The 115343-nt window shown below is 37.2% G+C and carries 97 protein-coding genes and 10 pseudogenes; 21 read left to right on the top strand and 86 right to left on the bottom strand.

Features of this window, described 5'->3' with window-relative positions; genetic code table 11:
* Positions 1–293 precede the first annotated feature (293 nt).
* Together JCM19043_RS04100 and JCM19043_RS04095 are read left to right on the top strand one after the other, a co-directional pair.
* The gene (locus tag JCM19043_RS04100) at positions 294–2033 is read left to right on the top strand and encodes a methyl-accepting chemotaxis protein (RefSeq protein ID WP_062320229.1); all 1740 of its coding nucleotides are present in this window, start codon (positions 294–296) and stop codon (positions 2031–2033) included.
* 109 nt (positions 2034–2142) lie between these two features.
* A complete protein-coding gene (locus tag JCM19043_RS04095; RefSeq protein ID WP_062320227.1) occupies positions 2143–2769 on the top strand; it encodes a copper homeostasis protein CutC in 627 nt (208 codons plus the stop codon).
* A gap of 42 nt (positions 2770–2811) precedes the next feature.
* Here JCM19043_RS04095 and JCM19043_RS04090 read toward each other — a convergent pair whose 3' ends face one another.
* The 20 genes and pseudogenes from JCM19043_RS04090 to JCM19043_RS04005 form a co-directional block, all read right to left on the bottom strand.
* Complete coding sequence (locus tag JCM19043_RS04090; RefSeq protein WP_062320225.1) at positions 2812–5322, bottom strand: glycoside hydrolase family 2 protein; 2511 nt, start codon at positions 5320–5322, stop codon at positions 2812–2814.
* 12 nt (positions 5323–5334) lie between these two features.
* Positions 5335–6366: a Gfo/Idh/MocA family protein gene (locus tag JCM19043_RS04085; protein ID WP_062320223.1), complete on the bottom strand. Its 1032-nt coding sequence runs from the start codon at positions 6364–6366 to the stop codon at positions 5335–5337.
* Between the two features lie 14 nt (positions 6367–6380).
* On the bottom strand, positions 6381–7262 hold the full coding sequence (locus JCM19043_RS04080; RefSeq protein ID WP_197274733.1) for an AraC family transcriptional regulator: 882 nt from the start codon (positions 7260–7262) through the stop codon (positions 6381–6383).
* 2 nt (positions 7263–7264) lie between these two features.
* Positions 7265–8572: a cache domain-containing protein gene (locus tag JCM19043_RS04075; RefSeq protein ID WP_062320218.1), complete on the bottom strand. Its 1308-nt coding sequence runs from the start codon at positions 8570–8572 to the stop codon at positions 7265–7267.
* Between the two features lie 39 nt (positions 8573–8611).
* Positions 8612–9232: a YesL family protein gene (locus JCM19043_RS04070; protein WP_062320216.1), complete on the bottom strand. Its 621-nt coding sequence runs from the start codon at positions 9230–9232 to the stop codon at positions 8612–8614.
* Between the two features lie 38 nt (positions 9233–9270).
* The gene (locus JCM19043_RS04065) at positions 9271–10572 is read right to left on the bottom strand and encodes an alpha-L-fucosidase (RefSeq protein WP_062320215.1); all 1302 of its coding nucleotides are present in this window, start codon (positions 10570–10572) and stop codon (positions 9271–9273) included.
* Between the two features lie 12 nt (positions 10573–10584).
* A pseudogene (locus tag JCM19043_RS04060) lies at positions 10585–11647 on the bottom strand (Gfo/Idh/MocA family protein).
* Entirely contained in the window at positions 11640–12515 is an 876-nt protein-coding gene (locus tag JCM19043_RS04055; protein WP_062320213.1) for a sugar phosphate isomerase/epimerase, read from the bottom strand. The pseudogene JCM19043_RS04060 and the gene JCM19043_RS04055 overlap by 8 nt, the downstream one beginning before the upstream one ends.
* Before the next feature lie 10 nt (positions 12516–12525).
* Positions 12526–13506 (bottom strand): Gfo/Idh/MocA family protein, encoded by a 981-nt coding sequence (locus tag JCM19043_RS04050; protein WP_062320298.1) that lies wholly within the window; start codon positions 13504–13506, stop codon positions 12526–12528.
* Positions 13507–13588: 82 nt separating this feature from the next.
* On the bottom strand, positions 13589–14041 hold the full coding sequence (locus JCM19043_RS16270; protein ID WP_156321330.1) for a hypothetical protein: 453 nt from the start codon (positions 14039–14041) through the stop codon (positions 13589–13591).
* Positions 13948–14337, bottom strand: a complete 390-nt coding sequence (locus tag JCM19043_RS04040) for a hypothetical protein (protein ID WP_062320209.1) — start codon at positions 14335–14337, stop codon at positions 13948–13950. Before JCM19043_RS04040 ends, JCM19043_RS16270 begins: the two co-directional genes overlap by 94 nt.
* Before the next feature lie 10 nt (positions 14338–14347).
* On the bottom strand, positions 14348–15217 hold the full coding sequence (locus JCM19043_RS04035; RefSeq protein ID WP_062320206.1) for a sugar phosphate isomerase/epimerase: 870 nt from the start codon (positions 15215–15217) through the stop codon (positions 14348–14350).
* A gap of 75 nt (positions 15218–15292) precedes the next feature.
* Positions 15293–16594 carry a glycoside hydrolase family 125 protein gene (locus JCM19043_RS04030; protein WP_062320204.1) on the bottom strand — a complete coding sequence of 434 codons (1302 nt, stop codon included), beginning with the start codon at positions 16592–16594 and terminating at the stop codon, positions 15293–15295.
* Positions 16591–17292, bottom strand: coding sequence for a glycosyl hydrolase-related protein (locus JCM19043_RS18615; protein ID WP_369813751.1), 702 nt, complete (start codon positions 17290–17292; stop codon positions 16591–16593). Before JCM19043_RS18615 ends, JCM19043_RS04030 begins: the two co-directional genes overlap by 4 nt.
* Positions 17293–17825: 533 nt before the next feature.
* A pseudogene (locus tag JCM19043_RS18610) lies at positions 17826–18368 on the bottom strand (alpha-mannosidase); the annotation flags it as partial.
* A 291-nt stretch (positions 18369–18659) separates the two neighbouring features.
* Positions 18660–19289, bottom strand: a complete 630-nt coding sequence (locus tag JCM19043_RS18605) for a hypothetical protein (protein ID WP_369813750.1) — start codon at positions 19287–19289, stop codon at positions 18660–18662.
* 56 nt (positions 19290–19345) lie between these two features.
* Positions 19346–22474 carry an alpha-mannosidase gene (locus JCM19043_RS04020; protein ID WP_062320202.1) on the bottom strand — a complete coding sequence of 1043 codons (3129 nt, stop codon included), beginning with the start codon at positions 22472–22474 and terminating at the stop codon, positions 19346–19348.
* A 67-nt stretch (positions 22475–22541) separates the two neighbouring features.
* Positions 22542–24149, bottom strand: a complete 1608-nt coding sequence (locus JCM19043_RS04015) for an extracellular solute-binding protein (protein ID WP_062320200.1) — start codon at positions 24147–24149, stop codon at positions 22542–22544.
* 98 nt (positions 24150–24247) lie between these two features.
* Positions 24248–25156, bottom strand: a complete 909-nt coding sequence (locus JCM19043_RS04010; RefSeq protein WP_231631384.1) for a carbohydrate ABC transporter permease — start codon at positions 25154–25156, stop codon at positions 24248–24250.
* 12 nt (positions 25157–25168) lie between these two features.
* A pseudogene (locus tag JCM19043_RS04005) lies at positions 25169–26117 on the bottom strand (ABC transporter permease).
* Positions 26118–26461: 344 nt separating this feature from the next.
* Here JCM19043_RS04005 and JCM19043_RS04000 point away from each other — a divergent pair.
* From JCM19043_RS04000 to JCM19043_RS03990, 3 genes are read left to right on the top strand one after another with little or no spacing between them, the layout of a single operon-like run.
* Entirely contained in the window at positions 26462–27385 is a 924-nt protein-coding gene (locus JCM19043_RS04000) for an ROK family protein (RefSeq protein WP_062320198.1), read from the top strand.
* Positions 27386–27442: 57 nt separating this feature from the next.
* Positions 27443–28834, top strand: a complete 1392-nt coding sequence (locus tag JCM19043_RS03995) for a glycoside hydrolase family 1 protein (protein ID WP_062320196.1) — start codon at positions 27443–27445, stop codon at positions 28832–28834.
* Positions 28812–29729, top strand: a complete 918-nt coding sequence (locus tag JCM19043_RS03990) for an ROK family protein (protein ID WP_082394399.1) — start codon at positions 28812–28814, stop codon at positions 29727–29729. Before JCM19043_RS03995 ends, JCM19043_RS03990 begins: the two co-directional genes overlap by 23 nt.
* A 123-nt stretch (positions 29730–29852) precedes the next feature.
* Here the strand turns inward: JCM19043_RS03990 and JCM19043_RS03985 are convergent, their stop codons facing one another.
* The 4 genes from JCM19043_RS03985 to JCM19043_RS03970 all read right to left on the bottom strand — a co-directional run bounded on the left by JCM19043_RS03985 (position 29853) and on the right by JCM19043_RS03970 (position 32523).
* The gene (locus JCM19043_RS03985) at positions 29853–30074 is read right to left on the bottom strand and encodes a hypothetical protein (protein WP_062320194.1); all 222 of its coding nucleotides are present in this window, start codon (positions 30072–30074) and stop codon (positions 29853–29855) included.
* A 206-nt stretch (positions 30075–30280) separates the two neighbouring features.
* Positions 30281–30613 carry a DUF378 domain-containing protein gene (locus JCM19043_RS03980; RefSeq protein ID WP_062320192.1) on the bottom strand — a complete coding sequence of 111 codons (333 nt, stop codon included), beginning with the start codon at positions 30611–30613 and terminating at the stop codon, positions 30281–30283.
* Positions 30614–30740: 127 nt separating this feature from the next.
* Positions 30741–31727, bottom strand: a complete 987-nt coding sequence (locus JCM19043_RS03975) for an NAD(P)/FAD-dependent oxidoreductase (protein ID WP_062320190.1) — start codon at positions 31725–31727, stop codon at positions 30741–30743.
* Positions 31728–31794: 67 nt separating this feature from the next.
* On the bottom strand, positions 31795–32523 hold the full coding sequence (locus JCM19043_RS03970) for a GntR family transcriptional regulator (protein ID WP_062320188.1): 729 nt from the start codon (positions 32521–32523) through the stop codon (positions 31795–31797).
* Between the two features lie 133 nt (positions 32524–32656).
* Here JCM19043_RS03970 and JCM19043_RS03965 point away from each other — a divergent pair, with 133 nt between their 5' ends.
* From JCM19043_RS03965 to JCM19043_RS03945, 6 genes are all read left to right on the top strand, one after another.
* Entirely contained in the window at positions 32657–34141 is a 1485-nt protein-coding gene (locus tag JCM19043_RS03965) for a class I mannose-6-phosphate isomerase (protein ID WP_156321329.1), read from the top strand.
* Positions 34101–34259 (top strand): hypothetical protein, encoded by a 159-nt coding sequence (locus JCM19043_RS16265; protein WP_156321328.1) that lies wholly within the window; start codon positions 34101–34103, stop codon positions 34257–34259. The genes JCM19043_RS03965 and JCM19043_RS16265 overlap by 41 nt, the downstream gene beginning before the upstream one ends.
* Before the next feature lie 153 nt (positions 34260–34412).
* A complete protein-coding gene (locus JCM19043_RS03960) occupies positions 34413–35318 on the top strand; it encodes an ROK family protein (protein ID WP_062320186.1) in 906 nt (301 codons plus the stop codon).
* Positions 35315–36019: a hypothetical protein gene (locus tag JCM19043_RS03955; protein WP_062320184.1), complete on the top strand. Its 705-nt coding sequence runs from the start codon at positions 35315–35317 to the stop codon at positions 36017–36019. The genes JCM19043_RS03960 and JCM19043_RS03955 overlap by 4 nt, the downstream gene beginning before the upstream one ends.
* Positions 35962–37794 carry a hypothetical protein gene (locus JCM19043_RS03950; RefSeq protein ID WP_062320182.1) on the top strand — a complete coding sequence of 611 codons (1833 nt, stop codon included), beginning with the start codon at positions 35962–35964 and terminating at the stop codon, positions 37792–37794. The genes JCM19043_RS03955 and JCM19043_RS03950 overlap by 58 nt, the downstream gene beginning before the upstream one ends.
* A gap of 12 nt (positions 37795–37806) precedes the next feature.
* Positions 37807–39900, top strand: coding sequence for a DUF5054 domain-containing protein (locus tag JCM19043_RS03945; protein WP_062320180.1), 2094 nt, complete (start codon positions 37807–37809; stop codon positions 39898–39900).
* 229 nt (positions 39901–40129) lie between these two features.
* Here JCM19043_RS03945 and JCM19043_RS03940 read toward each other — a convergent pair whose 3' ends face one another.
* From JCM19043_RS03940 to JCM19043_RS03925, 5 genes are read right to left on the bottom strand one after another with little or no spacing between them, the layout of a single operon-like run.
* Positions 40130–41491, bottom strand: coding sequence for a 6-phospho-alpha-glucosidase (locus JCM19043_RS03940; RefSeq protein WP_062320178.1), 1362 nt, complete (start codon positions 41489–41491; stop codon positions 40130–40132).
* Between the two features lie 18 nt (positions 41492–41509).
* A complete protein-coding gene (locus tag JCM19043_RS03935) occupies positions 41510–42799 on the bottom strand; it encodes a PTS transporter subunit EIIC (protein WP_231631390.1) in 1290 nt (429 codons plus the stop codon).
* Between the two features lie 25 nt (positions 42800–42824).
* On the bottom strand, positions 42825–43076 hold the full coding sequence (locus tag JCM19043_RS16725) for a hypothetical protein (protein ID WP_197274731.1): 252 nt from the start codon (positions 43074–43076) through the stop codon (positions 42825–42827).
* Positions 43077–43081: 5 nt separating this feature from the next.
* A complete protein-coding gene (locus tag JCM19043_RS03930) occupies positions 43082–43930 on the bottom strand; it encodes a PRD domain-containing protein (RefSeq protein WP_062320176.1) in 849 nt (282 codons plus the stop codon).
* Positions 43931–43932: 2 nt separating this feature from the next.
* Positions 43933–44433 (bottom strand): PTS glucose transporter subunit IIA, encoded by a 501-nt coding sequence (locus JCM19043_RS03925; protein ID WP_062320174.1) that lies wholly within the window; start codon positions 44431–44433, stop codon positions 43933–43935.
* A gap of 362 nt (positions 44434–44795) precedes the next feature.
* Between JCM19043_RS03925 and JCM19043_RS03920 the strand changes: the two genes are divergently transcribed.
* From JCM19043_RS03920 to JCM19043_RS03890, 7 genes and pseudogenes are all read left to right on the top strand, one after another.
* Positions 44796–45113: a hypothetical protein gene (locus tag JCM19043_RS03920; RefSeq protein ID WP_062320172.1), complete on the top strand. Its 318-nt coding sequence runs from the start codon at positions 44796–44798 to the stop codon at positions 45111–45113.
* 16 nt (positions 45114–45129) lie between these two features.
* On the top strand, positions 45130–45759 hold the full coding sequence (locus JCM19043_RS03915; protein WP_062320170.1) for a PspA/IM30 family protein: 630 nt from the start codon (positions 45130–45132) through the stop codon (positions 45757–45759).
* A gap of 72 nt (positions 45760–45831) precedes the next feature.
* Positions 45832–46548, top strand: a complete 717-nt coding sequence (gene liaF, locus JCM19043_RS03910) for a cell wall-active antibiotics response protein LiaF (RefSeq protein WP_062320168.1) — start codon at positions 45832–45834, stop codon at positions 46546–46548.
* Positions 46545–47615, top strand: a complete 1071-nt coding sequence (locus tag JCM19043_RS03905) for a sensor histidine kinase (RefSeq protein WP_062320165.1) — start codon at positions 46545–46547, stop codon at positions 47613–47615. The genes liaF and JCM19043_RS03905 overlap by 4 nt, the downstream gene beginning before the upstream one ends.
* A pseudogene (locus JCM19043_RS03900) lies at positions 47590–48224 on the top strand (response regulator). The gene JCM19043_RS03905 and the pseudogene JCM19043_RS03900 overlap by 26 nt, the downstream one beginning before the upstream one ends.
* A gap of 13 nt (positions 48225–48237) precedes the next feature.
* Positions 48238–48804 (top strand): HAAS domain-containing protein, encoded by a 567-nt coding sequence (locus tag JCM19043_RS03895; RefSeq protein WP_062320164.1) that lies wholly within the window; start codon positions 48238–48240, stop codon positions 48802–48804.
* Positions 48805–48809: 5 nt separating this feature from the next.
* Positions 48810–49631 carry a DUF4097 family beta strand repeat-containing protein gene (locus JCM19043_RS03890; RefSeq protein ID WP_177220587.1) on the top strand — a complete coding sequence of 274 codons (822 nt, stop codon included), beginning with the start codon at positions 48810–48812 and terminating at the stop codon, positions 49629–49631.
* Between the two features lie 103 nt (positions 49632–49734).
* Here the strand turns inward: JCM19043_RS03890 and JCM19043_RS03885 are convergent, their stop codons facing one another.
* The 27 genes and pseudogenes from JCM19043_RS03885 to JCM19043_RS03760 form a co-directional block, all read right to left on the bottom strand.
* Positions 49735–51135, bottom strand: coding sequence for an NAD(P)(+) transhydrogenase (Re/Si-specific) subunit beta (locus JCM19043_RS03885; RefSeq protein WP_062320160.1), 1401 nt, complete (start codon positions 51133–51135; stop codon positions 49735–49737).
* Positions 51132–51437, bottom strand: coding sequence for an NAD(P) transhydrogenase subunit alpha (locus JCM19043_RS03880; RefSeq protein ID WP_062320158.1), 306 nt, complete (start codon positions 51435–51437; stop codon positions 51132–51134). The genes JCM19043_RS03885 and JCM19043_RS03880 overlap by 4 nt, the downstream gene beginning before the upstream one ends.
* 3 nt (positions 51438–51440) lie before the next feature.
* On the bottom strand, positions 51441–52568 hold the full coding sequence (locus JCM19043_RS03875; protein ID WP_062320155.1) for an NAD(P) transhydrogenase subunit alpha: 1128 nt from the start codon (positions 52566–52568) through the stop codon (positions 51441–51443).
* 220 nt (positions 52569–52788) lie between these two features.
* Positions 52789–53874 carry an McrC family protein gene (locus JCM19043_RS03870; protein WP_062320154.1) on the bottom strand — a complete coding sequence of 362 codons (1086 nt, stop codon included), beginning with the start codon at positions 53872–53874 and terminating at the stop codon, positions 52789–52791.
* Position 53875: 1 nt separating this feature from the next.
* Positions 53876–54649 carry an AAA family ATPase gene (locus tag JCM19043_RS03865; RefSeq protein ID WP_082394398.1) on the bottom strand — a complete coding sequence of 258 codons (774 nt, stop codon included), beginning with the start codon at positions 54647–54649 and terminating at the stop codon, positions 53876–53878.
* 146 nt (positions 54650–54795) lie between these two features.
* Positions 54796–55137, bottom strand: coding sequence for a hypothetical protein (locus JCM19043_RS03860; RefSeq protein ID WP_062320150.1), 342 nt, complete (start codon positions 55135–55137; stop codon positions 54796–54798).
* Positions 55138–56310: 1173 nt separating this feature from the next.
* Positions 56311–57168: an LPXTG cell wall anchor domain-containing protein gene (locus tag JCM19043_RS03855; RefSeq protein WP_062320149.1), complete on the bottom strand. Its 858-nt coding sequence runs from the start codon at positions 57166–57168 to the stop codon at positions 56311–56313.
* 112 nt (positions 57169–57280) lie between these two features.
* Positions 57281–60250, bottom strand: coding sequence for an immunoglobulin-like domain-containing protein (locus JCM19043_RS03850; RefSeq protein WP_062320148.1), 2970 nt, complete (start codon positions 60248–60250; stop codon positions 57281–57283).
* Positions 60247–60750 carry an L-type lectin-domain containing protein gene (locus JCM19043_RS18050; protein WP_062320146.1) on the bottom strand — a complete coding sequence of 168 codons (504 nt, stop codon included), beginning with the start codon at positions 60748–60750 and terminating at the stop codon, positions 60247–60249. Before JCM19043_RS18050 ends, JCM19043_RS03850 begins: the two co-directional genes overlap by 4 nt.
* 151 nt (positions 60751–60901) lie before the next feature.
* On the bottom strand, positions 60902–61156 hold the full coding sequence (locus tag JCM19043_RS03840) for a hypothetical protein (RefSeq protein ID WP_062320144.1): 255 nt from the start codon (positions 61154–61156) through the stop codon (positions 60902–60904).
* Positions 61149–62051, bottom strand: coding sequence for a response regulator (locus tag JCM19043_RS03835; protein ID WP_062320143.1), 903 nt, complete (start codon positions 62049–62051; stop codon positions 61149–61151). The genes JCM19043_RS03840 and JCM19043_RS03835 overlap by 8 nt, the downstream gene beginning before the upstream one ends.
* 4 nt (positions 62052–62055) lie before the next feature.
* A complete protein-coding gene (locus JCM19043_RS03830) occupies positions 62056–63891 on the bottom strand; it encodes a sensor histidine kinase (protein WP_156321326.1) in 1836 nt (611 codons plus the stop codon).
* A 550-nt stretch (positions 63892–64441) separates the two neighbouring features.
* A pseudogene (locus JCM19043_RS03825) lies at positions 64442–65139 on the bottom strand (dihydropteridine reductase).
* Positions 65140–65406: 267 nt separating this feature from the next.
* Positions 65407–65898 (bottom strand): hypothetical protein, encoded by a 492-nt coding sequence (locus tag JCM19043_RS03820; protein WP_062320139.1) that lies wholly within the window; start codon positions 65896–65898, stop codon positions 65407–65409.
* The gene (locus JCM19043_RS03815) at positions 65895–66686 is read right to left on the bottom strand and encodes a DUF3100 domain-containing protein (protein WP_062320137.1); all 792 of its coding nucleotides are present in this window, start codon (positions 66684–66686) and stop codon (positions 65895–65897) included. The genes JCM19043_RS03820 and JCM19043_RS03815 overlap by 4 nt, the downstream gene beginning before the upstream one ends.
* Before the next feature lie 36 nt (positions 66687–66722).
* Positions 66723–67979, bottom strand: a complete 1257-nt coding sequence (locus tag JCM19043_RS03810; RefSeq protein ID WP_062320135.1) for a M20/M25/M40 family metallo-hydrolase — start codon at positions 67977–67979, stop codon at positions 66723–66725.
* 537 nt (positions 67980–68516) lie between these two features.
* On the bottom strand, positions 68517–69767 hold the full coding sequence (locus tag JCM19043_RS03805; protein ID WP_062320133.1) for an anaerobic sulfatase maturase: 1251 nt from the start codon (positions 69765–69767) through the stop codon (positions 68517–68519).
* A 26-nt stretch (positions 69768–69793) separates the two neighbouring features.
* Positions 69794–70666: a formylglycine-generating enzyme family protein gene (locus JCM19043_RS03800; protein ID WP_231631383.1), complete on the bottom strand. Its 873-nt coding sequence runs from the start codon at positions 70664–70666 to the stop codon at positions 69794–69796.
* Between the two features lie 75 nt (positions 70667–70741).
* Complete coding sequence (locus JCM19043_RS03795; protein WP_062320129.1) at positions 70742–71521, bottom strand: sulfite exporter TauE/SafE family protein; 780 nt, start codon at positions 71519–71521, stop codon at positions 70742–70744.
* Positions 71522–71640: 119 nt separating this feature from the next.
* The gene (locus JCM19043_RS03790) at positions 71641–72108 is read right to left on the bottom strand and encodes a PTS glucose transporter subunit IIA (protein WP_062320127.1); all 468 of its coding nucleotides are present in this window, start codon (positions 72106–72108) and stop codon (positions 71641–71643) included.
* A gap of 3 nt (positions 72109–72111) precedes the next feature.
* A complete protein-coding gene (locus JCM19043_RS03785) occupies positions 72112–73491 on the bottom strand; it encodes a sulfatase (protein WP_062320125.1) in 1380 nt (459 codons plus the stop codon).
* A 29-nt stretch (positions 73492–73520) separates the two neighbouring features.
* The gene (nagB, locus tag JCM19043_RS03780) at positions 73521–74255 is read right to left on the bottom strand and encodes a glucosamine-6-phosphate deaminase (RefSeq protein ID WP_062320123.1); all 735 of its coding nucleotides are present in this window, start codon (positions 74253–74255) and stop codon (positions 73521–73523) included.
* A gap of 60 nt (positions 74256–74315) precedes the next feature.
* Positions 74316–74474 carry a hypothetical protein gene (locus tag JCM19043_RS16720; RefSeq protein WP_197274730.1) on the bottom strand — a complete coding sequence of 53 codons (159 nt, stop codon included), beginning with the start codon at positions 74472–74474 and terminating at the stop codon, positions 74316–74318.
* Positions 74465–75682 carry a PTS transporter subunit EIIC gene (locus JCM19043_RS03775; RefSeq protein WP_062320121.1) on the bottom strand — a complete coding sequence of 406 codons (1218 nt, stop codon included), beginning with the start codon at positions 75680–75682 and terminating at the stop codon, positions 74465–74467. Before JCM19043_RS03775 ends, JCM19043_RS16720 begins: the two co-directional genes overlap by 10 nt.
* Before the next feature lie 18 nt (positions 75683–75700).
* Positions 75701–76672 carry a DUF3604 domain-containing protein gene (locus JCM19043_RS03770; protein ID WP_062320120.1) on the bottom strand — a complete coding sequence of 324 codons (972 nt, stop codon included), beginning with the start codon at positions 76670–76672 and terminating at the stop codon, positions 75701–75703.
* Positions 76669–77253: a hypothetical protein gene (locus JCM19043_RS03765; protein WP_062320118.1), complete on the bottom strand. Its 585-nt coding sequence runs from the start codon at positions 77251–77253 to the stop codon at positions 76669–76671. The genes JCM19043_RS03770 and JCM19043_RS03765 overlap by 4 nt, the downstream gene beginning before the upstream one ends.
* Positions 77254–77267: 14 nt before the next feature.
* Positions 77268–78590 (bottom strand): 6-phospho-alpha-glucosidase, encoded by a 1323-nt coding sequence (locus tag JCM19043_RS03760; RefSeq protein ID WP_062320116.1) that lies wholly within the window; start codon positions 78588–78590, stop codon positions 77268–77270.
* Between the two features lie 243 nt (positions 78591–78833).
* Here JCM19043_RS03760 and JCM19043_RS03755 point away from each other — a divergent pair, with 243 nt between their 5' ends.
* Positions 78834–79628, top strand: coding sequence for a MurR/RpiR family transcriptional regulator (locus JCM19043_RS03755; protein WP_197274729.1), 795 nt, complete (start codon positions 78834–78836; stop codon positions 79626–79628).
* Positions 79629–79978: 350 nt separating this feature from the next.
* On the opposite strand, the pseudogene JCM19043_RS15935 reads toward JCM19043_RS03755, so the two are convergent.
* From JCM19043_RS15935 to JCM19043_RS18590, 16 genes and pseudogenes are all read right to left on the bottom strand, one after another.
* Positions 79979–81492, bottom strand: a pseudogene (locus tag JCM19043_RS15935) (IS3 family transposase).
* A 667-nt stretch (positions 81493–82159) separates the two neighbouring features.
* On the bottom strand, positions 82160–83065 hold the full coding sequence (locus JCM19043_RS03740; RefSeq protein ID WP_062320107.1) for an ROK family protein: 906 nt from the start codon (positions 83063–83065) through the stop codon (positions 82160–82162).
* A gap of 128 nt (positions 83066–83193) precedes the next feature.
* Positions 83194–83805: an ROK family protein gene (locus JCM19043_RS03735; RefSeq protein ID WP_062320105.1), complete on the bottom strand. Its 612-nt coding sequence runs from the start codon at positions 83803–83805 to the stop codon at positions 83194–83196.
* A complete protein-coding gene (locus JCM19043_RS18045) occupies positions 83789–84094 on the bottom strand; it encodes an ROK family protein (protein ID WP_062320102.1) in 306 nt (101 codons plus the stop codon). The genes JCM19043_RS03735 and JCM19043_RS18045 overlap by 17 nt, the downstream gene beginning before the upstream one ends.
* A pseudogene (locus JCM19043_RS03725) lies at positions 84087–85477 on the bottom strand (glycoside hydrolase family 1 protein). The gene JCM19043_RS18045 and the pseudogene JCM19043_RS03725 overlap by 8 nt, the downstream one beginning before the upstream one ends.
* 19 nt (positions 85478–85496) lie before the next feature.
* Positions 85497–86781 (bottom strand): annotated as a pseudogene (locus JCM19043_RS03720) (glycoside hydrolase family 125 protein).
* Between the two features lie 10 nt (positions 86782–86791).
* Positions 86792–87622 (bottom strand): carbohydrate ABC transporter permease, encoded by an 831-nt coding sequence (locus tag JCM19043_RS03715; RefSeq protein ID WP_062320100.1) that lies wholly within the window; start codon positions 87620–87622, stop codon positions 86792–86794.
* Positions 87619–88404, bottom strand: a complete 786-nt coding sequence (locus JCM19043_RS03710) for a carbohydrate ABC transporter permease (protein ID WP_231631382.1) — start codon at positions 88402–88404, stop codon at positions 87619–87621. Before JCM19043_RS03710 ends, JCM19043_RS03715 begins: the two co-directional genes overlap by 4 nt.
* Positions 88405–88528: 124 nt before the next feature.
* Positions 88529–89851 (bottom strand): ABC transporter substrate-binding protein, encoded by a 1323-nt coding sequence (locus JCM19043_RS03705; protein WP_062320097.1) that lies wholly within the window; start codon positions 89849–89851, stop codon positions 88529–88531.
* Positions 89852–89999: 148 nt separating this feature from the next.
* Entirely contained in the window at positions 90000–91514 is a 1515-nt protein-coding gene (locus JCM19043_RS03700) for a response regulator (protein WP_062320095.1), read from the bottom strand.
* A 3-nt stretch (positions 91515–91517) separates the two neighbouring features.
* Complete coding sequence (locus JCM19043_RS03695) at positions 91518–93239, bottom strand: sensor histidine kinase (RefSeq protein ID WP_082394396.1); 1722 nt, start codon at positions 93237–93239, stop codon at positions 91518–91520.
* 533 nt (positions 93240–93772) lie between these two features.
* Complete coding sequence (locus JCM19043_RS18600; RefSeq protein ID WP_062320091.1) at positions 93773–94066, bottom strand: hypothetical protein; 294 nt, start codon at positions 94064–94066, stop codon at positions 93773–93775.
* A 217-nt stretch (positions 94067–94283) separates the two neighbouring features.
* The gene (locus JCM19043_RS03685; RefSeq protein WP_062320089.1) at positions 94284–94481 is read right to left on the bottom strand and encodes a hypothetical protein; all 198 of its coding nucleotides are present in this window, start codon (positions 94479–94481) and stop codon (positions 94284–94286) included.
* Positions 94482–94601: 120 nt separating this feature from the next.
* Entirely contained in the window at positions 94602–94781 is a 180-nt protein-coding gene (locus JCM19043_RS03680) for a hypothetical protein (protein ID WP_062320087.1), read from the bottom strand.
* A complete protein-coding gene (locus tag JCM19043_RS18595; protein WP_369813755.1) occupies positions 94775–95416 on the bottom strand; it encodes a methyl-accepting chemotaxis protein in 642 nt (213 codons plus the stop codon). The genes JCM19043_RS03680 and JCM19043_RS18595 overlap by 7 nt, the downstream gene beginning before the upstream one ends.
* Before the next feature lie 126 nt (positions 95417–95542).
* Positions 95543–96188, bottom strand: a pseudogene (locus JCM19043_RS18590) (cache domain-containing protein); the annotation flags it as partial.
* A gap of 472 nt (positions 96189–96660) precedes the next feature.
* Here JCM19043_RS18590 and JCM19043_RS03665 point away from each other — a divergent pair.
* Positions 96661–97167, top strand: coding sequence for a DUF1456 family protein (locus tag JCM19043_RS03665; protein ID WP_062320080.1), 507 nt, complete (start codon positions 96661–96663; stop codon positions 97165–97167).
* Positions 97168–97680: 513 nt separating this feature from the next.
* On the opposite strand, the gene JCM19043_RS03660 is transcribed toward JCM19043_RS03665, so the two are convergent.
* A complete protein-coding gene (locus tag JCM19043_RS03660) occupies positions 97681–98346 on the bottom strand; it encodes a hypothetical protein (protein ID WP_062320078.1) in 666 nt (221 codons plus the stop codon).
* A gap of 385 nt (positions 98347–98731) precedes the next feature.
* On the opposite strand from JCM19043_RS03660, the gene JCM19043_RS03655 reads away from it, so the two are divergent.
* Positions 98732–98941 carry a hypothetical protein gene (locus JCM19043_RS03655; RefSeq protein WP_156321323.1) on the top strand — a complete coding sequence of 70 codons (210 nt, stop codon included), beginning with the start codon at positions 98732–98734 and terminating at the stop codon, positions 98939–98941.
* A gap of 218 nt (positions 98942–99159) precedes the next feature.
* On the opposite strand, the gene JCM19043_RS03650 is transcribed toward JCM19043_RS03655, so the two are convergent.
* The 13 genes and pseudogenes from JCM19043_RS03650 to JCM19043_RS18580 all read right to left on the bottom strand — a co-directional run bounded on the left by JCM19043_RS03650 (position 99160) and on the right by JCM19043_RS18580 (position 115285).
* A complete protein-coding gene (locus JCM19043_RS03650) occupies positions 99160–100701 on the bottom strand; it encodes a hypothetical protein (protein WP_062320074.1) in 1542 nt (513 codons plus the stop codon).
* A gap of 489 nt (positions 100702–101190) precedes the next feature.
* Positions 101191–104348 (bottom strand): annotated as a pseudogene (locus JCM19043_RS03645) (type I restriction endonuclease subunit R).
* A 12-nt stretch (positions 104349–104360) separates the two neighbouring features.
* On the bottom strand, positions 104361–105605 hold the full coding sequence (locus JCM19043_RS03640; RefSeq protein WP_062320072.1) for a restriction endonuclease subunit S: 1245 nt from the start codon (positions 105603–105605) through the stop codon (positions 104361–104363).
* On the bottom strand, positions 105598–107190 hold the full coding sequence (locus JCM19043_RS03635; RefSeq protein ID WP_062320070.1) for a type I restriction-modification system subunit M: 1593 nt from the start codon (positions 107188–107190) through the stop codon (positions 105598–105600). The genes JCM19043_RS03640 and JCM19043_RS03635 overlap by 8 nt, the downstream gene beginning before the upstream one ends.
* 207 nt (positions 107191–107397) lie before the next feature.
* On the bottom strand, positions 107398–108741 hold the full coding sequence (locus JCM19043_RS03630) for a S8 family peptidase (RefSeq protein ID WP_369813753.1): 1344 nt from the start codon (positions 108739–108741) through the stop codon (positions 107398–107400).
* A 106-nt stretch (positions 108742–108847) separates the two neighbouring features.
* A complete protein-coding gene (locus tag JCM19043_RS03625) occupies positions 108848–109828 on the bottom strand; it encodes a S8 family serine peptidase (RefSeq protein WP_062320065.1) in 981 nt (326 codons plus the stop codon).
* Positions 109828–110787: an AAA family ATPase gene (locus JCM19043_RS03620; protein ID WP_062320063.1), complete on the bottom strand. Its 960-nt coding sequence runs from the start codon at positions 110785–110787 to the stop codon at positions 109828–109830. Before JCM19043_RS03620 ends, JCM19043_RS03625 begins: the two co-directional genes overlap by 1 nt.
* A 155-nt stretch (positions 110788–110942) precedes the next feature.
* Positions 110943–111938 carry a virulence RhuM family protein gene (locus JCM19043_RS03615; protein WP_062320062.1) on the bottom strand — a complete coding sequence of 332 codons (996 nt, stop codon included), beginning with the start codon at positions 111936–111938 and terminating at the stop codon, positions 110943–110945.
* A gap of 74 nt (positions 111939–112012) precedes the next feature.
* Positions 112013–112585, bottom strand: coding sequence for a GNAT family N-acetyltransferase (locus JCM19043_RS03610; protein WP_062320060.1), 573 nt, complete (start codon positions 112583–112585; stop codon positions 112013–112015).
* Positions 112586–112626: 41 nt separating this feature from the next.
* Positions 112627–113058 (bottom strand): DUF5412 family protein, encoded by a 432-nt coding sequence (locus tag JCM19043_RS03605; protein ID WP_062320058.1) that lies wholly within the window; start codon positions 113056–113058, stop codon positions 112627–112629.
* Positions 113059–113541: 483 nt separating this feature from the next.
* Complete coding sequence (locus JCM19043_RS03600) at positions 113542–114363, bottom strand: ABC transporter permease (RefSeq protein ID WP_062320057.1); 822 nt, start codon at positions 114361–114363, stop codon at positions 113542–113544.
* Complete coding sequence (locus JCM19043_RS18585; RefSeq protein ID WP_369813748.1) at positions 114360–114701, bottom strand: hypothetical protein; 342 nt, start codon at positions 114699–114701, stop codon at positions 114360–114362. Before JCM19043_RS18585 ends, JCM19043_RS03600 begins: the two co-directional genes overlap by 4 nt.
* Positions 114702–114787: 86 nt before the next feature.
* A complete protein-coding gene (locus tag JCM19043_RS18580; protein WP_369813747.1) occupies positions 114788–115285 on the bottom strand; it encodes an ABC transporter ATP-binding protein in 498 nt (165 codons plus the stop codon).
* Positions 115286–115343 lie beyond the last annotated feature (58 nt).

Raw genomic sequence — 115343 nt, 5'->3', positions numbered from 1 at the left:
TGTAAGCAATTTTTTTATAATTTCTTCTCTTACTACTCAAATGATTAAAATTGAACGATACTAACGACTACGCTTGATATAAATATGGCTATAGTTCCTTTGAGCGCATGAATTTCTGTTAGTCACATAAAAAGTCATATGTAGAATTCTTTAAATATTTTACAATAGGTCGATATATACATTAGGCGCGTCAATCATTAAACATTAAATGGCAACATGTATTCTCACGCAAGATGATTTCAAAGCAACATGTGTATCAAATCTAAATTGGATAATTAGAAAGGTGTTTTTTTATGACATTTAAATCAATCAAGACGAAATTGATGGCGTTATCATTCTTACTATTAACGATTCCTCTCATTATTTTAGGATGGATGAGTTACGAACAAAGTCGTACGAGCCTGGATGATGCAGGTGAAACAAATTTAAAGAATAGTGTTGAGTTCACACTACTGATGATTGATCACTTGAATGAAGAAGTAGAGAAAGGCACACTTGACCGCGCCGAAGCTGAAGAACGCGTCAAAGTGGCGATTTTAGGTGAAAAACAATCAGATGGTACTCGACCGTTAAATGAAAATATTAAAATCGGTGAGGAAGGCTACATATTCATATTAGATAACGAAGGAACAAGTCTCGCGCAACCTAATATTGAAGGACAAAACACGTGGGAACTTGAAGATTCTAACGGTGTGAAATTTGTTCAAAATATGATTAAGACAGGTAATGAAGGTGGGGGTATTACTTATTACGACTTCCCTCATCCAGATAATGACTCGCAAATTGTTCCTTGGATCGCTTACTCAAAGACCGATCCTAACTGGGGATGGACGGTCAGTTCTTCCACCTATATGAGCGATTTTAATCAGGCGGCCAATCATATTCTCCTATTCGTTTCTATTACTGTTGGCGTGACGTTACTCATTGGTCTATTTATTATCTGGTTACTTTCTAATAGTATCGCTCGTCCAATTGGTATCGTTACAGAGCATATGAACCGTTTGGCTAAAGGCGACTTAACACAAGAGGAATTAACACTTAAGTCTAAAGATGAAACGGGCAGATTAGCTCAGGCGATGAATCATCTACAAACTAATTTAAAAGACATGATTTCAAGCGTGGCGGATACCTCTAGTCGATTGACCACTCATAGTCAAACGCTCAATCAGTCGGCAAGCGAAGTAAGAACGGGATCTGATCAAGTAGCGGTGACAATGCAAGAACTTGCTTCAGGTTCTGAAACGCAAGCGAGTCATTCAAGTGATTTAGCCTATAACATGAGTGCTTTTACTACTGTAGTAGAACAAGCAAACGAAAAAGGGCAACTCATTTACGACACATCTAACCAGATGTTAGATATGACGACACAAGGTAAAACATTGATGACACATTCAAGTAATCAGATGTCGCAAATCCATAAAATTGTCCAAGAAGCGGTACAGAAAGTATCGGGCTTAGATCATCGATCAAAAGAAGTCTCTAAGTTAGTTTATGTTATTAAAGATATTGCTGATCAAACGAATCTTTTAGCTTTAAATGCTGCCATTGAAGCAGCTAGAGCCGGTGAGCACGGTCGAGGGTTTGCTGTTGTTGCCGATGAAGTCAGACAACTTGCCGAACAAGTCACCGCGTCTGTCACTGACATTACCCAAATCGTTGATGGCATACAAACGGAGACGTTATCGGTTACAGATTCTTTACAATTAGGGTATCAAGAAGTAGAAAAAGGCAGTGAAGAAATTAACGAAACAGTTAAAACCTTCAACCATATCGATCAAGCATTAAAAGACATGGTCGACCGCGTACAAGAAATCTCAAGTAATTTAGCTGAAATTGCGACCAATAGTCAAAAAATGCATACGTCAATTGAAGAAATCGCCTCTATTTCTGAGGAGTCTGCCGCTGGTATTGAACAATCTTCTGCCTCTATCCAACAAACGAGTAGTTCGATGGAAGAAGTAGCTGCTAGTTCGGATGAATTGGCTCAACTTGCCGAACAATTAAACGAGTTAGTTAAGCAGTTTAAACTATAAATTTTTTTAAATGAAACAGCCTTACATGCCTAAGTTCTTTGAGTTCAATTAACTAAAGGACTTGGGTATTAGCTGTGTGAACAAGGATTATTTGAAAGGTGGAGAAAACTTGTTAATTGAATTTTGCGCAGAAAACTTCACATTCATTGAAGAGGCGATTAACCGTGGCGTTGACCGAATTGAGCTATGCGATCATTTATCATGCGGAGGTACAACCCCAAGTTATGGTGTCGTTAAAAAGACGGTTCAAGTCGCTCACACTCATAACGTTCAAGTTGTTACAATGGTTCGACCGCGTAGTGGGGATTTCTGTTATACAGAAGATGAACTAGCTATTATGATAGAAGATATTCAACAGTTAAACAGACTAGATGTAGATGGCTTAGTAATGGGCGCTCTTACAAAAAATAATCAGATTGATTTAGACGCTATGAAGCAACTTATGCGTGTTGCCCAATCAGATGTTATTTTTCATATGGCCTTCGATTTAATTAACGCTGAAGATAAAAAAGATGCTATTGATCAGTGCATAGCACTTGGCGTTAAGCGGATTTTACTTCACGGTAGTCAACCCGATTGCTCTGTTTTAGATAACAAAGACGAGATTAATGATTTAATTGATTATGCGAATGGGGCCCTTGAGTTTATCGTTGGCAAGGGTATTAAAAAGTCTGACTTAGCTGTATTAAAAGACGCCGTGAATACGGATCAATTTCACGGGACAAAGATATACTAAAAAAGATGCAGGTTTGTCTTTATAGACATTCCTGCATCTTCTTTAAATCGTATCGATTAAAGACCTTATTGTCACTTCTGGTAACTCAGGTGTTAATTGATTCCGTTTGAAAAATTGTACGTTGACTGTTTCTCCAGGTAATAAATCGAAATAATTCATTGAGAAATAGCCTGCCTCCTCTGATTTTAACTCAATACTTTTAGCAAACGCTGTCGTTGATATGTTAAAACAATGATTTGTTTCATCTCTTTGCACCGAAATATCTGCCGGCTCTAAGGATAATTGTTTCGTTGAAACAAAATAATGTTTTTTAACATCGACTACATTTTCTTTATTGCCTAGTTCTACTTTAAGTACGACCGTATCTCTCGGCATATCTCCTAATAACTCTGATAGGTTGATTGTCTGAACACATTGACTCATATTTTTAGCGACATCGACTTCCGACTGATGATGCTTCATGACTTGTCCAGCTAAATCTAGTAGCGATACTGATAGGGTTAAAGATTGAGACGTTAATACATCTGAAACGATAAAGATATTCAGCTGCTCATTCTTTTCTTCAATCGATACTAACACATCTTTAAAAGATTCTTTCACTTGATAGTGGAGCGCTTTCCATCGTCCGAAGTAGTCGATACTAGACCATGATGCGACGGGCCAACAATCATTCATTTGCCAGTAAAGCGTACCCATACAGTAGGGCTTATTGCGCCTATGTGCTTCAATCGCATGTTGTATACCTTCTGCTTGGAGTACTTGACTCATATATAAAAACGACTCAAAATCTTTTGGTTCTGGTAAATACTTGTCCATATACGTTTTAATCAGTTGATTACCTGCGCCATTTTTTTGATGGTGTGACATAACATCTGAGCTTATATCATAAGCTGATGGTTCCGCGAAGGTTTTAATTGTTTCAATTGAAGGGAAAGACTGGAAACCGTATTCACTCATAAAACGACCGACGTTCTCATTATAAGCTTCAAACGGTTGCTTTCCATGCCATACATCCCAATAATGCACGTCGCCTGATGTTTTTACTCCCAAGGCATGTTGTTCCTTATCATGTGTCAGATCAGCTAATGGTGATGACGGCCAGTAAGGTTCATTAGGCACGACGTTTGAGGTAACTTCAGCTAACACACCATGAAAGAGATTTTTATAATCTAACCAGAGCTGCTTCCTTACTGTATCAGAATATTTTTGTTTCCATCCCCAACCGGCGTTTTCTTCAAATTCTGCCCAAGCGACATCAATTTCATTATTACCACACCACAATACGACAGAGGCATATCGCCTCAGACGCTTGGTTTGATCAATCGCTTCCTGTCTCACATTTTCTAAAAAGGACGGATCACCAGGATACATTGAGCAGGCAAACATAAAGTCCTGCCATACTAATAGACCCTTTTCATCACAAAGTTCATAAAAGATATCTTGTTCATAAATACCGCCGCCCCATACGCGTAGCATATTCATGTTCGCTTCGACAGCGCTATTAATTTCATGCTCATAACGTTCTTTCGTTACTCTAGGAATAAAACTATCGTTTGGGATATGATTAGCCCCTTTACAGAAAACCGGAACGTCATTTAGCTTAAGATAAAAAGTTTGGCCATGTTCATCATGATCCCGGACTAATGCCACTTTTCTGATACCATGTTTAAATGTTGTGGTGTCTATGACTTGTTTGTTCCTAGAAACAGATACTTGAACATTATAACGATAAGCTTCTCCTAATCCTCTGGACCACCATAAACGCGGATGTGTCAGATTAACAGGTACTTCAAGGTGATTTGTACCTTTTTGTAAGTCACATGTTATATGTTTTCTGATATCGCCATACTGCAGTAGGCAATCGACAGACATTGAACGTGAGGCTTCAATTTCAATAGAAATCAGTAATTGCGCATATTCTTCACTCACTTCTTTTTGATTCACATACACATCTTCAATCTTAGCGACGGAATAAGCGACAAGTTCTACCGGTTTCCAGATACCACTGGTCACAAACCTTGGTCCCCAGTCCCAACCATAATGATAAGGAGCTTTTCTAGCAAAGACACTTAATTTATGTTGACCCACACCACCTAATTGTGAATCATCATTATCTGCCGGGTAATTCACACCCGTTGTTAACGGTTTCATTATATCCCGGTTAATTGGTGACTCAAACGTGACTTGTAATGTATTTTCACCTTGGTGAAGATACTTTTTCACATCCATTGTATACCGTCTAAACATATTCTCCGTCTTATAAACAGACTGACCGTTAATGGCGATATCTGTATAAGTATCAAGTCCATGAAACACAAGTTTAATGTGATCATTACCTAGTAGATCCTTGTCTACATCAAGCGTCGTCTGGTATACCCAGTTAACTTTGTCAACCCATTGCACATGCTTTTCTTCTTCGCCATAAAACGGATCATGAATAAGCTGATGATCAATTAAATCGGTATGAATCGTTCCAGGTACGGTTGCCTGACGCCAACGTGTATCATGTTCTTGTTTAAATGCCCACTCCGTTAATTGTCTTTTAATAATCAAGCCTTCACCACCTTAATCAAACCATATCCGTTGTTTTTCTTTACCTGATTGGTAAATCGCGTTAATCATCTTTTGCGTTTTCAAGGCTTCTTCAGGCTTAATGTAAAGTTCTCCGCCATTTACTAACACATCATAAAAGTTATTAATTTGTTTGACATGATTAACTCCCCAATAACTTTTAACACTTTCACCATAAGAGAAGGTTTCATTAGGATCATTATCAGCAATAAATGTTCGTCCATCAAATAAGTCTACAGTGCCTTTATCCCCCACCATTTTAACAAGGCCTCGCTCACAATATAGTTCAACTTCTACCGAAGCATCGTAGCCGTAGTAATTGATGGTGTGAAAGGCAGCAACTGTACCGGTCTTAAACTTGACTATACCTTCTGCGGCATCTTCCACTTCAATTTGTTCATGACCACGATTACTAATCGTCGCGTCGATATACTCAATATCCGCATCAACAAAAAAGCGCAATAAATCAAGGGTATGAATGGCTTGATCAATCAAGACACCGCCACCTTCTTTATCCCATGTCCCTTTCCAATCGCTTTTAGCATAATAATCATCCGACCGGTCCCACGTGACACTCGCTTTAGCTGATTTAATCTTACCGAGTGTTCCATCCGTTAATAAGCGTTTAATCAATTGAACGCCGGCATTATATCTGTTTTGGAAGATAACTCCGAAGTGTGTTCCCGCTTCTTTTGCCGTTTCTAACATGTCCACCGCATCTTGATAATCAATCGCCATTGGCTTTTCAGTTAAAACATGTAAGCCTCTTTTTGTTGCTTCAATTGAAACAGGTGCATGTAAATAGTGTGGCAAACAAATATGAATAGCATCCAGTGCTTGTTCATCAAACAGTTGCATGTAATCTGTATACGCTTGACACCCTAATTCTTTTGCTCTAGCCTCAGCACGTTCAGGCTTTATATCACAGACAGCGACAAGGTCTGTGCTATCATTTTCGATAATTGATTGGGCATGCATCGGAAAGATATTCCCACATCCGATAATCGCCACATGTATTTTTTTCATAAATTAAAACCTCCTTAATTTGACTTTCGATATTGTCCAGGTGTGACACCGACTTCTTTTTTAAACTTACGTGTAAAGTTGGCGACATCTTTGTAGCCGACGTCATGAACGATAGCCTTAATTGGCTTTGTCGTCATCGTTAACTGTTCTTTCACATACGCCATACGTAAGTCTTGAACATATTGTTTAAAACTTAGCCCGTAATGTTCTTTAATCAACTTAGAGGCATAAGAAGCCGAAATATGATATTTTTCAGCAATACTTTCTAGTGATAAATCATAATCTTTATAATGTATTTGAATATATTGAATAATCTCTTGTACCATCCGATTATTATCATTAGCCATTCGCTCTTGTACAACTTCACAAGTAGACGAAATCAACTGTGCCAAATGATGCTCTAACTGATCAAGTGTCACAAAATCAACGAGCTGATTAAATGTAGACTCTTCTAGAGGTACGCCGAGCTCAGACAATGTTCTTACAACAGAATTAATCACATCAAAACATACGGCCTTTAATGCATTCAACGAGCGCTCTCGTTCTCTTAAATTCTTAAAGATGATTGCCAATGTATCCTTAGCAATCGTCGGTTGTCCTTGCTTTATAGCTTGTAGTAGCTTTAACTGTTCTTCTTTTAAATAACCTAAACTTTCTTCTGTCGATGTTGTAATGTCGTCAAAGAAAATCGTGCTACCAGCCGTATAATAACTCATATAGCTATAGGCTACCATCGCTTCTAAATAAGACGTATGCACTTGGTAGACACTTTCAACAATCGTACCTGAAACGACGGTCGGTTCAACTTTCATCAACTTCTTAATACGCTGAATATAAGCTGATTGTTCTTCTTTATTTTTTTGATCCATTCCTACAATCAATGCTTTATCATTCATTTTTAATAAATCAACAGCATAACCTTGCATGTTTTATAGTTTAAGTGATCTTCAACTTGTTGTTTAAATGTTTTGATTCCTTCACTATCTGAATGTAAAATCACGACAAAATAATACGCTTTATTTAACTCTAACTGAAGTGATGAAGCCATGTCAGACATCGCTTCTTTTGTAGGATACTCTCCCTTTAATAGATGCATCCAAAATTGTTGCTGCGCAAAAGGTCGGTGTTTATATAACGTTTTTGACAGGGTTGCTTTATCATGATTCAACTGTTCAAAAGCATGCATGACTTGTCTTAACTCATTGACTTCTTGATTGCTTTGCTTTTGAGTCGTCTTCACTTGTTTTACTAATAAATCTATCGGCTTGTATTGGTATTTACTAAGTACATACGTAATGATAACCCCTACAAAAAACACAACCAATAGCATTAACACGTAGCTTGTTAATGTGCCTTTAAACAAACCAAATAATTGACCTTCCTGAAGAATACTAATATAGGACCATCCGTCATCACCTTCGACTAAGTTTAACGTGTAATCCTTTCCTTCAATGGTAATGGTTTCGTCATTATTTGCTTTTTCTAAGATATCATCAAAATCTAACATGTCAGTTGCGAAGTCATCATCATTCATATACTCTGCTAAGACTTGTTGTTCGCTATCTAAAATATACGTATGGCCAACTAAATCAGATAAGGCGGTGCTCATCGTTGAGACAAAGTGTTTCTTTTCAATCATGTAAGTCACACTACCATGTGGGAATAGACTATTTGGCATAATCGGTTGAATAATAGCTAGATAATCTCGCCCCTCACCTGTATGAACAATTTTAGCTTTAGGTGTCTCTTCTTTCATTAACATCGATAGTTCTTCAACTGTTAGATTAGTCATGTCATAACGCGCAATAAAATTTTCTAAGGTGTGGTAGCCTCGACTCGTAAATATTACATCCGGATTCTCATGGTAGACGAGGGCGATCTCGTCAAATAAAATGCTATTAGACCGATATTTACCGAGTTCCTTAATAGCTTCATAGCTATAGTAAGGATGATTGAGTTGATAACTAGTAAGGCGAGTGTCTGTTGAAATGCGTGTGGCAATATTGGTAAACTCTCGCTTTCTGTCTCCTATAGATTCACTCACTTGTTGTAAGTTATTAAAGCTTGCTTGTTCTAATTCTTCTTGCAAATCAGCAATAAAGTTCACATAGACAAAGGTTCCTAATAGTAGAAAGGGAATAATGAATGCGACGAAATACGATAGTAAATAACGATAAAATATTTTTTGTTTAAAGATAGTGAACATAATACTCTCTCCTCGACTCATTATTCCTGAATTCTCACATTAACTAAGACTTGCCTTTAACTTTTTACTCTCAATTGAAGCACACGCACGATGTCCGAACCAAAGGACAGGATAAAGCACAAGCGCGACACCAAAGAAAGCGGTTAAAACAGGTAGAAACATAAATAGATAAAACATTAATACCGCACTAATTAAAACAGCAATGGTTTCCATCGGTTGAACAAGGGCGATAAAAAGGGACTGCTTAAAATACTGAAGCGGTGTTAATTCATATCTAGAAAAGACGGTAATAAATATCAAAAAGCTCGCAAGCGCGATTGAACTAATTAAGATTAAAAAGAAGTGAATGAACGGCCACTGAATGAAAACTTCAGAGATCCTAAAATCAACAAATAGGATAAAGCCAATGAGCACCCAACCATATCCTAAAATATTCGCTTTAAGAAATCGACGTTTATATTCTTGCCACATGTTTAAGTGTATTTTTTTATCTTCTCCTCGAATCATTTGGTAAACCGTACTTGCAGCCGCAAATGTAGCTGGAAATATTCCTAACACACCTGCACCTAAAATAGTCAGACCTAACCAAATAAAATGAATCATCATCACCTTACTTAACCATGAGCCTACCTCATAAAACTTTTGCATAAAACCATTCATTGTCGTACATCCCCTCTCACACATTCATCTAGTATAGCTCACTTTAAGAAAATTTCAATAACCGGTACGGTTACTTTAGGCTGAACAACTGGCAAGTCGAGTACAATATCATCTGGGCCAATTGTTGTTTCTGTGCTAGTGATCACTTGATTCGGATCAAATGTCTCGAAAAACACTTCGGATCCGTCATGTAAAAACTGCGCATACCGCACATGTTCTTTTATGCCTTTCATATGAATATGTCGAAATGGCCAAGAAAAAACGTGAACGTATAATCTATCATCTTTCTGCGTCAATCGACAATCTAACGGATCTGAAAATTGACTCGGACCACAGCCAATAATTGACCTTTCATGATACCTCATCCACTCTTTCACACCATCTAAGCGAGCTTGTGATGGTTGATCTATTAGCCCCCTAGCGTTTGGACCAATATTCAGTAATAGATTGCCGCCCTTACTCACTGTATCAATCAGCATTTTTAAAATCTGATCAACACTCTTCCAGTTACTATTATACCTGTCATAGCCCCAGCTCTCATTTAACGTTTGACACGCTTCCCAAAGCACCGGTTTCCCGTTCTCGATAATTGGTTGCTCAGGTTGATATTGTTCCGGCGTTCGAATCCCTCGCTTAATATCTAAGCGGTCATTTATAAGAATGTGTGGCTGTAATTGACGTGTTAATGTTTCAATACCATAGCCATCCCAATCTTTTTCTCCCTTGCCTTTCGACCAGCCCCAATCTCGGTGAGGATAAGAAAAGTCATACCACATGTAATCAATTTTCCCGTAGCGTGTTAACAGCTCGGTAATTTGTCCTTTTAAATAGGTTCGATAGACGGTCATATCTCGTTTATCCATCAACTCACGTGCTTCTTTTTGATTACGCAATGGATGCAGACCATCCAAAGTAAAATCGGGATGATGCCAATCAATTAATGAATGATAAAAACCGACTTTTAATCCGCGTTTACGTGCTTCATCAACATAGATGCGCACAATATCTTGTTTAAACGGGGTGTTAGTTACTTTGTAATCGGTTAAATCACTATCCCATAAAGCGAACCCTTCATGGTGTTTTGTCGTTAATACAACATATTTCATCCCCGCTTGAACTGCTTCATCTAGCCATGTCGAGATGGCTAATTTATCTGGATTAAAGTGATCAAAATATTGTTGGTAAACCTCAGGTGTGATTTGTTCTGTTGTCATGAGCCATTCGTGTCTTGCTGCTAATGAGAATAAGCCGAAATGGATAAACAGACCCCAGCGATCATGCGTAAACCAGCTTGGATCATGATACTCATCTGGCCAGTTGCTATAAGATGGGTGTCTCACGTCAACGCCTCCTTAATCAAATCGAATCTCTTTTCCTGTCTGACTGGACTCGTAAATAGCCGCCAAGATCTTCATCACTTCTACCCCGTCTTCAACCGGCGCAATCGTTGACTGTTGGCCACTGGCACATGCGACAAAGTGATTGATTTCATTTTGAAAGCTTTCGTTAAAATCAAACGTTGGTGCATCGATCTTTGGTATGATTTCTGTTAAGACATCATGCTTTTCTGTATAGAGACTTAGTGATGGTTCAATGGTAGCCCCACCTTTTTCACCAAACAGATGCACTTCTGTTTTATCTTCTTTGCCGTGAAGTGTAAAGCTTGCATCAACGGCAAGTGTGGCACCATTATCAAACTTAATCATCGCCGTTGCTAAATCTTCTACCGTATTCTTCTCTGGGTCATAATCAGCCGCCTGGTAAAATGATTTATATTCGATATTTGAACGGTTGCCAAGCGCTTTATACATACTGCCAGTAACAGAGTGTACTTTAGGCTTGCCCATGAGATACCAACACATATCGATTATATGAACACCAATATCAATGAGCGGGCCACCTCCTGAGCGTTCGATATCACTGAACCAACCACCTGGGTTACCTAAGACGCGTAATGACGAAGCTTTAGCGTAATATAACGGCCCTAAATCTCCTGCATCAATGAACCGCTTAAGCACGGTTGTATTTGTTGCAAACCTTCTAACGAACCCCACTTGTAAGGTTTTCGTTGATTGTTCGGCTGCTTGTTGAACACGTATCGCTTCTTCAACTGTTTTCGTTAATGGCTTTTCAACTAACACATGTTTATCATTTGTTAAAGCTGCAATGGCAATATCAGCATGTGAATTATTCCATGTACAAATACTAACCGCATCGATCGTTTCTGATGCCAATAATGCTTTGTAATCCGTATACACATGCTCAATGTTATACTGCTCTGCTTTTGCTTCTGCTCGTTCTTTTTTTTAAGTCACATACGGCCATCAATTCAACCTCAGGATGATTGTGATATGACTGAAAATGCATATCAGAAATAGAACCTGCCCCAATAATACCTACACGTAATTTACTCACAAGATCGCTCCTCTAATTGTTGATATGTTGTCATAAGTTTTAAAGCTGTTTGAGTCGCCATTAAACACGGTTCAATGCCTTCAAATTCAATGGAAACATCACCATCATAATCGGAGGCGACAATTTCACCTATTATGGTTCGTAACGGAATATCACCATGTCCTGTCACGGCGCCCCGTAACTGATTGTTGTTTATTGTTTCAAAAAAACCTTCCCCGAGCGCCACACCGGTTTCACGATAGTAAAAATCTTTTAAGTGGATCATCGAAGCGTAAGGTAAACATTTTTTCACTGCAAGTAAGGGTGATTCATCTGCACATAAGAAGTTTCCGACATCTAAAGTCAATTTAAAATTATCGCGATTCACTTGATTTAAAATCGTGATAATCCGATCACTATGCTGAACAAAGTAACCATGATTCTCGATTGTAACGGTTAAAGGATATCTTTTCGCATAGTCAGCAATTTCTTGACATGCTGACACAATCTTAGGTAATTCTTTATTAAACCGAATGATGGTTGATTCTTCTTTTGATAAGAAACCCACATCAAAGCGCATATTTTTAACACCGAGCGCATGAGCAATATCAACGTGCGCTTTAATTCGATCGAGTTCTTTTCTTAAATCGTCACCTTGTTGTAGTAAGTTAGAACCAATTGCATAATTTGATAAGGCTAAGTTCAAGGCTTTTGCCTGTTCTTTTATATCATGAACGAGTGACGGTGTGTCTAACAAATCAACATGTAGTGGCACAATCTCAACATGACTTGCGCCTTGCTGTTTAACCCAATCCATCACATCCAACATGGACATGCTTCCTTGATTCATTTCCTGCTGTAAACTATATGAGCTAATACCAAGTTTCATCATAACCCTCCTATCGCGTCACTTTTACAAATTGATTCGTCTCATTCGATTGGTAGGCTGCTTTTACAACTTTAAGTGTTCTCAGACCGTCTTCTCCCGTAATAAATGGTTTTCTACCTTCATTAATACAGGAAACAAAGTCTTGAACGAGCCTTTCATCCATATCGATTCCCCATGAGAGTGCTGTCACTTGTTTCGCTTGGTCATCATAAAAGGTCGTCGTATCTTTAAAACCATCAATTTTCAGTGTACCTTCTGTCCCAATGACTTCCATTAATACGTCTCCCCACATCGGAAACGTGCGCGGACGAGACCAACTTGGATCTAGATTTAAAAGCGTGCCTTTTTCCATCTCAATTACCACTTGTCCTGAATCTTCCACGTCAATATTATGGAATAACGTCGCTAACCTAGCATAGACACCACTTACCTCATCGTCTAACATCCAGCGAACAACATCCATGATGTGTACAATGTGATCAGTCGCTGCCCCACCACCTGCTTTTTCTTTGTCGATAAACCAACCACCAGGTAGCTGACCGTGATTGGCAGCATTAATCGCGATGACGTCTCCTATGCCACCTGCTTTAATATAGCTAACGGCTGCTTCAATGGCTGGGATAAAGCGAACAGGATACGCAATTTGTAACGTCACTTGATGTGCTTCACACGCTTTGATCATTGCCTTTGCATCCTCTACTTCCGTTGCAATCGGCTTTTCACATAAAATATGTTTGTGATGCTTAGCAGCTTCAATTACTAACGCTTTATGGCGGTAATTTTCACTACAAACAATGACGGCGTCTATATCTGTCTGAAGCAAGGCGGTTAAATCAGCATAAAAGGTTGTGCCGTAACGATGAGCCGCATCCTTACCACGCGCTACGTCATCATCCCAAATACCGGATAAAGTTACATTTTCTTGTGCTAATAAGGCTTGCGCATAGCTTTCAGCATGCATATGGGCAAAACTTAGTATCGCTATGTTCATCATTGACTCACTCCCTTCACACTTACGGGTCGTTTACTCTCAAGTGATTGTTCCGTTGCTTCAACAAGGCCTAAGCCCTTTTCTATTCGTTTTTCTTGGCTTTTTTCATCAACGCTTGATGTATCGCCTGCCACACATTTTGTACTTCTTTCTTACTAAACACACTATCTAACACCGCTCTGTTACCTTTTGATAACACGACGGCCCCTTGTTCACTGTCACTTTGTTGTACCAGCATACCGTTAGCGCCTGTTACTTCAATAGCAACATGTTCAGTGTCATCCGTGTAGACCAGTTGTACATTCGTCATAGTACCTGCCTCATGTTGAATCGAAAGCACAAGCACTCTATGTGTAGCCTTCTCTCGTTCAACCGCCATAATAGACGTCACAGGAGACATCGTTGACTCTAACCACATGTATAAACCAAGCAGTTGTTGCGCTAAGGTTTGTGTTTTATCTGCTTGATTCTTATATACAGTGATACGATTAATAGCTTTATCAGTGAAATCAACGGCTTCAAGTTGCTCGGCCATCGCATGAAAATGTGGATGACTCGCACAGGTATTGACCACTTCACCTCGGCATTAATTTGATCAACGAACTGTTTGACTTGTTGATAATAGGTCACTGACTGAATCGCAGAGATCGGTAACACAAGTCCCGCGTCTTTATCTAGGAGTGCTTTTATTTCATCAACTGTTACGGTATTGTGGGCTAGATAGACAATGTTATCGTCTGGTTCGTTATGTGTATGACGCGAAGCATTCAGTTGTTTAAACTGTTCAACAAATGCCTGATGATGCTCACCGATTAGTCTAATCGCTGTCATATAATCCCCCCTACTCTTCAAATAAATGTTTTAAGTATTCTAAACCTAATTGACTTGCCATCCGGCACTCTTCCATACCCTCAAACTCTAAGGTAAGGTATCCATCGTAACCGCTCGCTTTAATTAACTTCGCTGTTTCGACTAAATGAAGGTCACCTTGACCTAAAATAGCACCGCGAATATAATTGCCACTAGCTGTATCAAACCACTTCCCATTTAATGGTGGGGCGTAATAAGGTTTTCGGTAAAAATCTTTAAAATGAATCAGCGATGCATGCGGCAATAGTTTTTTAATACCGACAAGTGGATCTTCATCGACACAAAGAAAATTCCCGACATCTAAGGTGACGTTAAAGTTGTCGCGGTTGACTTTCTCAACGACACGAAGGACACGGTCACTATGCTGTACCGCCATCCCGTGATTTTCAATCGTTGTCGTAATACCAAATTGCGCCGCGTAATCAGCTAACAGTTGACTCCCTCTGACAATTTGATCTAAATGCTTTTCTAAATAACTAATCGTACGGCACTCAGGTGGCAAGGTGAACAAGGTAACATCGTGACGCATATGCTTAATCCCCATATGATTAAGAAGATCAACATGACTTTTTAGCCGTTCGACTTCTTCGAGAAAGTCCGCTTCTGTTTCATGGATAAAGTTTGCTGGTAAGGCGTAGTTAGATAGCTCTAAACCTAGTGATTTAGCTCTGTCGACTAGTTTGTCAGCCAAGGCGTAATTATCGACTAACGTGTAACCATAAGGGACTAGCTCTAAGTGATCGAAGCCTTGTTCACTCACCCATGTAACAACATCTAAAATGTCCATCTCGTCATTATTAATCGCATCTAATAAACTATAGCTGCTTAAACCATACTTCATATTGATTCATCCTTTCAGTTTTATCCTGTATGGATCACGCTCATAAAAATCCTATATATCTCATTCAGACTGCTGTTACTTTTTTTCTAATGGACTGCCTTTCACGTAAACGCCCATTTCAGTTAAGACGTATTCACTAAACATCATGTTGGCCCATGAGAACCATGGTCGTGTAAATTGCTCTGGGTCATCAACATGGAACCCTTCGTGCATCAGTTCTGTGTCAGCATCTGTTGTCATGAAATAATTTAACAGACGTTCTCGTTCTGCGGAATCGGTTGTTGTCATGCCTTCAATCGCAAGAGCGATATGCCAAATATACTCTGACGGCGTATGGGGACTCCCTATGCCTTTGGCTACATCACCTTCATAGTAATATGGATTGTGTTTGCTTAATAAGAATCGACGTGTGTTTTGATAAATAGGATCGTCACTGGTGAGATAACCTAAATAAGGCGCAGATAGTAAGCTTGGCACATTCGCATCATCCATTAAGACGTGATGTCCGAAGCCGTCTGTTTCATAAGCATATATCTCTCCATACTCAGGATGGTTAACAACGCCATACTGCTGAATACCTGCCTCAATTTCTTGTTTTAAACTTTGAGCGGCTTGCTTTAATACTTGATCATCAAATATGTCTTCTGCTAGTTCAGCAACATAACCGAGAACGACGACCGCAAACATATTTGAAGGAATGAGATAACCATACTGACAAGCATCATCACTCGGACGAAAACCGCTCCATGTCATGCCCGTTTCTTTTACTGGCGCACCTTTTCCATCATGGGAAAGGGTATCTTGAGCAGGACAACCTGTTCTAATAAAGGTGTAGTCAGATTGCTCGTGGTTTTGTTCAAGACGCCACGTGGCGATCATCGTTTCAAGCGCTTGTTTAAAGTCAGCCGTAAACACATCTGTTTGATGGGTTGATTTCCAGTACAGATATGCAAGTTGAACCGGGTAACACAAGGAATCTATTTCGTATTTGCGCTCCCACATCCAATCTGTCATAAACGTTTCATCATCATGGTAGCGCGCACCGTTTGGCTCCTTGTTAAAGGCGTTCGCATAAGGGTCGTGATTAATAAAGGTAATTTGTTGATTAATCACCCCACGAATCAACGCTTGAAAGTCTTGATCTTTTTCAGCAAGTATCAAATAAGGTCTTACTTGTGCAGCAGAATCTCTTAACCACATGGCAGGAATATCTCCGGTGATCACAAATGTGTGATCACCGTTTCTTTGAATCGTCGTTTCATAAGTGTTTTTAAATGCCTTCTCAAACATACGCCCGATTTTTGGCGTCGCGTGAAAATGGTCTTTGACTTCTTCAATTAAATCGAGCATGACTTTTGGTAAGTCTGTTGTCATCATTTATTCTCCTTATCCGAATGAATACCAATCGTAACTATTTCGTAAGCATCCATCGTCACTTTATCATTCTTTAATGGTTGATGTTTACGTTCAATCACATCACTTTGATAGTACGTTCTGTTATTTCTTTGTTCTATCGCACATGCGTGAGCCTCTTCATCCAAGTTAACAAGGCGTACCATGACGTCGTTAGATGCCTCAGCTACTTTTACGTTTGAATAACTTAGTGCTGCCGGCTTTTCTAGCTCAATAAAGCTGTAGGTAGAAGGATACGTGCCTGTTTGAACAGGTAATGCTTTACTAATAAGCGGCGCCTGGAACGTTTGTGCTAATTGATAAGCCTCAAAACGCTCTCTCTCACCACCATGCGGAATAATCCGGTATTCAACCGTCTGTTCACCGAGACATTGTGCTTGTGGTGTAGGGAAGTATCCCCAATCCCCAAGTTCACCAACGGAACGTAACAGTGTGACGGCCATCGTTGTATCTGACGCAAGGATTTCATATTCATTTAAGCCTTTGTTGGCGATACATAATCCCCGGTCCTGATTACAAACATCCACGTAACTTTGTTGGTGTTGTGAATAATCTGGATTCGTCCACTCACGATTTGGTGTATTTTGACGCTTAGCTGCTTCAAATACACTTTCTGCATAATGGTGATCTGTTTCGATATTTGACTTGAATAACGCGCGCAAGCGTGATCTTTAATGTTATTTGCTATCGTTGTTTTTACATCAACATACGTCGCTGAATGCGTAAGCGTCACGTACGTTTCAATTTTAAGCGGTTGTTCTTTGAGTGACCGTTCTGACTTGCGGTTTGTGAACCAGACGAGTTCTTGTTGTTCTTTTATTAATGTCTCTTGGGCTGATTCTGGTAAGAGCCATTCATGGGTGATTTTATATGTTGCTTTAACCGCAGAATTCTCAATGAGTTCAATTGTTGCGGTTTCTTCCTCTGTCGTTCTGACAAGATGATCACTTGATTGTTTATACATATACTCATTACCGATATCACCTGTATCTTCATAGATATTTAAACCTTGATAATGTTGGTTTGTGCGCTTATCTGTTATACTCAGTGACCCATTCTGCATAATCTCAACAGCTAGATAATCATTTTCCATCTGATTTTCTTTCGTCACGAGTGTTGCTACGTCAACGTCACCTTTCACAAGTGCAAAGACTTGATAACCTAGTGCCGGTAAAGATTCTGCATTGAATGTTACAGTCACACGACGCGCCATATATGGCTGTCTAAATTTATCTTCTGGTAAGTCATAATCAAACACGAGTCCATGGTCATCAACTTCAACTGGATACATCGTTTTATTCTCATCTACGATGACAAAGCCATCAACATCAATCTGTCTTAATACGTCTTTATTGACGCCATCTCGATAATAGGCCCGTTTTAAATCTAAAGTTACACTGACTTGATCCGTTCGATTATCAGCTAACGTATTAAAAACAACAAAAGGATGAACATCTGACGCATTAAAAGTTGATGTATCAATGTGTTTAACCAACTGATCTAACGTACGATCGATTAACATTTCGGTGAAATGTTCACTCTTGTTAAAGCGCGTCACCATTTCATCATGCACTTCATCTACGCTGCAACCACAAATACTGTCGTGCGGATGGTTTTGCATGAGGGTTTTCCAGGCATATGCAAACATGTCATGATCATATGTCTGGTCTATGAAGTAACGAAAAGTGGCTAATGGCTCGGCTACTTTCTCTAACAACGTTTGAACTTTTTGGTTCATTTGTTTTAAGTACACCCGAGAAGAGGCCGTATTCACAAGCGTGCCCCAGCCATCTGTGTGTTGTGAGCGTAATTCGCCTTCAACAACTTTTAAATCTTGACTTGCTGATTCTTCGGTAATAGCCGCGATATAATCATTAAATGTAGAATGTACAAAGGTGTAATCAGGATAGAGACGATTAGCCAAATCAATAGCGGTCGATAAATCCGTTTGAATCGTTGATGATCACAACCATTGAGCATTAACAAGTGTGTCGTTGATGCGAATGTTTCGAGATTCTCCAAGTGTTCATCAGTATGCTTTTGCTTTTTGTTCATCGGTTGGAATTTCATTTCCATTACAATACCAGTTAGCAAATAAAATCCCGGTGACTTCTGTTCCATCTGGTGACTGCCACTTCATCTCAGAATACGGTGATTCATAAGCACTTGCGTCAATGACCGCATTGTTAAAACCGGTTGGTTTCACCCCTCGACCAAAGGCGGCTGCTTTAATATCAGCTTGTTGCAAGATTTGCGGAGCTTGACCGATATTCCCAAATGAGTCAGGGAAATAACCAATTTTGCTGAGCCCTCCCCATTTTTTAGCATCACGCATCCCGTATTGTAAGTTACGCACATTCGCTTCACTGCTAGTTAAAAATTCATCTTGTAGAATATACCAAGGACCTACTTCGATTCTTCCAGCTTCAATTAACTTCTTAATTTGGTCACGTCTTTCTGGTCTAACTTGTAAATAGTCATCTAAAATAATGGTTTGACCATCTAAATGGAAACTTTTAAAGTTCGGATCTGCTTCTAATGTATCTAATAGTTGGTCCATCACTTCAATTAATAAGTAGTGATGCTGTTCATAAGGTAAATACCATTCCCGGTCCCAGTGGGTATGAGAAATGATATGTACCGTTTTCTTTTTATTCATGAGATTCCCTCCACTTTTGTATGTATAAGTAAAGGATGCGAGCACCCTTTACTTCTTTAATTAAAGGTGATTAAATACGTCTTAATTTCATAAGGGTTGATGCTGTCTTCAATCACAGATTGACTAATTACCTCTCCTACAGGTTCTTCCACTAAATTCACTTCTTGATATGAAGCGATCTTATATGGTGAAATCAATGAAATTCTACCTGATTTACCTTGATATTCATGAAGTCGAACAATCAATCCATCATGATCTTCTGCTTTTTTAACCGCATCAATCATCACATGGTCTGTTGGACAGTCAAATAGTTGTGTATGCGTATAGTTCGCTTGACCTTGTGTTAGCGTTAATGGATTATTAAGTGCCCATGCTTCCGTTACCGTGTCAGCTTCTCGCCAATCGCCGATATGTGGATATAAACTATAGACAAAGTGGTGGTCACCAAGATCACAATCAGGATCTGGATAGGTGGCGCCTTTTAATAACGACAACCGCATCACGTGATCTTTAATGTCATAACCGTATTTCGAATCGTTGAGTAGACTCACCCCATAACCAGCGTCAGATAAATCGGCCCATTGATGACCAACTGTTTCAAAACGAGCCCAATCCCAGCTCGTATTCCAGTGTGTTGGGCGTTTCACGTTACCAAATTGAATATCGTACGTCGCTTCTGTTTGACGCACATTCACTGGAAACGCAACTTTTAATAGCCGTTGACGTTCTTGCCAATGAACATCTGTCTTATAGTCAATGCGGGCTGAATCACGATAAACAATCATCGTCTGGTTAATGTCTGAATGGTTGTAGCGCCATGTGAATAACACCTTAGCACGCATTGGTGTCATCTCTACTAACTCGACTTTCTGTAAATCTGAGATCGTCTCAAATTTCTCTTGATAAAAGATATCAATATCCCACGCATCAAACATCAGTGGTTTATCTTCAAATACATGGAGCACATTACCGTTTTCATTTGGTTTCAATACGGATTTCTCCGCTCGTTTATCAAATAGCTTTGTTAAATGACCATGTTCATTCCACTCAATGTCGTAGTATGGCGTGCTTAACGTATGGTCTTTCATAACAAACGTTATATTCTGCTCGCTTGGCTGTGATTCAACTTCAGCATTAAAATAGATGCCCTTGTTTCCTAATGCAGGAATATCTGTCACTTTAACTAACCACTTATCTTCAAGCTTAATGGATTCAAGTGTGTTACCCGCTTTATCTGTCCAAGAACCATCCCCATCTAAATGATCTAGACATTCAACAAGTTCCTCCCGTTTTGTCGTTGAACTATTATAAATGGTATACGCATGTGAATCTTGACTTTGACGCACGTGTAAAACGTTGTCTATTTGCTGAATCGCAAGGGCCTCTGCCTCTTCATATTCAACTTTCGCATCTTCATACACTTCTTTAATAGAAGACCCTGGAATAATGTCATGGAATTGATTCCGAAGAATCGTTTTCCATCCTGCCGTTAAATCAGCAGTAGGATATTGATCAAAAGCCTTTGTTTCAACCGCTTCCCAGCCATTTAGCCACTCTGTATCACGGTATAATAACTCAAGTTTTCGGTTCATTTTTTTCATATACGCTTGTGAGGTGTAAGTCCCGCGGTGAAATTCTAAATAAAGTTCCCCGTCCCACGTATGCACATATTGATCTGTTTGATCGACCGTTTCATGTAGCTGATCAAAATAATCTTTTGCTTTAGCTGGTTTTATGTGCGGCAAGCCTGGCATTTTATCCATACTGCGTTGGATTTCAAGCATGTCCCGGTTAACTCCGCCTCCACCATCGCCATAGCCATAAGAAAGTAATAGATCTGTGTTCAATGGTTTGTCTTGATACTCTTTCCATGAGTCTTGTAAAATCTTTGGTTCCATATAGCCGTTATACGTGTAATAACGTGATTCTGGCCAAGGCTCAATGGTTGTAATAAAGTGAGTTAATACCTCACTGCCATCAATACCACGCCACTTAAAGGTATCGTGCGGCATGCGGTTGTATTGACTCCAACTAATTTTGGTCGTCATAAAGGTATCAATACCCGACTTTTTCAATATTTGTGGCAGCGCCCAGCTATAGCCAAACACATCCGGTAACCAAAGGTACGTACTTTCTTTCCCGAACTCTTCTTTTAAGAAGCGTTTTCCGACAAGAAATTGCCTAACAAGCGATTCACCAGACGGGATATTACAATCCGCTTCTAACCACATACCGCCATCTGCTTCCCATTTTCCATCCGTGATTCGCGCTTTGATTTTTTCATAAATCTCTGGATAATCTGTTTTAATATATTCATATAGTTGGGGCTGACTTTGCATAAATAAATATTCTGGGTAGTCTTCCATTAACTTTAAAACGGTTGAAAATGAGCGCGCTGATTTTTCACGTGTATGTTTTAATTGCCATAGCCAGGCCACGTCAATGTGGGTATGACCCACACTGTGATAAGTAACATCACTTTGTTTACCGATGTCTTGAAGCTCTTTTTCGAAAGATGCTTGCGCTGAGTAAATCGTTGCGTAAAATTCTTCTGAGCCTTTGTTTAACCAATTAATCTCTTTAAATGCTGTATTTAAAGCTGTCGTTAAACGGTGACGAACAGGATCATTGTCTTCAAGCGTTTTTATTGTTTCAAGCGCTGTCCAACTATCAAAATAAAATTGGTCAACTTTTTGATCAAGGTACGCAATCGCGGCGCGCTTAAGCTGAAATTCTTGGTCCCGTGGTTTTCCCCCACCTTCTAGTCCGCTCCATAAACGAAAATCTAGTTTCAACACATCACCAGCTACATCATTGAATAGTACTTCTTTATGATTGGAGTCAACGCCTTGATAAGGTTGATTATTTACAAATAATAGCGATTCAAAACCAGAGTTATTACCACCACCGGTTTGTCCAAAATCAAATAAACCAATCACGCGCTCGTTTTCCCACTCTTTTGGGACCGTAACCATTTGCGATAGCCACGCATAACAATCGCGACCTTTCCAGTGTTCACCTAAAGTGATGACACGCGTATCTTCTGTTTCTTCAACAGGGTATTGCCCAACCGCTTTCTCATGATCAATCGTGAACATCCATTCATTAATAGATGTTGTTCCTCGATAACGGTACTGACTTAATTCTTGAATACGACTGTTTAATTTATCAATCGTAAAAAACATTGGTCTTCCTCCTCTACTTAAATTAAAGGCTCGGCAAGCATTTACCGAGCCTTTAAAATGTTACTAATTAATTTTGAGCCCAGCGATCGTAAGCTTCTTGGTGAATCTGAACATATTCATCCACATTCATGCTTTCAATTGTAGCGACATAGTCACCCCAATTTGAGATTGGCTCAACACCTGTGATAAAACGTGCTTCCATTTGTTCAACATATGAGCTTAAATCTTGTTGAATCGTATTAACTGTCTTTTGTTCCTCATCTGTTAAATAAACGAGTGGGAATGGCGTCTCAGCAATCGGTGTAATTTTTTCTTCTGTTTCTGCTTGAATAAATAAATCAAAATCTGAACGCGGTTCACCTTCGACTAAACCACCAAGCATTGGCGGTGTAATACCGTATGTTGGTGTCAGTGTTGCGCGATACTCTTCTGGTGATTCAAAACCTTCTGGTGCCGGAAGTGGTGTGCGTGTACCATCATCATTTGCTTCCCATAGATAGCCTTCTGGCCCTTTATCAAAGAAGTCACGGCCTTCTTGTGAATACCAGTAATCAATCCAACGCATGGATGCTTCTGGATTTTCATTATATTTTGTGATTGAGAAAGTCCCTCGCACCATGCCAGGGTTTCCTGGTACGATACGTTCTTCTGACCATTCACTTGTTAAAGGATAAAACATTGGATCATTAAGTGCTTCTTCTTCTGTACGACCCGTTGTAAAGAATGAGAACCAGTCTGGGAATAAACCGAGACGGTTTTCCTGACCTTTCGCTTTCTTCTGTTCATCCGCTTGTGAGAACGTTTCTGGATCTAATAACTCTTCATCATATAGTTTTTTCATGAATTCTAAATATGCTTTATAGTTGTCTGTCATCGGTGCATAACGAACATCACCATTATGTTCTTCAATGCCCCATTCTTTCATACCAAAGGCAGCCATTAACCAAGCACGGCTACTGTTCATTTGAACATCTGTGAATGGAATCGTATCATCTTCACCTGTATTATTAGGGTCATCGTCTCTAAATCTTACTAATAAGTCATAGAATTCATCGACTGTCTTAGGTAATTCTTCCACACCTAAATTGTCTAACCACTCACCGTTGTACCAGAGTGGACCACGCGCCCATACAGCGGTCGGATGATTATTGATAAATGGCAACGAATAGATGTTACCATCTGGTGTTGTAATTGAACGTGCAATTTCTGGGTCTTCTTCCATTAACGCTTTGATATTTGGTGCATATTCATCAATCAGGTCGTTAAGCGGAAGTAATACCCCTTGACTACCGTAATCAACTTCCATACCAGGAGTTAAATTATCTGTACCTGCCCCTAGAATAATCCCCGGTAAATCTTGACTGGCGAATGCGAGGTTTAATCGTGTTTGAAAATCACTGACGGGTGGTGTTGTAAATTTAAAACTTATATTGGTCATTTCTTCATATTCCTGTAATGTCACCATGTTTTCCCATTCTTCAATACCTACACCAGGAGCCATGAGTGACAATTCGATTTTTTCGTCAACGATAGGGAAACCCTCTTTGTTTACTTCAACTTTTTCGCCGTTAGCGTCATTTCCATTACCTTCCGCATCAGATTGATCGTCTCCACATGCGACAAGGACACTTAAAAGAACAAACATCATTGACAAACTAAGTAAGAACTTTTTCATCTTAAAACCCTCCTATTTTTACTGTTCATTTGAAATATTATTCTCATACTACCATGATTTATTTCCGTCTCACCCCCTTACAGTTAAATCGTTCGGTGTTATTCTTTAATTGAACCAATCATGACACCTTTAACGAAATACTTTTGTAGGAACGGATAGACGATAATAATTGGCAAGGTGGACACAATCATGACACCATATTTAATGATGGCCGCGAGTTGTTGCTGACTGTGGATAAATTCAGCCATACCGCCTGTCATACTCACACTGTTAGACGACATCTCTTGTAGTACGAGAATCTCACGTAACACGAGTTGGAGTGGATAGAGACTTCTGTCGGCTAAATAAATCAAGGCGTTGAAATAACTATTCCAATGCCCTACACCATAGAATAAGGCCATAACAGCAATAATTGGCGCTGATAATGGGATAATGATTTTAACAAATAACTTAAAGTTACTTGCTCCATCAATCGTCGCTGCTTCTTCTAATCCTCTAGGAATCGTTGACTGGAAGAAGACACGTGTAATAATGATGTTCCACAGAGCTACCGCATTTGGTAAGACCATTGCCCATACTGTATCAATAAGACCTAAATTACGGACCACAAGATAAGTCGGGATAAGCCCCCCATCAATAAACATTGTTAAGACAAACATAAAGGTGAAAAATCTTCTGCCGTAAAAATCTTTTCTTGAAAGCGCATACGCCGTTGGCAATGTAAAGACGAGGTTAATAAACGTTCCAAATACCGTATAAAAAATCGTCATCATATACCCGCGCCAAATCGCTTCGTTCTGTAAAATAATCCGGTAACCTTCAAACGTTATGTCTTTTGGCCAAAGCCACATCTCGCCAGAGTTAACGGCGCTAGGATCACTGATTGACGCACTAATAATATAGATGAGCGGGTACAACACAACGAGTAAGGCAAATGTTAACGCGACATAGACAAAACCCATAAATACTTTATCTGCTTTTGTTTCATTAATTTTATTAAGATCCAACGTAATCCCTCCTTACCATAAACTTGTTTCGCTCGTTTTCTTCGCAATATGATTGACCGTGATTAACAGGGCGGCGTTAATGACTGCGTTAAACAATCCAATCGCTGCCGCAAAACTGTATTGAGCATCTAATAAACCAGCCTCATAAACAAAAGTAGCAATGACATTTGATGCTGACTTATTAAGTGGATTTTGAAGTAATAAGATTTTCTCAAAGCCCATCGCCATAATATTTCCAAGATTCATAATCAGGAGAATCGTCATTGTCGGAATAATCGTTGGGATATTAATGTAGAAAATCCGTTGTAAACGCGTCGCACCATCAATAATGGCCGCTTCATGTTGTTGAGGATCCACACCAGAAAGAGCAGATAAGTAAATAATCGTACCCCAACCTGTACTTTGCCATACACCAGAAAATACATAGACTGTTTTAAACCATTTTGGATCGGTCATAAACGGAATCGGTTCAAAACCTAGTAATTCAATAAAGCTATTGAGAATACCTGTTGTTGGTGATAGAAACGCGATAATCATACCAGCAATAACAACGACAGAGATAAAATGCGGTGCGTATGTAACCGTCTGAACCGTCCGCTTGTAAGCGCTATCCTTGATTTCGTTTAATAATAACGCCAGTATAATCGGTAAGGGAAAGCCGACCACTAACTCATAAATACTAATACCTAATGTATTTTTAATTAGATCCCAAAAATAATATGAATCAAAAAAGCGGATGAAATGATCGAATCCTACCCATTCACTACCTCCGAACTAATGACGGGACATAATCTTTAAAAGCAATTTGGATACCGTACATAGGAATATACTTAAAGATAATGAAGTATAAAACGGTTGGTAGAATAAATAAGTAGAGTTGCCAATTTTGAATAATCTTACGGTTTTTCTTTTTGGATGTTACACCCGGTACACCGGATATAGGTGGAGCCTGCTGTTTCATAATTTAACCTCCTACTTTTCAATTGTTTTGTTTTGCTACACCAAATGTAAGCGGATTCAACAATTGTTTCAATATGTCGAACTTATCCTTTTACCTCACGTCACTTGTGTTAGTGACTTTCCGATTAGATTTATCAAGCGTTTCACACGGTAAGCGTATGTATTTATTTCTTACTATGTATTTATTGAAAGCCTTTACAACAGGCGTTTTAACAACATAACTGTTTTAAGTACAAAACTAATAGCTAGAGGACAATAAATAACTTTTTTAACATATTGCCTCATATCTTCTTAAATTATAGAGTGAAGTTAGGTAAGTTAAATTGTCTAGAGGAGGCATAAATAATGGATAAAATAATTGGCATTGATATTGGTGGAACAAAAATAGCGATTGGTTTATTAAATACAAAAGGGACACTTTTAGCAAAGAAAATACTACCAACAGATCAAACCATCTCACCTGAAGCAATGGTTAAGGAAATCTATCAACACACCATTAAACTATTATCGGAAAATAGTACATCAAAAAAAGAAATCCTAGGCATAGGTATCGGAGCTCCTGGACCAATCGATACAAAAACAGGACAAATCACATCTCCCCCCAACCTGCCAGATTGGAGAAATATACCTGTTGTTGATATCTTTAAACAACACTTTCAATTACCGATCTATTTTGAAAATGACGCTAGTGCAGCTGCTCTTGCTGAAAAATGGTTAGGCGCAGGACAAGCAGAAACAGACTTTGTCTATATGACAATTAGTACAGGGATTGGGGCAGGTATCTATTCTAATAAGCAACTATTAACGGGTGCAAAAGGAAACGCCGGTGACATTGGTCATACGGTTATTGATCCGAGTTTTGGACAATGTGTGTGTGGTCAATTTGGTTGTCTAGAACATATTGCCTCAGGTACCGCTATCGCACGAGAAGGTAGTAAACTGATGGGTAAACAACTTTCTACATTAGATGTATTTTCTCTATATAAAGAAGGCGAGCCACAGATTGTTGACTACCTTAACCGTGTCTTTCAAACGCTAGGTGCTGCTTGCGTTTCCATGATTAACACGTTTGAACCAAATAAAATCATTATCGGCGGTGGTGTGTCTAGTGTAGGTGATTTGTTATTTGAACCGATTCGTGAGTATGTGCGTCATTATGCGCTAAACCCCGCTAACCGAAAGACGCCTATTGTTCCAGCAGAATTAAAACAAGACGCCGGCGTCATTGGCGCTGCGGCTCTCGTCTTAAGCAATAAGCTACTATTATAATCGTAACGGTCAAAAAGAGGAATTTAGATAACTTATTATAGAAATGGAGTGAAGAAGATGACACATTATACATTCCCTGACCATTTTTTATGGGGAGCAGCGGCATCAGCCACACAGACAGAAGGGACGGTACCTGGAGACGGAAAAGGAGAAAATATTTGGGATTATTGGTTTAAAGAAAAGCCTCATCTTTTTTATCAACAAATAGGGCCTGGTAAAGCATCGGACTTTTACCAACAATACGAAACAGATATCACATTAATGAAAACGCTTAATTTCAATTCGTTCCGCACGTCTCTTTCTTGGTCACGCCTCTTACCTAATGGAAAGACTCTTAACCAAGAAGCGGTAACATTTTATAATAACATGATCAATGAAATGATCAAACAAGGCATTGAGCCAATCATCAATCTATTTCACTTTGATATGCCGATGTATTTACAAGATAACGGGGGCTGGGAGAACCCAGACATTATCGAGGCATTTCGTTATTACGCCCAAACAGCTTTTCAGTTATTTGGTGACCGAGTTAAGCGCTGGACAACTTTCAATGAACCGATTGTGCCTGTTGAAATGGGATATTTGAATACGTATCATTATCCTGCAGTTATTGATATGAAGCGCGCCGTAACTGTAGCTTATCATTCCATGCTTTCGAGTGCGAAAGCAATAGAAGCCTTTAAACTCGAAAAAATAGGCGGAGAGATTGGGATTATTTTAAACTTAACGCCCTCTTACCCTAGAAGTGATGATAAAGAGGATCAACAAGGGGCTTATTTAGCGGATCTTTTTTATAATCGTAGCTTCTTAGACCCCTCCGTTCTAGGCTATTATCCAGGAGACTTATTGACGCTTTTAGATACTTATCACCTCTTACCAGAAAGGATAACGGGCGATACAACACTTCTTAAAGCAAATACGGTTGACTTTTTAGGGGTCAATTACTATCAACCACGACGGATAAAACAATCTGAAGCACCTATTGATGATAAAAACATCACACCTGAATCATTCTTTAGCTATTACCAAGATCCTAATCGACGGATGAATCCTTATCGTGGATGGGAAATATATGAGCGCGGCTTATATGATATTGCCATGCGGATAAAAGCAGATTATCAAAATATCCCTTGGTATGTATCAGAAAACGGCATGGGTGTATCAGATGAAGAGCGCTTTATGGACAAGGACGGTGTGATCCAAGATGATTACCGCATTGACTTCTATCAAGAACACTTAAAGTGGTTGCACTTAGCGATTGAAGAAGGCGCGAATTGTTTTGGGTTTCATGCATGGACCTTTATTGATAACTGGTCATGGCTAAACGCTTATAAAAACCGTTACGGTTTTTACCGTCTCGATTTAGATACGCAAGAGAGAACGGTAAAAAAGAGTGGGCAATGGTTCAGTCAAGTCGCACAAAGCAATGGATTTAGTCATGATGATTAATATACTCGCCATTGATATTGGGGGAACGCACATTAAACACGGACTTGTAGATGAAATAGGTACCATCTCTACAATGAATACATCTACAACACCTACTGATTTCAAAGGATTTATTGAACACCTAACGACATTAAAAGAACAGTTTCAAGATATCCCATTAACTAGCATCGCCATTAGCAGCCCCGGTCTACCGCAACCTGACGGTACCATTGGAGCAGAAAGTGCTGTCCCTTATTTGCATCAACATAATATTAAACAGGCGGTTGAAAAGATCTTTCACTTGCCCGTTGTTATTGAAAATGATGCAAACTGTGCAGCCCTAGCAGAAGTATGGACAGGTAAAGCGAAATCAATCGACAATGCGGCGGTATTGATTATCGGGACTGGCATTGGTGGCGCGTTGATTCAGAATCGAACACTCCACCGAGGCGCTGATCAACATGCCGGCGACTTCGGTTATATGTTACTACCCAATCGAGAGAATGGCGGTTATTCTGTCTTTAGTCGGCTTGCTTCTACGGGATCTATCATTAGGCGAGTAGCTGATAAAAAAGCGATGTCTAAAAATGATTGGACCGGTGAAAAAGTGTTCAATTCAGCTGAAGAAGGCGATATTATTTGCCAAGAGGCGATTCATCAATTCTACACGATGCTTGGACTAGGTATCTTTAATATCCAGTATGTTTACAATCCTGATGTTATCTTAATCGGCGGCGGCATTAGTACAAGACCCACTTTGCTTGATGAACTTAATCAACACTTACATCAACTACAACAAGAAGTGGAAGAAACATTGATTATACCTAAAGTAGATATTTGTGATCATAAAAGTCATGCCAATCTTATCGGTGCTGCTTATTGTTATTTTCAAAGCATAAAAGCATCAAATAACTAACAGTCAAATAATTAAACTATAATAAATAGAAAGCGTGTCACTGTTGTGACACGCTTTCTATTTATCTTTATACATCTCATAGTCTATACTAAGTCATTTTTTTCATCCTTTAAATATTATCTGCTAAGGTCGCTGAATGATTTTAAATGACTCTTCTGCATCTCTCGCAATCATTAATAATGCTAAACCTAATACACAGAAAAACACCCCAACAAGGATGAAGATCGTCTGGCTCAGGCTGTCTACCATTAATTGTTGTAAATTAAAAATGAATAAGAAAATAGAAATAAAGGTAGAACCAAAACAGATATACGCTAATTTACGTGTTCTTTCAAAACGAATCATTTGCTCTCTCCTTTTCGTATGAGTGAAAATAATACTGCTTTTTCTTTTCTTCTTCCATTATATCACCATTTATAACAAATTATCATGGAGTGGGTAACCTGTCTTTGTTACTTCAATCATTCGCTGTTTCATTAACACATGCAAGCATCAAAAAAGCCATATCAATTGACATGGCTTTTTTGGTCTTATTCATCTTCTTGGATTCATTAACGATGATTGTTTTTGTTCTGATCTTCATCTAAAAACTTATCTAGTGATGAAAAATCCTCTTCTTCACCAAACTCTGTTCCGTAATTTAATTTACCTCGATGACGCATCGGCGTCTTTTCTTCTTGGTGTTCTTCATCCCAGTCTCTAAATAAGATGGATAAACAGACAAGGCCACTCAGACCTACCAAGCTATACACAATACGCGCAAGTAGTGTACCTTGACCACCAAAAATAGCCGCCACTAAATCGAAGTTAAAGAAACCTATTAATCCCCAGTTGATCGCCCCGATAATGACAAGGGTTAAAGCGAATTTTTGAAACGTTCTCATTTTACTACTCCTCCTTTTGATTGACTCATGGAAGTAGTATGGACAAAATCCCTCTTCTTCATGCATAATTTATTTTTTTTAAACGGCACATGTGAATGATGACTTTTTGTGCACATGATTCTATCATTTACCATTTGTGAGTCAACATTTGAGCCAGATGCTCTGCTGCTAATACACCTGATATAAAAGCACTTTCTAACCTTGTATGTGTTGCGGGATCTTCATTAGATAAAAAAGCATCTCCAGCTAGAATAACGCGGTTATCACGTGACATTTCAAGGTAAGGTTCTTTTAAAAATTGTACCGCTTCAGCATACCGCCATCTTTTCAACTGTTGGGACAGAATTGATTGACGATCAAAATAATCTTTCGATAAGTTAATCATATGATTTAAAACATGCTCACTCGTTTCATCATTATATTCTTTGCTCCACTGACCAGTCATATACACGCTTACAGTTCGTTCATCAGAGATACCTTTTTTGTAGTGATCAACGATTCTCATCATACCCTCTGGCAAGCCTTGATCTAAGTGACCATTTTCAGGTAGTTCCGGTTTATCTGAGAGTTTAAACAGACCTACGAAACAAGGATTAAACGTAATGTGTTTAAGTTTTTCCATTTCCGTTTCATTAATTTCTATCTTACTATTGATTAACAACGCTTCTGCTTGAGGTGCTGGAATAGTAAGAATGATGGTTTTTGTTTTAATTTCTTCACCCGTTGTTGAACGTACAATATAGCCATCACGCTGCTGTTCAATTTGACTAATTTCTGTCTTTAGCTGAACAGGTAAATCTTTTGCGAGTGTTTTCGCTAGAGCATTCATTCCACCTGGACTCATATAACGTGGATGGCTCTCACCAAACCACCGCTTAACAAAACCTTGTTTCAGCCATTGATCAACTTCGGAATGAAATCGTTCGTTTCGTACAGTAAAAAACTGTGCCCCATGATCGACTTTCCCACTATCTATGCGTCTTGTCGCCATACGACCACCCACACTTTTCCCCTTATCAATCAGTAATACTTCATATCCTTTATCTTTTAACGTACGGGCAGACATAATCCCTGTTAAACCTGCCCCAACAATCACTGTAGTAATATATCTCATCTTTTAAACAGCTCCTTTTCAGTAAATGACACTCAAGTAAGACAAAAGTGAGTGTCTCTCATGTTTCTTAGTTCGTTGAAAAATCTAAATAATATTTATATTTTTTCCCAACATAATAACATTCTGTGTACTCAGAAAAACCATTAGTTAAATCTGTAGTAAACCTAACACGCTTTAATATTGGTTCGGGTTTTGTTAATTTTAATAATGTTTGAATTTCTTTATTAGAAAGTATCGCTTCGACATATTCAACTTGTTGTGTTGGGAATATGTTAAAGCTATTTAAATACTCATAAAATGATCCGTAATAGTCTTTAGATTCTAATGAAAAGTAAGCTTGATAAGGTACATAAGTCACAAAATATGCTAAAAAATCTTTATCAGATCCCCGAATACGTTTCAACATTAAAACTTCCTCACCCGGATTAATTTTTAAATATTTTGCAACCTGATAATCGGCTGTGACTTTTTTGACTTCTGCGTGAATAGTTGACGCAACTTTTCCCTGCTCGCGCATTTCTCTAGTAAAACTTTTAATCATCGTCATATGATTCGTTTTTTCAGGTGAGTAGTGATTAACAAATGTACCTTTAGCTTTTTTTCGAACTAACAGATTTTCACGAACAAGTTCTTCAACAGCCTTACGGATTGTTATACGACTGACGTGGTACATATCACATAAATCCATTTCTGTTGGAATGCGTTGACCTTCGGTCCATTTCTCCGTACGAATATTCTCTCTTAAGTCGTTAGCAATTTGCGCATAAAGTGGTTGTGATTTTTTATCATTTATCATGAATTATCGCTCCTTTTGTTCTAATGATATAACAATATCACAAAAACATTGATTTAAAAGGGTTTAAAATAAACAAAATAGACAAAGTAATCATGATATAATTTATTAAACCTATATAAGGAGTGTTATATCAATGAATTATAATTGTCGCCCTTCCGTAAATATTAAAAATCAAATTACAGCGTATATAAATTATACTGCCATTGTTCAACAATTAAAGCAAGAAATAACGCATAAACGTATTAATGTCATAACAATAGAAAATTATCCGATAGTAGACGAGCAAGAAATCAAGAATTCACTCATTAATAAGCTACAGCCAGATTTAATTATCCATACAGATGAGATCCTTATTGAACAGATGCAAATAGATGAAATGATTGCTCACAATTTAACCGATGACCGTATTTTTGGTGTGATGAGTCATCACGCATTATCAGATTTTATCAATCAGGACAAACACCAAGCTGTGCAAGAAAAAATTAATGCTGTCATAGCATCGAATGGATTAGTTGTTGTTTACGGTGTTGGCGCAAGTCTTGTTACAATATCTGATTTATTGGTCTATGCCGATCTGTCACGGTGGGAAATCCAACAGCGCTATCGTTCAGGTGCTTTTAGCAATTGGCGCGCCAATAATGCTGGGGAAGATCCAAATCGCATGTTAAAAAGAGGCTATTTCTTTGAATGGCGTGTAGCAGATAAACAAAAAAAATATGTCTTACCAAAATCGGCATACGTCTTAGATACTCATCATAAAGGAGTCCCCGTCATGATTCGAACAGATGATTACTTAGCCGGATTAAAAGAAGTTTCAAAACAACCCTTTTCACTCGTACCATTCTTTGACTCAGGTGTATGGGGTGGCCATTGGATGCAGGACACTTTTAATTTAGAAAGAGATAAAGTCAACCTTGCTTGGAGTTTTAATGGCGTTCCAGAAGAGAATAGTTTGTTACTGAACTTTAATGGCATTGAATTTGAATCACCTGGAAGCAACTTGTTATTTTTTTATGGTGAAGATATTTTAGGAAGCCGGGTCTTTGGAAAATTTGGAGAAGAGTTTCCGATACGTTTTAATTTCCTAGATACTGTTGGCGGACAAAACTTAAGTTTACAAGTCCATCCGAAATTAAGTTATCTACAAGACACGTTTGGTTCGCATTATACACAAGATGAGAGTTACTACATTTTGCATGCAGATCGTGATGATGCTCACGTTTATTTAGGCTTTAATAAAGGGGTTGAGAAACAAGAATTAATGAGTGCCTTAAGACGGGCGGAATCCGGTGATGAGGTTTTTGATGATAAAAAGTACATTTATCAACATAAAATAAAGAAACATGATCATTATTTAATTCCAGCTGGTACCATTCACTCAAGTGGTGCTGATTGCGTGGTACTAGAAATCAGTTCCACACCTAATCGTTTTACATTTAAATTATGGGATTGGGGACGTGTAGATTTAGATGGAAAACCACGTACCGTTCATTTATACCATGGTGAACCTAACTTAGATATGCGCCGAGATGAAGATTGGGTCAAGAAAGAGTTGGTTAATCAATTCATAGTGGTTGATGAAGGTGAAGTGGATAGAAGAAAAAACAGGTTTACATGAGATGGAGTTTATCGAGACAAGACGACACACGTTTAATTCACCTGTGATTCACGACAATCATAATAGTGTGAATGTCTTCAACTTAGTTGAAGGGGAAGAAGTAACGGTAGAAAGTTAGATCAATCATTTGAAACGTTTGTCGTTCATTATGCGCAAACCGTTATCATACCAGAAAGCGTTAAAAAATATAAGATTTCTCCTAGTGGAAGGGCGAAAGGGAAAAAGTGTATAACCATGAAAGCTTATATCCGTTAATGATGGGAGAACAACAATGAAACATTATTATTTATTACTTGATGTCGGAGGAACTGAAATAAAAATAAACGCCCTTACACAAGACAAGGCATTACTATTAGAACACCATGTGCATTTCCCTTCGCTATCTGATCAATCCAGCGAGGTTATTCTAGATCATTTCCGTTCAATCATTTTAGATTTTATTCATCGTTTTAAACACGATTACCACTTTAGCGGTATTGGCTTTGCTTTTCCAGGTCCGTTTGATTACCTAAATGGAGTAAGTCTAATGACAGGCCTACGAAAGTATGAAGCCATTTATAACGTGAATTTGCGTCGAAGAATTGAAAGTTGGCTATTTGATGAGGGTTATATAAACATTCCCATTATTTTCGAAAACGATGCGACTTGTTTTGCTTTAGGAGAGTATCACCAAACATCCGACATTAATCGAGGAATGTATATAACGCTTGGAACTGGATGTGGGTCTAGTTTCATTGCAGATAATCAAGTAGTCACATCTGGTTTTGGACTTAATTCTGCAGGGATGATTTTTGATATACCCTTTAGAACTGGCATCATTGATGAACACTTGTCTATTAATGGTCTAAAGAAAATAGCTTTAGATAAAAATTATCCATTTACTAATGGTAAGGCATTAGCAAACAACGCTTTTTCAGGAGATACTCTCGCTCGAGACGTTTTTAGTACCTTCGGGATATGCGTTGGAGAAGGCCTCGCATCCTTTATAGCTGAATTCCAACCAGATGAGGTTGTTTTCGGCGGGCAAATTAGCCAAAGCCTTGACCTATTTAAACATTCGATGTTAAAGGAGTGGGGTACTACTTACCCTGTGGTTAGGCGAAGTCTAGATACAACAGCAGCAACACTATACGGACTTTATCACATTATTTTAAAAAATAAAGGAGATTCATTATGACTCAAAAGACATTGTATTTAATTCATCACTCTCATACCGATATTGGTTACACAGATCGTCAAGAAAAAATATCGCGTCATCATGTTAACTATATACGACAAGTCATTCACTTTTTAAATGATCTTGAAGCCGGTAAAACCCCTCAGTGGGAGGGATACAAATATGTTTGTGAAAACTATTGGCAAGTGGAGCAATTTTTAGCACAGGCTACAGATGAAGAGAAAACGGCATTTGAAAAGTATGTAGAAAAAGGCTTCATCGATATTTCTTTAACATACCTCAACTTTACTGAGCTAGTTGACCCTGTCATGTTAGATAAGAAATTCGCAACTGCAAAAGACTATGTTAACCAATTCAATCGTAAATTTGATTCCGCCATGACAGCAGATATCAATGGATTCTCTTGGGGGTATGTTGATATTATGTATAAAAATGGCGTGCGTAACTTCTTTTCTTGTTTACACACACACCATGGTATGTTCCCGCTATTCAAAAAGCAACTGCCCTTTTACTGGGAAGGGCAATCTGGTGAAAAAGTTTTAGTTTGGAATGGTGATCACTACCAAATTGGGAATGACTTTTTATTTGCCCCAAATACAGATCAAAGTAAACAATACGATATAAACGGGTTTACTGAGAAGGATTGGAAGATCAATTCGAAGTCACAAAACAGCGTATCTTTGGTTACTTTGACCTTTTAGAAGAAGAAAACTATCCTTTTGATTTTTGTCCTGTCATGATGAGTGGCATTGTCACAGATAATTCTCCACCAAGTCCGCGTATGATGGAGGGTATCCATCGCTGGAATAAGGTGTATGGAGATGATATTAAAGTTGAACTCGTCACCTTAAACCATTTCTTTGAGATTTTACGTAGTAAAGAATTAGACATACCTACATACTACGGAGATTGGCCTGACTGGTGGGCAGATGGTGTATCTTCCACTCCAGCAGGTGTGAAGTTATACCGTGACGCCCAGCGTAAATATCGCTTAGTCAATAAATTAGATCCTAAGGGATTAAAGGCGAACCCAACGCAATTGAAAGAGGCAGAAGATCATTTATTAATGTATGCCGAGCACACTTGGGGCTTTCATTCGTCTGTATCAGAACCTTGGGATGCTTTCGTCAACTTACTAGACACACGCAAGTTGTCCTACGCCATTAATGGAAATCGGATTATTTCTAACCACTTGGATGATATTTTGGAAACATACGGAGAGGAAGCTAACCAGTTAGACCGTGAAAATTTCTATAAAGTGATTAATCCACACGATGAACAAGTAACAACATTAGCAACTATTTATGTCCAACATTGGCAAACAGTTGATGATTCATATTTCTATACTTCTTTAGATAATTTCGTTGAAGTTGTTGACTGCCAAACAGGCGACGTATTGACATCTCAAGTATCTGATAGTTCTCGAGGGAAAAAAGTTTCATTTAACATCAATTTAGCGGCCAATGAAGAGCGGATCGTTCACTTAAGACGTCGAGAAAACAAAAACAACATGAATGCAAAATATTATAACCATGCCCATATCGGGGCCGAACAAGTTAAAGACATTGCACCGTATGAAGGATACAATCACCCTGTCTCTATTTATGGTGTTAAAACAGATCACTTAGATATTACTCTTGATCAACATAAGGGGATTTCCTCTATTATTGATTTAAAAACAGGCGCACAACTGATTCATCCCGATGCGTTACACGCCCCGTTTATGGGTGTTTATGAAGTGACTTCGTTTAAGGATTCTAATCCTTATTCTATCCGAAGTATCATGGGACGTAACCGTAAAGCGCCATCAACTAAACGTTATACGTCAAAATTAGTAAACATTAAACAATTGGCTGATGGTCCTTTATTCGCGGTCCTGCTATTAAAATATGAACTTGAAGGGACTGGCATATACGATGTGATTTTAACAGTCCATAAACACGCTCCACAAATAGATATCACCATTCGTTTACAAAAAACATGCTCATGGGCACCTGAAAATTTATACGTTGCCTTACCATTTACTTATGGACAACCAGAAAAAACAGACAGCTTTTTTGAAAAATCAGGTACGATTTTCCGACCAGGTATCGATCAATTACCAGGGTCAAACACAAGCTTTTACTCTCTTGATAATGGCGCCATCTTTAAAAATCAAGACAAGCATTTATTCGTTTCAATGAAAGACACCCCCCTTGTCACATTGGGTTCATTAGATAGTCAATTAGTTGAGTTAAGTTGTGAAAATAGCCATGAGAAAAACAAAGAAATTTTGTACTCTTGGGCTATGAATAACTTCTGGGAAACAAACTTTAAAGTTGATCTGTCCGGTTTTTATGAATTGGATTATGCTCTCTACTTGATCAGAGATAAAGAAAAAGATATTAAACATCCTATTCAAAGCGCTCGCCATTTAATTGAAGGGGTCATCACGATTCCTTATAATCCAAATGACAATGAAAAAATGCTTTTCTAGAAAGGAACTAATATGCAGAAACGTTTACATGTTGTTTATAAGACGCACTTAGATATCGGATTTACTGATTTAGCAAAGAATGTTGTTCATCAATACTTATATGATTTTATTCCGAAAGCACTTGAACTTGGTGAAATAATACCAGAGAAATTCACTTGGACAACTGGTTCGTGGCTGATCGATTTGTATTTGGAGCATCCTGATGTAACAGAGATAAACAAAGAACGTATGCGGCAAGCCATTAAAAAAGGCACCATACATTGGCATGCCCTGCCATTTACCATTCATACAGAATTAATGGACGGTGAATTGATGGATTATGCAACATCTATCTCTCAAAAATTAGACTGCGCATTTGATAAGACGACGATTGCTTCTAAAATGACAGATATTCCTGGTCACACGATTAGTATGGTACCGTACTTGAAGAAAGCTGGCATTGACTATATGCATATTGGTGTTAATGCCAGCTCAGCTATTCCTAAAGTCCCTAATATGTTTGTTTGGAGAGGGGTTGAAGGTTCAGAAGTTATTGTCCATTACGCGACTGACTATGGAGAAGTTTTTGCTCGCGACGACTGGTCTGACGCGCTTTATTTTGCTCATAGTCACGATAATATGGGACCGCCTCAAAGTACGGAAGAAATTGAGGCGTTATTCTCAAAGTTAGAAAAAGAGTATCCAGAATACGATATTATCCCCTCATCATTAGATGCATTTGCGCGTGGGATAATGGTATATAAAGATGCACTCCCTGTTATAGAGGAAGAAATCGCAGATTCTTGGATCCACGGAGTAGCTGCCGATCCTAAGAAAATTGCTGAATATAAAGCTTTACTTCGTTTACGCACAAAATGGCTTAAAACAGGTAGATTGAATAGAGATTCAGAAGCATATAAAAATTTATCTGCTCATTTGTTATTAGTCGCAGAACATACTTGGGGGGTAAACGGTAATGTATATTTACCTGAGTATCGCAATTTCCTCTTAGATGACTTTGAAACTGCACGCAAGAAAGATTTGGTTACCTTTAATCACGATCGTAACACGATGGATTTTGCAGATTTAATGTCTTATATAAGAACTGACATTGACTGGACTTCAATGGCTGATCGTCGCAGGTATAGTATTTATGAAGCATCCTGGCAAGAGCAACGGCATTATTTAGAAGAGGGCTTGCAAACACTACCAGAAGACCTTCAAAAAGATGCACGTGCCTATCTATTAGAACAAAAGAACATGCCTATTGTTGAAAAACAACCAAAAATCACACCTGGAATGCCTTATAACTTCGATAATGTCTCTTTTACCTTCAGTCAAACCGGCGGTCTATCCGAACTCATCATTGACGGTTATCAATTAATTGATGAAGGTAAAGAATTTGGTGGTTTATCTTATGAACCTTTCGATTTTAGCAATTATTCAACGTTTTTTAGTCAGTACAGTCGGCTAAATCGTTGGACTACGAGTTGGGCTATGGGCGATTTTGGTCGCCGTGGGATTGAAGCTTTCAAAGAAATAAGGCATGAAATTATAAAACCTTTTATTATAGATGCTGGCATGAAAGTTCATGGCAAGCAGATCGACATAACGTTCGATTTATCTTATCGTGAAGATGATGTAAAAAAATGGGGCTTACCTAACAAAAACATCTTGGTTTATCGTGTTGATTTACAAAATCATCAAATAGATTTGAGTTACCAGTGGCAAAATAAAAAAGCCAATCGGATGCCAGAGGGCTACTGGTTAGAAACAAGTATTCATGTAGCAAACCCTACACGGTGGGTTATTCATAAGATGAATTATCCCGTTAATCCTCTTAATGTTATAGAGAATGGCAATCGAAATATGCATATTTTGTCTGATGAAGGCATGACTTATACAGGTTATGAGGGTCAATTTGACTTAATATCAAAAGATGCTCCCCTCATGTCAATGGGGCGTCGCACATTATTAAATTTTGATAATACGTTACCGAACTTAAATGATGGTTTGTTTATCAACCTATTTAATAACATCTGGGGGACAAATTTCCCGGCATGGTATGAAGGTGACATGACTTATCATCTGTCATTTAAATGGAAAACAAATGAAATTATCCAGTAATTTTAACATGACGGTATTAGGTAAATAATATCTGTTTGTAATTTTATAGCGCAAGTTAAATTTAATAACAAAGATAAAAACACACCACTAAATTGTAATTTAGCTAAACATTCCAATTCGGTGGTGCTTTCTTTTGTTTCATATTGTTTTTGTTTTCCACTAAGCTCTCAAGTAAAACATTTTCACAACATTGTATAAAAACTGTATTTTTTTCTAATTAAGATATCACTTAATTTAAATCAGGCCAATATGATTCATTCTCTTTAATTAGTGCTTCTAACACTAACCGCGCAACATTAATGCTTGGTATAGTTTTATTTAAACTAAATGATTGTAGAGCTTTTTCATAGCTATTTTCGATATACGCTTCCACAATTAACTTTTCTGAATTTAACTGTTGCATCATTAATCCTTGATAAAATAGCGGAACTGGTTCTTGCGCAATAACTTCCGGGCCGTTTTTCCCGACATATGCAGGTACTTCCACCATTGCATCATAAGGCATATTTGGTATAGCTCCTTTATTTTCTGTGATCACTAAAAATCTAGTTTTCGTGTCATTGAGAAGCGCAACAGCTAAATCACTTATCCAATCTCCGTGAGAACCTGCATGGAATGAACTTTCATCAACCTCTCCTGTTGACAAATATTTATCCACACCCTCAAATAATGCTTTTTCTCGGGTATTCATTACTTCATTTGCTCTTGTTAGGTCAGGATTCTGATGTTCAACAGTTTCCTTTTGTAATAAGTAATACGTCAAGTAAGTATTAGGTAAATAATCTGGGAAGGCCTGTAACATTGTATATACCGATTCCCATACATGTATCCAACTACTAACTGCATGACGGTCACCTGTCGCTCTATTCTCTTTTAACCGTTCAATGTATTGAGGCGGTAATAATATTTTATGTTCATTTACATAATTTTTAATTTCTTCTAACAAATCACGATCACGATAAGTAATTGACGTAAACCAACCAAAATGATTTAACCCAAAATAGTCATACTTAATCTCTGATGTATCAGTAATGTTTAATGAACCTGCGATCATATCAATTATTGCAATTGGCATATCGCATACATTTATGATTCTTGCCTTTGGTCGTATTTTTCTACATGCCTCAGATACAATTGCTGCAGGGTTAGAATAGTTTAGAATCCAATGGTCTGCTAAAGCATACTTTTCTACTTGATCTATTAGTTCAATCATAGGACCAATGGTTCTAAGTCCATAGGCAAGTCCTCCGGCTCCACATGTTTCTTGCCCAACACAACCAAAGCTTAATGGAATTTTCTCATCTTGTTCTCGCATTTTATAACCACCAACTCGCATCTGAGCAAAGATAAACTTAGCTCCTGTAAATGCTTGTTCCGCATCTGTTGTCACTGTAAGTGTTACATTACTTTTTAATTGCTTTCTTAAAATCCATTCTACTATAACCGATACTTTCTTTTGTCTTTCTTCATCAATATCATATAAAACAACTTCTTCTAAATTTAAGTCTTCACTTCTCTCTACAATAGACTTTACAATTCCCGGTGTAAATGTACTTCCTCCGCCAACTAGACAAATTTTATTTTTCTTCATTATGTCTCACCTCTCCAATTAATTTAATGCGTTTTTCACTTTTTCTGTTACTTCTCCAACGCTTAAACCTAGTATTATTTGAATGTCTTTATCTTTTACAACTATACCGCTGTTTTCCACTTCATTTATTTTGTCTTTGTCAACTTTATCTACATCTTTAATATTTACTCTTAACCGAGTAAAACAGTTATCCACTGAATTAATATTCTCTTTCCCTCCCAAACCTTCAATAACAGCAAGTATATTTGTGTCTTCTGATGGCGCTCTCATATTAAAGTCAGAATCAACCTCGTTATTCTTTTCTTCATTACTTACCTTTTTATCTTCTCTACCTGGTGTTTTAAAATTAAATTTTTTAATTAAGAACGTAAATAGGAAATAATATATAATTATTTGAGCAATTCCTAAAGCAATTAATAATGGCCATTTTGTCATTTCAGGTCCTAGTGCAATATTTAAGATAATACTACTTAAACCATTCGTTGCTGCTCGTATATTAAAGATATTTAAGATAACCATAAACGATCCAGCAATTACAGCATGAACTAAAAACAATACTGGTGCAGCAAAAACAAAAAGAAAATCAATTGGCTCTGTAATTGATACTAAAAAAGAAGTAATAACTAACGGGATTAACATCCCTTTAATTTTATTCTTATTCTCTGGTTTCGCAGTTTTTATAAATGCTGCTGCAATACCGATATAGCCAAATGTTTTAGTAAACGCGATTTGCATCCATCGAATTGTATCAGAGAATTCCGTTATCGCAGGATTACTCATTTCAGCCATGAATATTGGATATGCTCCCGAAATTGTTTCTCCTCCCATTTGAATCGAACCACCTAGAGCGGAGAACTGGAACGGTGTATAAATTAAATGATGCAAACCCGTAGGAATTAAAATTCTCTCTGAAAAACCATATAAGAATAAACCAAAATTACCTGTATCAGAAATAACACTTGTTAAACTTTCAATAACATTTTGAATCGGAGGCCATACAAGAACTGTGATAAAACCAACGGCAATTGATACAAATGCCATCCAAACCATTGACCATCTTGTGCCACTCCACATTTGTAACCACGTTTTCTTAAATGTTTTATTTGAGGTTTTATTAAATATATATCCAACAATAAAGCCTAATATAATCCCACTAAACACACCAGTATCTAGTACTTGCATTCCTAGAACAGTGTTCTGACCCGTTCCATAAAGACCTAACATAGAATCTTGCTCGGCTAATTTACCGAATGATTCTAAAGAGACATTATTGGCAGTCAAGTAAATCATGTATGAAATAAACGCAATAATGACCGCATGATGCTTATCTTTTTTAGCAAGCGCTCCTGCAATACCAATGGTAAAGAGCTGATAGATTGTTAATAATAGACATCATCCCAGCATAGATAAGGTTACCAAATAACTGGATAGGACCCCAATTCAAGAAAGGTAAAACTCCTTTTACTGCATCATTCGTGATTAACACACCAAAAACCATGATAATACCTATAACAGAAAGATACATTAAAGGTTGTACCATTGTTTTTGATACTTTTTCTAAGCTACCATAAATTTTAGCCTTCATCTTTTTCAGCTCCGATCATTTTTGATAAATTTTGTAATATGAATTAAAATGTAAACAATCTCACCTTTATCAAGTTTAATATTGTAAGTATCTTCAGCATATTTAAGAAATTTTGGTGCAAATTCTCTATGCTTTTCATTACTGTTAATTAAGTAATTGTATAAATCTTCAACATCTTTTCTTCCTTCTACCTTGTTTAAAAACATTCTTTGAGCTAAAAACTTTAAGTGTGTCACTAAGCGGTTCTTATCAAATAAATTATTTTCAAAATTTATATCATAAAATCTTTCAATTAGCTCAAGCGTTCCGCTTACAAATTTAAGTAAGTCTACAGTGTCCTTGGTATTGTGGTTCATCATGGAATTTAATATATGAAGTGTGATATACCCGGCTTCATCTTGACCTAAGTTCAAACTCAATTTTTTGTAAATATAATTAACTGCCCATTCGCCAATTTCGTATTCTTTAGGATAAAAAGACTGTATCTCATTCAACATTAAATTTGGTAAAGTTATATTATTCAAATATCTTTCTATAGCAAAACTGATATGCTCTGTTAGCGCTACTATTCCTACTGTTGTTTTTTCGTAGCCCAATTTTTCTGCTTCTGAAAGTACCGTATCAGCAATGTATAAGTGTTCCTCTTTAGTGGAGTTTAGGATATTCAAGAATCGATTCTGCAACTCAGATTGAACATAGTATATTTTTTCAACATACTGCGGATCAATTGGATCACCCGTTTTTTTCTTAAAACCTAATCCTGGTCCTATCACCACAGCTTCAGTTTTATCACCGCTATCTTTTTCAAATTCTACAACGACTGCATTATTATTAAACACACGTAAAACGATCATTTTTACACCTTCTTTTTGATATATTCAGATACATTACTTTCACCCTCACTCACTTCTCCCTTCGTTAATAGTTGTGATAATATGTGCCCATTTACTTCTGTCATAATTAATAAAACAGTGGTATCTACTCCTTCCTTAATCATTCTCTCATTATCAAAAGATACTAATAACTGTCCCTTTTTCACATGCTTAGTATCTTTATTAATTTCAACACTAAACCCCTCTCCTCCCCTTTTTACTGTATCAATACCAATATGAATGATTACTTGAATACCATCTTCAGATTCCAATCCAATGGCGTGTTTTGTTTGCGCTATCATTAGAACTTTACCATCAAAAGGAGCACTTATCGAACCACGACCGGGAATAATAGCAACACCTTCTCCTAGTGTCTTCGATGCAAATGTCTCATCCTTTACTTCCTCAATAGGCATTAACATTCCAGTTACAGGACTTTTTATTTTAATAGTCTTGTTATCTCTTTTAAATAATTTCCTTATCATATTAATCACTCCCAAAATAATTTAGACAACAAAAAAGGCGCAAGTCAGGTAAAGTAAAACTTCACTCTGACTCGCGCCTAATTTAATAGTCACACGTTTAATTTAAATTGATTGTAACTGATGACGAATATAATTGCAAGCCCTTTCAAATATATTTTTCATTTTTTTATGAATCGTTTTCACAGATAAGCCAAGGTCTATGTTAATTGCAACTGACATTCACAATACTAAATAACCCAGTCATCTGTTCGTAAGACGCTTGTTATATACGCCTCAAGTCTTAGTAAAAGATACCACTAGCGCCCATTACCGAATGACGCGGACTCCAGTAAACTTGAGTTATAGAAAGGAGGGCGTGCTTGATGCGTTCAATTATGTTGATTATTTTCACCTTTATTACCGGGATCATTATTTTAGCTACACTTGGTCCATTAATCGGTTTTGCCTTAACACTCGCGATACTTTATTACGGCATTCGTGGTTTTTTCTTAGCTGACACAGCGCTAGAAAGAATCGGTTTTGGGATAGTAGCTTTAATCGGATTATCACTCTCACTATCTAACAGTCCAGCAATCATCGGACTCGGCGCTGTCATTCTATTGTATTACACAATGAAAGCTTGGAAAAACCGAAAGTTGAAGCTGACCCTTATGATTGGCAAATGTAAAAAAAAAAATTAACTGAGGAGCGATTACTATGACAAACATCTTTACCCGCTTAAAGGATACGATTACGGCCGATATTCATCACATGCTTGATCAAAAAGAGGAAAAACATCCAATGACACATCTCAATCAATATATTCGTAAATGTGAAGATGAAGTAAAAAAACTAAAAAGCCTTATTGAAAAACAGTACCACATCCAACGGGAATATCAGAAAGAATGGCATAAAGCAAAACAAATGGTCGAAAAACGCACCCAACAAGTCGCTTTAGCCGAAGCACATGACCGTCTTGACTTACAAGAAGAAGCACAGGCTGATGTAGAAACATATCAAGCACGTGCCGAACAACTGAAAAGTATGTATGACCAAGCGACAACACATATCGCTGACATTGAATTAAAATATGAAAAAATGCAGCATCAACTAAAAGATTTATATGTGAAACGGTTAGAACTACGCGGACGTGAGAACTTAGCACGCGTCCACCATGGTCTGAACCATGTCTTAAATCCGGATCAACTCGAAAAAAGCCAAGTGACCTTTAAAGATGTCGAAGCTTATATCGAACGCTTAGAAAATAAGACAAAAACTCAACACCGTCAACAGACATTAGATGCCCGATTTGCTGAATTAGAAGAAAAGGATTCAATTCCTCATTAAGTTCAGTTATTCTTATAAGTAGTAGGGTGCTTACGCACCTTCCTACTTATTGTAGATGAAAAGGGGACTATTATGTTTAAACATGATCACGACCACATTGTGCGTTATCTCATTCTTTTTTTATTTCTATTTTTCTTATTTGAACTGATTTTTATTCAAACAAGCACGTTTATCTGGCTTATTATTGGTGCTGTTATTACCTATATCGCTTGGCAACATTATTACCGACCAGAAGGAAGGGCGGGGTTTTGGGTAGGCATTGTCATCATCAGTATCACACTGCTTAACACGACCTTGTTTAAATTTGGTCTCTTTCTTCTTTTAGTGCTCTGGGGTTACCGGACTTACCAACAAAAACAAGCGCCAACGTATATTCAACCACAATTTCAAGACGACGCTGATGTCAAACATGAACCGGTCTTAATGGTAAATAAGTGGTTTGGTAAACAAACGACACCACCTACAGGCTATCCATTTAAAGATATCAACATTCAATCCGTGATCGGTGAAACGATTATTGACCTTACCGCGACTATTCTACCTAAAGGTGAACCAGTGGTAACGGTCCATCAATGGATTGGTAAATTAGTCATTATCGTGCCTTATGACGTAGAAGTGAGTCTTAATCATTCGATCCTGGCTGGAAAAGTTAACTTATTAGGCTATCAAGATGCGCGGATGACAAATAAAAACCTTCATATTATGACCCCTAACTATCACACCGCTACAAAACGGGTGAAGTTACACACCACACTTTTGTTTGGTGAGATTGAGGTGAGACGCGGATGATTGTTTATTCTTTAAAAGCTGTAGGGAAATCTATCGCGAGCGCACTTTTATTTGCGGCGGTACTACTTGGTCTCTTTCTCATCCATTTCCCCGTGACTGATTGGGACGTTTTCTTCACACGTGCACTTGGACCATTGCCATTCCCTGTACTCGTACTTACTGTCACCGCTGGGTTTGGCACAGTCAGAGGCCTCATTCATACCTTTAGCTATTATTCTGAGTGGCAGAGCTTTACACAAGCATTAAAGGACCTGGAAGCAGGACGAATCCCGAACGTGAAGCAGACAAGTAAAGACTCACAGATAAGAAAACAACTTATCCAATCTTTAACAAAAATTCATAAGCAACTGCAAGAACAAACGAAACGTTCACAAGATCTTATTAGTCAACGCGTGGAAGACCAAGAAGAAGCGATTGAAAAGCGCATTACTGCTGAACGAAACCGTTTAGCCCGTGAACTTCATGATTCTGTGAGTCAAGAATTATTCGCCGCATCGATGCTCGTCTCAGCCATTAATGAAATGCCCGAGACACAACAGACACAGATTCAAACACCAATTGAACAAGTCGAACAGATGATTCAACAAGCGCAACTAGAAATGCGCGCGTTACTGCTTCATTTACGTCCAGTGGCACTAAAAGACAACAGTTTAAAAGATGGTATTGACGCTTTACTCAAAGACCTCGTTGCCAAAGTTCCCATGAAGATTACCTGGCAGATTGAAGCTGTCGATCTACCAAAGGGGATTGAAGATCATCTGTTTCGGATTTTACAAGAATCGGTATCAAATACCTTACGTCACGCGAAAGCTGACACCCTTGATATTTCCTTAATCGAACGAGAAGAAAAGGTAATTCTTACCGTTGTCGATGATGGGATTGGATTTGAAGTGACAGACCAACCGTTCAGTTCATACGGCTTAAGTAATATGAATGAACGCGCAGCAGAAATTGGAGGCACCTTACGCATCGTGAGTATTCCCGGTGAAGGAACCAAACTCGATTGTTTCGTGCCCATTATTAAGGAGCAGGTGAAAAACAATGATTACAGTATTATTAGTCGATGACCATGAAATGGTTCGCCTCGGCGTCAGAACCTATCTTTCTACTCAGCCTGATATCGATGTCATCGGTGAAGCTGATAGTGGTAAAGAGGCCATCACAAAGGCCATAGATTTAAAACCCGATATTATACTTATGGATATTGTCATGGATCAGATGGACGGCATTGAAGCGACACGTCAAATTATTCACGCATGGCCAGAAGCAAAAGTGTTAATGATGACGAGTTTCATTGATGACGATAAAGTTTATCCAGCATTAGAAGCAGGGCGACGAGCTACGTCCTAAAAACAACAAAAGCGAGTGATATGGCCGAAGCGATCCGTCGGACGTATTCTGGGGAATCTATCTTTGAAAGCGAAGTGACGAGTAAGGTCCTTGCCCGTATGCGAGGGGCACAAGATGTCTCGCTCCATGAGACTCTGACGGCGCGTGAAATGGACGTGTTACAACTCATTGCCGCTGGTAAGACGAATCAAGAGATCGCTGATACGCTTTTTATCGCCTTAAAAACGACCAAAGTACACGTCAGTAATATTTTGAGTAAACTGATGGTCAACGACCGGACCCAGGCTGCTATCTACGCCCATGAACATCATCTGACAAAGTCATAGAGGGGGAGATAAAATGGATAAAAGAAGCTATGTAAAAGAACTTACTTATCACCTCCGCTCCTTACCGGTAGCGGAAAAACAACGGATTTTAGCCGATATTGACGACCAATTTAACATTGGGGCAATTGATGGAAAAGACGAACAGACACTCATTTTAGAGCTTGGACCACCGGATGAAGTCGCCAGTCAATATACGACGATAACGGAAAGTCCACCCGTGAACGAGTCTGAACAAGACCCACTTTATTCGTACCAATCAGAACCAAAGACTACTCACCTAGGTCGGTTACTCGTCGTTCTTATCGTTAACATTCTCTTTATCGTCGGACCTGTTTTTGGCTTTTTGGGCGTGCTAATCGGTGGTTGGGCACTAATTGCGACAGGCTTTCTAAGTCCTGTTATTTGGGCCTTCTCATTATTATGGCGCACACCAGCACTTTTACTAACCGAACTATCTTGGTTACTCGTGATCATTGGTACAACGCTCGTTGCCTTAAGTTTATGGTATCTCTTATCAAAAGGCACGGTCATGTTGATTAAAAAATATAGTCAAGTCTTATCAGACTGGGTAAAGGGGTGAGGATGTTGAAAACAACGCTGCGTTTAGGCATACTTTTCATAGTGTTAGGGATCATTGGATTATTTTTCTTTGGCGCACCTTTAACAGACTCAGATCATGACAGAGCGATGATTGAAAGTGAGACGATAAGTGAGAGGGTCTCTGATATATATATTGAAGCCAGTGTCGGCTCCCTTGTGATTGAACCGAGTTCAGATGATGATATTCATATTTTTGTCAGTGAAAGAGATAGATCGGACTTATCTGTCCAGTTAGAATCAGAACAGTTAACCATTTTACTTGAGCAAGATCAGGCGTTTAACTTAAGCCACTTCAATCTCTTCGGTAGTAACAGATCAGAAGTAATCATCGCTCTACCAGATGAGGTATATAACCAACTTGATATGAAGCTTGCGGTTGGTGAAATCGAGATACACGGCGTTCAAGTCGATAGACTTACCGCTAAAAACCATGTCGGAGCAGTCAATGCGTCTGACACCCAAACAGAGACAGCTTTTGTTGAAATAAACATAGGGCAAATCTCTGTCGCTGATGGGACGGGTGAATGGCATGCTGAAACAGATGTCGGTGAAATCGACCTTCAGCTACAAAGCTTTGAAAAAGACATTATCGCTGAAGTTGCGCTCGGTGCGATTAATATAACAACCAAAGCACTACCTGAAGCTTATTCCATCGCACTTGAGGTTGATTTAGGCAATATTCAAACGAAGGGCTTTGACAACGCCGATGTTGACACAACCCAAGCGTGGCAACGTCGTACCGGCACAAATGGTCCGAGGATAGAAGCATCTGTTGACTTAGGTAGCCTCACACTTCAATATGATTAATGTTAAAAAGCGCGCCTTCTGATTAAACAGAAAGCGCGCTTTGTTATATACATATACATCGATAGACGACTAATGTACGCTAGATGAAAAGCATATCAACTAGTTATCCTTTGAATTCAGCCACCAGGCCTTGCGTTGACTTCTTCGCATCGCCAAACAACATGCGGGTATTGTCATTAAAGAAGAGCGGATTATCAATCCCGGCAAAGCCAGGCTTCATGGAACGTTTCATCACAATGACCGTTCGGGCTTTGTCGACATCAATCACTGGCATGCCATAAATCGGTGACGTTTCATCCGTTCGAGCCGCTGGATTGACCACGTCATTGGCCCCAATGACAATCGCAATATCAACATTTTCGATGTTTGGATTAACATCATCCATTTCTTTTAACTGCTCATAGGGCACATTTGCTTCTGCGAGTAACACGTTCATATGTCCTGGCATCCGACCAGCAACCGGGTGGACGGCAAAATTCACTTCCGTTCCGTTTGCTTCTAATTGATCCGCTAGTTCTTGAATGGCGTGTTGTGCTTGGGCTACGGCCATACCATAGCCAGGAACGACTAATACATTACTTGCCGCTTCAAGCATAAGGTAAGCATCTTCAACAGACACCGGCTTCGCTTCACCTTGGAAGCCAGCACCAGCACTCGCTGTACTTGCACCAAAGCCACTGAAGAGCACATTCGTTAATTTACGGTTCATCGATTTACACATAATATTCGTTAGAATGATGCCACTTGAACCAACGAGCGCTCCCGCGACGATTAAGACGTTATTTGAGATGACAAAACCAGCCGCACACGCTGCCATTCCACTAAACGAGTTAAGAAGTGAAATAACAACCGGCATATCGCCACCGCCAATAGGAATAACAAAGGTAATCCCTAAAATACAAGCCACAAGAATCGTCGCAATGACTAAGAGATAACTATCTATGCTCAATGATTCACGTAGAGGACCAAATAAAGCCGCTGAACCGATGAGTAAGGCTACGAGTAGAACATTAACAAACTGTTGACCAGGGTATTGAATCGCTTTACTTGGCAGCTTTTCTGATAACTTACCCCAGGCGACAAGTGACCCGGTAAAGGTTGCTCCACCGATCACAATGGTGAGAATAATAATAAGTAAAGACAAGGCATTCGCATCCATATACGTATAGGTGACCGTATAACGATGATATTCTGACCAACCAACAAGTAAACTGGCCGCCCCACCAAAACCATTAAATAAGGCGACCATCTCTGGCATGGCTGTCATCGCCACAAGCCTTGCAGCCATTGCTCCAACGATCGAACCGGCAATCATACCAATCGCAATCCATTGCCACTCTAAAACACTTTGACTGACGAGTGCTGTTACAATCGCAATGAGCATACCAACAGCTGAGATGAGGTTTCCTTTTCTTGCTTGGTCAGCTTTTCCTAACATCTTTAATCCGAAGACGAAGAAAATGGCTGAGACAATATATAATCCATTAATCACCGTGTCATTCATGAGACTTGGTCCTCCTTCTTACCTGTATTAAACATCGACAACATCCGGTCCGTTACCATATAACCACCGACCACATTGATTGTCGCAAAAAATACCGATAACGTCCCTAAGATAATCGTCATCGCATCACTATCAACAACAAAGGCACCAGAAAGACTAAGAATGGCACCGACAATCGTGATGCCTGAGATCGCATTAGAACCTGACATCAGTGGTGTATGTAGTTGTGCTGGTACTTTAGAAATAAGTTCAAACCCTAAAAAAGAAGCTAATATTAAGACAAACACGAGCATCATACCCATTAGTTACCCTCCATAAATTTCTTTTAGTCGTTCGTTTACTACTTGAGCGTCTCTCACAACGAGACAGCCATTCATAATTTCATCTGACTGATCGAGTGACATGGTGTGCGTTTCTTGGTCATAGAAGTGTGAGATTAAGTGATACAAGTTACTCGCATACATACTAGAAGCATCATACGCGACTTCACCTGGTAAGTTGTCAATCCCAACAATGTTAACGCCGTGAACGTTCACGGTTTCATCGACAACAGTACCTTCCACATTTCCCCCACAACCGGCAGCTAAGTCGATAATAACCGCGCCGTCACGCATGTCTTTTAAAATATCGTCCGTTACAATGACCGGTGCTTTTCTACCGAAGAGTTTAGCGGTGGTAATCACTAAATCCGCATTCACACAGCTTTTAGCCATGGCTTGTTGTTGAATTTTAAGTTGTTCATCAGTTAAGGCGTTAGCATAACCGTCTTTATTTTGACCGGTTTCACCTAAATCGACTTTGACAAACTTCGCGCCAAGTGACGTGACTTGTTCTTCAACGACCGGTCTTGTGTCAAATGCCTCAACACGCGCGCCCAGACGTTTTGCCGTCGCAATGGCTTGAAGACCAGCAACACCTGCGCCAATCACAAACACTTTGGCCGGCGGAATCGTACCAGACGGGGTCATCATCATGGGGAAGATGCGGTCTAACTTATTCGCACCCAAAACAACCGCGACGTATCCCGCAAGGGATGCTTGTGAACTAATCGCATCCATCTTCTGTGCGAGTGTTGTTCGTGGTAACATCTCCATACTGATCGCATTCACGCCACTCGCTTGTAATGTTTTAATACGTTCTGTGTCGTTATACGGATCTAAAAAGCTAATACATAACGATCCTTTTTTCATTTGTTTAATATCTTCGATTAATGGGGCATTAACTGATACGTTGATATCAGCAGATGCTAACAAGTCCTGTCTACTTTCTACGACTTCAGCACCTGCTTCTTCGTAAGCTTGGTCAGTGATCATAGGTGATAGCTGACTTTCTACTGCCACCTCAATCCCTTCAAGCTGACACAATTTCTTTACCGCATCAGGTACTAAGGCCACGCGTGGTTCATGACTTTCTTTTAACGCAACAATTTTCATGGGCTCTGTTCCTTTCTAGTGATTGTTCTGTTGACTCTTCCTCTACTTTTTATACCTTTAAGTAAAAAACATGCAGAATTTTCAGTCAATTAAATGTAATTTAACACTGCCATGAAGGGATGTCAATGTACTATCGACAATAAAATGTGAACAAATGAGCAAATTTTACGAAAGTAATCTTTTCAGAAAAATACACCGCTCCTAAATTGGAGAAGGTGCTTCATTTCGTGTTATATTTTGATTTTTTTACAAGCTTCATATTTTTTGAACAGCTTGTTGCTTCTAATATTAGAAGCAACCTATCTTTTATTTTTCTAAAAGGCTGATTGAGATTAAGACTATATATCTCGATTGTTGTTTGTTCATCCCACCTATAACTTTCATCGATTTTTCCATATAAATACTCTGGATAAATTAAGATTCCTCTTAAACTTTCACTCTCTGGTTGATGCATAAGATAAGTAAAAATTTGATAAAGGTTATGGCTATGGAAACTCTGTTTTTCAAAATTATGTTGAAACATATCTCGGTAAAATTTTGCATCCATCACGATACATTTTTTATCTCTCTTATTCATAAATGATATATCTGTTTTCATCTTTGGTAGGAGCGCCTGATTCCCTTTTAGTTTCCATTGTAAATTCTCTGCTTTCACAACATACTCACTCTGTTCCTTTTGATAAAAAGAAAGCAGGAACTTTTCAAATAACTTTTCCAATGCCTTATCAGATAATTCAACTGAAAATAGACGCCAATCCCCTTCTTGGTGAGAGAGTAGCCGTATAGCATATAGTAAATGCGCTAACTGAACCGCCTGCTTATAATGCGCTGTTTCTCTTGTCCAATGAATCTGTGAAAATAGTTTGTCGGTTAATGGAATAACGTCAACATAGGGTAACTTTTCTCTCACCATAAAACTCTTTCTTCTTATTCTTTCTGTCACCTGTTGATTTTTGTATACGGATTGTAACGTTGCCACAACGATTTGATTCAACGATACATTGCTAGAATAATCATCGGTTTGACAGACAACTATCAGACGTTTTCTAGCAAGGTAGGGTAAAGATTCATGCATAATCATTTTACCTGTCATGATATTTGTTTGTTCAATTTGTACGATGTAGTCTTTTATTACACCACGTTTAATTAATTGCTCGCACTCATAGATAAATCGACTGGCTAAGAAATCATACGTGATTAAATCCTCATTGACTTCACTGAGTTGATCGATAAATTCAGGGAAATCAGTGACATAACTCAGCATACAAAAAATATTTCTGATAGGAACTTTATAAGTTGCTGACATATTAAAATCCTGCCATTAATGAAAGAGCAACTTCGGGACGGTCAAAGTAATACTCTTCAAGTAATGGTTGAATTTCATAAGTCATAACCTGTTGGAACCACTGATTTTCTTCCATACCTTCTGGTTTGGTTGTAAAGAACGAATGACCAATAGCATAACCTCTACCTAGTTGAAAATCATTTTGTATCTCTTCATTGATCAGATTTATGATAGATAGAATCTTTTCGATTAAGGGAGCGGTCACGCCTTGAACTTTTAAGTGTTTTTTCCATTTCTCATTGTAACTCGGTGTTAGCGTGTAAAAAGAAAAGCGCCGCCGTAAAGCAACCTCTAATTGGGCGAGTGAACGATCAGCTGTATTCATTGTCCCAATTAGATACACATTTTTAGGTACCGTAAAAGTCTCCTTAGAATAGCCCATCGTAACATTATCGCCGCGCTTGTCACCTTCAATCAACATAAATAACTCACCAAAAATCTTCGAGAGATTCCCTCGATTGATTTCATCAATAATAAAATAGTAATCATGTTCCTGGTCTTGCATCGCTTTGATGCAAAATTCATAAAACACACCAAACTCAAGCGTAAATCCTTCACCTTCCATTGGTCTGAAACCCATCACGAAATCTTCATAGGCATAGTTCTGATGAAATTGGATGATTTCTACACGGCTCGGATTTTGTTCACCAATTAAACTATAGGCAAGTCTTTTTGCAATAAAAGTTTTGCCCACACCAGGAGGGCCTTGCAATATCAGGTTCTTTTTATGATGCAAGAGCCTACTAAAGTATCATATTGACTTTCATCAATAAAGATATCTGTTAAAAAATCTTCCTTTGCATACGGAGGCACACTTTTATTAGCCGCTAGTAACAGATAGTCACCGATTGCTTCATTCAGCGCTTCTTTCAGAACCCACTTTTAGTGATTATTATTTTCTTTATATCCATTGAAAAACACACGCCAATAAGCTACTTTTCCATCAGTTCCAATGAATGGATCTATTGATGTAACTTGATAGATTCTTTTTGCAAGCGCAATAACTAAAGCGGTGTAATGTGTATAATGTCGTCCTAAAACTTTAGATAACTCTGTTGCGGTTGCAGACCCGCCGAACTCATACATTTGTTTTAACATTAGAAGATCTTTTTCTTTAACAATTGACCAATCTTTTAATAATTCAAGCCACTCCTCTTTAGTAAATACATCCTCATTTGCATAGTGATCTGGTATCAATTGTTCACTTATAGTTTTTTTATCCATCAGCGTGACTCCTCTCTAACGAATTTAAACAGTGTCATGTCTAAGACGTTATATATATTCAATAGATACCCTTTTCTTGTCCAAGTATAAACTAGCACAATCATTTAATGCATCATTAATACCCTAACATTATAAAAGAGGGTATTAAACACATAGAAAATTCTCTTATTACTTCTTACTGGTCTCCTAAATGCCTGGTTATAAAAATCATTTATTATTCTAAAATCCCATTAACTGTCGAAAAATTCTTTCGAGTATGAATAATCTGCGATAAGATTAGATTTGCTTCATGATTAGGCAAAAAAGAGTGAGGAGAATTTACATACAAAAATTGGTTTACTTCCACGCCTCATTCTTAATATGACAAAATCTTCTGTATAATGAGCTTGCGTACCTAACGGTACGACATTATTACAGTTGGTTTTTTTGATGGTGACAGAAGCAGATGGTAGCTTTCGTCGCTTAATCAAAAAGTATAAAGGGATTGATTTATTGATTATTGATGAATTGCCCTTAGCCTGAAAGATAGTATGACAAGTTAGGCGAAGCGCTCGTTGCGGATGCCATACTTGATCGAATTGTCTATAATTCATATAACATCATTATTGATGGCGAAATCTCTATACGTGAACGATACGGATTGAAAAGAAGTTACTAAAATGTTAAAACACGACACTGGCCACCGACCGGCTCTTTTGTCCGCAATATTCAAGATAACAATCGTCAACTTCTTCGTGCCATTTTTAATAATGGTATAGTCTTTATTTTCAACGTGACAGCAATCACAGTGCGTCGGGGTATACGTTAGTGCGCCTTCCATAAATGTGCAGGTATGGCCATTCTTTGTGCCCGCGCGGTCACAATCCTCTTCAAAAATAATCTTTTCATCTTGAATATCAAAGGTGATTCTAATAGTGTGAGATATAGAGACGTGAGTCCCCTCCTAAGGATTAGTTTTAGTCGACTTCAATTCTACAGGGAAGCCCACTTATTTTCTACATTTAACCAGAAGAAAGGTGCTAGTGAGTTATTTTAGTGAGCAATCTCTGCCACACTAAAAACCCCTTCACCAACACCAAATATTATACAAGCATAAGAATCCCCTAAAAATATGACTGACTTACAACCAAATTTCAGGGATATAGATGCACTTTATTTCTTTTTAGTTATGAACTATTCTTGATGATTTACATATTTTTTTCTGTAAATAAGAGCCAAAACAAAGCCACTCACCATAAGCATCATACCTATTAACATATTCGTAAACATTATTGATGCGGTATTTGGCAATTCTGATTCATTAATCGTCTTATCTGTGTCAGAGTCATTCATATAATCTTCATCATCAGTTGTATCAGTATTTGTCTGGTCGTCACTACTATTTGTATTGCTCAGTTCTTGATCATCATCGTTGAATTGATTATCCTCATTTTTATCCTCATCTATAGGTATTTCTCCTTCTAAATCATTAGAATTACCATTATCTTGGTCTGGTTTATCCTCCGGATCAGGATTAGTTTCTGATTGCATTTCAACTTCGAACAATGTGAATGTACTAAATTTGTCGATAGTAAACTGGAAACCTATAGGATTACCTTGGTCATAAATAATTTGACCTGCTTGAATGTTTATTGTTCCATCACTATGCTCAATATAAACACGAAGATTGTTTAAGTTAGTTAGTGACGCATAAAATTCATCCAATGGCAATGTCACGGTTGTTTGATAACCTGAGTAATTTGTTTCAATCTCTTTAGGTGTTCCAACGATTTTAGCTTGAGCATCTGGAGAAAATGATTGGATAAACTCTTGGTACAGGATATCTGCTTCCATTCTAGTTTGAATAGCTTTTTTAGATTCAACATCGCGAACAGGAACAATACGGAAGAATAAATCAAGCACACTTTCGTTTAATCGTATTAATTCTTCCTCATTTATTTGAATAATTGCTTGATCTGTTTTAACTTCTAAATTGCCCGTCATTTTTTTAAGGGCGCTATTTGTGATTTCAATAGCTAACTCATCTGCCAAGTTAGTCAAATCATCTGATAAATAGACAGAAAAAAGATTAGGGGTATCCAGTCCAACTAAATCATCATTAATTATGATCTTATCAATTTTGTTAATGAGTTCATCTTTATTATTATATACTAATACGTTGGATTAAATCATGTGCCTGTTGGCTTGTATTCATTTGTACATCCGCTGGACGTCTCTCGACCTCATAGACTTTATTATCTATTTGATCGCTTTTCACAATGAGTAAGAATGTCTTCTGGATTGACTGTCCTGCTTTTAAAATTGTTGCTGTTAATATGACGGACTCATCATCTTCTTGTCGATTGGTAGAAGCTATACTGCCGTCAATTGAAATAACATTTGTTTTACTTGAAACCCAATTAATGGTTGTGTTGTTGATTCCCTCTGTTAGCATTAAGAATTCTAATGTGACACTTTCCCATGTATCATCCTCACTAAAAGTAAAGGCTTTTGAAATCGTTAAATCATTTGCAGCCTCTTGAAGCTGCTTTTTAATCTCTTCATCTGATAAATCCTCATACACCGCTTGAATTTGCACATCGTTTGCCGGCATGACAAACGTTGTTTGACTCTTTAAAGGATCAGTCACATTCACTTTACTTGTGAATGTATTCCACCTCACGAATTTTTGTACGGCATTAGGAGTGTTTGCTTCAATCATCACTGTTTCTCCGGCTCGGTATTCGCCGCTTCCCGTTCCACTTGTGATTGTCACTTCATACGTCGGAATCGCTTCGTATATTGCCGTTATCTCTACTGTTTCTCCCGGCATGACAAAGCTTGTTTCTACTTCTGTTGCGTCAGCTAGAGTGACATCTCCACTCGTTACTTCCCAACCTTTGAACTGTTTGCCCTCGGGAGCTGTGGCTGCTTCAATCGTCACTGTTTCTCCGGCTTGATATTCGCCGCTTCCCGTTCCACTTGTGATTGTCACTTCATACGTCGGAATCGCTTCGTATATTGCCGTTATCTCTACTGTTTCTCCCGGCATGACAAAGTTTGTTTCTACTTCTGTTGCGTCAGCCAGAGTGACATTTCCACTCGTTACTTCCCAACCTTTGAACTGTTTGCCCTCGGGAGCTGTGGCTGCTTCAATCGTCACTATTTCTCCAGCTTGATATTCGCCACTTCCTATTCCATTGTTCACTTTCGCGTAATGGCTGCTATTATCTGCAATCAAGACTTCGATATATGCTCTGTCACTTTCCACACCATTTTCTCTAACTGCATAATAATAGCGCTTCTCATGCGTATTCATCTCTGCAGGAACCGTAAATGATGTACCAGTATCTATCGGCATCATAGCCGTTTCATTCTCATAAAAATAATACACACTTCCAAGTGCTGGTGTTACGATATATTCTTGATCGATATCTTTTGTAATAGAAATCGGACTTGGAGCGGCAGGTTTTGATATAGTTAATTCTGCTGTATCATCTGCGAAAGTTGTGATAACTGTACCTTCATTATGACCAACTAGCAAATCACCAAATTCAACAAAGTAGCCTGTAGCATCCCAAGTTGCACTACCTGTCGGATTATTTGGCCGGTCATTCCACCAAAAGTCTGTTTCTTGTCGACTGACACGTTTTAAACTAGGATCACTAAGTGTGGAAAGAACGACTTCTTTTTTATTTGCAGGAATACTTGTTCCCGAAACACTTTCTTCACTTGGTCCAATTTGCGTATTCGGTTCGCGATCATCATCAGATGATACAACGGACCTTTCACCCCAATTAAAGTAAGATAGTCGTGACTGTTGATCTAATTCATCAATCGTAAAGACAATATTATTACTTGTATCCCTTGTACCTGTACTCGTATAAAACTTCGTCCCAATTTCTGGCCCGTTCATCCAGTACCAGCCATCCGTTGTTTGGTTTGTATCAAAACCATCATAATATAAAAGCTTGCCATCTGTTCCGCCTGACGCATTCACCTTCTCAGACGTTGGTTTTAGTATCGCACCACCTAGCCAACCAACTTGTCCACCAGATAAAGAATTAACAAAGACATCTTCATCTTTACTCATAATGGTAGCCAAGTAACCTGTACGCCCCATATATTCCATATTTTTTGCTTGTTGATAAGCTTCTGTCCATGATACCTTTTCCGTCACGTACTGATAATAATGTTCTGTATCAATACTATAATACGTATCATATTGAATATCTTCTGACGTCACAACAACTTGAACCGATTGTTCACTACTGCCTAACTCGTAACTGACATTTCTTAAATAGTCCTGTACGTCACTTGTCGTCACACTATCAGATAGATTAATTCGTTTTGTGTAGTCATTGCTTGCGGAACTAGTTGATACAGTAAAACCTGAAGATGAGGATGGTAAGATAATTTTATCACCTAAAGTAACCGATTGATTAAAACTGATTAAGATTGATTTAATACCCGATCCTGTAACAGCTAAATCTTCAAATGAAAATTGACGATCTTGATTTGTTTTTTCATTTAACTTGATTGATAATTGCTCTGGTATAACATCTACAGTAATCTGGGCACGTTCACTTTGCACACCATTTTCAATCAACGTATAGTTATAGACTTTACCATCTTCATTCATACTCGCATCAATAATAAAGTCTGTTCCCGAACTAATTGGCTTAACATCTGTTGAATTTTCGTAAAAGACATAGTTCTTCCCTGCCTCAGGTGTAACCGTAATAGGTTGACCTTCCGCTTTTTCTACATTTATATTTGCAGGTGCATCTGGTTTAGGAGCTTGTGTATATTGTCCATTTTCTGTAATACCTGTTGACGTGTATACACTATCAAAGAATACACTTAATAACTCATGTTTAGAGTAAGAGCCGCCTGTTGCTGATGAAAAACCAACAAACACGTCTTGTGTATCACCAAAGATTTCTTGCAGACTAATATTATAATCAAGATCCGCTACTGATGGCTTAGGTGTCTTTCCTTCATTATCTTTTGCAAAATAAACTTTCATATTATCACCAGAATAATCTACCCACACCGAATAAAAGTTAGTATCTTGATCAATAGTAGGAAGATTTTTAGCGGCTAAATGCGTTTGATAGTCCCCATTTTTCATAATCGCAATCTGACTACCGTTGCATCCGCCGTATTTTTATACGTATCAATTTCTACTACCACACTTGGCGTAATCCCGCTATAGCCAATCCCTTCTCCTTCAGCCCCGGCCGTATTACTATTACTCTGTATCACAAAAGCAATGCCATCGGCGCCGGCATAATCAGAATCAGAGATATTTACTGTATACTTTGCGTTAAAAGATAGATCGTTACTTAAACGAATACTATCCTTAAAATAAGCAAATCCTTTTTTACCCCCTTCAGCAGGTGTTAATTGAATGCGATTCGATGCTAAAGTAGCATCATACCCAATATTCCAATACTGTGCATCAAATGTGTTAGTTACTCCTATTGTATTATCGCCTTGAGCGATTGTAATGGGCTCTGTCGATGCTGCTTCCACTTGATTAGCTGGCATTGGTACGATCGATAATAAGAGCGCTACTACCATCCATAAGCTAATCCATTTTTCCCATTGTTGTCTTTGTTTCTTCTTCATAAAATCCCTCCGTTTTGTTATAAAATACACCTATGTTACTATTTTTTCGGAAATATTCACCCACTATTATAGCTCTTAACACTTAACATAGACTTAACATAACGAAAGGTATAGGAAGTATCGATCTTATAAAAAAAAGCATGCTCGATAATTAATCGGCATACTTATCTTTCATATTTGTTAAAATTCGTTGATACATATCATTTAACTCTTTGATTTGTTCATGTTCTTGATCCTGGGTATAAACCGTTACTAAGTATTTAGTAAATCGTTTTAATTCTTGACCCTGTTTATTTTTCTCATACAATCGAAGTAGGCGCTCTTTTGCGACATCGTTGTAAGGATCTTCAAAAATTACTTTTTCAAAGTAATTTATTGCTTCTTCTTCTTTTTTGTTTTCAATCAAAACTCGCAATATCGATGAGCCTCTTAAGATAGCTGTTTTTTAAATAGACTTGTTCATTCTGAGCCCAACTATACTCCAAGTTCTGCATATAATCACCCTTAACTAAAGATAGCGCGTCAATAGCATGATCTAGATTATCAGAGTGAATCGTTGGGTAGTGATTAATGTGATCAAGCCATCGATCAACATCTACAGTGGCTGTTTTTCCCAACAGCATTTGATAAGCCTCATCTTGAAATTCTATCGACAAATCGAGATTGAACGTGTTAATAATTTGTCGCAGACGATAGATGGTCATATGGAGTTGTGTTGAAGCTTTTTTATCTGATAAATCCGACCAAATATAATCAATGATATCAAATTTAGACATCGCTCTATGACGGGAGTGGAGTAATAATAAAAATAACTCTTTCACTCTGCCTTTTCGCCATTTAAAATCAATCGGCTGACCGCTCGATTCAATCGATACTTTTCCCAACAAATGTATAGATTGTGTTGAAGATAGGGTTATTTGTTCATTAACTTTTTCTTGCAAACGCCTCTCTATTCGTAATAACGTCTGATCCATTCTTTGTAAACGTACAGGTTTCAACAAATAATCTAGCGCATGCAATTCAAACGCTTCTACTGCATACTCTTGAAAAGCGGTCACAAATACTATTTCAAGATTCGGCTGAATATCCTTCATTTTATTCGCAACAACTAAACCATCCATCTCAGGCATTTCAATATCAATAAAGATTACGTCTACTATGTTGTCCTCCATCCACTTCAACGCATCAGTCGGTGATAAAAATGAGGTCATAGAAACAGACTTAATTACTTCACTTTTATTTAATAAATATTTCATATGTTCTATAGCCATACGTTCGTCATCTAATAGTAATAACTTCATTGTATCACCCTTTCTGGTTCGGTATATGAATGATAATAGTCGTTCCTTTACCTACTTCACTCTGAATCTCCATACCATATCCAAATAGTTGTTGCATACGCATTTGAACATTCATTAGCCCAATTCCATTACTGGCTGTTTGATTACTGGATAAAATGAGCGCTACTGTTTCTTTTGACATGCCTACACCATTATCTTTCACTTTAAGTATATGTCCCTCACCTGTGCAGTTAATTGATAATGAGACCACACCCCCTGCTTTTTTCTTATTAACACCGTGACGTATCGCATTTTCTACAAGGGGTTGTATTAATAATGGTGGAACCATAAAGTCAACTTGCTCAGGTATGTTAATAAACATAGACAGACGCTCTTCAAACCTCGCTTTTTCGATTATAACGTAAGACTCTATTAATTCTATTTCTTCATGGATACTAATCCACTTTTCTTTGTTATAGAAATCAAATTTAGCGCGTAAATAATCACTTAATGATAACACCAATTCATAAGCTTTGTCTTGGTTCGTAAGAATAATTGATGAGATAACATTTAACGCATTAAAAAGGAAGTGCGGTTTAATTTGTGCTTGTAAAAAAGCTATTTCATTCTCTTTGACTAAATTAGTTTTCTCGGTCACAACTTCTAATGTTTCAAGCAATTCATTCGAAAGTTCTTCGCTTTTTTTATAATACAAGGTATAGCGATAAATGAGTAAAGCTGCAAGTGAGATACTGAAAACCGCCATATTAAAAAACGCAATAGACATATTAGAAGTAATCCCCGTGCTATATAAAAGAACATCCACCCAAAACAGAAAAACACTAAAGATTGCAACACTTAATAAGCTGTGTTCAGTTAAATCATTATTCTTATCTCTACTTTTAAAGAGCAGTACTACAAGTCTTAACCAAATCAATAAAAAGAGGGCTACGGCAAAACACATATAAAAAGTTAACGTGCTCAAATATATCTCAAGTGGAAATATTAATACAAACAGAATGAAAATACTAAACATCGAAGTAAGGAACCATGTTAGGCGCTTACTTAAAAACTTATCATTGATACGATAGACAGTATGTAATACAAAAATCACAGTCAGCGCATTCAGTAAATGTCCGATTCTAAAAGTAGCGGTTAGTGTAAGATCAGGAAAGATAATCGTTAAGATGCGCTCGCTGTACATACTCGCCATAACTCCGAAACATAAACAGCTCAAAGCCAACATTAACGTAGCTGGTTCCATCATGCGATAATACTTACTTGTAAAAAATAATATAGTATAAAAAATGCCAACGATAAACACAACTAAGATTATCGCAAATTCAAACGTTATCGATTGATATTGGTGAGTTAACAGCGGTTGCTGTAAACCAAATAACAGTGGCTTTGATATGCCGCCTACAATATATTCATGGTTTGACACATGAATAATAATCTCAACTGTATCGCTCGTCAGCTCAAAGTACATCATTTCAGGATTATTGCCGGGAACACTCTCAGATAGCGTAGTCGAAACTCGACCATCTTCTAAATATTTCTTCCCATTAATAAAAATTGCACTCGCATTCCGGATATTTGATTTTTTGAGTCCAAAAAACATGTCATTTGGTATATCTTCAATCACCATACGATATGTTGCAAATCCTTTATTTTGATAATGATTCCCTTCAATATCTGTATACCAACTCCCAGGTACATTCATAAAAACTGGTGTTTTATCACTTGGAAAGTCTTTTGGAAATAATATCTCTTCCCAGAAAAACTCCCATTCACCGTTCAATTCAATCATCCCACTATTTCGAAAATCTGTCCCCTCTAGTGACAATTGACCTTCATTCACTATATTCGGTTGATGTAATACGCTATAGTAGATAAATCCTAATGAAATTAAGATAACAATAAACACACAGACATAAATATATTTTTTTTCGCTCCAATATGCAACGACTCTTTTCTAATAGTTTTAACAAGCCAAAAATCAAATAAGCACCATTCTATACCTTTGTGAATTTTCATTGAAGAGAACTCTTCAAGACTCTACTGAAGACCTGATAGGCGGCCCAATAGCTATTCTATTAAATATTGTCTTTTTCTGTGTTCCATCAATAGATAAAATTTGAATGCCCTTCACGTTTTTTTCTAGTATATCAATATCTTAATATGTTGGATGACTTTATCATAACATAAAGTGATAATTCAAAATAAGCACTAGAAACTAATTGTACATAGACATCATTAGCCAGCAATCGTTGACTCAAGGCACGGGTTATTGACATATATTTATTGCGCGAAATTATATATTCCTGTATCAGCATTTGAATTTTTATCTAAATAAGTCTACCTGCTTCATTGAAAAATCAGCAGGCAGGCTTTACTTTATCACTATTCATTTAAATAAATGCAGACAGTTGCTGCGGATGTTTATCGAGCACGATCTGATCGGTACTGATACCTTCTTCAAGCAAAATATCAATGTTTTGTTTAAGAAAGTCATCGCTACCGACAATATAAAAGAGACCCTCTTTATTTTCTGTAAGATTATTCACTTCTTCGTAGTATCTTGACGACGACCAACAAACTGCGCCTTAAATTGTTTATCCACTGCCGTTTTAAACACATCCGTAAATAAATATTGTTTTGATGACTCAATATTAAGCGAGTGAAGATGAGTAATATTATCAGTACACTTCAGATAGTCAAGTACAAGCGGTCTGAAAGTAGCAAGACCTACACCAGATGACAGTAAATAAATCGGTTTATTTTCTCTTTTAAGCGTAACGTTAGAACCTGTCTTAAATAAGGCCACCTCATCTCCAACTTTCAGATGTCCTAAAATCGATTTATATTCAGAGCATTGTTCTTTGATACGTGTTGTAATACCGATAGAACCTTCATATGGTAACGTCGAAATAGACATATGACGAACAAGACTTCGATTAGGCTTATCTCCTGCGTTAAAGCCCTTCATAGCTAAATGTGTATGAGCGCCTTCTTCCCATTCAAAGTCTTTCGGGCAATCTAGTAAATACGTATTTACTTCAGATGCCTCTTCTTTAATTTTATTTATCTTAGTCCAATAGATTTGCATGCCTCATTCTCCTTCATCTGTTTACGTGTTGTTACTATTTAACATACTACAAATGAGAATTATTCTCAATAGAAAATCTCTCGTTTTTAAATGTTTATCTTTAAATCGTATCGAAACATGATAAAGAAGCTCTATTAGCTCAATAACTTCATAGGAACTATTTAAAAAGACTAGAAGGTCCTTTGATATCACAAAGAACCTTCTAATCTTTTATTTAATGCTTGTTAGTCAGGCATCCTATTTAACGATAATCAGTAATTAGTAAAATTAATTACCTGAAATCATCAAACCAAATTGAGCCAGTAATGCACTCGCTAAGTACGTTCCCATAAAGACAAAGACCGCGACAATCGCAACCTTCCATGACGTTTTTCTTAAGTCAACTAACCGGTCCGCAACAGAAATACCCGCAAAAGTAAGAATCGGTGTCGTAATAGATAAAAAGTCAACCGCTTGAATGGCTGTGACAAAAAAGTCAAAGATTAAGCACATCACAAGTGACGTAATCGACACCCAGCCTAAGATAGGAAAACTACGCAACACAGGGATATCCGCTTTTTTAATCACATCAGTAATCATAATACCAATCATCGAAAATAGCCATAACGTTAATAGACCCATGATCGCCATGCCGTCAATTGGTGCGCCTCCACCATACTTAAGTAGCTTAATCCCTTGCGTTAAAAGAATGAGCGAAATACTTAAAAGTAGAATAAGACCATATTTAACATATTGATTCAGTCCTGTTGTTTTTGTCATGCTTCATCACCTCGCACTAATAATTTATACATGAACTTCTGTAATGGTACAGCTAAAAAGATCATCGTAAAGGTACCTAAGAAACTCGTTAAAAGCTGACTAGCCGCAGCATAAGATAGAATCGTTTCTTCCATCTCAGGTAAACGAGCAACTAGTGTTGAAGATGCCCCTGTCATCATACTACTTGAACCAACACCTGATGCCATTGCTAGCGCTTCTGGACGAAAGCCTAAATCGAGTAAGATGGGTGCAAACACGCTAAAGAAGAGGGCACCAAACAGTGTACCAATAATATAGAGTGACAGCACGCCTCGCCCTTCTTTTGATTCAAGGGTGTATTTTTCAGAAATATAGGCAAGTTCACCTTCACGACCAATACCGAGTGTCGCCCCGATCGCTTCTCGGCGTAAACCAAGCAAAACAGCAATCGGTAGTCCAATAAGGACCGTTCCTAAGTTACCTAAATCTTGAATAATAAACACCCAACCGACTTGAAGAATGTCTTTTATTCGCGGGGCAACGTCAGCACCGTATCTTGCCATAAGTGGCAGCATAATGAAGATCAAATATTGACTCGCAAACCCAATGTTTGCTTTACTGTATACTTTCTTCATGATACCCTTTCTAAAAACACTCATCCCTAATACCATTGTTAATAAAATTGCAAAGACAAGTGGCAACAACGTAATGGTAATGGAGCCAATGGTGATACTTTGAAAACCAATCCACTCCGCTGCAAAAATAATGACTACCGCAAAGATAATTAAAAAGCCAAAATCACGCTTCATACTCATTCTCCCCCTTAAATCTCTCTCATATTTTTTCTATTTTGCGAGTGTGTCTAACACCTTTAAATAGTCTTGATAACTTTTTTTATACAATTTATCTTGATCTATTTGACCGACCATTTCTTTAAGAACACTTTGTAGAAATGAAGGAAAAACAGTATAAATAAATTCTGGGTCAACATCAATAAAATCATCACCGTGAATCGTACCCGTGAACCCACTGTAACCTATTTGAATACATGGCATCATATAAGATAAATCCCCGATATCACCCGCTGCGCTAATGGCTTGGTTATTAAGCATCGACTTGATGCGCTCATCTTTGTTGAATGCTGAGGCGACAAAAGTTGAGAGGTAGCGACTTTGTTGGAACGGTAAATAACCCATTTGTGTTTCAACATCGACTTCTCCCATTAAAGCTTGTGCTGAACCGGTAGCCGCTTGGTCTAAGCGAATGGCGACCTCCTGCATGTAGTCAACAGATTGCGTACGTAAATCTGTTCCAACGGTAATATGATTAGGAATGACATTGGTCGACATATCTGACTGCATCACAATCGGATTTATTCGCACCATTTGTTTCTCATCTAACTGTTGTCTTGATAAGCCAATGGCTGTATTAAAGAGTGTTGACATGCTGTAAGCATTAACAGAAGAAAACGGATCAAAGCCAGCGTGTGAGGCTTTACCTTTAAAATGATATTTCTTATAAAGGAACCCAGCTAAATCACAGTTAATTTCAATCGTACGTTCATCGAACTCTCCACCAATCGCATGAACACAGATACCAAGATCAATATCATCAAACACACCTAACTTCATCGCTTCTGGTTTACCACCATAATGTGTGATGATCCCTTCTTTTACTAATTGTTCCCGGTAAGGTAAATCAAGATATTCTTCCGCTGGAACAAAAATAAAGGACAGTTGAAAATCAAACGCTTCGTAAGCTTTCGTTGCATATAGCTGTTCGTATAAGGCTAGCGCAATCGCCACTTGTGTATAATGCCCACAATTATGTGCCGCCCCGTTCGTAGGATCTGCTTTAAAATGTGACGGAGCATATACCGCGTCTAATTCAGCAATAAAAGCGATATGTACTGGCTTCTTCTCACCTAGCGTTGTTTTAAAGCCTGTTGTACTGAATTCTTCGATCTGAATTTCCGGATGAACATTTTTTAAATACTCAACAATCGTCTGTTTTGTCTTTGTTTCTTTATAACCCAATTCTGGATTTGCATAAATCTGGTCTGCGAGTGTTTTTATTTTCTCGTACTGTTCATTAATAGTCATATGTCCTCCTTCTTGTCATATCCGAATGTTAAAACTAATAGTACTAGTTATACCATCGTTCGTTATTTGACGTCAATACATTTAAGAAAACTTTTTCGTTTATTCAGTTGAATAATTTTACACACATGTGTACCCACTTCATAAAAACCTTATAAACACAGCATTTTAAGCATATATATATTCATTACCCTATCCACCCACTCTATTTTACCAATGATTACAAAAAAATAATGAATTTTCAGTAAAAACACAATAAACGAACATTATTATTAATATGAGTTTATTTATTCGTTTATATAACTTTAATTGTCAATTTTATTTTGTCAAATAATGTGTTGTTTTTATATATTCACTTCTAATATTCTTTTTTAATACCTATATCTTAAAAGAGCATGGATTTGTCTTTCGATCCATGCTCTTGTTAGTGCCCTATTTTTTGTTCGTTCTTCACTTCTATAATGAAATACTATTCCATGAGGGACCGTTTCAAGTTCGCGATTCCAATCATCTACAGCATAAGTTTTCTTAACTAGCTGTTTAGATCATTAACCTCTTACAACAAGAGGCGAAAGTGGTATTACTTCCACACATACACATGTCGCTGTCTTTTGGTAAAGGATAACCCGCCTTAATAAGCGTCTTCAATTTATCTTGTTTAATTTTATCAGCTAATAGCTTCATTCGGTTGTGCGCATAACGATAAATTCGTTTATAACTATGACAGAAATACGTTTTACTTTGTTCGTTTTCACTAGCGCTATTACGTCTATTTCTCGGACAACCACCCTGACATAGCTTTAGAAACTCACAAGATTTGCATGTCTCGGGTAAATCTTTCTTTTGATTAACAAATGCGTCTAATTTGGGGTTCATCGCAATATCTTCGAAGGAATCGACAGTGATATTTCCAAGTCGATAAGCTTCATCCATATAAAAATCACAAGGATAAGCATCACCATTTTGTTCGAAAACAAGGGCTTTAGGACACGTTTCTTGATGAATACAATGTTCAGCCGTTTGATTTAAATATCCCGTCAACATATTATCAAAGAAGCGAACAGACGTGACTGGTTGCCCATCATGATACCAATGATCAAAAGCTTCACAGAGAAAGCTCCCATATTCTTCTGGTGTAATCGCAAATACACCCGGTTGCTCTACTTGTTGTGCTTTAAAATCCATACAAGGAATAAATTGAACATACGGAAAGTTTTCTTGCTGGTAGAAGTTCATTAAATCTTTAGCACGATGCACATTCGTTTCGTGTATGACCGTCAAAATATTAAATTCAACACGATGGTTACGAAGGTGTTCAATACCTCGCATGACTAAATCAAAGCTCGGTTTTCCTGTACGTGTGACGCGTCTTTGATCGTTTATTTCTTTCGGACCATCTAAGCTTACCCCGACAAAAAAACCATGTTGACTAAAGAATTGCGCCCAATATTTATTAATTAATGTGCCGTTCGTTTGAATAGAATTACTGGCGCGTTTAAATTTTGTACTGTACTTCTTTTGATAATAAACCACTTTTTCAAAGAAATCTAACCCGGCAAGTAATGGTTCTCCTCCTTGCCAAATAAAAGATACAAGTCCTTGAGACATCTCCATATATTCTTTAATGAATTTTTCGAGTGTTTGCTCCTCAATTTGATTGAATTTTCCAGGACGGCCATTACATGTACTATAGTAGCAATAATCACAGGCTAAGTTACAAGCTTCTGATACCGTTTTCCACATCACACTAGAAATTTTAGGTTTGATTTTAACCGCTGGTTGATTAGACATGTCTGTCACCTCCTTAAATATTGTAACTAAGCATTCATGGCACATCGAAAGCCCATATTACCAGATGAACTATCTGGCGTGTTAGAGCTTCGTGCTGCAACCCGATAACGATTGCAGTATGATTCATGACATAAATACGATCCACCTCTTATGGCTCTTGGTTGATGATCTTGTGTGATGGATGTAGCTATTGAATGATCAAAAAAGTTATCACACCACTCCCACGTGTTTCCTACCATACTAAACATACCGAAATCATTTGAAGGGAAAGCATCAACAGGACACGTACTGTTATATCCGTCATCTTGAGTGTTTTCAATCGGAAAATCTCCTTGCCAAATGTTACATAGATGTTTACCGTTTGGTGTTAATTCATCTCCCCAAGGGTAACGTTTTTGGACAAGCCCCCCTCTTGCGGCATATTCCCATTCCGCTTCAGTTAATAGTCTTTTCCCTGACCATGTACAATAGGCGGTAGCGTCATTCCATGAAATATGAACAGCGGGGTGATTTAAACGATCTTGGATGGAAGAATCCGGTCCTTCAGGATGCGCCCAATCTGCTCCTTCTACCACCCGCCACCACGGGGTATGGGCGGGTCTTTGTGTGACAGATTTAGCTGTTTCTTCCGATAAAAGGTTGTAAAAAACAAAGGACCATCCGTATCGTTCTGCGTCTGTTAGGTAGTTCGTATCCTCTATAAACTCAAGAAATTGTTGATTCGTAACTGGAGTTGGATCAATATAGAAAGACTCAACATTAACGGCTCTTATAGGACCTTCTTGATCGCCTTTATTGGCATCACTATCCTCCGTTCCCATTAAAAATGTTCCACCAGTTAATTTAACCATTCCTTCTTGATGATGCTGTCCAGGTTTAATCAAGTTGGAGGTTTTCATGTTTTCATCCGTATTTTGATCGCAATTTATTCGATTACTATGACAACAACTCATGTAATTCACCCTCTTTCTTAATTATATGGCTTGTACAACATTATAAATATTGATAGCAATAATCAATATAATTGTTGCGTTGAAAATTAACTCAACTCGTCTACTATCCCAATGTAAGGATAAATAATTCCCTATAAAACCTCCAACGACTCCGCCGATAACCATGACCGGGAGCATATTTAAGTCATATTCAACGAGACTGCCCTCTGTAAATATAAGTATGATAGCGGCGAGTTGCGAGAAAAATATAATGAAAATAGAATTAAGACGCGCTTGCTTTGTATCCATGGAGAACAATAAACTTAAAACAGCAATATTTAATGGCCCTCCCCCAATGCCGATAAATGCGGAGACAACGCCCAATATAAGACCAATCATTAAAATGATCCCAGCGTTTTTGAGGTGATATGTTTTATAGAAATGACGATATTTCATTAATAATAATATGATGATTAAAATGCCGATAAGCAGTGCTGACTGAACTAATCCAATCATATGATTAATTGGTTCATATTTCAAACTACTATTAAATAAGCTTTTCCCTATGCCACCACCTATAATAGAACCGATAGCAAGAGTAAAGCTTTGTTTTTTTTGAAGTTGAACATCGAGTTTTCTTGATCCGAAAAGCGAGACGACAGCCATAGTAAAAACGGTGATTGCTGATAATGCCCCTATTGACTTCAAATTAAAATCACCGAGTAAGTCAAGCATAGGCTTGATAATGACTCCTCCACCTAGCCCTGCTGCAGCTCCTAATGCGGTGGAAATTAACCCTACGAAAAAATATACAACATACATAACCGGTTCTCCCTTAAATTTAAAGAATTTATACCTCTCACTCATCGTATATAACGATATACTTTATGCTTTAGCTGTCATTAGAGTAAGGGGGAATGACATCCCCCCAAGTGGTCTACTTAATTTATATCAATAATATTTTGGTCAAGAACAGCAACCGTTTCACCAGGGTTATGAACGGTGCATTTCTCTCCATTGCTAAACACCACAATGACATCAATTGAAGGTACTTCCGGTTTAATTGTTTCAAAGTCGACTGTTAACAACGTTTCACCTTGCCTCACCTTTTGGTGCTGCTTAACATGAGCGGTAAAACCCCTTCCATTAAGCTTCACAGTATCAACCCCAACATGAATGAGTACTTCTAATCCATCCGTCGCTCTTAATCCAATCGCGTGCTTTGTATTATATACAAAAGTTACTTCCCCAGTGATGGGTGATTTAATAGAATGACTAGTAGGGTAGATGGCAAAGCCATCTCCAAGCACCTTACCAGCAAACATCTCATCATCAACATCTTCGATCTGTTTCAATATGCCAGAAACAGGACTTACAAATAGTGGTTTATTAAAGAATTTTTTAAACACGCGTTATTCCCCCACCTTTAGAAAATCATTTGGATCCTTAGAGCTCGGATTATAATTTTCACTTTTGTTAATTTTCCAGCCTTCTTCTAACTTAAAATGTCCATTTAGAATCGGGTCGTTCGTTTCTAATTGATGTTGTAATAGTTTTTGTCTTAATTCATCAGCTATTGATTGATATTTTACGTCCTCGATAAGATTATTTGTTTCACTTGGATCATACAGCAAATCGTAAAGCGCTTCTTCTGGCTTTTCTATTTGTTCTAGACCATTTGCTTGATAATAATCTTTACTTATTGAGTTATCAATATTTGTCCGGTTAATTTTCAAATACGATTTATCATAGAATTTAATGTATTTATAACGTTTCGTACGAACACTTCGCGCAGGTTCATAAGCTGTGTGGTAATTAATTTCAGAGAATATCTCTTCTCTTTCTGTCCCTTCTTTATCTTCAAAAAGATAAGCAAAGGACTCACCTTGTAAGTAATCCGGTTTATCGAGATTAAGTAGATCGCATAAGGTAGGGAAAACATCAACTTGTGAAACCAAACCTTCCACTTCCTCCCCATTCATGCGACTGCCAGGCACACGCATAATTAATGAAACACCGATACCCGCGTCGAAAAGATTACATTTATTGAACGGGAAAGAAATACCGTGATCGGTTGTAAAGATAATGATTGAATTATCATAGAATCCGGCTTCCTTAATGGCTTCGATAACAACCTTAAATGATTCATCTGCCCATGTCGCTGACTTTAGATATCCAGCATAATCTTCACGAATAGGATAGTCATCAGATAAAGGTGTCGGTGGCATAACATATTTTGGATCAATCTCTTCTTTATTCTCATGTCCTTCTTCCGGAAATTTTCTATGTGTTGAAAATAAACCAAAAGAAAGGAAGAAAGGTTTATCTTCTTGATAAGACTCTAACCACTCTTTAGTTTTCAAGGCATTTTCATAATCCCACTTAGCAAGTTCCTCTTCTGCTAAGCCAGTGTTATCAGCTGTAATATCTTGTTTATAACCAATAATTTTCGCCCCTGCTTCATGATCTATATAGCTTCCTGCTTCATGTTGGATCCCGCAAAGCACTGTATTATACGCTCGTTTGTTTAAATAGTTTACTAAATGTTGGTTATAATCATGGAGTTTAAATCCACGCTGCGATAATCCATACATCCCATTACTATGAGGATACATACCTGTTAGTAGTCCTGAACGACTTGGTGAACACGTGGGTCCAACACAATAGGCTTCTCTAAATATCGTCGCATCTTTTGTGAATGCTTTAAGTGATTGCGTCGGGACATCGTAGCCATACGGACTTAATATCCTCCCGCTATCATGCGTGTGAATATAAATTATATGATGCTTCATGACTTCATCACCTCCTGAAGAAAGATTAACTACTCTGCCTTTAGTTCGTTATTTAATTCACTATCAATAACAATTTTAATGTCTGAATGTTTCTTCAAAATTGATGCGGGGAAATCCTCTGAAACTTTCCCATTCAATAGTCTTTGAATCGCATCAGCTTTTTGTTTTCCGAATGCTACTAAAATAATCTTTTTAGCCTGTCTAATAGTTTTTAAACCCATCGATAGTGCGTGTGATGGTAATTTCTTCTCTTCTACTAGCAATGGCGTGTTTGCTTCAATTGTTGAAGGAGCTAATTTAGTTATATGTGTATGTGTATCGAATGCGGTACCTGGCTCATTAAAACCGATATGCCCATTAGTTCCAATCCCCAACAATTGCAGATCAATTCCGCCCGATTCTTCTATTAGCTTTTCATAGTTTTCGCACTCGTTATTCAAATCTTCTGCACAACCATTTGGTATGTGGCTATTTTCTTTTGGACAATCAATATGATTAAAGAGTTTTTCATGCATATAGAAGTGATAACTATCAGGGCTTTCAGGATGCAATCCTATATACTCATCTAAATTGAATGTTGTGATGTTTTTAAAACTCACTTTATTTTCTCGATATCGTTTAATTAAATCATTGTATATGCCTTTAGGAGTTTCTCCTGTTGCTAATCCTAAGGTCAAAAAGGCATACTTATTGACCTCTTGAACAATCAAACCAGCCACATAGGCATTTGCTTCATTTTTAGTATTGAAAACAATTAAATCCATTACAAATCCCCCTAAAACTAATCAACAGACTGGGATGAACCAGTCTGTTGCCTTATTTATTTAGATGTTTCCCTTCTTCTTAATCCAAATGACTGAAAGGATAAATGGTACTAAACCAGCGATGAGATTCACCATAACATAATGGAACATTGTTCCATCTAAATGAAGTAAAAATCCTGGTATAACAGCGATACCCATTCCATCTCCAGCTAACCCCACAAGGAAGAATACATACCACCAAGAGCACTTCCAATTAAACCGAAGATAAACGGCCAGAAGTTAATTAAATTAACACCGAAAATAGCTGGCTCTGTAATACCAAACCACGCTGAAACAGCGGAAGAAATAGCTAACGCTTTCATCTTTTTACCTTTAGCAAAGATAGCAAAAGCTGTTACTGCGCCGGCTTGACCCGCTACAGCAGCAGATCGAATTGGTTGATATAAATTTTCTCCCATTTGTTCTAAGAAATTGATATCTATAACCCAAAGAGCATGGTGTAAACCTGTAATAACCAACACTTGCTGCAAACCAGCAATTATGAAACCACCTATCCCTAATGGTAAAGTAAATAAGAAGCCGAATAAATCTGCAACACCTGTTTCAAGGATACGTGCAACAGGTCCTACCATGAATAAGCCAATAAATAGACCGATAGTCATAACGATAAATGGTGTTAGCACTAAATCTAATGCATCCGGAACAATTTTACGGATTTTTTTCTCAAGATACGCTACCACAAACGCGATACCAAGAACAGGCAATACAGAACCTTGATAACCTACGACTGTTGCCTCAAATCCAAACAAATCAACAAATAAAGGTTCTAAATTCCCGCGCCCTACCGCGCCTGCAGATGGCAAGAAATTGTGGACGAGCATTAATCCAATGATGAAACCAAATATTGGCGTGCCGCCGAATCGCTTCATTGCAGACCAACCTACAAGAGCTGGAAGAAAAGCGAACGGTGTATCAGTTAATATTTGTGAAAATCCAAACCAAAATGAACCTTCAGTTAACCAACCGAGATTAACCATAAACGATCTTAGCCCCATTAATATACCTGAAGCGATGATTACTGGAATAATAGGAATGAATATATCACCAAATACTCGCACAATTTTCTGAACCACTGTCATATCATCATACGCTTCATCTTTAACATTACCCGTGTCATCTACTAATTTTTCTGCTTCATTATAGACTTGATTAACTGTACCCGTTCCTAATATAATTTGAAATTGCCCAGCCTTATGAAGTACACCTTTCACTCCATCCATATCATCTATAGCAGCCTTATTAAAAAGTGAGTCATCCTTTAGCATCAGCCTTAATCGGGTAGCGCAATGTTCCATTGCTCGAATATTATCTTTTCCACCAACATTTTCAATAATATCTTGAGCCAATACTTTATAGTTTAAAGCCATTTGAACCCCTCTTTTCTATTAGTTTTTTACCCAGATTGGTGAAGCCCATGCGCGCTCACCATTTCTTTGATATACCTTAACTAATACATAATCATCTTGTGCCAATTCACCCAATTCCGTCTCATAAGTTACTTCATAAGCGGTAGCAGGAACCCCTCTATGAATCTTAACCTTATATGCATTGTGCCAGAATGGGTCTGAGCGATAAAAGTTATCTTTATCAAAACGTTCTTTGGCTAATTTTTTAGCCTCATCGACTAAGCCAATTAAATGAGATTCAGATAAAATATCTTTGACTTTATATGAGTAAGTTTTATCATCGATAATTATTTCTAAATCAGAATTAACATCTGCTTCAATCTCAAATATCATTGATTGATTTTGAATATAAGGTGTCTGGTGGTTTTTCTGAGATAATTTTTCATTACCATATCCACCCTTCGTTGTATTGATATCAAACTCTGCTTCACTTTCACCAATCATACTTACGCTTTGGCCTGGGGTTGTCCATAACTTTTCAATATCTAGTATTTTACCTGTGGTTTTAAGAGAGCCTGTCCAGTGCTTTTCTTGAATATCAGGATACACTCGCTGATCAGGACCCCATCCAAGTTCCAGCTCAAACTTAAATACTACATTTCCAGTCAGTGTTTCTTCTTCCCATTGTCCATTATGAATATATGTGTCTTTTACCACGTTATTTTTAATAAATTCAATTCTATCAATCGCATTTGTTCCTTTAACTTCAACTTTTGCTTCGCTTGTTTGAGAGGGTTCAATAAAATCACCCATTAATGCCCCGTTAAGTTCATAGTTTAATTGAATCCGGCTTCGAGTTACACCATAAACGTTGCGGTTGAGTAAAGCTTTAAAAATACTTTCTCTCGATCTATCTTCCGACCAAACGGCTAAAAACCCGTTACCAGTAATTGCAGGACAAACGTGATTGTCACCTGAGCAGATAATCCCTGTAACCGCTCCTTCTTTCAACCTTGCATGACTGTTCCCTTAGAGTCTCTGGGGCCCATATGAATATGAACATTCATCGGTAAGTCATCATAGTCACTTTCTGATGAACCGTGCGAAGAATATATCTCGGTGAAAGGAGAATATTCATAATCATGAGTGGCCCAATTCTTTCCTCTATGGCCTACTGCATAACCTGTATGATGTGGAATGGCCATCGCTTGACTTTTGGGTATTTTATTTAATAATTCTTTATAAGTCATTGGATGATGGATATCTTGATCATTATTTAAATAATAAACATTGTGATCCCCATCTTCTCCATTTCCTTGCCATTCATATCCCATAAAGAATGTAAAATCGTCTTCAGATTTTTCTTCAGCAAATTGACGAATGTATTCCCAATCTTTTTGCATATCCTCTAGAGGAATCGTATCCTCTAAAGGTAATCCATGTTTAGATTTACGATGAAGGAACGGATAGTAAGCAACCCCCCAGAAATCAAGCATTTCTTTAGCAAAATCATACCAGTTTTCTAAATCATTAATTTGTTTTGGATGGATATTCGAGTGGAAATCCGACCACAATAATTCTTTTTTCTTCATACTCATTTTCCCCCTTAATTTAATTTTGGCCAAGCATCGTTATTAGCTTCTATAAGATCATTTAAAATACTTTTAGCTAAGTCTGTATCTACTACTGTTCTATTCAGAGTTAAAGCTTTTAAAGCCGCGTCATACGAATTATTATAAAAAGCGTCTACCGTTAGCTTTTCATAAGCGTATTGATTTTCTATTAAGCCTTTATAAAAAGTATCAATCGGTCCAACACGTAAGGGTTCAATATTATTGCTATTTACTAAACATGGTACTTCTACCATAGCCTCTGAAGGTAAATTTTCAATAACCCCTTTATTTTCAACCATTATGATAAATAAATCATTTCTATTATTAATGATTGCTGTCATTAAATCGACAATATAGTCACCATGTACCCCTGAAGATATTTCGATATCCTCTGTGGAATTTTGCTGTTTGACAGCTGAAATCATCGAAAATACTTCTTTTTCTCTCTCAGCAATAACCTGATCCGCTCTTGTATGATGAGGATCGGATTCTTTCACAATCTTCTTAGGATACAGATAGTACTGTAAATACGTATTTGGAACTGGGCCATCAAAATCATTAGTCATTTGAGCTAATTGTTCAAATGTCTTTTTCCACGAATCATCCGACATAGCTTTTTCAGTAGGAAGAATCGCGTCATGTTTAAGGTATTCTTTAATTTCTGGTAATCGATCATTTCCTTCTTGGTCATACAGGTTAGTAAACCAACCAAAATGATTTAATCCAAAGTATCTTGGTGATAGTTGCTTTCTTGATACTCCCAAAATATTTGAGAATGCATCCATTATCCCGATTGGCATATCACAAATATTTATTAAACGCTGATCGTTTGGAAACTCTCTTTTTGTTGCTTCTGCGACAATAGCTGCTGGGTTTGAATAATTAATAATCCACGCATCTGGAGATTGCCGTCTAATTTCTTTAATTATCTCAATGAAGTCTTTTAAAGTTCGCATACCATAAGAAAATCCACCTGGTCCACATGTCTCTTGTCCTACCACACCATGACTCAAAGGAATTTTCTCATCATGCTTTCTCATTTCCAATCCACCTGATCTAATTTGCATTAGAACAAAATCTGTATCACTAAAAGCTTCTTCAATATTCGTAGTGCATTTGATGTTATTAACGGATGAATATCTTTCTTTGAACAAGACTTCTGCAAAATCTCCCACCTCCCGCTGTCTAGCCTCATCAGTATCAAATAATACGAGATTATCAATAGACACTTGGTCTTGATATCTAACTAACGTATCCAGCAGTGCAGGAGTATACGTGCTTCCCCCTCCAACTATAGTAATGTTAACTTTTTTCATAACCTCACTCCTTTGTGTTGTTAACCTCATCATAACAGCATTTAAAGCGTTTTCAATATATCGTGAGATCATAGTTAAAGCGTTAATTCAACTGATATAAATCACACCTAACGTTAAAAACTATCTTTTTTACATATATATGAATTTAAAATATACCAAATTGACACTCTATATTTTAAATGCCATAATAATTTTATTAAATATAATCACTAGGAGCGTGCTGAATTGAAATACTTATCCAAGTTGATTAAAGAAAATGAGGAAAAACTTTCAACAACAGATTATAAAATTTTAAACTTTGTCTTAGAAAATGTTGAAAAAGTAGACACATTCTCAATCAACACTTTAGCAGATCATTGTTTCGTATCACATGCTACAATCCTCAGATTAGCAAAAAAGTTAGGTTTTTCAGGATATTCAGAGTTTAAATCTTATATCAAGTTCAATAAAACTACTATTGATGAAGCACGTTCGGGTGAGATTTCTCGTAGTTTTTTAATTGAAGATTTAAAGAAGACATCAGATTTATTAAAAGAGCAAAGTGTTTCTCAAGCAGTGGAGGCTATTGAAAAGGCTGATCGAGTATATTTAATAGGATCTTGGTTGTTGAAATCGAGCGCTTATTTTACGGCTATGCGGTTCAATTATTACGACAGTAAGTTTATTTCGCCTCAAAATGAAGAAGAAGTTGAAATAGCTTTTTTAAACGGTATATCGAATAATACATTAATCATCTTTCTATCCTTTTCAGGTGAGAGTAAAAATATTATTAAATATGCAAAAAAAGCCCAACAAGTCGGAGCAACGGCAATATCAATAACGTCAATAACAAAAAATTCGCTATCAAAATTATGTGCGTTAAACTTTTGGGCTTACTATTCTGTGATTTATGAACCTAAGAATAATGAGTGCATTGCATCTAATTTAATGATTGATTATATCTTAGAAAAAATATTTTTACGTTACTTGCATAATCATGAAATATTAAATACGACAACTTCTATAGAAACATCTGAAGTGCATGATGATATGCTATAACTCAACGGTTTTAGTCTAAAATGTTAACTAAACTAAATGTTTTTAAAGGTATAACGGCTAAAAAAAAGTAAGTTCTTACGCAATTTTATCGATTAACTTGACCTTCTAGGAAGCCATTGTTTTCATTAAGTTCTATGGTGTTTAAAGTAGGTGAGAAATCAGATAGTAGCCTTGAAATGAAGTATGTAGTTAATAAATCATGTCGATCTTTTTCATATAAAATGAGTTCGCGAAACTCAAGCATATCTCTATCCTTTAATGCTTGTCAAAAACCTGTGATGAACGCATAGGACGGTCTAAGCTTAGGATATTTCATTAGTAGGAGGTGCGGATGTTTTCTTGGACTTTTTTCATGCAATTAAACCTAGTGTCTTTCTATAATTTATCGGACTGAGTCCTCCTAGAGACAGTTTAATTCTTTTATTGTTGTACCAATGCATGTAATCATCAAGTAGTTTAATGAATGTATCAATTGATATGTTTTCCCATTTAAATCCATAGAAAAACTCATTCTTAAGTCTTCCAAAAAAACCTTCGCAAGCCGAGTTATCTGGTGAACATCCTTTTTTAGACATGGACTGTGTCAGACCGTTGGTTTTAATCCTTTCAATCCAACCTGGCCATCTGTAGTGTACTCCGCGATCAGAGTGTACGATTAGCTTTGAATGATCAGAGAGTGTATCAAGTGCCTGATCAAACATACTATTAACGAGCTCCGCATTCGGTTGTGTACTGATTGACCAACTAACTATGCCCCCATCAAAACAATCGATAATGGGCGATAAATAGACTTTTCCGGCAGGAATACGAAACTCTGTAATGTCTGTCAACCACTTTTCATCAGGCGCTTCAGTTTTAAAATTTCGTTGAATAAGATTAGATGTCGCGGGAGTAATTTCACCTGCATACGAACTATATTTCTTTTTAGTTACTGAACGAACAATGAGATGCTCTTCCTTCATAAGTCGTCTAACAACTTTCTCAGAAACGACAACATGTCGTTTTTTAAGACCTAATACATACGACGATAGCCATACGTACAACGACTTTCAATAAAAATGTCCTTAAGCATTACCCGTAGATCAGTATATTTATCCGGAAGGTTAGACTGGCTTCTGTGGTAAAAATAGCTACTCTTAACTAAATCGAGATTTTCTAGCAGAAGTCCCAATGGATAAAAGATTCTTAAGGCATCAATCACACGTGTTTTTTCTTTGTTGGAGAGATGTTTTGGATTGATACCCCCGTTCTTTTTTACGAGTTCAGCAGACTTTTCCAAGATATCTTTTTCCATTCGTAGTCGATAAACTTCTCGCTTTAAAACATCAACTTCGCTTTTTAACGCTTCTAGTTGAGGGCTATCAGGCATATTAGTCATATTTGGTGGAAGTTCCTCTCCAATGAGCTCTTCTTTCCAATTATAGAGCGTTTTACGACTGATATGAAGGTGCTCAGCTATTTTTTGGACAGAGGTTTTGCGGCTCACAAGATGGATAACGGCCTCTTTTTTCTGCTCTTGAGAATAGTTTAACTTACTGCGCCTGATTTTACGAGCTTCAGGAGCAAGTTCTTTACACCAATCACTAAGCATGTTTCTGTCGGGATAACCCAACATACGAACAGTTCTCGAATAATTACGACCGTATTCGATATAGTGATTAACAGCAAACTGTTTTTCTTCATGGGTAAATTCACGTTTTCTTGTTGAGGTTATCTAAAGATCCCCAATCTCTTCATATTCCTTAAACCATTTGTACAGAGCTTTTGAAGAAGGATAGCCTAGTTCCTGAATGACTGACGCCAATGAGTGCTCGTATTTAATGTAAAACTTTACAGCTTTTATTCTTTCTTCGTAAGAGTAAATGGACATTCTCCTGTCTTATAGTTGTCCAAGATTATGTCCACACCTCCAAGTGGCTCTTTTTGTCCGCAATATTCAAGAAGGTTATACGACCTTCCTCATCAATCTGTTGAAATAAATCACTGCTTCTCTAAGAGGCTATATCTTGTTTAAACAAATGGTGGTGCAGTTTCCACCAATGCAAAAAATGACTTAAAGAATTATTTCCTTCAAGTATTAAGCAATATGCAATTGATAGTATCTGTTTATAGCGAGAAGGAAAGATGGCTTTTAAATCCTCATAGATCCCCGTTTGTTTATTGATTTGATAGATTATTCTCACAATTACCACCTCGTTATAAATTCTGGGAATGCAGGCAGCAAACGATAGTACAGTAGCAAAAAAATGCTGAAATCGGAAAAAAACGCGCACTTAAATCTTTATTTGACAATCTAATCGAGATCAACTTGACACATACACTTATTTTATGTAATTTACATTAAGCGTTAATTTTGTGTAAAATCTCTTGTGGAGGTTTCCTTTTAGTATTTGAATTAGAGGTCATCAATGACATTAATCGTACCAAAGGGACTTCTTTTTTGCATTCTTCAATCCATTGATTTTCTCTGGTATTTAGTTCCTTACAAGGATACTCCTATGTGTACACGATGATTTTTATTTAAAGACGTTTTATTCAAACATAAGTAAAGCTGCGCCAATAACACCTGCTTCTTGATTTAATTCAGCAGGTACAATAGGAGTATCACTCGCATCTCGATTTAAAGTAAACTGCTTAACATAATCACGAATAGGCTGGAATAGCGTTTCCCCTGCTTGACTGACGCCACCACCAATAACGATAATTTCCGGGTCAAGTGTATTAATCATAGCCGTAACCGCCATTCCCATTCGGTTAATCACTACGTCTAAATACCGGGTGATTTCTTCATCTTTCTCTTTATAAAGACTAAAAGCTTCAGCAGTAGAGATCGTTATACCTTTAATCTTTGAAGCTTCTCGACTAATAGCTGTCCCTGAACATACATGTTCAAAACAACCAAGTTGGCCACATGTGCATTCACCAAAGCTAGGATCGACAACCATATGACCAATATCCCCAGCATTTCCTTTGTTGCCTGATAGTAATTGATTATTTGAGATAATACCTGCACCAATACCAGTGCTAATCGTCACATAAAGAATATCCTTATGCCCTCTTCCGTTACCTAGATGATGCTCTGCAACCGCTGCAGCAGAGGCGTCATTTTCCAAGCGAACAGGGACATTAAACTGCTTTTTAAAATCAGCAACAATCGAAACATTGCGCCAAAGTGGCAAGTTGGGTGGATAAGTAATCATGCCACAAGAAATATCCAACGGACCCGGCGCCCCTATACCGATGCCAGCCAGCATCTCTTCTTTAATATCATGGTCAACTAACATCTGTTTTACAGTCTCAATTATGCTTTTAATCATCCGTGAAGGGTCTATGCTCGTATCTGTTACAAGTTTCGTTCGAGAAAGAATCTTTCCACTTTGGTCTACAATCGCTAGTGCTGTTTTGGTTCCACCAATATCAATACCAACCGCGTACATCTCGCCACATCCTTTATTATTATAGTATAAACAGAAACGTCAGAAAAAGGACCATAGCCATACATGAGCTATCATCTTAATCCTGACGTAATGATGTCTATGTCATAATGTTGTTCTAAAAAAACGAATCACTTGTCAGTTACCTCTCCTGAAATCATAAAGTGATAGGCAGCTCCGAGTAAATTAGCATGATTTTTATGATAACAAACCATCACTTTTGGCACCACGAGTTTTTCTGGTGTCTCTGTTTGAATAGTGATTAAACGACTTCTCAACTCATCTAATAATTCTTTTCGCGAACTAATCCCACCACCAATTAAGATGACATCTGGGTCATAGACGTACTGAATATTATAAATACCTAGCGATAACATTGAATAGAAGCGGTCAATTGCTTCTTGACAAATCGGGTCTTTCGCTTTAGCAAGCTCAAATACCTTTTCTCCTGACCAAGAAGATACGGGTTCAGCTTTCTTCTTAGCGACATAACGAATGATTGAAGAAGTCGAAGCTAAACGACTAAATACTGATAATTCTCCGGTCTCAGTCGGAAAGAGCATATAACCAAAATCACCTGCATGGTGATGGTTACCATGAAAGATCTTCCGGTCTTGAATAATAGCACCACCAATACCCGTTCCAATAATTAATGTTGCCACATTTTTTTCTGTTCGAGCATTTCCACTCCATATTTCTGCCAGTGCAGCACAATTAGCATCATTTTCAATTGTTACAGGCAAGTGAAAAAGTTCTTTTAAACAGATTCAAAATGTTATGTTCATGTAAATACGGTACCGCACTATCTGCTCCAATCATCCCGCTAGATAAAGGTATACCTGGACTACTAACCGCCACACCGCGGTAATCATGTGGTACATAGGCTTGTTTGATTGTATTTAATAGCATCGTAAAATCAGCAAATAGTGTAGGTGTTGGGTAAGATTGTTGCTGTGATAATTGGCTCTTGTTATCAACAAGGCCGACTTTGATATTTGTTCCACCAATATCAATTGCTAATACATCACTCATTGGTGTCAAACCCATTTCTTTTTACGAGTTCTTTAAACCATAAACCACTCTTTTTCATGTGGCGTGTCTGGTCTTCTAAATTAAGCCGGTAAAAACCATACCGATTTTTATATGCATTTAACCATGACCAGTTATCAATGAATGTCCACGTATGGAAGCCAAAGCAATTGGCTCCCTCTTGCATTGCTAAGTGAAGCCACTTTAAATGTTCTTCATAAAATTCAATGCGGTAATCATCTTCAATCATTCCGTCATCGTTGATAAAGCGTTCTTCACCAGATACACCCATACCATTCTCCGAAATGTACCACGGGATGTTGTGATAGTTTTGTTTAATGTTCATCGCAATATCATACATACCCTTTTCATAAATCTCCCAACCCCTATGCGGATTGATTCGACGATTAGGGTCTTCATAATAATCAAAAAAGCTTTCTGGTGTGATATGTTCGAGTTGATCCGTTGTTTCTTTTGCTTTTACCCGGCGCGTTGATAGTAATTGACACCTAAAAAATCAACCGTGTTAGATGCTAATAGCTCCGCATCATTTGCAATTCTTTCAGGCAAGAGGGCGTACTCATCAATAAGTTGAACTAACTCTTCTGGATACTCCCCGAGCACAGAGGGGTCTAAGAAGCTTCGATTATAGAATAAATCAGCTAAATGAGCCGCTTTAATATCTGCTTCACTTTCACTCTTAGGATAAGAGGGGGTTAAGTTTAAAATAATTCCAATCTCACCGTCTAACTTAAGTTCTCGATACGTTTCTATCGCTTTTGCACTTGAGAGCATTGAATGATAAGCAACAACAACAGCCCGTTTCATATCAATAACCGCAGGATAGTGATATGTATTGAGATAACCCATTTCCACTGGCACAATAGGCTCGTTAAACGTTGTCCACATCATCACTCGGTCCCCAAATAACTTGAAGGCTTGTTCTGCGTAATAGGAAAAAGCTTTAATAATATCAGGGTTTTCCCACCCACCTTTTTCTTGTAAGTGCATCGGCATATCAAAGTGAAACAGATTAATAATCGGCTTAATCTTTGCATCAATTAATCGATCAATAACATGATTATAAAAGGTCACTGCTTCTGGATTAACGTGTTCACCATCTGGAAGTAGCCGCGACCATGAAATTGATGTCCGAAACGAATTAAAGTTAATGTCTTTCATTCTCTGAATATCTTCTTCAAACTGTTGGTAAAAATCAGATGTGATACTAGGACCTACACCATGATAGAACTTTTCAGGGTTCGTTTTAAACCAGTAGTCCCAAATATTTTCTGCTTTTTCGTCACCTGCTACCGTTCCTTCAGATTGCGTCGCAGAAGATGCTGCTCCCCATAAAAACTCGGGAGGGAAATCATAATGAACCATTCATGATCATCCTTCTAAATTAATCAAATACTTTCTTTTCAAGTGCATAGAGCAATGCTTGCGAGAACAAACTATTAGACCACGCAAACCATTCACGGGTATATTGATAAGGATCATTCGCATCAAAACCTTCATGCATATAGTTTGTTCCAGCGTCAGTCGAAGCCAAAGTATCTATAAGCGCTTTTATCTTTATAGGGTCTTGTTCAGTTAAAACTTGCATTGACAGACCAATTGGCCAAATATAGCTCCGGCGTATGCGGACTTCCAAGACCTTTGGCATATGTGCCTTCATAGTAATACGGGTTACCTTCACTTAAAATAAATTTACGTGTATTTTGATAAATCTCATCATCAACACGACAATAGCCTAAATAAGGTGCAGAAAGCAGACTAGGAGTTCCGGCATCATCCATTAACACATGGTTGCCAAATCCATCTGTTTCATAGGCGTAAATTTTCCCGAATTCTGGGTGATGTACTATACCATAACTTTCAATGCCTCGCTGAACTTCTTTTTGTAGTCGTTGCATCCGTGTTATTAAAATATCTTCACCTTCAAGGTGTGAGATCATTTCTAACGCATAGCCAAGGACAACAACAACAAACATGTTGTCAGGAATATGGTAATGATACTCACATGCATCATCACTTGGTCGAAAGCCCGACCAAGTCATACCTGTATAATTCACAGGTGTTCCTTTTCCATTATTAGACAAAGTATCTATATCGGGACAATCATCTCGTTCAAAAGTATATGAAGATTTTTTGTCGTGATATTGTTCTATTTCCCACATTGAAATAATCTTATCCAGTGCTCTTAAGAACGTTGCATCAATGACCTTGTCATCACTTGTTTCTTTCCAGTAGGTATAGATTAGCTTTAGTGAGAAACAGACCGAATCGACTTCGTACTTTCGCTCCCAAATCCATGGTGTGAGCACCGATTTATCTGCTTTATTCCAGTGCTGATCATTTGCTTCTTCATTAAATGCATTCGTGTAAGGATCGTGGTTAATATAAAACAAGTGGCGCTTAATCAACCCTTTGATTAGTTCTTGTAGTTCGTCACTTTTAGTTAAAAAGGGCAAATAATGAGCGACCTGTTCAGCTGAATCTCGTAGCCACATCGCCGGAATATCACCTGTAAAAACAAAAGTTGTCCCGTCAGCTAAACGTTTGGTCGTTGTTTCAAGTGTGTTCGGGAAACAATTTGTAAATAGCTGTTGTAATTTCGGTTCATTTTTTAATTGTATATGGACTTCATCCATGACATCTTGAATAATTTCTGGATATTGCTTCATTTTTTCACCTTTAACCTTTCACAGATCCCGCTGTCATACCCTGGATAATTTTCTTATAGAATGCTAAGTAAATCAGTAAGACTGGCAATACCGTGATTGACATCGCTGCCATCATTTGCGGATAATTTACTGTGTACTGACCATTAAAGTTCGTTAAACCAACAGGAAGGGTTCGAAGCGCTTCGTCTTGAATAAGTACTAACGCAAACGGGAACTCATTCCAAGCTGTTAAGAAACTTAAAATAACTGCTGTTGCAATGACGGGTGAGGCAACTGGGAAAATAATTTTAAAAATAACTTGAAAAGTTGTACAACCATCCATGATTGCGGCCTCATCAATTTCTTTTGGAATTTGTTTAATAAACGATTCAAATAAGAAAATCACAATCGGCAAACCGAAGGCGACATAAGGCAAAATAAGTGTGTACGGTTTGTTTAATAGCCCGACATTTTTAAATTCAATAAAAATAGGGACTAGTAAGCCATGGATTGGAATCAACATACCAAACATAAATAATATATAAATCACTTTTCTTCCTGGGAAAGAAAATCTTGCAATCATATATGCAATAATAAAACCTAAGAAGATGATTAAGAATACGGATGATAAACTAATATACACACTATTAAAAAAGTACTCATGTAATTTACCAACCTGAATCGCTTCAATATAATTGGAGAATTGCCACGTTTCAGGTAAAGAAATCGTATTTAATGTGAATTCTTTCTGTGTTTTAAATGACGAATAGAGCATCCAAATAATAGGGAAGACGGCAGATAAAGAAAACATCAGCAATAGTATATTTACAATCGTTTTACCTAAAGGTGTGAGCCATTTCATTCTTTTTCTCCCCTTCCTATTATTTGACTGATGAGAATAAGTCCAAGACTAAGTGCTAACATACCGATAGATACAGCACTACCGTAACCTAATTCAAAACGATTAAATGATACGTCGTACGCATATTGTGCCATAACAGTTGAGCTGCTACCCGGCCCGCCGCCTGTCATAACAAAGATATGATCAAACACTTTCATGTTTCCAGCAATACAGAGCATGATGGCTACTCTAAATGTACTCTTTAGCATAGGCATCGTAATATGCCATGTTTGCTTCCAACTTGTTGCACCATCTATTTTGGCGGCTTCATATAGTTCATCTGGAATATTTTGCATCGCAGACATAAAGATAATTAAATAAAACCCAACAAACTGCCACACAATCGGAATCGTAACTGAGGTCATAACAATACTCGGGTCATCGAGCCATGGAGAAATCCATGACTCAAGACCAGCAGCATTCAGACTATAATTTAATAAACCATAATCATGATTGTAAATCATTGACCATAAAAAACCGATAATAACAGCGGCTAGTACATTGGGGATGAAAATAACCGTTCGGTGAAACTGTTTCCACTTTACCCATGATCTTGTTAATAAGACAGCAATTAAGAAAGCAATCCCAACTTGACCGATAATACTCATAATAATGATAAATAAGTTATTTCGGAACGATTGCCAGAACACATCATCTTGAATGAGTGCTACAAAGTTGTCTAAACCGATAAAGTCCATATTCGGTCCACCTGACCAATCAAAGAAACTATATCTTAATGCCATAACAAGTGGAACTAGTACGACAAAAGCGTAGATAGCTAATCCAGGTAAAAGGTATAAATAAATCTTAGAATTTCTAGGCTTTATTGCACTTTTTGTTTTCATTTTATCCCCTCAAATGTAAAGATTATTTACTATATACTTTTTGAATATTCTCCGCAGCTTCTTCTGGTGTCACTTGATCAATGACCATGATTTGCATGTTGTTGTTCATTTCTTCAATTAAAGCAGGCTCTAAGATCGTATCATAGATAGGTACATATTTATTATCTTCGAGTAATTCTAAGATTTCGCGTGTTAATCTACCTAAGTCCATGTCTTCCGTACCTGATACTTTAATTGCTGGCATTTGACCTTTTTCCAAAATAAGTTTTCCAGCATCTTCATTCGTTAGGTGATAAATCATGTCTTTAATTGCTTCAAGTTTTTCTCCTGTAACATCAGCGTTGATGGCATAAGCCCAACCACCGCCACCTGATACGGTATTTTGGTTTCCACCAGCATCATCAATCGCTGGGAAAATAGCTACATGTGTATTTTCTAATACGTCTTCTGGAGCATTACTTGAAATAGAACCAGCCGCCCAGTCGCCTTCAATAAACATCGCTGCTTTACCGTTCATGTACATAGCTTGTTGCTCACTGTTATCGATACTGTTCATATTTTCATTAAAAGCACCTCTATCAGCTAATTGATTAATTGCACCGAGTGCATCAATAAATGGTTGATCAGTAAAGGCTGCTTCACCATTGTTTGCTAAAATGTTATTGAACCACTCATCACCCGTATAGCGGTTGCCTAGCGTACTTAAATAACTTGAATTAAGTACCCACTTGCCTTTGTTTCCTAGAGCGATTGGGGTCACGTCATTTTCATTTAATGTATCGATAGCTGCTAAGAACTCATCCCATGTTGCAGGGAATGCTTCAATACCTACTTCATCAAAGATTGCTTGATTATAATAAACGATATGCGTCGCACCGCCTGAAATTGGCACGCCATAAGCACTACCATCTACTTGGAACGGCGTAAGTGTTCCATCAACAAATTGATCTTGCCAACCATCATTTTCATTCAAAAACGCATCTAAGTTCATGACTTGTTCGTTTTCTAAAAATTGTTGCGTCATTGAACCTTTAATTAGGAATACATCTGGTAATTCATCACCAGCTGCTAGTGTCTTAACTTTCGTTTCGTAATTATCATGTGACTGAATTTCTTGGTTAATTGTTACATCTGGGTTGTTAGCGGCAAACTCATCTAATTTTTCTAATTGAGCCGTTGGTGCTGGTTCCCCTAATTCTTTGTTGTAATAGTGCATAAGTGAAATGCTTACATCATCACCGTCTTGATTTTCAGAACCGGTTGCATTATCATCCCCGCTTCCACATGCAGTAAGTAGACTGACAATAGCAACAAATAAAGTGAGCTTTAAAATAAACGCTTTCATTTTTATTCCTCCTAAGAATTAATTTATAGTTTGATTATACCGCCTCATAATTCTTTTGACGTTACACGTTCTTGTGAAATGTTCTCCATTTTTGTCTATCATCAAAAAAAGAGAAGTAAGTAACAACTTAACTTCTCAAAAAAATGACTTATTTTCTTCTATTTCTAAATTCCGTTGGAGAGTCACCGGTCTTCTTTTTAAATACGCGCACAAAATATTTGTAATCTTTAAAGCCCACTTCAGCTGCCACGCGATACATCGGCCAAGCCGGTTGTTCTTTTATCGTGATTTTCGCCTGTTCTATTCGGTAATCATTTAACCACGTAATAAGTGATACGCCTTTTTCTTTTTTGAAAATTTTACTTAAATATGTTGGGGAAATAAAGACTTGTTTGGCTAAGACTTCAAGCGCTAATTCTTCCTGGTAATGTTCTTTTATATAATCGATTGTTTGATTTACAAGGTTAAAGCGTGTACTTGTTGACTCCGCCTCTCGTTTTTTCAATAAATGTTTAAATGCATGAACCAGTGTCACTTGAATTTTCATTACAGTGTTATTTAAAGCGAAGATTTCCGTCTGATCGAGTTGAGCTAATTCTTCCTCTCGGTCCAATTCAATATAAGAACGAATAAGTATACGTACCGCCCACTGATGCACTTTAGTTAAAGAATAGCGCTCTTTTACAAACATCTGAAATACCTGATCGATTTTTTGTTCTAACCTTGCTAGATCACAATTCTTTAAGCAATCCATAATGGCTATAGTTATTTCCTCAGAAATAACTGGCAAGTGATCTTGCTCATCTTCATGCGGCATATCAGATACCTCATATACTTTGTTCTCTCCAAAATAAACCTTTTGTCTTCTTGCATCGACCGCCTCAGTATACAGGATCGCTAGTTTTTCTCTTGAACCAACGACAGAACTTACACCGATTGTAATCGTATAGTCTTTCGCTTTAGTATAATTTAAAGCGCTTACAAAATTTCCTTTAATTTCTTTTATTTTTACATCTGGTACATTTATGACCACCGCTATTTCATATTCAGAAGGAAAAAAAGAGTGCGCGCTTCCTTTAATGAATTGTAGGAGATGGTCTCCTTCATTTCTAGCAACAGGTTGGTCAAACTCCATTGATACAACACGGAAGAATGGCCCATCAAAATGAATCCCTAATTTTTTAGCGGTTTGAAGTTGAAAGCTTGTCAAGTCTGTTTGCGATTGCATAATGGTTCTGAGCCATTCTCGCTGCAGTAATACTTTATTTTCTTTATAAAAACTTTGGCGTGTTCGCTCGCCTAAAATTTGATTGGTCACTTTATTTAATGAGCGCACTAAATCTGGAAAACCCACAGGTTTTGTTAAATATTCTTTCACACCAAATTGTATTGCTTTTTGGGCATATTGAAAGTCTTGATAACCACTCAAGATAATCATCTTTGTTTTAGGGAAGTTTTTACACGTTTCTTGAATTAATTCAAAACCATCCATGACCGGCATACGAATGTCGGTTATTAATATATCTGGTGCTTCTTTGTCCATTATATCTAAAGCAACTTGGCCATTTGACGCACCAAAAACATCGTGTTCATCCATCTGTTTAATAGCTGCGACAATCCCTTGTCTAATCATCGGTTCATCTTCTACAACTAAAATCTTCAATGCTTACACCTCCTTCTTCTGTCTAGCAATAACCGTTAAGCCTTGATTTTTATTCGTTAAAAAGATCAAACCATAATCTACGCCATTGTTTAATCTAATCCGATCATTGATGTTTCGTAGGGCATAACCTTTCATATCCTGTTTAAACCTGATATCATCCAACAGCGCCAACAATTTAGTAATATCGGCACCAACCCCGTCATCTTCAACTTTAATATCTAAATAGTGATCGGTCGTTTTAATTTGAATAGAAATATTTCCGTGACCACGGTGTTCAATACCGTGTGTAATCGCATTTTCAATGAGTGGTTGAATTACCATTTTTACGGTTTTATAGTTTTCAATACCTGGTTCAACATCAATGTCAAAGTTAATCATGCCTTGATAGCGTACTTCCTGGATTTTTAAGTAGTGGGTAACGTAAGAAAGTTCATTCTCTACCGTCGTCACCGAACCTTCTTCTTTTAAAATCATGCGAAACAGTTGTGATAAAGAGTAAGCCATCTCCGCTGATTTTTCACTCCCCTCTGAATAACTCATCCAATAAATAGTATCCAAAGTATTGTATAAAAAGTGGGGGTTAATTTGTGCGGTTAAAGCTTTTAATTCGGCGTCTTTATTCTTAATTTCAACTTGATAGACTCTTTCAATTAAAAACTTAATTCTTTTCAGCATAGCATTGAAGCCAGATCCTAATTGGTTAATTTCGTCCGTGCCTTTTTCAGTAAACGATACATTTAAGTTATCATTTTCAACTTCTTTCATTAGTAATTCTAGACCCTTAATTGGTTTTACGATATATCTAGAGAAATAAAAGGCGACAATCAGACAGACAAACAAACTGACAAGTAAGGATCCGATAACTAATCGAGGTACAACGACATTTCGTTGAAGTAATTGCTCAAGAGAAATAAGATGAACAAGTCTAAAGGGGTATTTTTCCAATTGGCTTATTGTTTGAATATAGTCATAGTTATCGATAGAAATTTCTTTAGTTAACGGCACTACATCCTGAAAAACCTTATCATTCTGTTGTGGTAGATCCCTGCTTTCTCTTGATAAAACAACCTGCTGATTGTCGTGAATCAAATAATAATTCTCATGTAAATCTTTATTATAAGTTGTCAACAAACTATTTAAATAATCTATATCTAAATGAATGCTAATATAACCAACAGGTTCGGTGATATCTTGCAAATTTTTAATAATTCGAGAATATGTAAACAGCCCACTCTCAGCATCAATAAAATAATGGGCTTGTCCATTTAAATTTAATATCGTCTTATATTGCTCCTCACTCAAAGTAGCGCCCGATCTATTTGTATCAATTAACAAAGAACGGTTTGTACCAATGTGGATAGACTTGATAAAATCTTTAGAGCCAATAAGGTGGACCAATAACTCTTCTACTTCTCGTTTTTGTTGTTGAAAAGAAAAACTTTCGTTATCATCTTTATTTTGTAATAAATTTTGGGCCTGATTGCTTTGTATCACAAACAAAGACAGGTCATGAATATCTTCTAAAATAAAAGTTAAATTCTCGTTAATTTGAGTTACTGTACTTTTATTAGAATTAATGAGGTTAGTAATGGCCAAATCTTTGTAGTTTGAATAAGTCACTAATCCAATCAGTAACAATGGTATTAGAACTAAGATCAAGGTAAATATAAAGATACGAGATTGCAAGCTATTTTTCTTGAAAAACTTCAAGATAATCATCTCCATTAAACAATATGTATGGTGCTAATTTTTCTATATAGTAAACCATACAATCAAATAACACAAGCTTGGGTTGCACTACACTCAATTAACTTATCACATTAATCTTGAGGTGATTACATTATGTACAGACTCAGCTTAGTTTCAAAAAATCAGCTTAATCATTTAAAAAAGCTAAAATTTCTCTAAGATTCCCAAAGATTTTCTAGCTCATTATTATTCGCTATAGAGAGTCAGGCATTTGAACAAACAATCGTCAAATTAGTTATCTAAAATTCTAATATCAACTGCTAAAACCAATCATAAAGTTTGACGTCCTCGTAACAGCCCTACTGTCATCAGGTGCACCTTCAATACACTTAAGGAATAATTAGTATTAACCTAACTGAAGAAACTATCATCGATTGTCCTGCACATATTTCCTATCAGAATATAATTGCTGGTGCAGTCTGTATGAAAAAAAACCGAGGATTATTAATCTTTTAACGGTGTGGCCAATCTTTCTAGAATCACTCTCTGATGATTATTAACAGCTTGTCTTAAATCTCATTCCAAAGTTGATCGAGATTTATATTATATATCTTCACTGTTATTCGATCATTCCACCTATAACACTCTTGAACTTCTCCGTATCCACAGTGTGGATAAATTAATATCCCTCTGAGATCTTCATCCTGCGGCTGGTGCATGAGATAAGTGACAATTTGATAAAGATGCTTACTATGAATACTTTGCTTATCAAAGTATTGGTGAAACATATTTTGATAGAACTTAACATCTATCACTATCCGTTTACTATCATTTTGATGAATAAGAGATAAGTCTGTCCGCATTTTTGGAAGTAATGATTGGTTCCTATAAGGTGACATTGTAAGATTTTTTACTCAACCGCATAACCGGACTGTTCCCGTTGATAAAAGTAAAGTAAATTTTTTCAAATAAATTATGCATCTCGCTTGGAGATAATTGTACGGTGAACAAGTTCCAATCACCATGTTGATGAGAAAGCAATCGCAGCTCATAAAGTAATTGCCCCAGATGTATCATCTTTTATATTGAGAAATTTCTCTTGCTCAATGGCTTAAACTCATAAGGCGTGACTTGTTTAAACCAATCAGTTTCTTCGATATCTCTTGGTTTAGTAGTTAAAAAAGAATGACCAGTCGTGCATCCTGCCCATAATTGGAAATCATTTTGTATCTCCTGATTAATTTGCTCCGTAACTTTTAATATCTTTTCAATCAGCATACGCGATACCTCTTGATTTTCAAAGTGACGTTGCCATTTTCATTATAAAAACGAACCATATCTTCAATACTCACTAGAAGATATGGTTCGTTCTATTATAATCAAGTTATTTTACTGATCTTATAGCTTAAATTGATTTACAATATCACTTAATTCTTCAGCCATATGAGAGAGAGACTCAGAAGAAGCCGCAATTTCTTCCATCGATGCACTTTGTTCATCAGAAGCGGCAGCAACAGTTTCGACGTCACTTGCCGACTGCATCACATCATCCGTTGTTTCTTGACTGCGCTTCACCATGTCGGTTGTACCTGGCTTATGCTCTGAATAGCACCAAGCATCTCTTTCGTCCGTGAAACAATATCCGTTGTCGCTGATTGAATCGCATCAAAGGCTTTACCCGTGCCATCAATTTTTTGTTGACCTTCAATCACAACGGTCTCGTTTTCTTTCATCATGTCGACGGACTTTTCAATCTCTATTTGGATTTTTTCAATCAACGTACGAATATCGGTCGCCGATTGACTCGATTCTTCCGCTAATTTTCTTACTTCGTCTGCGACGACCGCAAAGCCTTTTCCGTGCTCGCCCGCGCGGGCGGCTTCAATCGCGGCATTTAAGGCAAGTAAGTTCGTTTGTTCAGCAATATCAGTAATAACGTTAATAATTTTACCAATTTGTTTGGATTCTTCCCCGAGCTTGTGTACAGATGTCGATACATTAGACGTTGTACCCTTAATGTTCGTCATGACTTTTGCACTCGCTTTAATGCCTTCTTGTCCACGTTCTACTCGCTCAGCAGACGTTTCAGCTGATGTATTCACTCGACTAATACTGTCTTCAATACTATTAATCCGCTCCGCAATCGTTTCAACGGTCGTCATCGATTGTTGAGCCATCTGACTTTGACGATCTGAACTTTCAGAGACGGACATAATTGATGACGCAATTTGCTCCGTTGCTTTATTCGTCTCTTCACTGCTTGCGCTTAGTTGTTCAGACGAAGCAGCCAAGGTATGCGACACGCTTGAAATTTTACCAATCATGTCACTAAGATTGTTTTTCATAAGATTTAAACTTTCAGCTAAATCATTGATTTCATCTTGACGTTTATACACCAGATCAGGCATGTCTAGTTGATTTTGACTAAGGTCGAGTAGGTACGCTCTGATTGCTTTAATTGGGCGTGAAATATGGTTAGCAAATAGAACGGAAAAGATAATGCCTACAATTAAGGCAATAGTCGTTGTGATCACGACGGTCCACAAAATATCTTGTGAGCCTTCATTAAAGTCTTCCATATAAGAACCTGCTGTTACCACCCAGCCCCAGTTAGGGTCGAGTGCATTGTACATGATTTTATCTCCAATACGATTGGGGTCATCTGGAAAAGCCCAAGCATACGTCGTAAAACCACCACCATCTAGAGCGGCCTGGATTTGATTTTGGACAAGGAATTGACTCGCGGTCTTGAACATCCCAGACATTTTCGCCTTCAATTGTTGGGTGAGCGACTTCTAGCCCTTCTTGGTCATAAATAACAAAATAACCGTTCTTACCTAAGTCAATCGTTGATGTCACCGGTCGTGTACCATCTGCTTGACGTTCGCCAAGTAAATACACTTTGACTTGTTCTTGCGCTTCTTCAAGTGTGAGTTGACCGCTCTTTACTTGTTGGTCCATAGAATCTATTAACTGAAGTGCCATTTCCACTGCATTTTGAATGGTTGTTTCACCTGAGGTGTTTAAGTGGTCACTGGCCGAATAGTAACTGACCATACCAATCGTTAAGCTTGGAAGTAATAGAAGTAACGTTGTAATAATCAATAATTTTTTTCGAATATTAAGTCTCATAGTAAAGTTCCTCTTTTCATCTGTCTATCTAAATTAATATCGTCTTAACAGGTGAAAAGTAAAAGCCCTTTGACTAATATTTTAGATGCCTAACAATTAATGATTATCAGATTGCTCATTAATATGGTTACAAGCTGTATCTATCTAGCAACGAATAATTGAAAGCAGCGGCCTGATTATAACTAAACAACAAACGGGTGTAACGATGTTGCACTTACGCTGATTGACGCTTCTATCTGTTTGGTCTAGAATTAACCTAAACATTCGCTCGGATTGCACGCGCGTTCGAAATGATGAATAAGCAGATAACTAATGGAGGTCCATAATGAATAATAATGATTTATTGATTAGGTTAAGATATGCGCTTGATTTAAAAGATGAAGAAATGGTCGACATTTTCGCCTTAGGTGAAGAGAAGATTGACAAAGAAACGGTCCAGGACATGTTAACAAAAACGAACGGAAAAACAGATGATACCGATGCATTCACTGAAAATGAATACGAGATAGCTTGCACGAACCCACAGTTGAATGCTTTCTTAGATGGCTTCATTATCTTTAAACGCGGTAAACAAGACCCCGCTAAAAAAGCGCCGCAAAAAGTCAGCTTAACAGATGAAAATGTTAATAACTTGGTCTTAAAGAAAGTAAAGATTGCTTTAACACTGACGAGCGATGATATCTTAGCGCTTTTAGAGAAAGCGGGTATTTCAATCTCCACTAGTGAATTGAGTGCTGTACTGAGAAAAGAAGGCCATCGTAATTACAAACCTTGTGGGGACCGGTACATGAGGAACTTCTTAAAGGGGTTAGCGCTTGAATACCGGCTTTAAATTCTACTAATAGCAGTAATTTAAATACAAACGTTAGTACAGTTTTTTTGAATGCTTAGATCCTCGATGTTTGACGTGCTCGTTTATAGATTTACCAATCCTATTATTATAATTATAGTATAAAAAAGGATATTTTAGGGTTGGCATATCATAAGTATACTTTTTTCCATATATTTATATTCACTTTAAATAAAGTTTATACATTTGACTTTACAATTCAAGTGTAATTAATAAGTTATACTAGACTAGAGAGTTTCGTTAAAGTCGGTTAAACCTGTGGAAATGAGAGCACGTCACATGGGCCTAACATTGAAAGAATAAGATTTAGTCGATATATCAAGTTCTCCTTAACCTGGGTGACTCTATCTTCCGTTCAACTGTTTGCTTCCGGCTTCCTTTAGATTCTTCCTCATAGAAGACACCCATGCCTGCGCACACAAGAGGTAAAAGCTTAAAAGTGAAAGGTTTTACCTCGCTATTATTTCATTTTCTCCTATAAACCGTCTCATTCTCTCACTTATTTTGATACTTCCTCAATTGAAGTTCTGTGATAATTTTACTTATTTGCTTCAACTTATTTATTTTCGAAAACTCTTTTAACATGTACAGAAATGAGCTAATCATTATCATAGTTCCTAAAATCAACATATAAAGTTTAAATAATGGCATTCCAACTTCATTATTCCCATTCATCAACTCTCTTAAGCTATATGTTAACAATCCTGTAATTAAAACTGAAACAATTAGTTGTCTTATGATAATAGAAAGGGGAATCTTCTTGCTATCTTCAAGAAGTTTAATCTCTTTTACCAATAACGTATCTATTAGTTGGTAATCTTCCTCAGAGTTTATTTTGACATTTTCTTTTATACATAGATCAATTTTTTCTATTTTATGTTCTTCGTATTCGTTTATACTTTTATAATCACTAACTATAATTTTCTGGTGAATATAACTAGCATAAACAATTGAACTGAAATAGAAACTCACAGTCAATACCATCATTAATGTACTTATTATTCTATCATCTACTGTTAAACTTAAGTAAAAAACACCTGGCAACGCTATAATAACAATATATGGAATTATAATGAACTTGTTTTTCTTAAAACTATAAATAAATCTACGCACTAATCCGTAATTTTCATTGTAAACCTTCAATAAGTCAGCAATTAACATTTAACCTCTCCTCATATTCAGACTCAAGTGACTACTGCCAATGATATTTACCAGGCTTGCCAAGAAATGTACCAACGTATGACAAATGACTTACCATTACTCGTATGGATCTAGATTTTATATTGAGCAGCGGGCATGGTTACCTCATTGGTCTGATTCAGCATGAATTCAGTTGATTCTCTGGCCAAGAACCATGTCCGCATGAGGTTCGGTGTGAAGCCATTGGATCTCTCTAGAAATCTCCATGATATATAGTTATTTTAACGTGCTGATGAATAGGTTCGGATTGGGTGGTAAATACCTTAGTATGTGGTGCTAAATAACTTGTCACTAGTGGTAATGTATATAGCATAATTGAAATGTAGTTTATCGTAATTAATTCTTGTTGGTAAAATACGGCCAAAAAGTCATGCTCACAGATGAAAATGTTAATTCCTTTGCCTTAAACAAAGTAAATATTGCTTTAACATTTACGAACAATGGTATTTTAGCGCTTGTAGATAAATCTAGTATTTTGATTTTGACTATTGAATTGAGTGCCGTATTGAGAAAAGAAGACACAGCAATAACAAACCTTATGATGATCGCTATATGAGTAACTTCTGAAAAGAACTAGTATTTGAACACCCGCATTAATTTTCGATACTAACAACTATAACAATGCGAATAATATCCTGCCCGCTACCAATAAAATCTGAGAGGCTATTATGAATAATTGTAATAAAGGTGTCATACTGTTAGCATGTAAAGCAATTAGAACACCATTTCTTTGATTAAAATATATATTTAATTTTATACCAAAGATTCTTATATTTAACTCATTACTAATTCTTTAACAAGACTATTAAACCAAATCTCATCATTAACATTGCGCTGTTTATCCATTAGAAAAACTTTTATATTACTAGTTGAATTTAGACGCAATTTTTCTTGATAATATCTTTCGATTTGGGTATTCGTTTCATTACTATCTTTATAGTGGAAGATATAAAGTTTTTTATTTTCTTTTTCTACTAAACTCCTAAACAAACCATTTATATGTCCATCATCGCTATTAAACCCATATCCTATAACACTTATAATGTCAGAATCGATAAAGTGATCATATAGTTCAACGTATTTACGAGACATTTCTACAGAAGTTAAAGGCTTTACCCCACTTTGGGTAAACATAAATGGCACTAAGATTCTTCCTTCTTCTTCAATAGCTGATGGTATTGTTAATATTTCATTTTTATAAGGATCATAATAATCATTGACACTGCCATTTAAATGATACACCGGAGTCTGTTCTATACTTGTTCCTTTAATTACTTGTTTAACAAAATTATTATAGTTAGTTGTGCCAACTGCAATCAAGTTAAATTCTTCTTGTAAATCTATCAAGTCATGATAATATCCGGGACCGTCCTTTAACCTTTGTGCATCAATGTTGACATTTTCTATAATATATCGTTGAACAGTATGAAGAAAGATAGCAATACGACTAAATTTAGCCCAGTGCGCTTTAGGATTATAGAGATATCTAAAATGGCTATCTATTAATGATTGATAATCCATTGCTTGACAGTATATGTCTTCTAAAATGGATCGTCCTAACTCTTTAAAAATTGTTATTCCCTCTGTAGTATCATCTATTTCAATAGGTTGCTCTTCAATTATAATCTCCATACCTGTTTGTCCTACACCTTGATAATTTAATGAGAAAATACCAGTTAAATCATCAAATACACTGATTTCATCGGGAGCTTGGGTAAATAATTCTTCATTTAGTTGAGAAACTAAATTTTGACCAAACGCCCCAACCAATAGTTCTAAAATAGCACGAATAATCCTCTTCAAGTACCTATCCTGAGGATGAATTTGCAATAACCTTAAAAATGCTGAAAAATAAGCAGAATCAAACAATGGAACTTGAGTAGCAAGTTTTTCATTTAATCTTATGGTCTGACTATACCTCTTTTGACCAATTTGTTCTTCTGTCTCTTCAGTGAATTTACTATTAATAATGTTATCTGTCACTGTCCAATCGCTTAATAGCACTAAAACATTTTCATCAAAGTTGTTAAGATAATTTAAAATATTCTGTCTTCTATTCTCTAAACTAGATGCAATCAGACCTTCAAACTCACCTTTACCAAATACATTTAATCTTTTATTTGCATAATTATCAGGTAACCATTGAGTAGCCAATTGAGACATTCTATCTATTGAATGAATTTTTTTTCGGAAAATTTCTTTGTCCTCTTCATTTGAAGTTCTAAAGATATCCAATGCAAATTTCCCTCCAGAAGGTAAACCATACCCTATTTCTGCACCTGCACCAAAAAAAATAGATAATTTCGGTAAACTCATAATATCCCTCCACATTTTTTTATTTGTTCGAAAAAAGCTAACCACACTACTTCAACAAATCACCTAAAAAGTCTAAGAAAATGTTAATATAGCAATTTCAGAGCTAATATTCTTCTTTAATTTAACTTAGAAGATTACAGCTCCCTATCGCCATATATACAATTATTTCATAGGGTATTTATATTAGACATAGCAATATCGCCTTAACATTATGATAATTCGGCACTTAATGTACTCATTTTCATTAAATTAAACCCAATAATTCTAACTTGAAACTATTCAAAAATTTACCATCTAATGATACATTATAATATACCGCTAAAAAACAAAATGCAGATAATATATATCACAAATCTATATATAGTATTTCGTTTTGTATAACTATCATTTCATATTAGTGTAGTATCGTTTAATTACCATTATAAAACCATATCTTTTTATAGACAGGCTCATTTATGTTACTAAGTTAACAACATACTACAATCAAGATTATTTCAACTCGTTATCTAATGGCACAACTTGCTCATCCAGCACTTTACGCCACGCTCGCTTCATCATTTGCGGATACTTAAATGGTTTAACATCTGGATGCTGTTCTTTATAAGCCTCATAGTCTTTACTTTCAATAATGCTTTTAACGTTCGGAATAGATTCCATACCATACACATATTGAATGGCTGATGCATGTAGTTCATTTACTGAAACATGCCATGTACTCGCAAATGCATCAATCACTTCGTTTTTCTGATCAGTAAAAATTGACGCTTTATCGCAAAGATATCTTCTGATTGATCAATATTATCGTGATCAATCGCATTTAATATCTCTCGGTAAACCTCTTTAACCACTTCTGTTTTGTTCAACTTCTGGAGGGCTTTTTCGATCTCCTCACGGACATCAGCACTGTTGGCCGCATAAGTGCCTAGTAATTGATCAATATAAGCAGCATCGATGTCATAGAGCTTCGTTGAATTGTCACTATAAAACGCGATATCAGAGAAATCCGGAGCATCATCTTCATCTTTTTCATCGATATCAACGAGGGAACCTTTAACCGTTTCATAAACACCCGCTTGTTCTTTTAAGATAGAGACTTGTTGTTGCATTGCCTTTGATTGATCCATCTCATTATTATAATCATCATAAGTAACAAGCGCTTCATAGGCGTTATTAAGCTCTTGATAAGCTTTAACATATTCTATCCGGTCTTCCAGTGGTGTTTGCTCATCCATCTTCCCTGGGATAACCGTAAATTCATTGATTTTTTTATAGGCTTGTTTGAACCGTTTCTTTGATTCATCATACGTAGGATAAATCAACCCTGATTCATCCCTTGCTTCAGAGTAAAGTTTTGTCGCATTGGCTACATTCTGTTCCATCTTATACGGTTTACGGAATGTGACAATTAATCCTTTTGTCTTTTCGGGATAGTCCGATTCGTCCGTGAGAATGCTTGTATGAGTCCAGCATACTCCAAGTTACGATCAACAAAAAGCGTTTGCACCGTCGGTGCATCAAAGCCAGTGAGTAACCGGTCAACAACAATAACTAAATCCACTTGACGACCAAATTGTTTAAACTCCGCTCTCTTTCGTGCCAATCGGTTATTAATATCCCCGTTATAGCGTTCAATATCAGATAACGTCCAAGTTGTATCATAATAGCCGTTATACTCTTCTATAATCTGATTCATTTCACTTTGTTTGCCTTCGGCATTCTCTGTATTTTCATCTAATGATAGGTGATCGCAATCCGCGGGAAATCTGGATCATTCATCGTGCGTCCTTGACGGATAGGATGGTCAGGAAACGACTGCTCTAACCAATTTGCTTCTTTTGTCATTACTTTAATCGCATAGTAATACTTCTTCGCCATCTCAATCGAGCTTGTCGTTAGAATCGCTGACTTTGTTGGGTGACCATTTCTAAAATCAAACTTTGTGTACGCGTTATCTGGACGAAAGATTTTACGAATGACTTTATCAATGTGCTCATCACGTTCATATATACTATTATCTAAGTATTTCTCTTTCTCTATGCCATCCATCTCATCAATGACACGATTCACTTGTTCAGGTGTCGATGACATATACTTATCGCTCAGCTTTAATTGTTGGAAAATCATATTATCTAATGATGTCGGTTCAATCGTAGTTTCGTGTTCCACTTGAAAACCTAGCACTGAACCATCTTCTAAAGCATTTTTAATTGTATAGGTATGTAACACGTCACCATATTGATCATACGTTGTTCGTGCTAATTGACCTTTGGCTTGTTTTTTATTTTCTTCAAATATGGGTGTACCCGTAAAACCAAACCACGTTGAGTTAGGAAGAAGGCTTTAATTTCTTCCATGTTCTCGGCACTTAAGGCCCGGTGACATTCATCCACGATAAAAACAATGTGTTGACCCATCAGTTTTTTATAACGATTGGTGCCCTTTTGTTCTTCTTGTTTTTTCGCATATTTCAAGGCGGAATCAAGTTTTTGTCTCGTTGTTACAATGACAACATTAGAGTTTGCCTCTGCAAGTAATGTGTTACTTAGCTCTTTTGAACTCCCTGTCCCAACAATTAAACTATTTGAAACAGCAGTCCCTGTCGACATCCCTGTATTAAACTCTGAGGCAAACTTCGTGAACTCGCTCGTGGTTTGATTATCTAAATCTTTACGGTCCACCAACATAATCGTTCGGTCAATCCCAGACTTTCTTGCGAGTAGCTTCGTCGAAACAAAACTCGTGAGTGTTTTACCTGAGCCGGTCGCATGCCAGACATAACCGGATTCGTGTTTATTTGCCGAAACAAATAATGCTTCAATCGCATGGACTTGGTACGGATGTAAGACCATTAATATTTTATTATCTTGGTCTTCACTCACAATCGTATAATGCGCAATCAACCGGTGGGCATCAGGAATGTTTAACATCTGTTTACAGAACTCATATAAGTTTTCAACCTTTTTATTGTCTTTTGTGCGCCAGCTAAATAAGAACTTCCGGTGCATATTCTTTGGCAAGGCATTCGCAAAGTAACGGGTCGTTTGTTCATTCGACACGACAAAAAGCTGTAAGGTTGAAAAGATATTGTTTCGAAACATACCTTCTTCTGCATATTTCTTTACTTGATTAAACGCTTGATAGACCCCGTCTTTGGCCGTGACTTTCTTTAACTCAATCTGAACAATCGGTAACCCGTTAATTAATAACGTCACGTCAAAACGACGATCCCGGCCATTCTCTCGACTGCTTTGTTTCGCAATTTGATTCACGACTTCATAACTTGAGATACCCCCACCAATGTCTTGGTTTGAGTAAAGAATGAGTGAGGCTGAACCTAACTGACTATCTTCTCGTTCGATCGTGATTCTCGCAATCCCGTTTTCACCTTTTAACCATTTAGCTGCATCGAATGGGGTTTGCGTACGCAATAATAACTCGGTCTTTACTGCCTCAAACTCTTTATCCGTTAACGGCTGTTCATTGAGTTCAGATAGGTTATTGTGTGTAATCTTTTGACGTAAGTTCGCCCACAGATCAGCTTCTGACTTTAAGTCCGACCGATACGTCCATTGATTATGTCCTTCACCTAAGACATCAATCAAATGCGATTCAATTTCTGCTTCTTCTCGGTGTGTGAATTTTTGCATCAAGCTCACCTCCTAGACAAACATTTTTTGTAGAAAACCTTTTTTCGTTTCTTGTAGTAACTCAAGTTCACGTTCGTTTTTAGCGATTAAGTCATCAAGTTGTTTGAAGAATTCTCCGATTTGTTGTTGTTCTTTTATTTCTCTTGGGAGTAATATTTTTCTCTTTAATAATTCCGACTTAGTTATTCCCTTGATTGAAGTGCCTTGTAGTTTGTTTACCACCTTAATAATGTTTAAATATAGCGAGTAAAGAGCAAAATTTATATCAACATTTAACTTAGACAGTGATAAGAAATCTTGACTTGTAGCATAAATATAAGGAATTAATGCAATTTTCCCAACACCAACTCTAGTAACAACCGCAATTGAATTAGCGGGTATAATTTTGGCTGCAGAATTATTGATAGAATCTTCATTAATATACTTAGTAGGGATATCAACATTAAAATTATCTAGCCTTAAGTCACTACTTTGAAGCCAAGGAATTGTACCTTTCCAATAACTTTCAACTGACGTTTTAGGTGTTCCTCCACCATATGTTTCATTAGCTATATCATCAACCTTCTTAATTTCCCATTCCTCACTAAACCCATCAAACCGAACCCCCGGGACAGACTCTCCATCCTTCGGAAACATCTTTTGCAAGAAACCTTGCTTGCTCTGTTTTAATTTTTTGATTTGATGTTGCTGAAGGGCAATACGGTCATCGAGTTGTTTGAAGAATTCACCGATTTTTTGTTGTTCTTGAATATCAGGATATAAATAATCAAATTTTAAGACATTTGTCACACTTATTCCGAATACCTTCATCCCTGTTCCTGTTCTATAACCATATTTTCTGAATGATGAAGATTTTAATAAATAGTATAGATATAGTGAATCAGCTTTTTTCGGTCTTAATGCGATTGTATGAAGACCCGCTACAATATTAAATGGAATCTCATCAATTATTACTGCAGGTGTTGCAATTCCCTGATAATCTTCGGATGCATCTGCTAATATCAAATCGCCTTTTTGTAAAGTTTCATAATCTCCTGGAACGATATATGGAATATTAGATGCTCTATCTACCTTATCAGCTACCTTTGTATGAATATCTCCATAATGTATATATTTAGTTCCAGTTTCAGAATTAGATTCCACACTTCTAGATAAAGAATAAGATTTTACCCTGACAAAAATTTTTTCGAAACTTAATTTCTTTAGTTCACTTTCAAGAGGACTAAAACCTATGTTTGGCGTCTTTTTATTAATCATTCTTAAACACCTCTAAAGCACCCTTAATCCACTCTTCATCTTCATCACTGTACTGTAATGATGAAATGGCTTCAAAAAGACTTTTTTCTAGCTCTTTCTTGCTTTCACGCACTTCTTTTATCTCTTTTCCAACGGATTCCATATCGACTGGCTCTTCTTCTTCAAACGTATCAACATAACGCGGTATATTTAGGTTATAATCGTTTTCTTTGATTTCATCAAAGTTTGCCAAATAAGCGTATTTCTCAACCTCTGCTCTGTTTTTATATGTTTCGATGATTTTCTCAATATTCTCTTTTGATAGTTTGTTTTGATTCTTGCCTTTAATAAAGTCATTGCTTGCATCAATGAATAAGACATCACGATTGGTTCTGTTTTTCTTTAAGATAATGACCGTTGTCGGAATGGATGTACCAAAGAAAAGATTGGCCGGCATTCCAATGACCGCATAAATACTTCCGTCTTCTAAGAGCTTCTTACGAATCGTTCCTTCTGCTGCCCCTCGGAATAACACACCGTGTGGTAAGACAATCGCCATCGTACCTGTTTCTTTTAAATGATAGTAACCGTGTAAAACAAACGCAAAGTCTGCTTTTGATTTTGGCGCAAGTTTACCATAACGGTTAAAACGTGAATCATCTAAAAACGTTGCGTCTGCCGACCACTTCGCTGAATACGGTGGATTCATGACAACTGAATCGAACGTATACGGTTCATCAGTTGGCCAGTCTTTATTTAACGTATCACCGTTACGCACATTCATATCTTCTGCATCGACACCGTGAAGAATGAGGTTCATTTTTGCCAGATTAAACGTTGTTGTATTGAGCTCTTGACCATGATATTTCACTTTATCTGGATGGTTTAAATAATGACGAACATTTAACATCAGTGAACCTGACCCCATCGTTGGATCAAACACACTAAAGAGTTTTTTATCTTCTTGACCAATGGCGACGATACGTGCCATCATATCAGAGACCATATGCGGGGTATAGAATTCACCCGCTTTTTTACCAGCTTCTGAAGCGAATTGACTGATAAGGAATTCATACGCATCCCCGATCACGTCCCCTTCATAACCCACAACATCGACATCATTTAATTTCTTTAATACTTCTGTGATCGTCACATTACGTTGTTGGTCATCAGAACCTAATTTTTTAGATGTTAAATCAACATCGTCAAACAAGCCATTAAAGGTATCATATTTGGTTGATAGTTGAATAAAGGCTTTATTTAAATCGTTTAACTGAAAAACATTCTGTTTCGCTTGGTCTGCGAGTACATTAAATAAATACGCTGGTTCAATATCATAACCAAGTGTATCAATTAAAGTCGCCAACAAGTCTTCCTTTGTATCTTCATCGCTGAGTAATTCTTGATAAAGTTCTTTCTGCTTTTCTTGTGTTGAATATGTATCTAGTGATTCATCAGCAAGTTCTACGACTTGAACAAGTAATTTATCTGATAGATACTTATAGAAGATTAACCCCAATAAGTAATTCTTGTATTCTGATGCATCCATCTTGCTGCGCAGGTTATCTGCGGCACTAAATAATCGTTGATTTAATTCTGCTCCCATAGTTATAACGCTCCTCTTTGTTTAAATACATACATATCATACTTTTTAACATTGTATGCTTTTTACGTGTTTAGTTTTGAGTTTATAATATGTTCAATACTAAGCTACTGTTGAAAAAGCACCATCTCTTTTATCGTAGATCCATCATCCACTCTCTTGAGACCGTGCTTTTATCCTATTTTCACCTCGACCATATACAGATTCATTCTAAATTTCCGTCTCAATGTTCACCGTTTGTTTAATCTCATTCAATATCGGTGTCAGAAGGTCAATATCTACTTTTTCAGATTCTACAGTGAGTATTAGTGAATATCTTGCTTTTTTATGGCTGGCGCCTAAATGTTTTCTTTTCCTCCACCATCCATTCACTGGATAAACCGCTATGTAGCGTTGAGCCGCCATTTCACTAGCATAATCTTCCCAGATATCGGAATGTATCGATCCCATACTCTGATTGTTTTTACCAAGCGTCCAGTTTATTCCTGGATCTTCTCCTTTATCTTCTTTACTATTTCTAACCTTCTTATTTATTTTTTTAGTAAATTCATCCTTGTCGGAATGGCCATTTAATGCAAATCTTAGTCCGTGTGATTGATATAAAAATTTGTCTCTCCAACCAATCTCCCCAGGGCTTGGTTCTATAAAGTAAGATAGGGTTACTTTCATTTTTAATTTTACATCTTCAAATTTATCAGAAAGAAGTAAATCTGTAGGCCAAGGGATTTTGTGTAAGTGCATTTCATTCATACTGTCACCCTCAAAGGGCTGTAGTTCATCTTCAATGATCATCGCTACTCTATTGTTACTTGTATTGATTGCTCTGTCGTAATCAGGTACACCATAGCCACACGTTCTCAGCAATTTTGTGTAATCAGATTTTTTATCCGTCTGTAGAAATTGTTGTTTCATCTCTGGTGTCCAATCTGCGGAATGGATCATTAATCCTCTAATAGTTTCTGACCAATATTCAGGATAGATACTCCTTATTTTAGCAGCCATATTGGCGGCAAAAGCCGTCGCAGCACTTGTTGCCCAAATGATATCGAACAAGTTCTTAGTCACATCATGACCGGTTGTTAAAATTGATGTCGTATCATCCTGATAAGCTTGCTCATCCGATAACACAGCAGTTCCCCCATCTAAGACAATCTCAGGTTTAACCGGCCATCTACTATTATCCCATTCCCGAGATGTTCTTGAGTAAGGTGATAGTTGACCAAAAGAGGCTATATTCTCTTGATTTTTATCTTCTGTGTTAACATACGCTCCAACAGTTATGGCATTCCAAGATTGTGCAGGATCAGAAATACCTGTTTGGATGTTCAAGTCTGGATAGTTACCTTTCTCAAATGGAGGAGCAATATTACCACCAGCAACAACAAAGACTTTTCTATCTTCATCAAATCTACCTGCAATTAGTTCATCCAACGCACCTGACCAAGAACTTGGTCTACCATCAGTCAATGCATAATCATTTGCCGTAATAGCCATACAATAGACCCTTATTCTATCTGGATTATCTATCGTCAAATCACTGACGGATTCTTGGATGATGCGCCATAAAGATGTTCATCATTCGCGCCACGATCAGGTAGTACTTTAACAGATTCAATTTGATGTGGAATCTTTATACTCTCAATACCTTCAAGGAGTTTTTCTAAATAACCATAAGCAATAACCCTGACATGTTTGTTCCATGGCCTTTTACATCGAAACCATCATAATTTTCAAAATAACTATGGACATCTTCATCACTACAGATTCTTTCTAATAAAGGGTGGCCCGTATTAATACCTGTATCAAACAAGCTGACATAAATACCATTGGCCTCTACCTCAACCATACTGAGTAGTTCATCAACAAATTTGTGTTGATCTTCCACGTCTAGCTCAATGAAAAAAGGGGTCACTTCTACTGACTTACGAAATTCTGCAATGTGGTCTGACCTTTTAACTAATACTGATAAGTCTGTTTTTGATACTTTTAGTATAAATACAGTTCTTTCCTCAAAAAGAATCTGTTCATTTTTTATCTGTATGTTTAATGATGCCACTAAACGTTTAAAATCTGCAATAACCGTTTCATCTACTGAATCAACCCAAATTTCACACCATACCTTTTCAGCATCTGTGGGGATCCATTCTGTATTACCTGTCCAAAAAGATTCTAGAATAACCGCCTCTATGTTACTTATTGAGCGTACTAAATCATTATTTGTAGGGTTTTTATTAGGTAAGCCTAAAGTCGCTTCATACTCTTCTAGCTTTTTCAAAAACTTATTTGCATTCTTTTTAGGTAATGACATTACAACTTGTTCTACGTTTTCAACGTCTCCTGTACTATTTTGTACAGGTATTTCACGGATGTTCATAACTTTTGACTCGATTTTTCTATTTTCTAAACTATCAAATTTAAGACGCAACCCGGGTTCACCCGTAATCTGGAGGTATAACTTTTCTCTTTCCTCAAAGCTTTTAACTTTAGAATCAGTGACTACTTGATTAAATTTATTTTGTAGTATTTTTATATGACTGAGTTCGTCTTGCCTATTCGGATAAGGATCTTTCCCCCCACCGTTTTTACTCACAGTGGTAAACGCCATACTTTCCTTTGTGTTTTTTAGGTTTAGATGCTTCATTAGCTATTCACCTCATGATACACAGATTGTCTATCAGCTAAAGATTGTATAACCATTTCTTTCGAAATGTTTTCAAGATCATTGATAATACAGTCTTTGATTAGGTTATCGCATGCTGTGACTATTTCTGAATGACTTAAACCTTGAGCCATCTCTACAAAATCATCATAATTTTTTTCTGGATAATAGTTATTCAGTCGTTTAGACATAAGTTGTTTGATCTCATCGTGAGAAGGTTTGTCATAGAATAATATGTCATCGAACCTTCTATATAACGCTTTATCTAGACTTGTTACAGAGTTGGTTGCGGCTAATATCAAACTGCGCGAATGAACATTCTCGACTAATTGTAGGAACGTATTTAACACGCGTCGAATTTCGCCTACATCACTATCTCTATATCTTTCGCCACCGATCGCATCAAATTCATCAAAGAGATAGACCGCGTTCATATGTTCAATCGTATCAAATACTTTACGTAATTTCGCTGTTGTCTCTCCCATATATTTTGTTGTTAGTTTATCGGTATATATGATACCTAATGGCATATTTAAAGCTTTTGCTAGGACAGACGCCGTCATTGTTTTTCCTGTTCCCGGATCTCCCGCTAGCAGTATTGTTTGGTTTGGTTTTAATCCATGCTTTCTGAGTTTACCGCTATTCTTGTTTTCATTAATAATTTTAGTTAACTTACTTGATAATTTTTCATTTAATACCATATCACTTAAATTAATTTTTGGCTCTTTGAATTCGATTAAATCATTACTTTTAGAAAATTGAATGATGTTATTTTCTGTTTTTCTCGATTCATCAGCAATGTTTTTTAAATCTTTGGCTAAATTGGTGTTCCCTTTCCGCGCTTCATACGCAGCAAGTTGTTTCACGAGGGTATCAAACCTATTTTCATCATGGCTGTAATGTGATTTAATTAAACTTTTTATTTGATCTGCATTTGCCATTTATGACACCCCTTTTCTAATTTGCGCTCTTCTTTAGTATACCAATTTTATTATTAATATGATATCTATTGAGATTATTTCCGTATTATTAATACACCAAATATCTACAGGTGAAGTGTCTAAAACTCCTTCCTGATGTATATACTCAATATCTCTTACTTATTCAAATGATTATTTTCAATAAATTGATCAAAGTCATCATCTTTAACCTGATTAATTCGATACTGATTAAATTTATCGTATGCATCAACAGCAATTTTTTCAGCAACTGCTCTTGACACCTTACCAGCGTTCTCGAGTATGTCACGATCATTAAATTGTAGAAAGGCATTTAATTTGTCAGTCCAATCTTTCATGTGCAATGGGCGTTGCCGCTCTGCTTGGTCTTCAGCATAGTCTAAATACATTGTAACAATGCGATTGAGTGACTTTAATTCCTTTTCAGATAAGTAATTCTTAGCCACTTTCACATCTTTCTTCCGTACTTTATCACCGTCCCAATTGGTTAACCCCATATTGGCTTTCTCTGCATCCGCTCGATCTGAGATAAGTTCAGCTGCTGTTTTACCATGAATAGCAAAGTGTAATTTATTTTGAACGGTCGCAAAGAATTGTTGTGTGACCTCTGCATTAGGATCATAGTCTACTGAAGTCGCATAAATATCCGTAATCTTGTGATAGAACCGCTTCTCTGATGAACGAATATCTCTAATACGTTCAAGTAATTCATCAAAATAATCTTCTCCGAAGTTACGCATGTCTTTTAGACGTTCATCATCCATCGTAAATCCTTTAACGAGATATTCATTCAAACGTTCTGTCGCCCACTTACGAAACTGTGTCCCTCTATGGGAGCGAACGCGGTAACCAATGGCTAGAATCATTTCAAGATTGTAATGCTTGGCTTTTCTTTTTACTTCTCTTGTTCCCTCATTTTGAACTTGTAAGTAAAACTTACAAGTTGCTTCTGCGTCTAATTCCCGTTCTTCATAGATGTTTTTCACATGAAGCGTAATATTTTGAGGTGATGTTTGAAATAATTCTGCGATTGCCTTCTGTGTCATCCAAACTGTTTCATTTTCTAACCTTACATCAATTTTGGTGTGTCCGTCTTCTGTTTGATAAATAAGTAAATTGCTTTCATTCTCCAATTCATTCACCTCCTGTTTTTGATTCGTTTTCTTGAAAACAAAACCTTGCGAGAACATCTAGACCTTTAAGTTTTTTATTCTCGGTTTGTCTTTTGCGTGATCCATTCCTCTTTTAATATCCCATAACTTATCGAATCATAGTATTGTTCATTTACGATTCGCGCCTTTCTATATACCGCTTCTTTCTTAAACCCCAGTTTTTCAGCCAGTTTCATCATTCGTTTATTTCCAGACCAAGTAGATAATCCAAGTCTCACAAGTTTTGGATTAACAGAAAAGATCTCATCATTCCACATGCTTAACGCTTTTGAACCTATGTTATTTCCCCAATAGTTTTCATTAAAGATAACGATACCGATTTCCATCCAAAGTGTTTCTACTGACTTCCAGTACCAGTTCACTTGACCGATGATCTCATCTATCTCTTTATTGACTATGACCTTTTTATTTTTGAGTACATTCTTTTCACCCTGCAACAACCGCTCTTTTATATCCTCAATATATTCCTGTAAGTCAGATTCACTTAGCTTCTTGTAATAAGGTCCATTATATTTATGGAATTCCCGAGATGGATGATTCCAATACAAATAGTCTTCTAAGTCTTTCAACTTTAATTCTCTTAATATTATATTTGGTGATTCTGCCATGTTAGCTCCTTTAGGTTAGTCAGATCATTCATTTAGTGCCTCTATTTTCTTCTATAATCATAAACATCCCTGTGAATATTCAATCTCATATCATTAATGATAATTGTATCGTCATCAAGCCATTCAATATTATCCTCCGTACAATTTTTCTCATAGTATATTATTTTAGTATGCTTATCATGCCAGATAGTCGATCCATCTTCTGTTGTCTCTGGTTCATACCAAAGCCTTGCGTATTGGTCGTAAGACTCATTTTTGTTAGTAATTACATTTCCTTCTTCATCATAACGCTCTTCTTGTTTTCCTAACAAAATAAGCTCTACTTGATACTGACCATCTGGGGATACTTCAAAGGTGAGTGTTTGGTGAAAATCATATTGATCAAGATTCACGTGGAAAAGTGAAAAGTATACACCTACGGCTATTACACCAACTACTAACACACCTATGATTATCATTTTAGATCTTTTCATAGAGCTCCCCCTAACAAGTATCTATGTAAAACTCACCGAATTAACTCATGACTCAAAGCGTTGATTGACCACCTTTATATAACTGCAACCTCTATACTATTATAATAACATTAGAGATAGTAACTACTTCAACTTCTATTCTACATCCTTCAATTCAAGTTCTCTTAATAATATAATTAATGATTGTGCCATGTTAGCTCCATTTAGTTAATCAGATTATTCCTTTCGTTGTAACATCTGTTTTGATATATAACGAACATCATTATCTTTGCTTGAAGTCATATAGCTTAGCACTAACTTGTTCAAGCCATTTAATAACGCATTAAAATAATTATCGTAATAGTTTGTTTAATGTAGAGTGTATTAATAATTTGCTATAGCACCTCATAATTCTTTTTCCGCTTCTATTTCTTGTCTTTTCATTTTTTATAAACCACGAAATTCCTGAAGAATCCTGCTTACGGTGTGAGAAAAAAATTCCTTTTAGCTTTCACCTGGACTGCGTGAAATTTTGTTAAAGTCTGCTCGAACAAAAGCATTTGTCGCTAGGAATAAGAATAAAGCGCCGAAAGCTATAATAATGATTCCACTCATCCAAGGTGTGATTATGAAGCCGTTCAAATCAAACGCCAAACCCAGTTCCACCCACTCTGTCTGTGTCAATCCACCTTTTTCTAACATAATCGTTCGAAAGATGGCGGTAGTATAGGTCATAGGATTAAAATACGCAAAAGACCGAAGAACATTAGGTAAAAAGGCCAATGGAATATACGCTCCGGATAAGAAAGTAAACGGAAGAACGACAGCTTGTTGGACGACTTGAAAAGTAGAAGAGCTTTTGACCATTGAAGCTAAGAATAAACCTAACCCAGAAAAAACTAATCCGACTAACATCAAAATCAATAGAACATAAATAAAGGTATACCAATGATCAAAACTTAAGCCAGTAAAGAAACCGATTATTAGTATCAAAATTCCCTGGGTTGTTGCGATGGTAGCCGCAGATAGAATTTGTCCGAGAGCTACTTGAAAACGACTGGTTGGGCTCACTAAAATCTCTTTCATATAACCTGAGACAGTATCATCAATGGTCGAGGTCGCAATATTCAAGGACGTTTGGAATACTGTTGCTACAATGATTCCTGCGAGTAAGAATGCGGTTGGGTCTTCTACCTGATCTGTTTTAAAAATCGATCTGAAAATATAAAGGAAAAAGAAAGGAATAATTAGTGATGTGATAAGTTTAACTCGATCACGAACGAACCCTCTAATGTTCCTGAGCCATAGCGCTGTGATTGTTCTCATTGTGCAGATTCCTCTCTAATCTCTTTACCTGTAATTTCTAAGAAGACATCGTTCAGCGTCCCTTTTTTGATTTCAAGATTATTTATTTCATTCTTGAACGGTTCAATAAACTCCAGAAAATGTTGAATACTATCTATATCAATATAAAAAGTTTCTTTGTCCCTTTTGTACGTATGCTCATCTCTATTCAAAGCTGCTTCAAAAAGGTCTGAATTACTTACCTGTACAATAGCTTTATCCTTCGTATAAAGCCGCTTCAAGTTCTCAGGTGTGTCGTTTACCATTATTTTACCGTCATCCATGATAGCTACCTTATCACAAATTTCTGCCTCATCCATATAATGCGTTGTCAGAAAGATGGTAATGTTTTTTTCTTTTTGAAGTCTGGTAATGTATTCCCACATTCTATTTCGTGTTTGTGGATCTAAGCCGGTTGTGGCTCATCTAAAAATAATACTTTTGGGTAATGTAACAAGGCACGCGCTATTTCTACTCGACGTTTCATTCCACCCGAAAGACTAGACACACTTTTATTCTGCCAATCAACGAGATCAACAAGATCCAATACAAAATTGATTCGATCCTTGACCTCTTTTTTTGGTACCCCATAAAAAACACAGTGCATCTTCAAATTCTCACTTACCGTCATTTTTTCATCTAATGTCTGTGATTGGAAAACAACGCCGATTGCTTGGCGTACGGCATCTTTTTCAGTTGAAACATCTTTTCCGTCAATCAACAGTGTGCCGGCTGTTTTTTCCATCATCGTACATAAGGTATTGATTGTTGTACTTTTACCCGCTCCATTTGGTCCTAAAAAGGCAAATATACTGCCCTCTTCTACTTCAAATGAGACATCATCTACTGCCGTAAAATCTCCATATTTTTTAGTATAGTTTCTCACTTCAATGATTGACTTCATAATGAGTTCTCCTGTTCGTTTTTTTTACCTTACATCGCATTTAACTCACATCGACTTA

This window comes from Halolactibacillus sp. JCM 19043 (genome assembly GCF_001310395.1).
In the GTDB taxonomy this organism is placed as follows: domain Bacteria; phylum Bacillota; class Bacilli; order Bacillales; family Amphibacillaceae; genus Halolactibacillus; species Halolactibacillus miurensis.
This window is presented reverse-complemented; position numbering and strand designations above follow the sequence as displayed.

Bases quoted from the DNA above. Each gene is read 5' to 3' on its own strand.
- JCM19043_RS04100 (WP_062320229.1), top strand. From the start codon at position 294: ATGACATTTAAATCAATCAAGACGAAATTGATGGCGTTATCATTCTTA.
- JCM19043_RS04085 (WP_062320223.1), bottom strand. From the start codon at position 6,366: ATGAAAAAAATACATGTGGCGATTATCGGATGTGGGAATATCTTTCCG.
- JCM19043_RS04080 (WP_197274733.1), bottom strand. From the start codon at position 7,262: ATGAATGATAAAGCATTGATTGTAGGAATGGATCAAAAAAATAAAGAA.
- JCM19043_RS04075 (WP_062320218.1), bottom strand. From the start codon at position 8,572: ATGTTCACTATCTTTAAACAAAAAATATTTTATCGTTATTTACTATCG.
- JCM19043_RS04070 (WP_062320216.1), bottom strand. From the start codon at position 9,232: ATGAATGGTTTTATGCAAAAGTTTTATGAGGTAGGCTCATGGTTAAGT.
- JCM19043_RS04055 (WP_062320213.1), bottom strand. From the start codon at position 12,515: ATGAAACTTGGTATTAGCTCATATAGTTTACAGCAGGAAATGAATCAA.
- JCM19043_RS04050 (WP_062320298.1), bottom strand. From the start codon at position 13,506: ATGAACATAGCGATACTAAGTTTTGCCCATATGCATGCTGAAAGCTAT.
- JCM19043_RS16270 (WP_156321330.1), bottom strand. From the start codon at position 14,041: ATGGCCGAGCAACTTGAAGCCGTTGATTTCACTGATAAAGCTATTAAT.
- JCM19043_RS04040 (WP_062320209.1), bottom strand. From the start codon at position 14,337: ATGACAGCGATTAGACTAATCGGTGAGCATCATCAGGCATTTGTTGAA.
- JCM19043_RS04035 (WP_062320206.1), bottom strand. From the start codon at position 15,217: ATGAAGTATGGTTTAAGCAGCTATAGTTTATTAGATGCGATTAATAAT.
- JCM19043_RS04030 (WP_062320204.1), bottom strand. From the start codon at position 16,594: ATGATGACAACAGACTTACCAAAAGTCATGCTCGATTTAATTGAAGAA.
- JCM19043_RS18605 (WP_369813750.1), bottom strand. From the start codon at position 19,289: ATGAATAAAAAGAAAACGGTACATATCATTTCTCATACCCACTGGGAC.
- JCM19043_RS04020 (WP_062320202.1), bottom strand. From the start codon at position 22,474: ATGTTTTTTACGATTGATAAATTAAACAGTCGTATTCAAGAATTAAGT.
- JCM19043_RS04015 (WP_062320200.1), bottom strand. From the start codon at position 24,149: ATGAAAAAGTTCTTACTTAGTTTGTCAATGATGTTTGTTCTTTTAAGT.
- JCM19043_RS04000 (WP_062320198.1), top strand. From the start codon at position 26,462: ATGGATAAAATAATTGGCATTGATATTGGTGGAACAAAAATAGCGATT.
- JCM19043_RS03995 (WP_062320196.1), top strand. From the start codon at position 27,443: ATGACACATTATACATTCCCTGACCATTTTTTATGGGGAGCAGCGGCA.
- JCM19043_RS03990 (WP_082394399.1), top strand. From the start codon at position 28,812: ATGGATTTAGTCATGATGATTAATATACTCGCCATTGATATTGGGGGA.
- JCM19043_RS03985 (WP_062320194.1), bottom strand. From the start codon at position 30,074: ATGATTCGTTTTGAAAGAACACGTAAATTAGCGTATATCTGTTTTGGT.
- JCM19043_RS03980 (WP_062320192.1), bottom strand. From the start codon at position 30,613: ATGAGAACGTTTCAAAAATTCGCTTTAACCCTTGTCATTATCGGGGCG.
- JCM19043_RS03975 (WP_062320190.1), bottom strand. From the start codon at position 31,727: ATGAGATATATTACTACAGTGATTGTTGGGGCAGGTTTAACAGGGATT.
- JCM19043_RS03970 (WP_062320188.1), bottom strand. From the start codon at position 32,523: ATGATAAATGATAAAAAATCACAACCACTTTATGCGCAAATTGCTAAC.
- JCM19043_RS03965 (WP_156321329.1), top strand. From the start codon at position 32,657: ATGAATTATAATTGTCGCCCTTCCGTAAATATTAAAAATCAAATTACA.
- JCM19043_RS16265 (WP_156321328.1), top strand. From the start codon at position 34,101: ATGAAGGTGAAGTGGATAGAAGAAAAAACAGGTTTACATGAGATGGAG.
- JCM19043_RS03960 (WP_062320186.1), top strand. From the start codon at position 34,413: ATGAAACATTATTATTTATTACTTGATGTCGGAGGAACTGAAATAAAA.
- JCM19043_RS03955 (WP_062320184.1), top strand. From the start codon at position 35,315: ATGACTCAAAAGACATTGTATTTAATTCATCACTCTCATACCGATATT.
- JCM19043_RS03945 (WP_062320180.1), top strand. From the start codon at position 37,807: ATGCAGAAACGTTTACATGTTGTTTATAAGACGCACTTAGATATCGGA.
- JCM19043_RS03940 (WP_062320178.1), bottom strand. From the start codon at position 41,491: ATGAAGAAAAATAAAATTTGTCTAGTTGGCGGAGGAAGTACATTTACA.
- JCM19043_RS16725 (WP_197274731.1), bottom strand. From the start codon at position 43,076: ATGAAGGCTAAAATTTATGGTAGCTTAGAAAAAGTATCAAAAACAATG.
- JCM19043_RS03930 (WP_062320176.1), bottom strand. From the start codon at position 43,930: ATGATCGTTTTACGTGTGTTTAATAATAATGCAGTCGTTGTAGAATTT.
- JCM19043_RS03925 (WP_062320174.1), bottom strand. From the start codon at position 44,433: ATGATAAGGAAATTATTTAAAAGAGATAACAAGACTATTAAAATAAAA.
- JCM19043_RS03920 (WP_062320172.1), top strand. From the start codon at position 44,796: ATGCGTTCAATTATGTTGATTATTTTCACCTTTATTACCGGGATCATT.
- JCM19043_RS03915 (WP_062320170.1), top strand. From the start codon at position 45,130: ATGACAAACATCTTTACCCGCTTAAAGGATACGATTACGGCCGATATT.
- liaF (WP_062320168.1), top strand. From the start codon at position 45,832: ATGTTTAAACATGATCACGACCACATTGTGCGTTATCTCATTCTTTTT.
- JCM19043_RS03905 (WP_062320165.1), top strand. From the start codon at position 46,545: ATGATTGTTTATTCTTTAAAAGCTGTAGGGAAATCTATCGCGAGCGCA.
- JCM19043_RS03895 (WP_062320164.1), top strand. From the start codon at position 48,238: ATGGATAAAAGAAGCTATGTAAAAGAACTTACTTATCACCTCCGCTCC.
- JCM19043_RS03885 (WP_062320160.1), bottom strand. From the start codon at position 51,135: ATGAATGACACGGTGATTAATGGATTATATATTGTCTCAGCCATTTTC.
- JCM19043_RS03880 (WP_062320158.1), bottom strand. From the start codon at position 51,437: ATGGGTATGATGCTCGTGTTTGTCTTAATATTAGCTTCTTTTTTAGGG.
- JCM19043_RS03875 (WP_062320155.1), bottom strand. From the start codon at position 52,568: ATGAAAATTGTTGCGTTAAAAGAAAGTCATGAACCACGCGTGGCCTTA.
- JCM19043_RS03870 (WP_062320154.1), bottom strand. From the start codon at position 53,874: ATGTCAGCAACTTATAAAGTTCCTATCAGAAATATTTTTTGTATGCTG.
- JCM19043_RS03860 (WP_062320150.1), bottom strand. From the start codon at position 55,137: ATGGATAAAAAAACTATAAGTGAACAATTGATACCAGATCACTATGCA.
- JCM19043_RS03850 (WP_062320148.1), bottom strand. From the start codon at position 60,250: ATGAAAAATGGGGACTATCAAACGCATTTAGCCGCTAAAAATCTTCCT.
- JCM19043_RS18050 (WP_062320146.1), bottom strand. From the start codon at position 60,750: ATGAAGAAGAAACAAAGACAACAATGGGAAAAATGGATTAGCTTATGG.
- JCM19043_RS03835 (WP_062320143.1), bottom strand. From the start codon at position 62,051: ATGAAGTTATTACTATTAGATGACGAACGTATGGCTATAGAACATATG.
- JCM19043_RS03820 (WP_062320139.1), bottom strand. From the start codon at position 65,898: ATGACAAAAACAACAGGACTGAATCAATATGTTAAATATGGTCTTATT.
- JCM19043_RS03815 (WP_062320137.1), bottom strand. From the start codon at position 66,686: ATGAAGCGTGATTTTGGCTTTTTAATTATCTTTGCGGTAGTCATTATT.
- JCM19043_RS03810 (WP_062320135.1), bottom strand. From the start codon at position 67,979: ATGACTATTAATGAACAGTACGAGAAAATAAAAACACTCGCAGACCAG.
- JCM19043_RS03805 (WP_062320133.1), bottom strand. From the start codon at position 69,767: ATGTCTAATCAACCAGCGGTTAAAATCAAACCTAAAATTTCTAGTGTG.
- JCM19043_RS03800 (WP_231631383.1), bottom strand. From the start codon at position 70,666: ATGAAAACCTCCAACTTGATTAAACCTGGACAGCATCATCAAGAAGGA.
- JCM19043_RS03795 (WP_062320129.1), bottom strand. From the start codon at position 71,521: ATGTATGTTGTATATTTTTTCGTAGGGTTAATTTCCACCGCATTAGGA.
- JCM19043_RS03785 (WP_062320125.1), bottom strand. From the start codon at position 73,491: ATGAAGCATCATATAATTTATATTCACACGCATGATAGCGGGAGGATA.
- nagB (WP_062320123.1), bottom strand. From the start codon at position 74,255: ATGGATTTAATTGTTTTCAATACTAAAAATGAAGCAAATGCCTATGTG.
- JCM19043_RS03775 (WP_062320121.1), bottom strand. From the start codon at position 75,682: ATGGCTTTAAACTATAAAGTATTGGCTCAAGATATTATTGAAAATGTT.
- JCM19043_RS03765 (WP_062320118.1), bottom strand. From the start codon at position 77,253: ATGAAGAAAAAAGAATTATTGTGGTCGGATTTCCACTCGAATATCCAT.
- JCM19043_RS03760 (WP_062320116.1), bottom strand. From the start codon at position 78,590: ATGAAAAAAGTTAACATTACTATAGTTGGAGGGGGAAGCACGTATACT.
- JCM19043_RS03740 (WP_062320107.1), bottom strand. From the start codon at position 83,065: ATGTACGCGGTTGGTATTGATATTGGTGGAACCAAAACAGCACTAGCG.
- JCM19043_RS18045 (WP_062320102.1), bottom strand. From the start codon at position 84,094: ATGAGTGATGTATTAGCAATTGATATTGGTGGAACAAATATCAAAGTC.
- JCM19043_RS03715 (WP_062320100.1), bottom strand. From the start codon at position 87,622: ATGAAATGGCTCACACCTTTAGGTAAAACGATTGTAAATATACTATTG.
- JCM19043_RS03710 (WP_231631382.1), bottom strand. From the start codon at position 88,404: ATGGCATTAAGATATAGTTTCTTTGATTGGTCAGGTGGACCGAATATG.
- JCM19043_RS03705 (WP_062320097.1), bottom strand. From the start codon at position 89,851: ATGAAAGCGTTTATTTTAAAGCTCACTTTATTTGTTGCTATTGTCAGT.
- JCM19043_RS03695 (WP_082394396.1), bottom strand. From the start codon at position 93,239: ATGGAGATGATTATCTTGAAGTTTTTCAAGAAAAATAGCTTGCAATCT.
- JCM19043_RS18600 (WP_062320091.1), bottom strand. From the start codon at position 94,066: ATGCGGACAGACTTATCTCTTATTCATCAAAATGATAGTAAACGGATA.
- JCM19043_RS03685 (WP_062320089.1), bottom strand. From the start codon at position 94,481: ATGCTGATTGAAAAGATATTAAAAGTTACGGAGCAAATTAATCAGGAG.
- JCM19043_RS03680 (WP_062320087.1), bottom strand. From the start codon at position 94,781: ATGGTGAAGCGCAGTCAAGAAACAACGGATGATGTGATGCAGTCGGCA.
- JCM19043_RS18595 (WP_369813755.1), bottom strand. From the start codon at position 95,416: ATGTCCGTCTCTGAAAGTTCAGATCGTCAAAGTCAGATGGCTCAACAA.
- JCM19043_RS03665 (WP_062320080.1), top strand. From the start codon at position 96,661: ATGAATAATAATGATTTATTGATTAGGTTAAGATATGCGCTTGATTTA.
- JCM19043_RS03660 (WP_062320078.1), bottom strand. From the start codon at position 98,346: ATGTTAATTGCTGACTTATTGAAGGTTTACAATGAAAATTACGGATTA.
- JCM19043_RS03650 (WP_062320074.1), bottom strand. From the start codon at position 100,701: ATGAGTTTACCGAAATTATCTATTTTTTTTGGTGCAGGTGCAGAAATA.
- JCM19043_RS03640 (WP_062320072.1), bottom strand. From the start codon at position 105,605: ATGATTAATAAAAAGACGCCAAACATAGGTTTTAGTCCTCTTGAAAGT.
- JCM19043_RS03635 (WP_062320070.1), bottom strand. From the start codon at position 107,190: ATGGGAGCAGAATTAAATCAACGATTATTTAGTGCCGCAGATAACCTG.
- JCM19043_RS03625 (WP_062320065.1), bottom strand. From the start codon at position 109,828: ATGAAGCATCTAAACCTAAAAAACACAAAGGAAAGTATGGCGTTTACC.
- JCM19043_RS03620 (WP_062320063.1), bottom strand. From the start codon at position 110,787: ATGGCAAATGCAGATCAAATAAAAAGTTTAATTAAATCACATTACAGC.
- JCM19043_RS03610 (WP_062320060.1), bottom strand. From the start codon at position 112,585: ATGGCAGAATCACCAAATATAATATTAAGAGAATTAAAGTTGAAAGAC.
- JCM19043_RS03605 (WP_062320058.1), bottom strand. From the start codon at position 113,058: ATGAAAAGATCTAAAATGATAATCATAGGTGTGTTAGTAGTTGGTGTA.
- JCM19043_RS03600 (WP_062320057.1), bottom strand. From the start codon at position 114,363: ATGAGAACAATCACAGCGCTATGGCTCAGGAACATTAGAGGGTTCGTT.
- JCM19043_RS18585 (WP_369813748.1), bottom strand. From the start codon at position 114,701: ATGGATGAGGCAGAAATTTGTGATAAGGTAGCTATCATGGATGACGGT.
- JCM19043_RS18580 (WP_369813747.1), bottom strand. From the start codon at position 115,285: ATGAAGTCAATCATTGAAGTGAGAAACTATACTAAAAAATATGGAGAT.